Origin of the sequence: Paenibacillus sp. YYML68, assembly GCF_027923405.1 — a bacterium.
Classification (GTDB): domain Bacteria; phylum Bacillota; class Bacilli; order Paenibacillales; family NBRC-103111; genus Paenibacillus_G.
Map to the genome: position 1 here is coordinate 5,008,101 of NZ_BQYI01000001.1, position 82,920 is coordinate 5,091,020.

Consider the following 82,920-nt stretch of genomic DNA (forward strand, 5'->3'; position numbering starts at 1 on the left):
GGCGTCATACGTCCACCGCTTCGCCCGGGGAAGACCTTCACCATGATCACTCCACAGCATCACTACCGTATTGTCCGACAAGCCATCCTCCTCCAGCTGCTGCAGGATCGCACCTACGTAGGCATCCGCTTCGGCTATATTGTCGTAATGACGTGCCACCGCTTCACGAGCCTTTAACGTATCAGGCAAGTACGGAGGGAGCACGACCTCAGCAGGCTTCGTCTTTAGCTCCTCGTCTTCCTTCGGCCACATCTTGCTCTCATGGGTGACAGTCGTATTAAACACGGCAAAAAACGGCTGATCCGCACTCCGATTTCTCCAATGTCCTTCCGGTCCGCATTCGTCCCAAGCCGTTATTGGCGGCTTGAACTGATAATCCGTCTTGACATTGTTCGTACAGTAGTAGCCCTGTGCCCGCAAATATTCAGTAAACACCTTAACATAAGGAGGCGGCACGATCTCATAAGGCGTAGGAAGCTCCGGTGTGTCCAGATTCGTATGAGTCGTTCGCATATGGTGTCCACCAATAGATGTAGCATACATCCCTGTCACGACTGCGCACCGACTCGGCGCACACACCCCCGCTGTTGCAAACGTATTCGGATAGCGGCACCCTTCTCTAGCAAGCCTGTCAATGTTAGGGGTCCTGGCAACAGGATCCCCGTAGCAACCAAACCGTGGACTCGTATCCTCTAGCGATATCCACAATATGTTTAATCGACCTTGATTCATCTCATTGCACCTCAACCTTGTTAGCGAAAATGGTATCACTTCGTGTGCTGCCAACGAACACAGCGTCTTCATCTACTTCAAAAATTCCTTGTATCCCTCCGCAAAAATACAGCGCTTACATGATTCTCCGTCACTTATAAACGAGCATGGGTAAATCCATCCTCACCTACACCGAATTATAGGGACTGATCGTTGGCATGAACATAATCTTCCCCTGATGCTTGGCCTTCTCGCCGCGCAACCTCCTTCTCAGGAGATTGCGCGGCGATAGCCAGTACGTCTCTAGCTGCCTTGCCTACTTTGAGCGTTACTTCGTTGCTTTCCAGCGATCATACGCCTTCTGATAAATACCCACATATTCATCAACGTTCATTTTCTTCAGCGTGGCGATATAAGCATCCCAGTTATCGAAGCTCTCTTTGTCCAGTATAAGCTTCGCTTCCATCTGAGCGATGTAGTTCATGAGATCGTTCTTCAGAATGTTCGCACGGTTCTCCTCTTCTTCTGTCAGGAAGAGCAGCGGCATGGCATCCTTCGCATACTGCGTCAATTGCTCGGCTTGCTTGTTCAAGATATTGTTCACGAGGTCCACTTGCTTGTAGTTCAGCTCCATGCGCTTCAATATTGGGATCATTGCCCCGGCATCCGGTGTATTTCTAGCACGGAAATCTTCCTTGTTCATACCTTCAGGCGTGATTCGGTCCCATTGTGTTTTACCTTCATCCAGCCACTTCCAGCTCTTGCCTTCAACTCCTTGGTTACCAAGCATAAAGCCCTCTGGTGTATACAAGTAGTCGATCCAGCGGATCATCGCTTCGGGATGCTTATTGTTCTTCGTAATGGCGAACGTTCCCAGATGAATATTCGGACGAGGTGTCAGCACCTTCTCCTTATTGATTGGACTTGTCAGAGGCAGGACCAACGGGTATTTCGCATTGTCCTCCGGCTTCTCCACCTTGAACACCGAGAACGGCGCGGCGTGGAACGTCATACCAATCTTATTATCTTGTCCCTTGGCCTTCAGCTGCTGATCCGTATGTGTGAAGATCTCCGGGTCCAGAAGCTTCTCTTGATGCAGCGTCTTCATGTACTTCAGGAATTCCTTGTAGCCCTCCGTCATGAACGCAGCACTAACCTTATCCCCCGTCACCTGCAAGCGGGATTGATTGTTCCGATCCTCCAATGCACCGAACGCCGGCATAATATACGTTCTAGCCATATTCAATGAATCGTTCTTGGCATTGAGGAACGACAACGGAAGCTCATCCTTCTTCCCGTTCTTGTTCGGGTCCTCATCGCGGAAGCGCTTTAACAAAACAAGAAGCTCATCTGTTGTTTCCGGCACCTTAGGATTCCCCAATGCTTCCATCCAATTCGCGTTCAAGTACGTACGGAAGAACATCAGATCACGATTAATGTCTGTGACTTGCGGCAGGGCATAGATATGACCGTCCGGTGCTGTGATGGCTCTTCGGATCGAAGGATTCTTATCCAGCATGGCTTTCAGATTAGGAGCATGCTGATCAATGAGACCCTCAAGCGGGATCAACAATCCCTGCTTGCCATAGTTGATTTGATCAAACGATGTCAGCTGTCCAGCAAAAAACACGTCAGGCAAATTATCGCTGGCAAAAGCAAGGTTTTTCTTTTCCGGATATATTTTGGCGTCGGGCGTATCGAACTCAAAATACACGTTCGTCATTCTGCCCATTTCCTCAAAGAACATCATCTGATCCCAAGGGCCCTGATTCGCTCCCTTCGAGCCCATCAGCTTTAAGGTCACCTTCTCATCAACAATAGGGAAGCCCGTAGCGTTGAAGTTCTTTGGGGCTGCTTGATCCCAAGGCTTCGTTTCAGCAGAATCCTTGGATGAACAAGCCGCGGCCGCACCTGTCATCATCGTGACAGCCAGTAACAACGATATTTTTCTCATATTCGACAACACCCCTTCTATTTAATTTCCCTCTAGGTAAGCAGGCGACGTCTATACTATACCCCCAATGAACCGATTAAGAAAATAGCTGCTTACCAGCCTATACTCTAATCATGCACGGACGCTACGATTCCATAGAGCCTGTGCTGTACACGGGAGCAAGACGTCGCATGCTCCTTTCATGCGCAATATCCGTTTGCCGAGCTGGAGGCTACAGGGCTACCGTTCTTACCAGGACCGTCCCATCCACCAGATGAATGACCGCTTTCCATTCCTTGTCCTCCGGGCTCACGAGCACCGCATCCTGCTGCCAATTTTTAATATAGTGAACGGAGAACGGCTCATCATGACACGTATAGTACAATTGTCCATTGCGGAAGAATTCAACGTAATCGATCTTCTCCGGGTACAGACTCGCTAAGCGAATCCAGCGCTTCCCCTCATATTCCAGGCCCGGCTCCATACCTTGAAGATAGAATTGCTCTTCCTGCGGAATCGGCGGCAACGCTATGCCCAGCCCCGCTGCCATACGGTGTGCGAAGAACTGATCCTCTCCGCGAGTAATGCTCCAGTCGGCCGGCACCTCCTGCTTCGTGAAGTTATTATAATATCCCCACGACGAGCCGGTACGGAAGGCTACCTCCAGCTTACTGATCGCCTGCGAATCTTCATTGCACACCACTGGCTTGCCGGGCGCCCATGCCCTCACTTGACGAATATGGTTGTAATATTCCTGACGGCTCAGCCAGTTGCCATGGATGAGTATAACGTCACTTTCCTTACATACCTCTTCATTAATATATCTGCCTAGCCCGCTGCACCCCACCGGCATTCCGCCGGACTCCGAACGGGCGATCTCCAGCAGCGCCACCATACCTTCGCTTGAGGCGATTAGAGGGTGATCTCGCGCAATATTATGCTCATTACATACTTCAATTATGACATTCGTATATCCGCCCTCTCTCAGGAACCGGGATGCCGTCCGAACGGCATTCAGCACGACTCGGCCATCCTTCAGCCTCGGGGTCTGTCCGGTATAGAAGTAGCTGACAATGACCACCATACCAAGCTCATCCGCTGCTCGGATCAGACGGTCCATGCGATCGGCATAAGCCGGGTCCAAGCTCCTACCATCCTCCGAGAAGGGGTTGTTATCAATGGTGTTGTTGTTCACTGTAAAGCACGGGCCGCCTCCTTGGAAGCTTACGGTGAATGCCCGTAGTCCTGCTGCATACCACTGGGGCAGTGCAGCAATGAGATCGTTCGTATTGCGATCCGGATCGAAGCTGCGCCCGAATCGGTTGAAGCGTTCAGGGGCAGCCTTGTCGTCGAAGACGCCTTGAATGAACCTCGCGTTCATGAGCAGCCCGTGCACATTCGGCTTACTGCCTTCAATCTCGGAGTAGGTCTTCTTGCCGTTAATGACAAAATGCTCCCCTTCAATCGTCAGCACCGTTTTTCCCATTTCGCACACCTCCATCTGCGATGATCTAAAATTTTGTTCGAAACAGTGCGCTTTGATTGATTTCAAAGCTTCGCTCATATCCAGGAATATGTGGAATACTTGCAGGCGGGTCCTGGAACAGCAATAGCGAATCGGGGCCCGGAGGCAGCTGCTGAGGCTCATACCGCTTCCAATCGTCACCGTCGATCATCGATGTGCAGCCATCCTTCCTCAGCAGCTCAAGCAGCTGGCGCTTCATCAGATCAGCTTGATCCTTGTACATCGGATTATTGAAGTAATTGTGTGTTTCTTCCGGATCGACCTGCAGATCGAACAGCCACTCCTTGTTATCCGGTGCTGAGTAGATATATTTATAACGCTCGGTAACAGCCATATACACACCGAACTCATTGCGATTGTATTGAGCAATCGTCAGCTCCCGCTGCTCCTTGCCCTCGGCAATATCGAGCAAGCTTCGGCCGCTGTAATCCTCTTGCGGCTCAATCTGTGCCGCTTGCAGGAATGTAGGCAGTACATCCACCAGACTTACAGGGACATTGCAGCGCTCGTTCCCCTTCGTTCGATCTGGATCGACCACAAGGAGTGGAATGCGTGCCGCCGAATCCAGGAAGCTGCGCTTGCCCACACTGTTGTAATCCCCCAGCAGCTCGGCATGGTCGGAGGAGAACACGATCAGCGTATCCTTCAGCAGCCCATGCTCTTCCATATAGGCGAGCAGACGTCCAATCTGATAATCGATGAAGGAGATCGTGCAATAATAGGCGGCCTTCATCGTCCGCATCAGATGATCGTCCACACCTTGATCACGGTATTTATATCGATTCTGGAATCGATTCCAGTAAGTCAGCAGCTCCTCACCGTTCATCGGACGCTTAGGGAGCGGCATCTCCGGCCCCCGATACAGCTTGTTCCAAGGAGTAGGCGTCTCGAAGGGCGGGTGTGGCTTAATAAAGCTGCTCATCAGCAGGAACGGGCGGTCTTGGTCTCTTCGCTCTAAGAAATCGATACTGCGATCGACGACCCACGTCGTATTGTGCAAATGTGCCGGAAGCTGGGACGGCTGAGGAATATAGTACATCTCGCTGCGGATTCCTTGCGGATCATGCACATGCTCATACCCGTTCTGATTGAGGAACCGCTTGAAATCATCCTCGCCTCCTCCCTCCTCGCTAATATCGCGGGATTCGAAGCCCCAGAGCGCCTCCGCTCCCTGATCCGCAAATGTAAAATGCATTTTGCCAACTCCATGAGTCTGATAGCCGTTCTGTGACAAAATCTCCATGAAGCTGCGCCGACCGTCCGGCATTCTCTCATTCGCTGTACAATCAGTACGGTGCGGCAGCTGTCCTGTCATCAAGGCATACCGCGCCGGTACACATACCGGACACGACGTATACGCTCTTGTGAAGGTAACTCCTGACTCGACTAACCGATTCAACGCAGGTGTCTTGATAATCGGATTGCCATGAGCCTCAATGGTGTCATATCGCTGCTGATCCGTGAATAGAAACAAAATGTTTTTACGTGACATCGTCGCTCTCCTCCACCTATGCTCTTATTTGCATGAATACATGAATTGATATTCGCCTGATCCTACTTCCAGCTGCACACCCGCTTCCGTCTGCACGGCCGAGCGGACGCCTTCCGCAGTCATCGCCGGCACGCCGGATTCCTCCACCCGATCGAGCACCGCACCTGGCAGTATCACCGTCGCCCCTGTGTTAGGCGGTATCGTCACCTTCACCGAGATCGCGCCATTCTCTTGGCGTTCCCAGCCTGCTGCCACTACTCCGTACATCGAGCAATAGGAGGCCTGGGCATAATCGATGGCATCCGTAAGCTGCGGTGCAATACGCGACTTCTTGTAGCCCGGGTATTCTTCGTCCGTGTCGAGGCCAGCTGCAACCCGGTATAACCACTCGCCGATCGATCCGTATGCATAATGGTTGTAGGAGTTCATCGGATCGGTGCATAACGAGCCATCCGGCTGAATACCGTCCCAATGCTCCCAGATCGTGGTTGCCCCCTTCGTAATCGGGTACAGCCATGAAGGGTACTCCTTCTGCAGAACAAGCTTATAAGCAAGCTCCGTATAGCCGTGCTTCGACAGCGCCAGACACAGATAGGGCGTGCCGACGAAGCCTGTTGTCAATCGATTGTGATTCTCCTCTACGTATCGGGCCAGAATCGACGCAGCTCGCTCCCGGTCGGTATCCTCCAATAGATCGAACATGAGTGCCAGCACGTACGCTGTTTGCGTCGGCGAAGCGACCCTTCCGTTCGGAGTGACGAATTCCTTGCGGAATTCCCGGGCCACCTGAGCACTCAGCTCCGTATAGCGAGCCGCGTCCTCCTGCTTGCCCAGCACATGGGCTGCCTTCGCTACGAGAGACGAGGAGTACGCATAGAAGGCGGTAGCGATCAAGTCCTTCGGAGTCGCTCCCATACGGGTACCCTTCGGTGCATCCATAGCAAGCCAATCGCCAAAGTGGAAGCCTGTATTCCACAAGTATTCGTGATCGCCTTGCGAGCGAATGTATTCGACCCAGCGGACCATACTATCATACTGCTGCTCCAGCACTCGCCGATCCCCATATCGCTCGTACAGAACCCAAGGGCAGATTACCGCCGCATCCCCCCATGCTGATGAGGAATGCTGTCCCCGCAGAATATCAGGAATTACGAAGGGTACCCCTCCATCCGGAAGCTGGTCCGCCGCGAGATCCTTCAGCCATTTGGTAAAGAACGTAGCGACGTTCATATTGAACGCGGCGGTACGAATGAACACTTGAGCGTCCCCCGTCCAGCCTAATCGTTCATCGCGCTGAGGACAGTCCGTCGGTATGTCGAGAAAGTTCCCCTTCTGTCCCCATACGATATTGCGCTGCAGCTGATTGACCATTTCATCCGAGCATTCAAAGCTGCCTGTCTGATCCATGTCACTGTATATGACCTGAGCGACGACGCTTGACGCGACAAGCTCATGAGGAATACCTTCAACTTGAATATAGCGGAAGCCCTGGAATGAGAAATACGGACAATAACGTTCGACTCCGCCTCCTCTGCAAATGTAGGTAATCGTTTGCTTCGCCGTACGCAGATTGCTCGTATAGAAGTTACCAGCCTCATCCAGCACCTCCGCATGACGCAATGTAATCGTATGCCCTTCCTCCGCCTCGACGGTAAGCTTCACCCAACCAACCAGGTTCTGTCCAAAATCAACGACCGTCTCACCGTTCGGAGTGCGCAGCACGTCAACAGGTGTGAGCTCCTCCACGACACGAACCGCCTCGCCCTCCTGCGCAATTAACGTGTCGAAGCCGTGCTCCAGCAGTGATACGTCTGTCCACTGGCTATCATCGAACCCGATACGACTCCAGCCATCCTGCTCAAGCCGGGCATCATAGACCTCCCCATGATACAGCTCGGACATGAGCAATGGACCTGCACTAGCCTTCCAGGAACGATCCGAGACGATCACATCCTCCGTTCCGTCCTCGTACTGCACATGCAGCTGCACGAGAGCAGCCCGCTGGCTGCCATACAGGTCGCTTGAGCCCTTCCAGCCCAAATTCCCCTTGTACCAGCCGTTACCCAGCATCACACCTAACGCATTCTCACCGCTCGCAAGCAGCCTCGTGACATCGTAGGTCTGGTATTGCAGCCTCTTGCTGTAGCTCGTCCAGCCGGGAGTAAATAAGGTATCATCGGCCTTCTCTCCGTTCACGAACAGCTGATACACCCCAAGGCTAGTCGCATAGATGCGTGCAGCGACAATGCCTTCACGCAGTGTGAATGGCTTACGCATATACGGACACGCCTCCGGCTGCTCGCAGCTTGCTGTAATCCATGCAGCCGTCCACTCGCTAGAGTCCAGCAGCGCGGTCTCCCAATAGACTTCCTCGCTCCAGTCTGACTCGACGTCGTCTTGATCCCATACCTTCACACGAGCCTCGTAACGCGTCCTTGATGTGAACGCAGGACCTTCATAGGGAACATGAACGGATTGATTAGACACGATCTTACCCGTATCCCACCATACGTCCCCTCCTGCTGATACAATCAGCCTATAGGCAGATTGCTGCGCGGCTCTGTATGGTGCATGCAGCTTCCAGCTCAATCGGGGACTACGCTCATCCATGCCGAGTCGGTGGACCTTGTATTCACAGCGCAAATCATACGGCTTCATACCGATCTTCACTTCCACCATCTCACACCTCTTTAGGTTGTAATGATTACTACTAAGTAACTCAGCTCACTGGCACTACGTTCAGCACAACCGATTCATACTGCTTCGAGCTCGTTCCCACCATGATCTTGAACTCCCCAGGCTCTACGATCGTCTCGTACTGTTCATCCGTAAAGCTCAGCATGGAGGGCTCGATGAGGAAGGACACCGTCTTCGTTTCACCCGGCTGCAGTGTAATTCGCTTGAAGCCCTTCAACTCCTGAATAGGCCTTGTCACCGAGCTCACCAGATCCGTGATATACAGCTGCACGACTTCGTCCCCGGCTACCTCACCCGTATTGCTTACATCGATAGATACGGTAACCGTCCCCTCCACGGTCATCGAGCTCGAGCTCAATTGCAGATGACGATATTCGAAGGTTGTGTAGCTTAAGCCGGAACCGAACACGAACAAGGGCTCATCATGCTCCACGAATAAATATTTTTTGAATAATCCGGTCGGTTTTTGTGAATAGTATACCGGCAGCTGGCCGACTGAACGCGGGAATGTGATAGGCAGCTTCCCGCTAGGATTCACATCGCCGAACAGCACATCCGCTACTGTATGGCCCGTCTCTTCCCCCAGATACCATCCTTCCAATATGGCCGGAACGTTCTGTGCGATGTAGTTAATCGTAAGCGGACTACCGTTAATAAGAATGACGACAGTCGGTGTTCCTGTCTCCACGATTCGCTTCACGAGCTCATCCTGGGACCCCGGTAGATTCAGGTCAGCCCGATCCCCCCGATCATCATTGAAAAATATCGCTTCCCGGCTCGTTAATGTGTTGCCGCCCACGCAGACGACCGCTACTTCACTTTCCTTAGCCACCTGCACCGCTTCCTCAATCCAAGCCACATTCTCATCTAGCGAGCGCAGCTGCGGATTGTTTAAGCGTCGATCCAGCTCCGTCTCCCCGCCATCGTCCTTGCCTTTAATAATGTCACAGCCTTTGGCATACACGACCTCCAGCTGCCCCTTCGTTTTGGCTATAATGCCATCGAGAATGCTAATTCCTTTATTCGGCTTCGTGCTGTAGGAGCCCGTACAGATCGGATGAGCATTCGGCCCAATGACAGCAAGCTTGCGGAGCTTATTGAGTTGAAGTGGCAGCAGGCCGCCTTCATTCTTCAACAACGTAATGGACTTGTCTGCGACTTCCTTGGCGAGCTTCTTATGTGAATCACAGTTAATAATCCGCTTCGCATAATCTGCATCCGCATAAGGGTTCTCGAATAGTCCCAGAAGAAACTTAGCTCGTAATATTCTCGCTACCGCAATATTCAATACTTCTTCCAAGGACGGGTCTTCGGCTACAGCCTCAAGCAAATGGATATAGCATCCGCCGCCCGGCAAATCCATGTCGAGTCCAGCCTTCAACGCCTTCACGGCCGCTTCCTTCTGGTTGCTCACAACATGGAACAGAATATCCAGTCTCGAGCTGTCGAAGTAATCAGATACCACAATCCCGTTAAAGCCCCAATCTTCGCGAAGCGTATCGGTAAGCAGCTTCCTGTTGCCATGACACGGTATCCCGTCAATCTCATTATGGGAAGGCATCATGCCAAGAGCACCCGCCTCCTGGACGACCGCTTTGAAGGGAGGCAAGATTTGATCCTGCAGAACACGTAACGGTATGTGGCTCGGGGCAAAATTACGTCCGCCATCGGACTGGGCATAGCCAGCAAGATGCTTAGGGGCTGCAATCACATGCTCCGCATCCACAGCTGGACCATCTCCCTGCAAGCCTCGAACGGCAGCGACACCCATTCGCGTAACGAGGAACGTATCCTCGCCATACGTTTCCTCGGTCCGGCCCCAGCGAGGGTCTCTTGCCAGATCAAGCACAGGCGTATGCGCTTCATGGCCCCCTCTAGCCCTCGCTTCCTTACTCATCGCGGAGTACACACGTTCAATCAGCTCCGTATCCCACGTACTGGCCATCGCGATCGGAATAGGGAAGCTTGTTGCATCCTTCGCCAGATGTCCATGCAGACACTCCTCATGCACCATCACAGGTATGCCCAGTCTAGTCTGATTGACAAAATAGCTTTGAAGAGCATTGAGCTTTTGGATTCTCGTTTCAATCGAGTCGCCCTTGAACGGAAGCTGAATCGCCCCGGCTCCATGGGTGTAGATGTCGTCGATACTTCCATCGGCCAGACTTCCGTCCTCATTGAGCTTCACATCAAACGTCTGACCTACTTTTCCGATGGACATCGTTTGTACGACCTTCTCCGCCAACGTCATCCTTTGCAGCAAATCCTCAACACGGGCGTCCACAGAGAGGGCCGCATTTTTGTAAGACTCCATTTCGAATACCTCCATAATATTAATAGCTTCCAAGGGCGCGTATCAGACATTACCCCTTGAGCGAACCAATCAGAATACCTTTAATGAAGAAGCGCTGAACAAACGGGTATACAATTAGCAGAGGCAAGGCCGAAATAATAATGACGGCATACTTGATGATATCCGCAATCTTCGCTTGCTCGGCCATAGCAGCCATAGATTCGCCGTCCATCATCATATTGGCGCTCATCTCATTCACGATCAGAATTTCTCTCAAAAATAACTGTAATGGGTACAGCGAGCGGCTCTGCAAATACATCATCGCATTAAAATATTGGTTCCAGTGGGCCACGCCGTAGAACAAGGCCATAACCGCGATAATCGGTCCGGAGATCGGTAGAATGACCCGCAGGAACAAGGAGAGATGGGAGCAGCCATCCACCTCGGCTGCTTCCTCCAGCTCCCGGGGAATCGTATTCTGGAAGAAGGTCCGGGCGACGATTAAGTTCCAGACGCTGGCTCCTCCTACGATCATTAGCACCCATGGCGTGTCCAATAGATTCAGGTTCTTAATAACAAGATAGGTCGGAATGAGTCCGCCGTTAAAAAACATAGTCACCAAAAAGATGCCCGTAATGAAGTTGCGACCGTACAAATCTTTGCGAGCCAGTGCATATGCGCAAGGAATGGTCAATAATAGGTTGAAGCACGTTCCGAGCACCGTATACAGGATCGTATTACGGTAGCCGGTCCAGATGTCCGGGTTCTCCAGTACTCTTCGATAACCGTCGAACGTAATGTCGATAGGCCACAGCCACATCTGTCCGGTATTGACATAGGCCGGGTTGCTAATCGATGCACTTACAACATATACAAGCGGATACAAGACGACGAGCGTCACCAAGAGCAGTCCCAAGCGATTGACTGCATCAAACACACGATCCCCCAAAGAGGTTATCACAGCTCCCACTTCCTTCCGTTTACATTTACCACAAGCTAGTTTGGCTGACCTTACGAGCAATCCTGTTGATCGTCACCAGAAGCACCAGATTGATGACCGAATTGAATAGCCCCACCGCTGCAGAGAAGCTGTATTGAGCCTGAAGCAAGCCGCTTCGGTACACGTAGGTTTGGATCACCTCAGATGAATCCATGTTCAGCTGGTTTTGCAATAAGTAGACCTTCTCGAATCCGATCGACATGAAGCTGCCAATGCTCAGGATGAGGAGAATGATAACCGTCGGCATAATTCCCGGTAAGTTAATGTTCCAGACCCGCTGCATTCGGGTTGCCCCGTCGATCGTAGCGGCCTCGTGCAGCTCCGGGTTAATCGCGCTCAGTGCTGCGATATAGATGATCGAATTCCAGCCCAGCTGCTGCCACGTCCCTGACCAAACGTAGATGGACTTGAACCATTCAGGCTCCGTCATGAAGCTAATGGGCTCCCCTCCAAGCAAGACGATACCCTTATTCAAGATCCCCGTACTCGGATGGGACAGCGATACGATAATGCCCGCTACTACGACTACAGATATAAAGTGCGGCGCATACGTAATAATCTGGACACTCTTTTTGAACATTCCGTTGCGCAATTCATTAATGGCAAGCGCGAACAGAATCGGGAGAGGAAACAAGAGGAGCTCGTATAAACTAATTAATACAGTGTTCTGAATAATGGTCCAGAAGGATGGGGAATTGAAGAATCGTAAGAAATGCTCTAAGCCGACCCATTCGCTACCCGTAATTCCTTTAGAAGGAATAAAGTTTTTGAACGCGATCTGAACGCCATACATAGGTAAATAGTTAAAGATCGTGAAATAAATCAACGTTGGCAGTATAAACAAATACAGATGCCAATTCCGTTGGATTTGCTTCTTCCAGGTCTGCATGTAAATGCTCATAACACAGGATCACCTCTTGTTGGTTGACGTTACGTAACTTGATCAGACTGTAGCATCCTGCAGACCATGACGTAAATATCCGCCTTATCCTTCATAAACGAATCCTTCGTTATGTTCTACATACGATGTGAATCCACAATATCCGCTTACTCCGGCATACTCGAATTCGCTTTTCGGGCGTACTCCTTATTTTTTCTCTTTATTGTTCCAGGACAAATAGGTACAATAAGAGATACATTTGCCCTAGGAAAGGAAGCATCCAGATGAGATGGAACTTGTATACCAAGTACTTACTTGCATTCATTGTTATGTTCAGTATACCGGTAGCCATTCTGGGGGTATTCATATACACCGGTGCCGTAAGCGCGCTTCGAACGGAGATTGAAGAAACGAACCTGAATCGATTGCACCAAGCTGTAGAGCTTATGGACCAGCAATTTCTTGGCTTGAGAGATACGACCGTACTCATGTCTCTGAACCCAGATCTATCCCGCTACCAGCTTCTCAATGATACCTACGCCTCCATGGAGGTGATTAAGGAAATCCAGAAATACAAGGCAAGCTCCTCGTACTTTGAAGATATTTTTTATCATCTGTACGGGAGTGACCAGTTCTACTCTTCAGCTGGCTTATTCAGCACTTCATCGTTAATTCGAGATTATTATAGAAGCAACAAGGAAGCTTCTGCGCACTGGATGAGCAAGCTGGAGGAGAACAAGCTTCCCTTCGTCCGTCCCGCCGATCCCACTCACAACACGTCCAAGGAAATTATGACGATTGGGATCCCCTTTCCTGTGCGCTCCGTAAGCCCTTATGGCATCGTGTTGTTTCTATTCGACAGCCAGAGGCTGTATCAGCTCATGGCACCGATTCTGGGTGACTTCCGCGGCGCTGTATTTGTATTTGATGAGAATCGTAACCTTCTTACCTCCAGAACCAACAGCATGGTCATTGAAGACCGATTTATGACGGAGCTGCTCGATCAGGCGGCTGACAGCAAGCAGACCTCTGTGGTCAAGGAGCTCGAGTCGACTTCTGTAACGTGGGTGAAATCAGAAGCAACCGGATGGACGTACATGACCCTTATTCCGACCGATCAGTTTTATCAGCGTGTGCTGAAGCTGACGAATTTGATCTGGTATGTGTTGTTGTCTCTGGTCTTGATCGGAGTTGCGGTGGCAATATTGCTGTCAAGACGCTTCTACAAGCCCGTGCAGCAGCTAATATCCAGAATCCAGCTTGAGCTCGAAGCAGCACATCCCAGAATTAACCAGGAGTTTGATTATATTACACATTCCTTTGAAAGCATGTCCCAAAGCCAGCAAACGCTGCTCGATCAGATGGAAAATCAGAAGCACCTGATCCAGGATCAGTTTCTAGTCAAGCTCATCAGCGGCTTCTTTACGGCAGAATCGGATGTGCGCGCTTTCATGAAGGAGCACCAGATTATGCTGCAAGGTGTCTCGCACTTCGTCCTATGCTTCAGCGCGGAGGATGCAGATGCAGCCTTAACTCAAGAGCTGGCACGCAGCTTATCGGATTACGCCAACGAGGATATGTATGCGTACCCTGTTGAATCGTACCAGCGTGGGATGTTCACCTGCATCGTCGGCGTATTGAAGCATCCTCCGGAGCCATCGCTTGCTGTGGACGAGGCCGCTCGCGAGCTGCATCGAGTGATATACAGCATTGCGGGTACGAAGCCCACCATCAGTATTGGCCGAATGTACGATGGCTTCATGGGAATCCACCGATCATACATTGAATCACTGGCGGCCAAAGAGTATGAGTTGAAGTTTCCTTCCGGCAGCATCATTCGATATCCCGATATTGTCAACTGGAACGAGCAGGAGTCGACCCGTTGGTATTCTGCCGACATTAAGCTCACTCTGCTTCAGTCGATTAAACAAGGTGACGAGCAGCTGGCTCTCGAGTCCTTGAAGCAGATTATCGCGGAGATTAATGAACAGAAATCACTTCTGATGACCAAATGTATGACATCTGATCTCGTTAATTCCATATTCAAGCTGGTTCATGTACAGGCATTGCCGCATAAGTCAGAGACGTTCAAGCAGCTTCTGAACCAGCAGTCTATGGATATGTTTGAGTCGGAAATTAAAAGCTGCATTGTAACACTGTGCCAGCTTTCTAAGCAGCGGAAGGATGAGGAGTTCTCTGAGCTAGGTCAGCGAATGATGTCGTATATTCATGATCACTTCTTGTTATACGAGTTTAATTTAAGCCAGATGGCAGATGAGCTCTCGCTTTCTTCATCCTTCATCAGCCGTTCGATTAAGGATTTAACCGGATCTACCTTTACGGAATATGTGTTTGATCTTCGAATGGAGCATGTGAAGCAAGAGCTGCTGCATACCGATAAGTCCGTGAAGGACATTATAACCGGAGCTGGTTACGTGAATGTGTCCTACTTCATCGATCGATTCAAGAAGAAGGAAGGCATGACGCCGGGGGAGTATCGCAAGACAGGAAGACAAGCGGAGAGGTGAATACGTTATCTCTTGAGGATCGTCCCTTGAATGTCTGAACCATCCTCTGCGTGCCAATACAACATAAGGGGCGAGCACGGCCGCTAGCTTCACGCTTGCAGCCTGCTCGCCCCTTATGTGATCATAACAAGTTCATTCCGTGCGCCTCATAGCAGCTGCGTTCATTCCAGCTGTCAGGCCGAACGTCCGCTACTGCGGAACAGTGACTAGCTCTCATCCGCTCAGCAGCCCGTACTTCCGCCTGAACCGCTCCAGAATACGCAGCCACGGCTTCGCGAACAGCGCGAGGAAGAACACGTTACTTGCAGCATGCGCCAGCTCGAACAGGAGGCTTGCGGCATACACCGCCGCCATCCCTTCCCAATGGCCCTCAGCCGCAAGTCCGGCAACCGTCCAGAAGTTCATGATCCAGCCGAACAGCATGCCCCATACGAAGCCGAACAGCAGCAGCGCCCATCGGTTGCCCGACAGTCTGAAGGGTGTGCGGAGCGCACCCGCTGTCCACCCCATCATCCCCCAGGCGAACATCTGCCAAGGCGTCCACGGCCCTTGCCCGAGAAACATGTTCGAGATGAGCGCGGCGAACGCCCCGATCAGGAAGCCGCTCTCCGCGCCGAACACGAGCGCCGAGACGATAATGACGAAGCTCGTCGGCTGCACGCTCGGCAGCGCGGCGAACGGCACGCGGCTGACCGCCGCGATCGCCGCCAGCAGCGCAATGAGCACCACCTCCCGCGCCTGCAGCTCGCGCAGCTCGAAGCGGATGAAGAACGGCGCCATCGCAGCGAGGATGAGTACGAAACTGATGAGCAAGTATTGATCACTCCCCACGGTCGAGATCAGCCCGAGTCCGAGCAGGAACACCATTATACAGACGACGAACGCTATACGAGCTCGAGACATCGCTTCAGCACCTCCTCATACGTCACACCGTTGGGACACAGGTCGCGGGCAGCACGATGAACCGCCGTCGTGTAGAAATGGTTGTCGCGGAAAAAATCGGCCGCCTCCTCCTGCGCCGCGATCTCACCATTGAACAGCATCGCACACTCGATCGCATAAGACGCCGCAAATTCAATATCGTGCGTCACCATCACGATGGTGACTCCCTCTTGATTCAGCTCGGTCAGCAGCTGCCCCCACGACTGCTTCTGCAGCGGGTCGATCCCCTTCGTCGGCTCGTCCAGCAGCAGCAGCCGCGGTCCGGATAGCAGCACACCAACAAGGGCGGCACGCTGCAGCTCGCCGCCGCTCAAGTCATGCGGGTGCCGCTCCAGCACGTGCCGCAGCTCGAACCGCTCGAGCAGCTCGTGCAGCCGCGATTCGCGGTTGTCAGCTGGCGAACGCTCCATCGCACGCTGCAGCTCAGCACCGACCGTGTCCTCGATGAAATACGCCATCGCATTTTGCGCCAAGTAGCCGATGGTCTTGTACTTCGCGTCCCCGCTCATGCGCCTCAGCGATTGCCCGCCGAGCCGTATGTCGCCAGCCGCAGGCTTCTCGAGTCCCGCCATCAGCCTCAGCAGCGTCGACTTCCCGGAGCCGTTCCCCCCGACAATGGCGAGGAACGTGCCTTCCGTCACCTGAAGGTCGAGCTGTCGCAGCACGGGCTGTCTGCGGTCCGCGTAGCTGAACGTCAGCTCGCGGCAGTCGAGCAGCGCTTGCTTGCGGGATGCTTGCTCCAGCTGGCGCGTGTGGGCTGCGGGCGAGGCATCGGGACGCGATAAGCTTGAGGCACGACCTGCGTGGTCGGCACGTTCTGTATCAGTACGCGCCATACCCGTGGCACGACTTGCAACGTCGTCTGCAGGCCTTCTAGTGTTACGCGCCGAGTCTGCTGCAGTCGCTACGTCGGCCGGCTCAACAGGTGCCTCACACAGCGATTGCAGCCACTGCCGTCCCTCCCGCACACTTAACGGAATGTGCGCGTCCGCCGCTTCGTGCACCTCAGCAGCACCACCAGCAGCAGCCTCTGCGCCCATCCCGTGGAGCGAAGCCGCCCCCTGCTTCCGATGCTCCTGCACAGCCAGATACAATCGAGCGATACCCGGCATGTACGGCTCATACCGCTGTGAGCCTTCACGGTGAAGCTGTCCGATCCAGCTTCTCGGCGGACCAGCATACGTGATCGTGCCGTCCCTGCCCAGCACCACCAGCCGATCCGCCATCCCACTCAGCTCCTCCAGCCGATGCTCGGTCAGAATAATCGTCACACCGAGCTCCTCGTTCAGCCGACGGAGCATTTGCAGGAAATCTTTGGACGCGACCGGATCGAGCTGAGCCGTCGGCTCATCCAGCAGCAGCACCTCCGGCTGCAGCAGTAACGCCGCGACCAGATTAACCGTCTGCTTCTGTCCACCCGACAACGTATGGACCGATTGGTGCAGCCAGCTCTCCATTCCGAAGTAATGGACGAGCTCGGCAATACGGCGGCGCATCGCATCCGCGGGCACGCCCATATTTTCAAGCCCAAAGGCAAGCTCCTGCAGCACTCGATCCATCACCAGCTGATTGTCCGGCTGCTGCTGCACGAGGCCGATGCGACAAGCGAGCTCCGCTGGCTCATGCTCGCCGAGCAGCTTGCCCCGGAAGCGAATCTCCCCCTCAAGCCGACCGACCGGCTGCAGCTCGGCCTTCAACAGACGGAGCAGCGTCGTCTTGCCGCAGCCCGACGGCCCGGCGAGCACAATGAGCTCACCTCGACGCACAGACAGATTCACGTGCCGCAGCACCGGCTCCGGCTGATCCGGGTACGTGAATTGAAGCTCATTTATCGCCAGCTGTTCCATAGTCGATCCTTCCCCTCCATCCAGAGCGGCATCCCGATATACGTGATGAACGCAGCAAATGTACACCATTCCCATCCTCTCAACTGCCACGCCTCCATAGACGGATAGATCGTCAGCTGCCCATAGCCTGCGAGCAATCTTCCGGCCAGGCAAGTCACAAGCAGGAGCAGCAGCATCGTCAAAGCACGCCAATCCTTCGACCGCATCCGGTACGTGCGGTACGTGCTTCGCGTACGCATGCCGAAGCCTCGCGCCTTCATCGAGTCAGCCGTCTGCAGCGCATCCTCCAGCGACCAGGTGAGCAGAATCTGCAGCAGCTTCATGCCGTCGCTGGCTCTTTTGCGTAGCGGTCCCTCGGTAATGCCGATCCCCTTCGTCTGCTGCGTATGACTGATCGCCCGAAGCCTGTCCTTCAACAGAGGAACGAACCGCATCCCCATGACGACGACGAGCGAGCCCTTCGGCCAGATCGAGGCGAACAAGTAGAGGAACTTATCCGAGCTCATCACCTTGCTGTAGCTGAGGAAGACGAGCATGAGCGATAGCGTAGACAGCCCTATCGTTAGTCCGAAGCATACCGCCTCGAGCGTAATCGGCTGCTCCCACATGTAGAACAGAATATGCTCCCCGCGATGGGAGAACAGCGGATTGAGCACGAACAGCACGACGCCGAGCGCCAGCAGCGGACCGACCGTTCGCAACAGACTCGTGAATGCAGCCAGACGATAGCCGACCGCAACGAGCAGCAGCGCGGAGGCGGTCAGGAATACCGGATGAAGGAGCAGCATCGACAGCAGCATCACCCCTGTGAAGTAGATGAAGCTCGGCAGCGGATGCAGCGCACGGAAGCCGGAGTGGTGCATTACGGGTCACCCGCCTCATCGGTCTTGCCGACGTCCTTACCAAGGTCGACCGTATACAGCCACTCGATCCGATCGCCTTGGGCGAGCTTATAGGCGCCTGCGCTCATCTTCGGGAATTGACCATTCACCCTATACAGCCAGCCGCTCTTCGCCCCACGGTCCAGCTCATACAGATTCGCGATTCCCTCGACGTAGACGGATCTACCGCTTCCCCGCGTCTCCATCTGAATCTTATTCTGCTTCGTCACCCGCCGCAGCACGTCGATCACCGTATCTCCATCCTTCACCTCAACGGCCGTCACCGGCAGTATCGTCCCCTTCTTCGCGTCACCGTGAATCTCGATGCTCACCCCGGCGCTCGCGACGGATGATGGAGCCCCTGCAGCCGCCGACTCGTGATTCGATCCGCTCGCATTCGCCTGCGCCGCGGACTCACCCGAGGCTGTCGCAGGCGGGGACGGACTACCTGAAGCTGCGCCGTCCGCTGACGGTGAACCAGCGGCTGCAGCTTGGCTAGCTGTAGCCTCGGCTTGCGACGCATGGGGAGCCTGCGAGCCGCCTTGCTTCGCGGCATCACCGCTGGCCCCGCCGCTTACCGACGACTGGCCCTCTGACGGAGCAGCCCCTCCGCTCTGAGACGGCTGCACGCTCGATGTCTGCTCCCCCGAAGGCTGTGACTGCTGTACACCGGAGGTCTGCGCAGCTGACCCTTGCCCAGCAGCGTCCTCGGCATTCGCAGATCCGCCTGCTTGCCCTGAATGCGACACTGCACCCGGTCTATCGCTCGCTGCAGCGCTTCCTTGCTGCCTCGCTCCAGCGCCCTTTGCATCCGAGCCTTGCGACGCCGCCCCTTTCCCGGTCGTCTGCCCATCTTCGCCTGTCGCGCCGAGTCCACTAGCCCCCGTCGCCGGACCGGACGCCGAAGAACACGCCGACAGCAGCATGAACAGAAGCAGCCCCATCGCTGCGAGCAGCCTACGTGCCCCCCCGTTCCTCCAGATCGACATCACCTCATCCCCCTTCTTCTATTAAAAATAACACGAAGAGCACTGCACCAGTGCCCTTCGCCTTCAATCGCTAGCCTATGATGCTCTCTGCTTCTCCAGAACGCGCACCGCAACAGCAGCCGCCATCTCGCGCGTTACCGCCGCTTGCGGCAAAAACCGATTACGGTCATCGCCCTCCATGTAACCGCTCGCCTGTACCGCTTGAATCGCGGCGAGCGAACTGGCATTCGCATCCGCTATATCCAAGAACGGTGCGAGGTTCGCTGCGGACAAGGACGTCAGCCCGTAGGCACGGGCGAGCATAATGGCCATCTCTTCCCTCGTTACTTGACGGTCAGGAGCGAAGCGGCGCTCATCCATCCCCTCGATGAAGCCTTGACGGTGAGCCTCTGCGACGAGAGGCGCGTACCAGCTGCCAGGCTCCACATCGTCGAACTTCGTCGCCTGACCAGCTGCCACCGGCTGGATTCCCTTCAGCCGAAGCACGATCGCCACGAACTGCGCTCGTGTCAACGACTGCTGTGGCGCGAAGCGCTGCCCATCCATACCGTTCATAAGCCCGTGCTTCACAGCCTTCTGCACGTACCCAGCCGCCCACGGCGAGATGCTCGACGCGTCCGTGAATGCTGCTGACAGCGTGACCTGCTCGCGAGCCGCATAGGTCGCCAGCGCCAGCAATGCCTGCTCGGTCGCGATGTCGCTCGACGGCTCACCCTTCAAGTGCGCGAAGCCGCCGTCCGCCTGCTGATACGTCAGCAGATGGCTCAGCACCGAGCCGCCTGCCTTCACGAACCGCTCGTCTTCAGCCGAGATGCCGAGCGAGGACAACGCCAGCACCACCTGAGCCGAGCTCTCGCTTGGCACAGTTCCCTCGAGGCCGAAGCCGCCATCGGCACGCTGCTGCGTGGAGAGCCAGCCGAGCGCTCGGTCGACAGCCGCCTTCACACCCGGCTTCGATACATGAGGCGCGAGGGAGGTGAGCGCCATTGCCGTTATATCAATGGAGGAGGAGTCCCCTTCGGCAAGCGGCCAGCCGCCATCTCGGTGCTGGCGCTCCAGCAGCCAGCTCAGTAGCTTCTCCCGCGTCCACAGGCTGCTCGTCTCCACCTCGTGGCCGACTTCATTCAGCACTGTCAAGGCGAAGATCGGGCCATTCGTGCCTTGCAGCGTCATCTGCTGATGATTCACGATCGCATCGATCAGATCGTAGCCCGCGATGTCACGCGGATTACCGCCAGCAGCGTGCACGCCCAGTGCAATCCGCTCATAATCGGTCACGAGCCGCAGACGCCCTTCCTTCTCCTGCAGCAGCGACTCTACACCTGCGACATAAGCAGCTGGCACCTGCTCGCCTGCCACGGCGAGGCCGTAGGCCTCCCAGTCAGTCAAGCCGTCCTCCTGCTGCCGCACGTAGCGTACGACCGCCGCAAGCGCCTTGCCCACTTCCTCGGACAGCTTGTTCGTGTCCGCTGTCTTCAGCTTTGTTTTATCAATAACCGCGAACTTCGTGAAGTGATTCACCGCTCCCGTCACAATACCGGTCTCGGCATCCAGCACAGCAGGAATCGGAACCCATTGTCCCGTAGACTCGTTCAGCCACACTAGCGCGAGCTGATCGAGCGTCTTCCCGTATAACGGCGCCTTGATCGCGACGTATACCGGCTTCTCGAAGGTCGTGCCGTCCGGACCGAGCTCGAAGATCGAGGAAAGCACCTCTGGTCTGGAGGCACCTGCCTCCTCCTTGTGAACGGTAAGCGTCGTGTCCTCCTTCAAGGCGCTCGCCGGAACGATAAGCTGCACCTCTTCCTGTGAATCGATAATAGCAGCCGCCTCGCTGCTCTTGACAGTCTTCTGCAGCTGCACCTCGTTCGAACGGGCCAGCTGCAGCAGACGGTCGGCCGTCTCCTTCGTCATCGCCTTATCGCCGTTCTTCACGACGACCGTCGCCACCTTCGCGCTCACTGGCGTCTGATGATCGTAGCGAATGGTCAGCTTCTTCAGCTCTTCATCGAGCTTGGCCGCCGTATCTGCAATATTGACGCCGACGACTGGACCGCTACTCCCTCCACCGGACGAGCAGCCCGGCAGCTCTGTCGCCTTCACATCATCGCCGCCGTTAACTGTATATTTCCAGTACACGCGATCTCCCTGTGACAACGCGTAGCTGCTGGCACTGTTGGATGGATACGAGCAATTGACGGCATACAGCCATCCGCTCTTCGGCCCGTGTGCGAATTCGTTCAAGCCGTCGATCCCGCTCACATACAAGCTTGAGCCGCTGCCAATCGAGACGACACGGTCAGCGCCCAGCGCCCGCACGAGCACCGAATACGCGGTATCTCCACTTTGCCATGGCGTGCTGCTCGCAGATAATATCGATCCGCGGGCCGCACCGCCATCCACACTGACAGAGACCGATGGAGCTTGCTCGCCTGAGCCCGAGCCTGTTACGACGTTCGGCGCAACATTCAATTGAGCGCTCCAGCGGGCGATGAGCGGTGCATCGTGCTCCCGATAACCTGAGATAACGAGCTCGTGCATCCCGGCAGGCAAGCCGCTGAAGGCCGCTATGCCATACGTATCAGTCGTCACGGTCGTCTGCCCGATGCGAACCTGAATGCCAGCTGCCTTGGAAGTACCCTGCCAGCTCGCTTGCTCCACCTGAATAGTGAAGCCTTGACCCGCCTTCGGCACACTCGGAGTGAGCGCATATTGGTGCACGATCTGCGTATCCATGCCGCTGTAGTAGATGAGCACCTCATCGCCACGCTGCAAGGCTGTATCCTTCCAGCCTCCTGTAGACGCCCACACACCGGCACGCTTCACGGCGAAGCCCCACCAGTGGAAGCCCGATGCCTCGATGCCATTCACCGAGCTTATGCCGAAGTACATACCGTCCGTATAAACATGCTCCGTTACCGTATGCTGCAGCGCCTCGTACACGCTCGAAGCACGTTCTTGCTTCGCGACCAACGACCCAGCAGGCCCCTCTACGCGCACCTGCACGAGAGATGGCAGCTCCTGCACGCCGCGCACAACAGAAGGGAAGCCGTTCACGAGCGCCCCTGTTACCTCGATGCGCTCATCTGTCGCCTCATAGCCGCCCGGGAAGTAGGCGATGCCCGCAGCATCCGTCCATACCGTCTGTCCACCGACCTTCACATACACCGCAGCCGGAACAGATTGCATGCCGTCTAGCTGCGTCACCTTCACCTGGAACGGCTCCTTGTTCCTCGGCACCTTCGGCTCCAGCTCGATCTTGTCGAGCAGGGCGGAGCCTAAGTACGGACCGAACATCACCGCCAGCTCATCGCCCGGCTGCAGCTGCGTCGACTTCCAATCCCAGTCTCCGGTCCACGTGCCGTTGCGCTTAATATTGAAGCCCCAATAATGATAATTGCCGTGGCTAGTGTTCTTCGCCTTGCCGCCAATTGCATACACATCGAAGAACGGCGAATCCATTGTCACGACTGGAAGACTATGTCTCGCCGCCAGCTGCTGCAGCGCCTCAAGCGGCGTGCGTGCCGACTCGAAGCCTTCCGCCATCGTCCCTTCACTCGTCTCCACATGAATGAACACGCTCGCCTTGCCGTTCGTGCTGCCTGTGTAGACCGGCACCGTATACGTGCCGCTCAAGCCGCCTGTCAGCGTATCGTATGCGACCAGGGCGAGCAGCGACTGGTACGTCGAGAACTTGTCCGAAGCTCCCCCCGCCTGATAGGAAAAGCCTCCATCTCCCGTTGAATAATGCATCAGCGCGGAGATCAAGCTCCCCTCCGGCTTCGCGAAGCTGCCCTGCCGTCCGTCCTTCTGCTGCTTCGACAGACCGAGCACGGCCATCGCAAGACTGTTGCTGTTGGTGCGGTTTACAGTTAGGTCGCCGTTATCCAGTTGCCTAGTGGCTAGCCAAGACACCGCCTCCTGAACTACGACTGCTACGTCGGCCCGATCCTTGTACGGGGCGAGCGCCCAGAGCGCTGCAGCCGTAATATCAATCTGAGCCGTCGTATCGCTCTCATTCAACGCCCAGCCTTGATCCTTAATATGGCGCTGAACGAGCCACCCGACCAGCTTGTCCTTCGTCCAGACAGCATCGGTCGGAATCGTGTAGCTGCCGCTATCGAGCGCCAGCAAGCCGTAGATGACACCGTTCGCCCCTTGGGCAGCTAGGTCCGTACGATTGTAGATTGGCTCCAGCAGATTGCGCCCTGCGAACGATTGCGGATCGCCTCCAGCCGCCTTCACACCGAGCGTCAGCTTAGCGTACTCAGTCGGCAGCGTGGCGCCCGTGAACGACTGCACCCGCTCCTTCGCCGCATCCAGGTAGCCGCTCTCTATTGTCTTGCCCGCCTGACCGAGCGTATAGGCGTACCAGTCATCTGTCACGGGTCCCTGATTCACGAGCCAAGCCGACGCCTCCTCGATCAGCTGGACAATCGTTACGGTACGTGTCACCTTCGTCGGCTGTGATCCGACTGCTGAATCCTCATTCGCTGCCTGTGCGAGCTGCGCAGGCTGCAGCCCACTCGCGAGCTGCGCCAGCAGGAGCATCGCAACCACGAGCCTGATCAACTGCTGCTGCAGCCTTGACCTCATCTTCATGCTTCTCATCCCTCCACTTTCTTCACATGGCTCTGGGGCCATTCCCCTCACCTGTGTTCAGCTTCCTCGCGACAGCCTCCAACAGGCCGCATAACGAAAAGCACCTTCCGCCAGAAGGTGCCGCAACATAAGCAGATATGTACGAAGGCAAACGTATGTGCGTCAAACCAGCCATAACGGCGCATGCGTGCAGCGCTTGCCCACCGTCTCCCTATATCGCGTAGGTTGCTTGGCGTATCGGACAGGCAGGTCTCCTGGCTTGCGAATCGTTGCAATCTCCACGCCTTCCCGTTTCGAATGAAACAGTGGCTCATGTGGAGAAGCTCCTCGCTCACAGTGGCGCGACCGCGCCGGTCTTACACCGGCTTCCCTATTAACGAATCGGTAGATTCGAACCTGTCTTCACTAGATTGCTATAGACCAGCCCCATCTTATCATGAAAAGCTAGAGCCGTCTATGCGAAAATCCGTAGCCCTCAGGCAGCTGACACTATGCCAAACAGGCTTCGCCGCGCACAGCGGAGCCTGTCCCATACGTTCACACCCGCTAAGACGACGGCTGCACCTGCCGCAGCAATCGAACAATATCGTCTGTCCGGGTCAGCTCACCGTCCAGCCGCTTCACGAGCCTGCCCTCCGCGTCGATCAGGAACGCTGCCGGCAAGCCGAGTACGCCGAAGCGGTCTACGGCCTCGCCGCTCGGGTCCAGACCGATCGGGAAACTCAGATCGTGCTTGACCGCGAACTGCGCGACACTCCCTCTCGATTCTCCTACATTCACGGCAATCACCTCGACGCCCTGCACCCCAGCCTGATACGCCTCGTTCATGAGCGGCATCTCCCTCTCGCAAGGCTCACACCACGTCGCCCAGAACAAGAGCAGCACTCCCTTGCCCCGATAATCGGACAGCTTCAGCTCGCTGACGCCTTCAAGACGCGCCAAGGCAAAGTCAGGCGCGGGCTGACCGATCCGCACCTTGTCTGCCGCATTCCCCTCGGTTCCGGACTGCAGCAGCGTATAGACGAGCGCCGCGCCAATAAGCAAGACGAGCACCGCCATGACGCCCTGTCTCCAGACTACAGCAGCCATCGGCTATTCGCCCCCCTTGCCGGAGGAGCCCCGAGCATGTCCACCACCGCTCCCGGTCATCGGCTGACGGTACAGCTCCGCGAAAGCCGTCTCGAGACCGCGAGCGTCCATTGACGCTGCATCGCCCCCGAGTACATCGGTGCGGTCCTGCCTGACCAGTCTTCCCCCCTGCAGGAAGACGGCTTCATCTGCAGCCAGCTCCGCCACGCGCAGCTGGTGCGTCGAGAAGAGGATCGCATGCCCCTCCTGCTTGGACTGGCGCACCAGCTCGACGAACGCATCCATCCAGTACGGATCAAGGCCGTTGGTCGGCTCGTCCATGACGAGCAGCGGAGGCTTGGCCAGCAGCGCCTGCGCGAACAGCAAGCGCTGACGCATCCCCTTCGAGAACGAGGTGACCGCCTTGTGCTTCACCTCACTTAAGCCGACGAGCTCGAGCAGCTCTGCCACCCGCTTCTTCGGCACCTTGCGCAGCGCCGCCCAGAACGACAGCGTCTCGTGAGCTGACAAGCCTTGACCGAACAAGTAATCGTCAGGCATGTATCCGAGCTGGTCGGCATAGCGAGCGCGATTCGCACCCCACTGCAGACCGTTCAGCTCAATCGTACCGCTCGTCGGCTGCAGCATCCCAGTGATGAGCCGCAGCAGCGTGCTCTTCCCGGCGCCGTTACCACCGCACAACGCAAGGACACGTCCGCGCGACAGCGACAGGTCAATCGATTCCAGAACGGCTCGACCGCCCAGCTCCTTGCGGACACCCTTAAGTACGAGAACTGGCTTATCCACGTGAACGCCCCCTTTCCCAAACCAAGCTCGCGAAGCCTACAGCTAATACGATCCATGATAGACAGACAGCGAGGAAGAACCAGCCGCCGCTTGGCCGCTCCATCCAGCCGACCCACTTGTAGTATTCAGGTCCGAGCACAGCCCCTCCTCCGAGCTTAACGACGACGAACAAGCGGACGAGCTCAGCCGGATTCAGGAACGTCAACGTCACAAGCGCCGGCTTGATGTACAGATAAGGAACGATACCCAATACCGCGATCAGTAGCGTCGGCCAACCGACCACAAGGAAGAACCACACCGCAACACCAATCGTCAACGCCTGCCACCGATTGCGAGCGTACGTGCCGATGCCGATCGCAATGGCTAGGAATAGAACGATAAGTCCTGTCGAGAAGGCAATAAACAGTCCGAACGTACGTACGTCAAGCCCGCTGCCTGCGAGCGCTCCAACAATACCGGACACGCCGTAGCCGAAGGTCACGATCGTGAGCAGCACAACGGTCAGCCCGATATACTTGCCCCACAGGAAGGCCGCCGTAGACAACGGATACGTCGACAGCAGCTGCCAGCTCCCCTCTTCCTTCTCCGCTGTCAGGGAGAAGGAGCCGAGCAGCAGCGTCATGAGCGGCAGCAAGTACAGAATGAGACTGAGCATCGAGGCGGTCGAGCTGGAATATCCTTGCATGAAGCTTTGAGCGTTAATGAGCAGCAGGGATAGGCTGAAGAGCGTGAAGAGCGCCATGAACGAATACGCCCATGGATTGCGCAGACCGAGCTTCACCTCTCTGTGCGCGATATGAAGGACGTTCATTGACCGTGCTTAGCTGGAGCCGCGCCGGATTCCGAGTGACTATGTCCGTGACTGCCGCCCATCCCCTTGCCGCGCTCCCACGTATGCCCGGACAGCTCCGCCGCGCTCATCAGCATGCCCTTCTTCTGACTGTCGATGAACGACTGCGCCTCCGTCTTGTCCTTGAACGAGTAGATGCCGTACGCCATCGGAGACTTGAACGATACGTCGAACGCATACGTCGCCTCGTCGAACTTGATCCATTCCTTCGTGTTATAGTCCCGAACGAATTGCGCAGCGATCTGATCGGTGCCGTTCTCCTTCTTCCACTCGTTCATGCAGCCGATGTCATCGAACTTGTACGTCTTCCCTTCCTTCGTCGTCAGCTGCACAGCGAATGCATCGTCCTTCACCTGCATGTTGCAGATGACACACTTATCCGTCGCCTCATTAATCGCCTGCGCCGTATATTCCTTTTGACCACAACCTGCCATTACCACGAGCATCACAATTACTGCCAGTATCCATGAGAATTTGGTTTTCATTGTCGTTGTCCTCCTGCATATCGAATTAGTAGAAGGGAGAGCACCAGCATCGCCAGTGACCCCCATAGCACTCCCGTAGCTCCAGCAGCAGCCTGCCCCTGTTCACGATCTACGTTGCGGGAATCAGGGCGCATCCGCGGCGCTGTATCCTTCGTCCATTCCTCCAGTCCAGCACGGTTTAAGCTTTCCATAAACTGCATGCCCGGCGATTGGAAGAACAGCTGGTACGCCGGAATCGCAGTCGTCAGCCGCTGGAAGAACGGATTGATCACATAAGCGGTGTCGCTCGTTCCGTCTCGGTCAACATCGATGCCCCGGAACGCCTCCCAGTAGTTGCCCTGGAACGTGTTGTCGCGGCTATCGCTCGCCTCTGCCTCGATGACATTGCCCATGAACTGGTTGCCTGTAAATTGATTACCCTCCGACTCCAGAAACTGCACGCCAATGAAGTTCCGTATGACCTCATTGTCCGTAAACACATTACGGTTCGACTGCTCCACATACAAGCCGACACGGTTGCCCTCCGCCTTATTGCCATGAATACGCGACGTATGTACGTCGAAAAACAGCAGCCCCTGCGAATTAACACTCTCACTCTGCTTGACGAACGTATTGCTCTCCACCACCGCGTCATGAACCCCCATGACCATCGCTCCAGTCACGTTGTAAGCGCCTTGATTGCCGCTGATGACTGTGCCATCTGTGTACATACAGTGGATGCCATATCGGGAATGCTCTATCTGATTTCCTTCTATTATATTGTTGTGACTGCTCTCCAGGTAAATGCCGTCGTTCATCTGGCTGATCGCATTATTCAATATTCGACTATCATGCACCTCGAACAGATCGATACCATTGCCACGCTCGGACATTGGCATCTGCTCCTGCCCAGACGCCTGCTTACGAACGATGCTCAGTCGCTCCAGTACATGACGCTCGCTGTCACGGAGCACGATACCGTTCCCTTCCGTCTCAATGTCCAAGTCTAGCAGCCTGGCACGACTTCCGGTCACAAGGACAGCAGCCTGCTGGCCTGCACCGGACTGCTCGATCCGCAGCCCTTGCAGCCGCACGTCCTCGGCCGTAATGGACATGGCCGGCTCTCCGGACTCATTCCGAACGACCACATTTCCCTCCGCTATAATATGAAGCGGCTTGTCCACCTTGACAGGTCCAGCATAGAGACCGTCGCTCAGCCTCAGAGCTGCCCCTCTAGGTGTCTGGTCGACCAGCTGCTGCAGACTAACCTGCTCCGATCGAGCCGCTGCTGCTCCCTCTGCGACAGGCTGTTGAACAGCAGAGACCAGATTAACAACGGCGGATGGTTGGACAGCTAAGGCCGGGGCAACAGCCGCACCCGCAGCAGCAGCATCGACAGAAGCTGCACTTGCGCCAGCTACCAACGGTACAGACCAAGCTAAGCCCACTCCCAGCACCAGCCACACGATGCAAGCTGGACATGACCGTTTGCAACTCCGCTCGTCCCTCATGAGACCGTCAGCTCTCGCTTCTTCGTAATGTGCAGCTCCCCTTCATACACATGTATATACAACGTATACGTACCCGCCTGATCGAACGTATGCTCGATCTCGTACTGGCCGTCTATGAGCCTCGCATCCTTCAGCTGCGGCAGGCTACGCTTATCCGGCTTACGAATATCGAATTGCACCTTCAGCTCCTTCGTCGGGGTAAGCCCCGTGAGCTGTGCCCGAACCTTAGCCGACTGCCCCTTCTGCACCGCAGGCGGATCGGTAACCAGCTCGACCTTGACGCTCGTCGGGTCCGTTCCTTGCGGTCCTGAGGCACAGCTGGCCAGCAACAGCGGAAGCATGACCGTCACGATGACGAGCAGCAGGCCGACAGATCGGAGCCTTGTTCTCCATACCAACAAGAGATTTCCTCCCCTCTTTTCCCTTTCCTTTTCTTCCCACCTCTATATTGTAAAGAACATGCCAAGTTTTAGTATGACTCGATCGGGCTATTCCTATGAACATGCTGTGAACATCCTACTTCGAAGGAGCGCACACAGCACGAAGAGGCGGAAGAGACGATCGGCCTTGCAGCCGCGTCCCTTCCGCCTTATATCGTGTTCGATGACAATATTCTTACTTGAAGTTTCTCAGGTTGTAGAACGCAGACTTACCTGCGTATTGAGCCACATCAGCCAGCTGATCCTCGATGCGAAGAAGCTGGTTGTACTTCGCTACACGGTCAGTACGGGAAGGTGCGCCCGTCTTGATCTGACCTGCGTTCGTCGCAGCTGCGATGTCCGCGATCGTGCTGTCCTCGCTCTCACCGGAACGGTGGGAGATAACCGCTGTGTAGCCTGCACGCTTCGCCATCTCGATTGCGTCGAACGTCTCAGTCAACGTACCGATCTGGTTTACCTTGATCAGGATCGAGTTCGCGATGTCTTGCTCGATACCTTGGGACAGACGCTCTGTGTTCGTTACGAACAGGTCGTCGCCCACGAGCTGAACCTTGGAGCCGAGCTTCTCAGTGAGAAGCTTCCAGCCTTCCCAGTCATCCTCGGAGCAGCCGTCCTCGATCGTGATGATCGGGTACTTGTCAACCCATGCAGCCAGGAAGTCAACCCACTCTGCGGACGTGTAGGACTTGCCTTCGCCCTCGAGGTGGTACTTGCCATCCTTGAAGAACTCAGTCGAAGCAACGTCCATACCGAGGAACACATCTACGCCCGGCTTGTAGCCTGCGCGCTCGATGGCCGTGATGATCGTCTGGATCGCTTCTTCGTTGGAGCCAAGGTTCGGTGCGAAGCCGCCCTCGTCGCCTACTGCTGTGTTCAGACCCTTCTCCTTCAATACGGACTTCAAGCTATGGAAAATCTCAGCGCCGCAACGAACCGCTTCCTTGAACGTCGTTACGCCAACAGGCAGAACCATGAACTCCTGCACGTCCACGTTGTTGTCTGCATGCGCGCCGCCGTTGATGATGTTCATCATCGGAACTGGAAGCTGCTTCGCGTTGAAGCCACCAAGATATACGTACAGAGGAATATCCAAAGCTTCAGCTGCTGCACGAGCGGTAGCCATGGACACCGCAAGGATCGCGTTCGCGCCGAGCTTGCCCTTGTTCGCTGTACCATCAAGCTGAATCATACGCTGGTCGATGCCGAGCTGATCAAGCGCGTTCATGCCGATGATCTCAGGCGCGATCACATCGTTCACGTTCTCAACCGCCTTCAGCACGCCCTTGCCGAGGTAACGGGACTTGTCGCCGTCGCGAAGCTCTACCGCTTCGTGCGCGCCAGTCGATGCGCCGGATGGCACGATCGCGCGGCCGCGAGCGCCGGATTCCAGATGAACTTCTACCTCGACCGTCGGGTTACCGCGGGAGTCGAGCACTTCACGAGCGTACACATTGGAAATGATTGTCATAACCTTTTAAACACTCCTTATCCATATTCGTAAGTTTTATCGTTCGGCAAACTATTCGCGCCCAGCAACGAGCGACGTTCCGGTCATCTCCTCAGGTCTAGCGACGCCGAGATACTCCAGAGCCGTAGGGGCAATATCTGCCAATATGCCATCGTCTCTTAGTTTAACACGATTGTCCGTCACAATGAAAGGCACCGGGTTCGTCGTGTGTGCCGTATTGCGGGAGCCGTCCGGATTCGTCACAACGTCCGCATTCCCGTGGTCCGCTGTAATGAGCGCAACGCCGCCCTTCGCAATAATCGCATCCACAACCTTGCCGAGGCAATCGTCCGTCGCTTCTACCGCCTTGATCGTCGGCTCGAGCAAGCCCGAATGTCCGACCATGTCCGGATTCGCGAAGTTCAAGATGATCACATCGTGATTCTCCGCTTCGATCTCCGCCACCGCAGCAGCAGCGAGCTCATAGGCGCTCATCTCCGGCTGCAGGTCGTACGTCGCCACCTTCGGCGAGTTGATCAGAATGCGCGTCTCGCCCGGAAGCTCGACATCACGTCCGCCGCTGAAGAAGAACGTCACGTGCGGATATTTCTCCGTCTCGGCCATGCGCAGCTGCTTCAGGTTGTTCTGTGCGAGCACCTCGCCGAGCGTGTTGTCGAGGTTCTTCGGCTTGTAAGCGACGTAGCCGCCCACTGTCTCGCTGAACAGCGTCAGGCAGACGTAGTACAGGTCGCTAGGCGCCTGACCGCCACGGTCGAAGCCGCGGAAGTCGCTGTTCGTGAATACTTGCGACAGCTGGATCGCACGATCCGGACGGAAGTTGAAGAACACGACCGCATCGCCGGACTCGACCAGCCCTACAGGTGTGCCGTCCTCCTTGACGATGACGGTCGGCATGACGAACTCGTCATATACCGACTGTACGTACGATTCGGTAATCGCCTGCAGCGGGTCCTGATGCGTCGGTCCGTCTCCGTATACCATCGCGCGGTACGACTTCTCCGTACGCTCCCAGCGCTTGTCGCGATCCATCGCATAGTAGCGGCCCTGAACGGTCGCAATACGGCCGACGCCGAGCTCGGCGATCTTCGCCTGCAAGCCCTTCATGTACGCCGCCGCACTATCCGGCGCTACGTCGCGACCATCGAGGAACGCATGAATGTACACATCGTCGAGCTCTTCCTTCTTGCACAGCTCCAGCAACGCATACAGGTGCTCGATGTGGCTATGTACGCCGCCGTCAGACAGCAGACCGTACAGATGCAGCTTCTTGCCGTTCTGCTTCGCATGACGCACCGCACCGATCAACGTCGAGTTGTCGTAAAATTCGCCCTCGCGAATCGACTTCGAGATGCGCGTCAAGTCCTGATACACCGTACGTCCCGCACCGATGTTCAAGTGGCCGACCTCGGAGTTGCCCATCTGGCCCTCCGGCAAGCCAACCGCCTCGCCGCACGCGACGAGCGTCGTGTGCGGGTATTGGCTCCAATACCGATCATAGTTCGGCTTCTTCGCTTGCGCGACAGCGTTGCCCTGCACGTCGCCGCGCAGGCCAAAGCCATCCAATATAATAATCGCTACCGGCTTCGGTCTACTCATCTTACTTTGCCCCCTGAATCAGCGCGATGTAGGATGCAGCCTCCAGGCTCGCACCGCCGACGAGTGCGCCGTCGATGTCTGCCTCGTTCATGTACTCGGCAATGTTGTTCGGCTTCACGCTACCGCCGTATTGAATCCGTACCGCTGCAGCGGTCTCTGCGCTGTACAGCCCTGCCACAACACCGCGAATGTAGCCGATGACGTCCTGCGCATCCGCAGCTGTCGACGACTTGCCCGTACCGATCGCCCAGATCGGCTCATACGCGATAACGACCTGTGCTGCCTGCTCCGCGCTAAGACCGGCGAAGGCCGCTTCCGTCTGCACCTTGCACACATCCTTCGTCTGACCCGCTTCGCGCTCCTCCAGCTTCTCGCCTACGCAGACGATCGGCGTCAAGCCGTGCTTGAACGACGCGTGAACCTTCTTGTTCACCGTCTCATCCGTCTCTGCGAAGTAGGCGCGGCGCTCGGAGTGACCGATGATCACGTAGCTCACGCCGAGATCCTTCAGCATCAAGCCGCTGATCTCGCCTGTGAATGCACCGTTGTCCTCGAAGTGTACGTTCTGTGCGCCGATCTTGATCGAGGTGCCCTTCACCGCTTCCACCAGAGCTGGCAGGTTCGTATACGGCGCGCAGATCACGCTCTCCACACCTTCAACCTCAGCCTGACCCTTCACCTCATGAATGAACGATACGGACTCGCCGACCGTCTTGAACATTTTCCAGTTGCCTGCAATAATCGGTGTACGCATGTGCTATCGTCCTTCCGTTCTTATTTATCGTTAAGTGCTACGACGCCCGGCAATGCCTTGCCTTCCATGAATTCCAGGGATGCGCCGCCGCCTGTGGAGATGTGGTCCATCTTGTCAGCCATGTTGAACTTCTCAACAGCTGCTGCGGAATCGCCGCCGCCGATCACCGTGTAAGCGCTAGTCGTAGCGCAAGCCTCAGCTACAGCACGCGTACCATGGGAGAATGGCTCCATCTCGAACACGCCCATTGGCCCGTTCCATACAACGAGCTTCGACTCCGCGATCACCTTCGCATAACGCTCGCGTGTCTCTGGACCGATGTCGATGCCTTCCCAGTCAGCTGGAATGCCGTTTACAGGTACGATTTGCGTATTCGCAGTCGGGCTGAAATCATCGGTTACGACGATATCGCTCGGCAGCATGAAGTTGACGTTCTTCTCCTTCGCCTTCGCGAGGAAGCTCAGTGCGAGATCCAGCTTCTCGTTGTCGACAAGCGACTTGCCGATCTCATTGCCCTGTGCCTTCAGGAACGTGTAGGACAAGCCTCCGCCGATGATGATGTTGTCTGCGATGTTGAGCAGGTTGTTGATCACCTCGATCTTATCCTTCACCTTCGCGCCGCCGACGATCGCAGTGAACGGACGCTCTGGATTGTTCAGCGCCTTACCGAGTACGTCCAGCTCCTTCTCCATCAGAAGACCGGATACAGCTGGCAGATGATGCGCGATACCTTCCGTCGAAGCGTGAGCACGGTGAGCAGCGCCGAACGCATCGTTCACATACAGGTCAGCCAGCTCTGCAAAAGCTTTCGCCAGCTCCGCATCGTTCTTCTCTTCGCCTGCGTAGAAACGCACATTCTCAAGCAGCAGCACGCCTCCGTCCTGCAGCTCGGCTACCTGTGCCTTCACCGCATCGCCGATCGCCTCATCTGCCTTCGCTACCGGCTGGCCGAGCAGCTCGGACAGACGCGCAGCTACAGGAGTCAAGCGAAGCTCCTCGACAACCTCGCCCTTCGGACGGCCTAGGTGGCTCGCCAGAATAACCTTCGCACCGCGCTCGGTCAAGTACTTGATCGTTGGCAGCGTCTCGCGAATACGCGTGTCGTCCGTAATGCTTCCATTTTCCAGCGGCACGTTGAAATCTACGCGCACGAATACCTTTTTACCGTTAACCTCAACGTCACGCAAGCTCTTCTTATTCATAACCGTCGCCTCCCAAGTTTAACTTATTGCAATTCAAGCGTCCGATCGACGCCAAGACGTTCCGTTCATCTTCTCTATATGTAAGTAATCCCGCTCCGAATACCGAATACCCAGCACTGCTTGCACATAAAAATTGTGGTCACGATTCTGCCCCTGCTCCAAGCGTTCACGAGAACGTTGCGGTCGGCTCCTGCGGCGACGCACCTGATCGCTCAGATGCATTCGCCGCGGCCGTTCGTTCGTTCAAGCTTCAGAGTTCAAGTTACAGTTCGTCACCACAATGGAAGGGTGAAGCTTACAGACCTTTGCTTGCGATGTAGCTTACGAGGTCTACAACGCGGTTGGAGTAGCCCCACTCGTTGTCGTACCACGATACAACCTTCACCATGTTGTCGCCTACAACCATGGTCGACAGTGCATCGATTGTGGAGGAAGCAGGGTCGCCGTTGTAGTCGCTGGATACGAGCGGCTCGTCGGAGTAAGCCAGAATGCCCTTCAGAGGACCTTCAGCAGCTTCCTTCAATGCAGCGTTGATCTCGTCAACCGTTACGTTGCGGCTCAGCTCAGCTACGAGGTCTGTAACGGATACGTTAGGTGTAGGTACACGCATAGCCATACCGTTCAGCTTGCCCTTCAGCTCTGGCAATACGAGGGATACAGCCTTAGCTGCGCCTGTTGTCGAAGGAATGATGTTCTCAGCTGCTGCGCGTGCACGGCGAAGATCCTTGTGCGGCAGGTCCAGCACGGACTGGTCATTCGTGTAGGAGTGAACAGTCGTCATCATACCTTTCACGATGCCGAACTTGTCGTTCAACACTTTCGCGAATGGAGCCAAGCAGTTCGTTGTGCAGGAAGCGTTGGAGATGATGGTGTGTGCAGCTGGATCGTACTTGTCTTCGTTGACGCCCAGAACGATCGTGATGTCTTCGTTCGTAGCAGGTGCGGAGATAATAACCTTCTTCGCGCCGCCTTGCAGGTGAAGCTCAGCCTTCTCCTTCGCTGTGAAAATACCCGTGGATTCAACAACGATCTCAACGCCGTTGTCCGCCCACTTGAGGTCAGCCGGGTTGCGCTCAGCAAATACTTTAACGGACTTGCCGTTCACGATCAGCGCGCCTTCAGTTGCCTCAACTGTAGCGTCCAGACGGCCATGCGTCGTGTCATATTTCAAGAGGTGAGCCAGCGTGTTCACGTCTGTCAGATCGTTGATCGCTACTACTTCAACGTTCGGGTTGTTCAGTGCTGCGCGGAATACGTTACGACCAATACGTCCAAAACCGTTAATACCAATTTTCGTTGCCATGAATGGTTTCCTCCTAAAAGTGGGTTTATATATGTCAAGACAGGCGTTAGCCCGTCAAGATGACAGCTGTCGAATGATCTCCTCGGCCGCGGCCTCATCGGTGACCAGCACGTCCTCATGCCCGTGCTTCAGCACGGCAATAATCGCCTCGGCCTTGCTGCGGCCGCCCGCGATGCCAATGACCGTATCCATCTCCTGAATATCCTCCATACGCAAGCCGACGGTAGGCATTCTGTGAAGAATGTTGCCCTCCCGATCAAAGTAATATCCGAACGCCTCCGCTAGAGCCCCGTCCTGGAGCAGCGTGGCCGTTGTGGCCGGGTCTACCTTGCGCCGTCTAGCCATTACCATAGCATCTCCCATGCCGTGTACGACCATCCTTGCCTGCCGGATGAACGCGATAATCTCGGTAATCGTCGCATCCTGCATCAGCGTCTGGTACGCTTCCTCGTTGAGGTGATCCGGTACATGCAGCAGCCGGTATCTCGCTCCAGCCTTCTTCGCCATCGTCGAAGCGATCGTATTCGCCTGGAAATCCACGCTCTCGCCGAGTCCTCCGCGCGCTGGTACGAACCAGCAGCTTCGCATCGGTGCAGTCGGCTGCAGATGATCGGCGACGACCGCCATCGTCGAGCCCCCTGTGACCGCGATGACCTCATGCTCCTTCACCAGCTTGCGCACAACAGCAGCCCCTGCGCGTCCGAGCTCCTTCTTCGTATGCGTAGACAGCTCCGAATCGCCGGGCACGATGACGACCTGCTTCAGGTTGAAGCGCGTACGCAGTGTCTCCTCCCACTCCATCAAGCCGAACAGCTCCTTGAGCATCGGCTCGATCTGCTCGAGCAGCACCTCGCCCGCTTCTGTAATCCGCATGCCGGAGGCATCGATGTGAAGCAAGCCTTGCTCCTTCAAGTAATCCACTTCCGCACGCATTATACGCTCGGTAGAGCCGATGGAAGCGGCGAGCGTCCGACGTCCGACCGTACCGGATACCATGATGTAGTGCAGTATCGCATACCGCTTCTTCATCGTATCGAGCAGATCAGGAACAAGCTGCTTCTGAACGTCCAGAATGTCCCGCATCAATCACACCGCTCTCTTCTGGGACACAAGTTGTCCCGGTGATACATTTTCAGTCCCACATACTCCAAAAAAGAAACTAAGCAGTTGCAACTCTCACTTAGCTGTTCCCATTATAGTTCAAAATGTTGCCACATTCAAGAGCCTGCATGCAGTTCGTTTCATCAAGCCGAATTGTGTGAGCAGTAAGGAAAGGTCAAACCGCTCCCACAAGCTTTTCAGTATGAAAAGGTATCCTTCGTAACGGTTGGTTTCGAACACAGAGCCTGAGCTTCACAGCACATAAATATATTAGAATTGAAGGACCTACAGTAGGTAGCATGAAAAATGCAAGATCAATGGCAACGTATAAAGGACATATCAATAACATGGATACCTATATAAATAATTATATGCAGGCACCTACATGGCCGGAAGTGATCGGGTATGGAACTGCCTTGGTGGGCTTAGCAACAATTGTTGCTGGATATGCATCTGGGCCAACAAGATGGGTCACGATTGTGTTATATTATGCTGGTGCTCTGTCCACATTTGCTGGGCTTACTTCGACAGCTTATTCAACATATTCAAGAATGCAACTAAGCAAAACAGCAGCTCAGTACATGGAAAATGCAAGAAATATGAATTTTATGGCGGAGGAAGTTACTGGGAGAACCATACTGTTTCCGAGGTAAATGCTTTTTGATAAAATCAAATGAAATATGGGCGTCGGTTAGAAATACCGACGCTCTTCACTTACATCCAGGAAAGAAGAGGGAATACCAGCATGAAAAATATAAAGTTAAGAATGATCTGGATAATACCTCAAATATTTTTAGCCATAATCAATTTTTTATTGCTAGGCTTTACTATAGAGAATTGGCCGTATCTAGGTAATTCCAAACCGCTCTATATTACAATGTGCGTTCTGCTGTTCTTAGTAATTATGTTAGGAGTTTATAAAATAGTTGATTGGATTAAAAAAGGTAAGATGTGAAAAGACAACTCCCCATAAAACTTCCGTCCAAGCCCCAATTGTAGTTTCCTTCCCTGCTCTTACCGTCACAGGCTATCCGAATGATAGGCATTGATTGTGGCCCAAAGAGGTGTTGAGGTAGGCGACCTCCAACATTTTGACTAAAGGTAAGTGGTTTGGGACATCGATGTAAAGAGCTATTTATTACGATGCGAGGACGGCTTGCCGAAAGCCGACCGGCCTGACGGCTGCAAGCAATGTCACTCCAATCGCAAGCCTCATCGGTACGGGAAGTTTACGCGTATGCTGCACACGTTGGATGAGGATTTATGTTAAGCCATTTACTGTCTTCTCCATTCCAAGACTAGATTATCGAGGAACAAGAGTAAGCTCTGAATTTCATCACTGATCTCTCGGCGCTGCTCTTGAATCGTATTTGCTTGGCTATGCTCAAGAGCCAGCTTGCAATGCTCCCGAGTAATCGATAAGAGCATCTGCGTCTGGGTATCGTCCAGTTCGATACCGACCAGTGAATCGCAGTACGATTCGCTTAAACCCTGGCAAGTCTGAGCAGTCATAAGGAAACCTCCCTAGTAACAAGTTTGTTGCATGTTGCCTTATTCGAGAGGAAGATCACGCCACGCTTGCTTCTGCGGGTGTAGTCATGGTTTTGATGTCACTCGAGTACAGCCCAGTTTATAATTGACAAAGTTCATATGAAATGATAACTTGGTGTAATACCCATTTTTGGGTCATGTTACAAGGGGTGCTTTATATGCTTTTACCTGTACACGAACGATTCGTGTGTCAAGCAAAGGAAAAACTAAGTCAAGATCAACGAGTTCGAGGTCTCCTTGCTGGTGGTTCTATGATGACGAACACCATGGATGAGTATAGCGATTTAGACCTTATCATCGTATATGACTTAGCCTACCAGGAGCAAATCATGAATCAACGGCTTCTCATTGCAGAAGGATTGGGCAATTTACTTTCTGGATTCACAGGTGAACACGTTGGTGAACCTCGTATGGTTATTTGCTTATACGGACCTGAGCCACTGCATGTCGATCTTAAATTTGTAACATTGGAAGAGTTTGAAATACGAATTGAAAACCCGCTTATTTTATGGGAAAAAGATCAGGAAATCAGTAAAATCATTAAAGAAACCTCGCCCTCACATCCATACCCTAATTCACAATGGATAGAGGACCGCTTCTGGGTCTGGATCCATTACGGCACCACGAAGCTGGGAAGAGGAGAATGGTTTGAATTAATCGATCATATTACATTTATTCGCAGTGTTGTATTAGGTCCTTTGGTTTTGATGCGTAATGGTCAACTACCTAGAGGCGTTAGAAAGTTGGAACAATATGGAGTTAGCGAACTAGAAGAACTAAAAAAGACCATTCCTTTACACGGTTTAGAAAGTTGCTACCATGCGTTAAAAAGCACTATCCACCTCTATCAACGCTTACGTCAACATTCTGATGTACTTATAAAAGAAGAAGCAGAACATGTTGCTATTGCTTACCTTGAAAAGGTGTATACTTCGTTGATTAAATAGAATGCAAAAAGAGCACCTAATACGGTGCTCTTTCTCATGGTATTGGTGGAGGCGAGGGGATTTGAACCCCTGTCCGAGATAACGCCACATAAGCTTCTACGGGTGTAGCCACAGATTTGATGTCACCCTAGAATCGCCCCGTAGTTAACTGGTCTATTTCACACAATTGTCCCTATTTTGTCCTTATATATTCGCCTATATCCGAATATATCCGCACTCGCATGTAATTAATGTCCTTATTTGTCCTTACTCTTGTCCATTCACGCTCCAACACATACCTTGCACCCATGCCGTGACCAACCACTTTTACACCATCTGACGTAAGATCCTTAACAATTCTCTGAACTTGTTTACTCGTCAGCCCTGTCATCTGTCTGATTTCTCTATTCGATAATTCACGTTCCTTCAAGATGGAGAGTAATCGAATCTTTATGGCTTCCTTATCTAAGCTCTGTTGTCTCTCATACGTCATATTCCCCTTAAGTAGCTCATACGCCGTTCTGGATAAAGTATAATAGCGACCTTTGCCTCGACCCACAGGTTCAATTAGCTGCATATTATTTGCAAGCTTACTGAGCAATTCTCTTGCCTGCTCTGTGCTCCTTTGTGTAACCATCGCAGCTTCCTGAGTATCAATATCTTCATGCCTCATTAAATATTGTATGATAAGCAAATGGTCAACATCTATCAATTGGTTAACCTCTGTCATCTTGCTAACTAAATTTATAAAGCCAGTATTTAGAGGGGATGCTGTAAAAGTAAGCTCGATATGGTTCCCAACTTCTCTATAGATCGGCGGCTCCTTGCCTTCCATCAACAACGAACGAAAAATACGTGAAACGCCAAGGTTCGATCGATTAACCAATTTCAAACGATCTAGTAAGTCCATTAAGTGGTTATTTCGGGCTACTGGTGGATGATGCAGAATATCTAATGTAAGACACCGAGGGTTAAGTGAACACAATAACGTATAATTCCAGTTACTTTGCCCTTGGTGACAGTTACTCTGGTACTACCCTACTCGGGTGGTAAGACCTCGAGTACGACCCACGTTACGATAAGCCTGGCGCTCCTCGGTCCGCTCATATCGAGTGGCGCCGACACGTTCGGTTACCTACGCCTCCAAAACTTGATTGAGGACAGACTCTAACAACTTCGCCATGCCTGAATCCTTCGCGTTCGTTGAAATAGATGGTGCAAAAGCTCACTGTTTACGGTAATCTGATATTGAGTCATTTTCATAGCCTCCGTTTGGATGTTTGTCTGGTAAACTCCATTCTAACCGAGGTCTTTGATAATGGCTCTACTTTGTCAAAGAACGTATTTTTCACCATTATACGGACTTAACTCACATGCGCCGATCTGTTCCGTTTCGTGGTCACCCTCTTGTTCCACGAGAAGAATCCTACTGTATTTTCGTAATTTTCTTTAACTTTGGACTCTTCCATTTATAGAAATTTATGGTCATGATATAAGACTTTTCAACTTCAATTAAATCTATGTATCCTTCATTTACTCTTATCGCTAGTTTAATACCTTCGGGATTTACTACTACTAATTCATGTTTCCCACTATTTTTGTCAATCACGCTATATTCGGAGGTCATTTCTATATTGTTGAATAGATTCGCTGCCATAATAATTAAAATAAACAGTAAAACTCCAGTTAGAAACAACCTACCTTTACTCATCATGTCACCCCTTAAATATAAAGCAACCCATCGTTTTGAAGATTCAGCGCGCCTTTATGCAAGGGGAGTGAACCTCCCCTATAGTATACAACAAAGGTCAGCAAGCACAAGCCGCCTGCTGACCTCCATACCCGACGTACCAGACCACGCATACATCTAAGTGCGCTGAGCCGTCACCAGACGGGAACGCTGCCACCCGTCCAGCACTTCGTTGATCCAGCGCAGGTCGGCACGCAGCACGCTGGCTGGATTGTCGCCGAACCATTCGAGCGAGGCGAAGCGACCGCTGTCCGCGATCCGCTCAAGCAGCGGCCGATACGAGACCGCCCCTTGGGACAAGGGCACCATCCCTTGACGTCGCCCATTCGGTGCATATACTTGACCAGGCTCGAAGACGGTGCAATCGCTGCGGGCGGCAATATTTTTCAGATGAAAATAAGATACCCACTCGCTCAGCTGCTCGTAGCTGTCCATCGGGTCGTCGCCTGCCTCCCATAGATGAAGGAAATCCATGTTCAGCTTCAGCGCGCCATGCTCCAGCTCCTGCATTAATTGCAGCGCAGAGTCCTTCTGATCGGCCAGCGTACCCGGATGCGTCTCCAACAGCAGCTCGACGCCTCTCTGCTCGCACAGGTCGCCCAAGATGCGAAGCTGCTTGACGATGAGCTCTCGCTCGTCCTTCGCCGTATCCTTGCTCGCCTGCTTGCCGGCGAACGTGCGCAGCCGCTCGGTTCCGCACCAGGCGCAGAGCGCCAGCAGCTGCTCACACTTATCGATCGTTCGGGCGAAGTCCACGTGACTGCCGACCTCCAGGTAATCGCTGATCATGCTGATCTGCACACCGCCAAGGTCGGGAAAAGGCAGCCCTATTCGCACCCTCTCCTCCTTCAGCTGCCGCGCATGAACGCCCCATAGCTCGATGCCGCTGAAGCCGGCTTGCCGAGCAAGCTGGATGAGCTCCTCGAACGAAATGAGCGTATGACGGAAGGAGATCGTGCACAGGGCCAGCTGCAGTCTACTGGAGTGCTTCATGGACGGACGCCTCCTTCTGCTGGTGCTGCTCCGCTAGCCAACCGTCCAGCAGCCGCTTCAGCTCCAGCTTCAAGGACTTCTCCAGCGCCTCCACCCGGTCCAGCTGCTCCTCCAAGGAAGGTAGAAGCTCGATTCGCCCGGTAAGCGCCAGCTTGACAGTCCTATATTGAAAGGTCGTGAACGCTTGGACCAAGTCACGTATGCGCTGTGCCCACTGCTCGTAATGGTCGGGGTCCAGCTTCATCTGGTCATGAAAGTACATCAGCGCATAATCATAGCTATACTTGCGAATGACGATGACATGCAGATGCTGCAGCGCGTCCACTAGCCGAGGCAGCCGTTCCGGCGCCACCGCATAGTGAGCCAGCAAGCCGCGCAGCCTCGTCACAAGCGGGTTGCTCTCAGGGTGATGCGTCCTCGCGAAGGCAGCTGTCACTTGTTCTATAGAAGGAACGCGAAGAGAAGTGGCGTCAACCAGCAAGCCGTCCGGATACGGATTGCGAATGAATGCATCGAGCACCCGCTCGCGGCTGAGCGCACCCTCCCACTTCAGATCCGCATCGAGCATATACCACTCCTCGCGCTTCTCACCGGCCGATATTAATACATAATGAGGAAACGGACTCAGCTTGAACTCGTTCTCCCGTTCCGGAATTAAGGACAAGTCCACCTGTACAATGACGTGCTGCCCTTCCCGACCGTGCTCGACGAGCTCGATCAGACGCTTCGCATTGTCCTCAGCGCTTCGCTCCGCCTTATGCCACCTCGTCACCGTACCTCCGAACAGCTGCTCGAAGTTGTTCATCAACCTCTCGTGCGTGAAGGCAGGGTCATAATAGCGAAGCTCTTGCTCCAGCACGCCGAACGGCTCATCCCAGATGCCGAAGTAGAACGGCCGGTAGTCGATCTCGCTGTAGCGCTTGACGACCTCGCACAAGCAGCTCGTTACACAATGCACCTTAATCCGTTGATCCTTCCAGCCAAACATCAGCTCTTCCCCCCTCTGCTGCACTGCTCCATGAAATCAAGCAGCGATCCTACGGTAGAAAACATGCGCGGATCGACCTCCTCCTCCGGGATCGGCAAGCCGATCTCCACCTCGATCCATACGAGCAACTGCAGCAGCATGACCGAATCAAGACCCAGGTCCTCATTCAGCCTCAGCTCCTCCGTCAGCGGTGGAATCGCCGGGCGCTGCAGATGCTTCGTCATCACCTCTCGCAGCTGTCCTGTCCATTGCACTCGACTCATCCGATATGCTCCTCCTCCAATTGACGTCGGCTCAGCTTGCCTGTGAGGCCGCGCGGCAGCTTGTCTACGAGCTGCACCTGACTCGGCACCTTGTACGGGGCCAGATGGGCCATGCAATAGGTGCGTATCGCCTCGGCAGAGAACGAATGTCCCGGCTCCAGCACCGCCTGGCAGGCGACCTGCTCCCCCATGACCGGATGGTTCACCCGATACACGACACATTCGCGAACCTCTGTCAGAGAGGCAATGACCTCCTCGACCTCTGCCGGATACACCTTGAGCCCTCCGGTATTGATGATGTCATCGGCGCGGCCCAGCAGCCGCAGCGACCCCGACCGCTCCTCCCGGTAACCAATATCTCCTGTAGCCACCTGACGGGCCCCCATACGGAAGCATAGCTCGACTGGATGCTCCCTCGTCCCTTCTGCAGCCACAAGCTCGAGATGCTTCAGCGGCCGTCCAATGTCCTCGACGTGCATGAGCGGCCCGCTGACGCTCAGGCAGCCGGCCTCCGAGCAGCCATACTGCTGGTACACCCCTCCATCGACTTGCGCTCGCAGCTGCTCCAGCAGCTTCTGGGGCAACGCTGCCCCAGAGCTCATGAGCTTGTCGAAGCGCTGCTCTCCCGCCAGCGACGACAACACATGCAGCGTCATCGGCACGCCGTAGACGAGATGCTTCGGAAAGCTTCGCAGCAGCCTTAGCGTGAGCTTCGGATTGGTGTAGTAGGCCATATGCGGACATACGCCCCGCTTCATCGAAGCGAGCACACCGCAGATCAAGCCGTAGGCGTGACTGACGGGGGACAAGATGACAGGGGTCGTGTCCGGCCCCGCCACCAGCGCCAGCGCCTCGTTATACGACTCAATCTCCTGATCGATGTCCGACCAGCCTCTATGGATCAGCTTCGGCTGACCCGATGTGCCCGAGCTGAACATCATCAGCCCTTCCTCAGCCGCCTTGGACTCTCCGCGCTCCACAGCAGCAGCTACAGGTGATGCCCCTTCATCGGCCGTCCCGTAGAGGAGGGCGCTGCAGCCGGCCTCCGCCGCGAGCTTCTCCGCTGCGGCCCGCGGCGTTTGACTATGCAGCAGCAGTGCCGATCTTCCTTGCTCCCGCACGTATAGGATCAGGGCGAGCAGCTCCGCCGCATCCGCCAGGCAGATCGCCACCGGACCTTCCTCACGGCTCGGGAACAGCCCTCCCCGCTCCTCCTCCTGCCATCTGCGCCAGAGTGGAGCCAGCTCCGCCTCGGCATACGTTCTCTCATTGACTGCGAACAGCGGCTTGCTTCCGCTCATCGCTTCACACTCCTCTCTCCGTTCAGCCTTGCCGCCGCCTCCCATAGCGGATTCGGCACCGTATGCATCCGTCCGCCCGAGCGCGCCGTCAGCCGCTTATAGGTCAGCTGCTCGACACGCGTCGATGGCGCGAGCAGCCCCAGCTCGGCCAGCCTGCTGCCCCATACCGGGTCTCTGCGCCCATGACGCTCCAGCGTATCAACCGCCAGCTCCCAGAACCGATCTTCAGAGAAGCCAAGACGATCCGCCAGCAGCATCGCCAGCTCTCCGAGATTGACGAACAGCAGCGCCCCTAGCGTCAAGTAGCGGAGCGGCTCCAAGCGGTCCACCTCGAAGTTCGCCCGTGCCTCAGCATGCACATAGCGGGGATGCACAGACTCCAGCTTCGGGCACCGCTGTGGCTCTGCGAGGAACGAACGGCAATACAGCACATCCTCGTGAAAATCTTTCAGCGCCACTCGCTCCGGCCAGCCGTTCTTATGCAGCAGCACCATGTTCTGCGCATGCGCTTCCGTCGCCACACCATGCACAGCAGCCAGATGCATCACGGGCAGCATCACGCATTCGAGCAGCCGCTGCAGCCATGCCTCCAGACCGTACTGGCGCAGCCATGGCTCGATGAGCAAGCGCCCATCGCGCTCCTCCGCCCACAGGGTGAACAGGGATAGCGCCGACTCCTCCGGCTCGAGGAACCGCTCTACGCTTTCTCTCCAGATGCAGCCGATCGCGCCATATAGCGGATCTCGCTCCGCCGTGGAGTGGTCCGCATGGTCCAGCCCGTGCTGCGACTCGAATGACACAGCCGCTACCTCACGCAAGATGACGACCCGAGCCTCATCGCGCAAATAAGCGTCGCTCGCGCACAGCTCGTCCAGCCATTGAGACATGACGGGTGCCGTCGCCGTGTAGTGCGGCAGCAGATGCCTAGAGCTGGATGTATTCACCAGATTCATCGCCAGCTTCACATTCGCTCGCTCAGGTGTCGTTCGGTTGCTCCATGTGCGAATAGACTGCTGAGCGCGGTACTCGTCCTCGCTCGCTCCGAGCGCGACGATGCGCCGGGTATGCAGCAGCTCAAGGCAGCTCGGCAGCAGCTTGCTCCATTGCCACGGGTGAACAGGTACGAACATATATTCGTCAGGGTGGCCATCATGAACGCGCAGCTGGGCTGCGAACGCATCCAGCAGCTCCCCGCCCAGCTCCCGCTCCAGATGATCTTCTATCGTTAAGCCGGGAATGACTGATACCCGAACCTCCTCCTTATGGATTGCGAGCCAATACGGACGGAGGTCTCTTGCGAATTCCGGCCCGTAGGCGAGCTGATCGCGGGTGTCGAAGCCGATTCGCGACTTGTAGCACGGATGATACCGATGCCCGTCCATCGCCGCCGACTCCAGCTCATAGCCGTGCAGCTGCCCGAGCACCAGCCCTTGCTCCTCCCGATATTGCTGCGCGAGCGTATCGTTGAGCAGCGTATGCTCCAGCTCCGAGGCGAACGTCAGCAGCCGATCAGGCTCCGCCTCCTGTGCGTGGGACAATACCTCCATCACGAACTGCCGCAGCGAGCAAGCCTCCTCCTCGGGCGCGCCTTCCACTTGCCGAAGCACCACACCGTGCTCCTCCAGTCGGAACCGGCCGAACGTAGGCCGCACCGCGCCCCGGCAGCGGTACTGCACCCGTCGACCACCCGCTGTGAAGCCACGGAGCACGAACACGTCCGATCCCACATCGGCGCTAACTCCTGCAAGCCGGAACGCATCGGCTCCCCCGTCGGTTGCGTTGCCTTTCTCGGCTGGAACAATTCCTTCATACAATACCGACTCTATTAGCTGTCGAAAAATTCGTCTGCGCACCTTCACATAAGCTTGTGTCTGCGCAGTGTCCGCGTACATCTTGTCTTCGTCTACCCACATCATCCAGCGGATGTCTCCTTCCTTACAGCTAGTTCACCTCGCAGGGGCTGGAACAGCAGCGCCGCCAGCAGGCATAGCAGCGCTCCGCTCATCAGCGGAGCCGATAAGCCAGACCAGCTCAAGAGCCAAGAGGCGAGCAGCGGAGCGACGAGCTCCCCTGCCGTTTGGAACGACACGACGACACTGAAGCGGAACGCCGCATCGCCGCCCTGCTTGTTTTGGAACAGTACGAGATCGAGCACCACCATCGTCACCGCGAGGAACAGCCCGTAGAGCACGCGCCCTGCTATGAGACCGAGGAGCGATGTGGAGCTCGCCTGCACGAGCAAGCCGACGGCCATAGCAGCAATGCCGCAGGTGTATAGGGCGGATATACGGTCTGAGCGACTAATTCGCTGCACGAACGGCAGCAGCACGAGCGCCATCGCATTCGGGAGAAGGAACAGCAATCCCGCCTGCCCTGTCGTTACTCCGTACATCTGTTCGGTATACGGCGTGAAGAACGGACGCACGACCTGATTCGCAAGTGTGACGACGAGGAAGGTCGCTCCGAGCCAGCCGAGCGTCCAGCTCGGGCGCAGCCTCCGCTGCAAGGGGGCCGCAAGGCTTACAGCATCCCCTCGCGCTCGCCCATCCCCATCTGCCTCCGCTTTCTGCTCGGACCCGCCTTGCCTACGCGCCCGGCTGAAGCCGAGCGCACCGCCGAACACCGCGATGCACAGCAGCAGTTGCACAACATCGGCCGCAGCAGCGGCGTAGAACAGCTTCAGCGGCTCCGCCAGCTGGAGCATGTGCGCGCCTGCAGCGGCAGCTAGCAGCACAGCGCTATGGTGCACCGCATGGAACAAGGCGGCCGCCCCCGCTCGCTGCTGCTCACCAGACAGCTCCATCAGAATCGGATAGATCAGCATGTAGCTGCTCTTGAAGATCAGCAGCAGCACCGTCAGCACGAGGAACTGCTCCGCGCTCTGCGCCATCGCGAGGCTCGCCGTGGCGAGCGCCGTGCCCGCCTGACCGAGCAGCAGCAGACGGCGAGGCTCGAACCGCTTCGCCAGCCAGCCCCACAGTGGGGAGCAGAGCGCTACTGTCAGTCGGCAGGCGAACAAGTACCACCCCGTGAACAGATAGCTGTCCACCGCGAACACCAAGCGGAAAAACTGCGGGTAATACGGAGACAGCAGCACCTCCGTGAACAGACCCAAAAAAACGCAGCCGAGCAAGGCGACTCGTATGAGCCCCACTCGTTGCCGAGGCGCCTCGGCGGAGGTCGCGACCAGCTGCGTCATCGCCCAACTCCGAACTGCTGGAACACATGCCGCTCCTGCACCCGATACACCTCGCGACCGGCCAGCTGATTAATGATCACACTGCTGCGGTATGCCCCAAGTCCGAGATCTGGCGCGCCGACGCCATGCGTATGCAGCTCGCCGTTCTGTATGAACAAGCGGCCCTTCACCGATGGGTCCAGCCGCACCGCATACGACTCCTCAATGTCCAACCGTCCTAGCGAGTCCCGCTGAAGATACGGCTCCAACGACGCGAGACAAGCCGGCTCCGCATGCTCATAGCCCGTTGCGAGAATGACCGTATCCGACTCATGCACGAAGCTCGTCTCCTGCTGCAGATGGCGGCAATGCAGACGATACGGTCCCGCTTCACCGCAGCGCTCCACCCCTTGCACCTCGGTGCAGGCCAGCAGCCGCACGCTCGAAGCGGAGCCGCCTGCTTCTCCGGCCTCGTACAGCGCATCGTAGATGTCGGCAATCGTGCGGGCGCTGATGCCCTTGTACAGCAGACCTTGCCGCCTCCGAAGCTCATCCCGGCGCTCGGCGGGCAAGTTGTAGAAGTACGACGTATAGTCGGGGGAGAAATGCTCCAGTCCGAGCTTGGAATATTCCATCGGGAAGAAGCCCTCCGACCGTGTAAACCAATCGACGCGGTAGCCATGCTCCGACTGTCTGCGAATGAGATCGAGCACGATCTCCGCAGCGCTCTGCCCCGAGCCGATGACTGTAATCGAGCGAGAGGCGAGACACTCCGCGCGATTCGGCATATAGGCCGACGAATGAAGCACACGCGGGCCGAGCTGCGACCGGAACGGAGCCGGAACCGCAGGGGTGCTGCCGACGCCCAGCACGACGTTCTTCGCCTCCCAGCTCGTCCGTTCACCGGACTCGAGCTGCTGCGTCTCCACGAGGAAGACGCCCCGATCCGGTGCATAGGTCACCGACTCCGCCTGTATGCCGAAGCGGCATGAGGCGAGCTGCTTCGCCGCCCATTCACAGTAATGACTGTACTCCTTGCGGGTAATGTGGAATTTTTCCAGAAAATAAAAATGATACAGCCGCCCCTGCTGATGCAAATACGACAGGAAGCTCAGCGGGTGCGTCGGGTCCGCCATCGTCACCAGGTCAGCGAAGAACGGCACCTGCAGTGTCGTTCCTTCGACCATCATGCCCGGATGCCAAGCAAACTGCCTCTGCCGTTCGAGGAACACCGCCTCGACCTCTGGCACACGCTGCAGCAGAGCAGCAAGCCCCAGATTGAAGGGGCCGATCCCGATGCCGAGCAGGTCGACGGTCGTCGTGACGTTGCGCGTCTCATTCGCCATGTTGCTCGCCCTCCTCCAGCCGTGTACGACCTGCGGTCAGCTCCTCGAAGCGCTCCCGCTCGCAGAACATGAGCGCCGCCCGCTTCTCTGGCAGCTGCACCTCGCGGTCGAAGCGGAAGCCGCACCGCTCGAACACGTGACGCATCCGTGCGTTGCGCATGTCAGGCTCCACGACGAATCGGCGTGTCGACGGCTCGAGCAGCTGCTGGCGCATCAGCTCCAGCACTAGAGGTCTGGATAAGCCTCTGCCCAGCTGCTCGGGCGGACCGATCAGCAGATGCATGCCTTGGTCTCCAGCCTCGGCGTCATAATAAGCGGCCAGTCGATCGGAGGCCGCCCAGTACGACTCGAAGTAGCTGACCGGCTCGCCGTTCACTTCGCCGATGAGCAGCGTCTGATGCGGCATGGACAGAAACTGAATCAGATGCTCGCGATACGCCTCCAGCGGTATGGCGAGCTGCCAGTACGGCACGACGTGCGGCTCGTGCTGCCAGCGGTGCAGCAGCTCCAGATCCCGCTCCAGCTCGACGGGGCGGAAGCTGATGCTCACCCCCGAAGACGTAGGACGATTAGCTCCGATGACCGGCTGCAAGAGGAGCCACCTCCTGAACGAGAGGATTGTCCACAAGGACATAGACCGATTGATTTTCCAGCGAGCCGACCAGCTCGTCCATGTCGTACAGTCGGGTCAGCAGATTCGCCTTGCACGGCAGCTTGGACTCGTGAAGCAGACTCGGCAAGAACGTAGACGGCTCCCGCTGGAGCGGCAGCTGCTGCTCCAGCGCCTCGCGCAGCTCAGCGAGCAGCGTCTCCTCAGAGACGAGTCCTGCTGCGGCGAATCCGTTAATGAGACCGAACATATGATTGAAGATGAGATAATACCGGAACCGCTCGTCGGCTACCGCATCGTCGCAGAACGTCTGGCTTTTCAACCCGAGGTCAGGGAGAAGCTGCTTCAGACGCCCTTCCATGGACGTGCAGAAGTAGTAGCCCTGATTATCACGGTAATAATACTGCTCCGGGTATCCGTTCTTCAGCCGCACGACGCTGTTCTGCTGATGCGCCTCAAGCGCGATGCCCCACGTCAAGTACAGCCACACCATCGGCTTCAGCGAGTGCTCCAGATAGAGACGGAACCAATCGCGGCTCACCTGCTCTGTCGAACGCCCTTCCTTCTGTGCGAGCTCATGGATGATGCGTCCAAGACGAGACTGCTCTCCAGGCAGCGGGTCCTGCACCAAGCTCGCAATGACAGCCGCCTGCTCCCCGGCCGCTCCGCGGAACGGATTGCTCCGCAGCACGACCTCGAAGCCCGACGACTCCTCCCCCTCCAGCGCCACCGATACATAGGCCGGGTCAGTCACAATTGAGAAGCCCGGGAATCGCTTCAGCGAAGCGCCCAGCTCGGTCTGCAGCAGCCTCGATACTTCGACACCGCGCTCCAGCTCCTTATGCAGGTTCACGCGCTTGGAGTTCGTAATGCGTACAGGCACCGAGCTCTTGGCCATCCACGCGCTGTCCTGGTGATACACGGTGCGCAGCGATGAGGTCGCGGCGAACGCACGGCCCCGCGGACCGAGATTCTCCAGCAGCCCTGCCTGCAGCAGATGCTGAACGGCCGGCTTCTGGAGCACCTCCTCCGCCTGCAGCGGATGCAGCGGGATGAGCACCGCTCCGTCACTAGGCTCCGTCCCCAGCGGATCGCCAGCTGCCTGAAGCTCCTCGCGAATCCACGCCGTAGCTGTCATGGACAGCCCCTCTGAAGCCTCCAGTCCAATCGAAGCGTCCGCGCGAAAATAATGCAGCTGGAACGCGCCCTTGCATTCCGGCGCGTACAGCGCCCACTGCTCGTCCGGGATGCCCGTGCGGCTCTTCGGCGTCGGATGCAGCAGATGACCGAACAGCAGCGACTGCTCGGCGGTGAGGAAGTCGCCCTCCACACCGTACAGCTCCTCCGCATCGTTCGCCCGATAGGCGACGAAGCGCTCCATGTACTCCTGGCTCTGGCGAATGCTGTCCAGCAGCTCCTGCGCCTGATCCGTCGTCGCCTGCCCAGACACAGACGCCAGCTCTCCGACCAGCTTCGTGATCAGCCCGTCGATCAGCTTCTCCTCGCTGTCGTCACCTGCAGCTGCAGCGCCGTTATCTCCTTCCCATGCCACCGGAAACTTGAACACATGCCTGCCAGTCAGCGACCGAAGCTTGGCGCTCGCCAGAAGGCGCCCTCCCTGAGACGGAAGCGGCAGCTCCAGCCGCCAGCCCTGCTCGTCCTGACGTACCCATTGTCCTTGTCCTGTTTCTCTCACATAGCTGTTCAGCAAGCTCATGAGCGTCGCTCTGGCTGCAATTCGCTTCGCATTGTCCACGTGTCCCATACGGTTCCCTCTCCCCTATACGATATGGTATTGCTTCGTATGCTGCTGCTCCAAGGCGGAGCCCACACTTACAATGCGTTCGATGACGCGCCCGATCTCCGCCGATGTGGCGGTCGGGTTCAGCAGCGTCAGCTTCAAGCAATCGTTCTGCTGCAGACGCGTTCGAGCGATGACCGCCTCCCCGCTGCGCAGCAGCTCCTCGCGAATATGGCGGTTGACCTCGCCGATGAGCTCATCCGAGTCCAGCTCGCCCCTATAGCGGAACACCACTGTGCTTAGCACAGGCTCGGCCAGCAGCTCGAGAGCGGGACTGCGGCGCACCTGCTCCGCCACGACCGACGCCAGCTCGATGACCGTATCGATCATGCATCCGAGCCGCTTCCGCCCTACGAGCTGCAGCGACATATACAGCTTCAGCGCATCGAACCGCCGAGTCGTCTGCAGCGACTTGCCGACCAAGTTCGGCACGCCATCCTCATCGTCGCGCTGCGGGTTCAAGTAATCGGCATGCAGTCGCACGTACCGATACATCGACCGCTCCCGTACGAGGAACGCCCCGCAGCTGATCGGCTGGAAGAACAGCTTGTGGAAATCGACCGCAATCGAATCCGAAGCCTCGATTCCGTCCAGCAGCGACGCATACTGATCGCTCAGCAGCACCGCTCCTCCGTACGCTGCGTCCGTATGCAGCCACAGTCTGTCTCTGCGGGCAATCGCAGCGAGCTCGGGAAGCGGATCGACCGCCCCCAGATCCGTCGTCCCTGCCGTCGCGACGATGGCGAAGGGCAGCAGCTCCAGCTCCCTCAGCTGCAGCAGCGCCTTCTCCAGCGCGTCGACGCGCATTCGTCCTCGCTCATCGCACGGAATCGTCATGACGCTCTCGTGCCCAAGTCCCAGCAGCGCCGCCGATTGCTTCACCGTGAAGTGCGCCGCCTCCGAGCATAGCACGCGCAGTCGTGACGCCTCGGGAGGGAGGCCCCGCTGCTGGATGCTCCAGCCCCAGCGGTCCTCAGCGTAATGATCGCGGGCGAGCAGCAGTCCCATCAGATTGGACTGGGTGCCGCCGCTTGTGAACACGCCGTCGCTGCCGCCCTCGGGCAGGCTGAATAAGCTGCACAGCCAGCGGACCACCTCCTGCTCCACCATCGTCGCCGACATGCTCTGATCCCATGAATCCATCGAAGCATTCGTTCCAGTAATGAGCAGCTCGGCAGCCAGCGACGCTTGCAGCGGAGGGCAATGCAGATGCGCCATGCAGAGCGGATGCGTCACCACAGCGCTATGCTGAAGCAGCAGCTCACCGAGACGGGGCAGCAGCTCCGCAGCGTTCCCCTCCTCCTCCGGGCACACCGGATAGCGACGCACCCCGTCTCGCAGCGATAGCGGGTCCGCACCACTGTACGGCTTGTCTGCGCTGGCGAAGTGCTGGATCAACACCTCGACCGACTCGTGCATGAGCTGCCGATACGTGCGCTGACTCTCCTCCTTGCCTGTCAAAAAATCGTTCTCATACGCATACTCGGTCATACGCCGCTTACCGCCCCTTCCACCGATCCGCATGCCTGCTCGGCCGCCAGCACTGCCTCATGGAACAGCTCGCCGATTCGGTCGATCTGCGCCTCCTCAACGATGAGCGGCGGCAAAAACCGCACGACGCTTCCATGTCGCCCGCCTAGCTCCAAAATGAGCCCTCGGTCGAAGCACTGCTTCTGTACCTCTCTGGCAAGCTGCGCATGCGCAGGGAAGCTGCCGAGCGGATCGGGAGCGTACGCAGCGTTCACAATCTCCGCCCCGACCATCAGCCCGCGTCCGCGCACTTCACCGATGCTGCGGCACGAGGTGCGTGTCTGCTCCAGATGGCGCATCAGACGAAGCCCCATACGCTCGGCATGCTGCGCCAGTCCTTGCTCGCGGATGAAGCGCATCGTCGCCGTGCCCGCTGCCATCGCCAGCTGATTGCCTCGGAACGTCCCAGCATGTGCGCCAGGCTCCCATTGGTCCAGCTCCTCGCGGTATACGACGACCGATAGCGGCAGGCTGCCGCCCACAGCCTTGGAGATGACGACGATGTCCGGCACAATACCGGCATGCTCGAAGGCGAACATGCGCCCCGTGCGGCCAAGACCCGTCTGCACCTCATCGGCGATCAGCGGAATGCCGCGCTCGCTCGTCATCTGCCGTAGCGCCCTTGTCCATTCATCCGGCGCAGGAATGACGCCGCCCTCACCTTGGACGAGCTCCAGAATGACTCCCGCAGGAGGCAAGACACCGCTCTCCGGATCGTCGAGCAAATTGTGAATATATCGAGTGCCTACCTCTGCCCCCATCGACCCACCTAGTCCGAACGGACAACGATAGGAGTACGGATACGGTAAAAATTGCACATTCGGCACCAGCGTGCCAACGTGCCGCTTCGGCTGCAGATTGCCCATTAGGCTGAGCGCCCCCGCCGTCATGCCGTGATAGCCCCCTTGGAAGGAGAACATTCCCGAGCGACCCGTTGCCGTCTTCGCCAGCTTCATCGCCGCCTCCACGCCGTCTGCGCCCGTCGGTCCGCAGAACTGAATGCGCCCCTTGCGAGCCAGCTCCTCCGGCAAGTGGCTGAACAGCTCATCGACGAACCGCTCCTTCACCGGAGTCGTCAGGTCGAGCGTATGAAGCGGCAGCTCCGCGCGAAGCGTCTGTTCGATCGCCTCGATGACGACCGGATGATTGTGACCAAGAGCCAGCGTCCCTGCACCGGCCAAGCAATCGATATATACCTTGCCGTCCGCATCCTTCACCTGCAGCCCCTTCGCCTCGACGAGCGCAAGCGGCAGCTTGCGCGGATACGATCTTGCATTCGATTCCCGCATACGTTGGCTTTCCAAATACGCTGCATTTCCCATCAATTTGAGCCCCCCATTTGGAAATTAATGACACCACGCCTTGATGGAGCCCATTTTAAATGATAATCATTATCAATGCAACACTTTTTATTAAATATAAAATTGTGGTTAAGTATAGAAAAAATATGTTGACAACGATTCTCATTCTCAAGTAAAGTAAAGAGAATAACTTAACAAACGGACTACGCAAGGCTCTGTGCTCCCGCCTGATCAAATAGCCAGACTCAGCTCCACATGACAGCGACTGTCCCTCCCAGCCGCCGTCGACGGAAGTGGCACTCCCAGTCAGCGGACTACTGGCGCATGGAGCAACCCGCACCTGCTGGCCGTCGATCCATTGCTGCGGGTGAACTGGTCGTCAGCCGCAGCTGCCCCTTACAGATCCCGTCACAGCTAGGTGCGACGTCGTTTAACGTGCATACTCGCACAGCTCGCGCAACTATCGCTTGCTTTTCACTCCGAGATCGCATATAATTAACTTCGCTGTCACTTTTGGAAGCTTGATTGGCTTTATGTGAAAGCAGCACGCGCCCGTGGTCCAATGGATATGACGTAGGCCTCCGGAGCCTGAGATTAAGGTTCGATTCCTTACGGGCGCGCCACTATACTTACTACCAACAATCAGTCCTCTGCTCGGAAGACTGATTTTTTTTGCGTTCGAGTTTGACCTTTCTTGACCTTTGGTTGAGATTCCGTTATTATGGTTATAGTTTTAATATCAAAGGAGGGTGCAGCACAATGAGCTTTATTCCTATGGTTGTTGAACCGGATGCAAGAGGAGAACGCGCCTACGATATTTACTCGCGACTTCTGAAGGACCGGATCATTTTTCTCGGAAGCCCGATTAACGACGTTGTCGCCAATTCGATCATTGCGCAGATGCTGTTCTTAGCTGCCCAAGATCCGGATAAAGAAATTAGTCTGTACATCAACAGCCCCGGTGGCTCTATCACCTCCGGCATGGCGATCTATGACACGATGCAATTCATCAAGCCGGACGTCTCGACGATCTGCGTCGGTATGGCCGCTTCGATGGGCGCCTTCCTGCTGTCTGCAGGCGCGAAGGGCAAGCGCTACGCGCTGCCGAACAGCGAGGTCATGATCCATCAGCCGCTCGGCGGCGCAGAAGGTCAAGCGAGTGACATCGAGATTCGCGCGAAGCGCATTCTGAAGATGCGTGATAAGCTGAATACGATTCTCGCAGAGCGTACAGGTCAATCGTTCGAGACGATCGAGAAGGATACGGACCGCGACAATTTCATGTCTGCTGAGGAAGCAATGAAGTACGGCTTGATCGACAAGGTTATTGAGAAGATTTAAGACGTTCCTGCAGTCCGATTAGACGAACAGCCCCGATACAAGCGCGCTTATGCGTGCCGCTATCGGGGCTGTTGCTTATCAGTCGTAAGCCGAAGAAGCCTCCGTCTGCATCATGCTGACAGAGGCTTCTCACACCATATGCTGTTAAGGCGCCCGCTCATCGAGCGGGTAGAAGATAATGTCGATCGGGAACGCCGACCCCGCCGGCGGGCTGAACTCGATATCGAGCGACTCCTCTGTTCCGGTCGTGCGCGCAATAATTTGCAGGCCGTCGAACGCCGTCATAATGCCCGACTCTGGCACAAGTCGCATTTCACCGTTAATTTTGAACGGACCCTTGAATACGCCGCCTCTTGGCAGCACCAGCACCGCCAGCTTACGAGGCTTCACCGCATGAATTTTGTAGATGACACCGTAGTTGCCATCATTGAACACCGGCGTGCCGCGCAGCGGGTCGAAGCCCGGCTGGAACGGATCGAGCTTGCCGTCGCCGATCACGAGCCTTGACGGCTTCGTGAAGCTCGTCGCGTCGATGTTCCAGGTTACCTCCGATACTGGGAATGTACCTCTCACATGTCCGTTGAACGCCAGTCGCGGAAGCTCGAGCGACTCTGTAGACAGCTCCTTATCCACCACGAACGTGAATTGAACCTCGCCGTCCGTCTCCACATCATAGAACAGGTTCACGCCCTGATTCGGATAAAATTCCGGCATCTGCTTATAGATGAACGTCTGCTTAGGAGGAATCGTGATCTTCTCGTTCAACGGGTCTCCGAGCAGGAAGTCGACCGTCGCCTCATTGCCAATTAGATTGGCATAGACGGATGGCCATACTTCACCCTTATTCGTCGTCTTGACGGTAACCGGCTTACTCGTATTGTTCGTTACGAGAATACCGAGCTCCACCATCTCGTTCATGCCGTTCACATGATCGGCATACAGTCTTCCTTTGCCGTTCATCGTATCCTCATACAGCACGCCAAGCTCGGTGAACGTCTCCGGGCTGTCGCTGACGAGCAGCCTGCGAGACGTATCCTCGCTTACCTGCTTCGACAGCATGGGTAGCTCGTGGAAGTTGCCCCACAGAATCGACCAGTTCGTCTTCATGAACGAACCGATCGGCTTCATATAGATCGGATATTCGACCTCGCTCAAGTACGGCTCCTTACTGATCACCACATAGCGCGTGTACGGCTCACTCTTGTTCCCGTGTCGATCCTCGACCGTCAGCGTAATCGGGTACGTGCCCGGCGTGAAGAATACTTCCGCCTTGCCGGTCCACTTATAATTAATGGTCCCCTCCGCGTCCGGGTCGTAGCTCAAGTCGATATACTTGATCGGCTCTCCCAGTCGGTACACCGGCTTGCCGAAGGCGAACTTGGCCACCGGCTTGGAGTTATCTTGGTCAGGGTTATAGATGCCCTTCGGCGCTTGCACGTGTAGCACCTCAACGCGTCTCAACTCGTCGTTGTAGGTATACTTGGCGTTCATGTAATCGGCCAGCCACGTCAGCTTAATCATCAGACGACCATTGACGATTGCAGCAGCCTCATCGAAATGCACCCAGTAGCCGCCGATCCAGATCGACTTATTATCGACATCGATTAAGATTTGCGCTCTTGGCGTCTCCATCTCGATCATACGGCTCTCCTCGTTCCACTCGACCTTCATACCGAACGCATCGCCGAGGAACTTGGCCGGAACGAACATCTTATCCTTAATAATCGTTGCAGGCGCATCGAGCTTCACCTGCTCCCCGTTCAAGAATGCCGCATCCTTGTTCAAGTACAGCAGCACATGCGTCGTCCCAGCAGAAGGCGGCCGCTCTTCCTTATCCGCTGCCGCCGCACCCGTGAAGCCGAATGTGGTCAGTAGCAAGCACAGCACGAGCAATAGCGATAGTTCATTTTTTCTCTGTAGCATGCTTCTCTCTTCTCCTCTTTAGTTCCGTTTTCAGGATACCAATAACTGCACCATTTTAGACGCTCGATCCATGATAAAGGTTTCTCTCTGCTGTAAAAATATAGTGGGCAGTGTAAAAAGAAAAGAGCTGCCTGCAGGCAGCTCCCGTCATCGTCGATCCTTATTTAAGAAGCATGCAACCTTAACCTTAACGCCCGCACTTGGAGCAGCAGCTCATACGGCTGATGCAAACGCATACACACCATCCTGCACGCAACCGCAATCCACGAGCTCTCGTGGACTGCCGCATGCTCGCATTCTCGAGGTGAAGGTTCCTTATGTGATGGTGGTGAAGCTTCCGTAAGCGGAAGCTTACCGTTCCTTACTGATTCTCCAGCTCCTCTTTGCTGACCAAAGCGACTAAAGCGTTTACAGCCTGCTCAGCATCCGATCCCTCTGCACTAATATGGACTTCAGTCCCTGTGCTGATCGCCAAGCTCATGATTCCCATGATGCTTTTGGCATTCACCTTCTTCTCGTCCTTCTCCACAAAGATTTCGGAAGAAAACTTGTTGGCTTCCTGAACGAAAAGTGCCGCCGGTCTGGCATGAAGGCCTGTTTTCAACTTGACGACTACTGGGCGTCTCGACATGCAACCAATACCCCCTACTTTTAATAGCTGATGCTTTTATTATTTCAGTTGGTGACAGAATCGCTAGCATAAAGCAAAAAAATTGCGATTTTTCATCTAGTATATCATTTTCCGTTGCATTGCACTAGAAAATTTGAAAAAATCCACAAAAAATCTAAACTTCAAAGTAATTTCGCTTATTTTCGAAGCTTTTCAGCCAATTCATCGATTTTCCTTAACCGATGGTTAACTCCAGACTTACTCACCTTCCCCTTCAGCAGGTCTCCGACCTCCTTCAGGTTCATATCCGGATGCATGAGGCGAATTTCCGCCACCTCGCGCAGCTTATCCGGAAGCTTATCGAGCCCGATCTCCTTCTGCAGCAGTCGGATGTTGTCAATTTGCCGGACAGCAGCGCCGATCGTCTTGTTCAAGTTGGCCGTTTCGCAATTGACAAGCCGATTGACGGAATTACGCATGTCCTTCATGATCCGAACATCCTCGAACCGCAGCAGCGCCTGATGTGCGCCGATCAGACTCAGAAATTCGATGATCTTCTCGCCCTCTTTAATATACAGCACGAAGCCCTTCTTCCGCTCAATACAGCGCGCGTTCAAGTCGAACTCGTTCGCAAGCTTACAGAGCGCCTTACAGTGCTCTTCGTACATCGAGTATATTTCCAGATGGTACGATGAGCCCTCCGGATTGTTAACCGAGCCTCCGGCGAGGAAGGCTCCACGCAAGTACGCCCGCTTGCAGCAGCTTCGCTTGATCAGCGCAGCCTCAATGCCCGGCGTGAACAGGAATCCCTCGGAGACGATCTGCAGCTCCTTGAGTATATCCTGTACCTGCGTTGGCACACGAACGATGTAGACGTTGTTTTTTTTGAGCCGCATCTTTTTACGGACGAGCAGCTCCGTATGCACGCGGAACGTTTTTTTCAGCAGCGAATAAATTCTTCGAGCAATCGCAGCATTTTCTGTTGAAATGTCCAGCACAATCTTTTGGCTTGTCAGCTGCACGGACCCGTTCATGCGAATAAGCGAAGCTAATTCGGCGCGCTCGCAGCAGCTCTCCGACTCAAGCAGCGTCAGCTCCTTCTTCGTTACAGCGGCGAAGGACATGAATCTCACCTCTTCTTGAACATCCAGCTCTCCACCAATTGATAAATATGCTGGCTTAGCTTTTCGGCGTCATGCCGTAAATACGTCCGAAACAGCACGAACCGGTCCGCAATGACCTTGTACCCGTGCCGCTCCACCTCATCCCGATCAAGCTCGACGGGCCTTGCGCCCTGCTCTGCGTACTTGACAAGCACCTGCTCCGGAATTTCACTGTTATTGACGATGACATAATCGAACAAGTCTTCGCCAATATGATTGCGAATCGCCTTCAGGTGATCGCTCACCTTGTAATCATCGGTCTCGCCAGGCTGTGTCATGACGTTGCAGACGTACATCTTAAGTGATGTCGACTCGACGATCGCTTCGGTAATCTCCGGTACGAGCAGATTGGGCAATATGCTCGTGTACAAGCTCCCCGGACCTACAAGAATCGCGTCGGCCTTCCGAATCGCCTCCAGCGCCTCGGGCAGGGCGCGCGCATCGCTAGGCTCGATGGACACTCGTTTGATGACACCGCGAGCCTTCGGAATTTTGGACTCGCCCTCGACGTGGGAGCCGTCCTCCATATCCGCATGCAGCACGAGCGCCTGATCGGAGGAGGGCAGCACCCGTCCTCTAACCGCAAGCACCCGGCTCAGCTCCCGCACACCCGTTACGAAATCACCGGTAATATCCCTCATAGCCGCCAGCATTAGGTTACCCAAGCTGTGGCCTGCCAATCCGTTCCCCTTGTCAAACCGATATTCCAGAAGCTTCCCTAATAGCGGCTCCACATCGGCAAGCGCCGTAAGCACGTTCCGGATATCGCCAGGAGGAATAATTTCGAACTCCGAACGCAGTCTGCCAGAGCTTCCGCCGTCATCGGCCACTGTCACAATCGCGGTGATGTCGATCGGCTTCTGCTTCAAGCCGCGGAGCATAACGGACAGCCCGGTTCCCCCGCCGATGACTACGATTCGGGGCTGATACGCCGCATCGCCTTCCGCGTCTAGGCTCATCGCTTCACCTCAATGCGGTCCCGTTCGGAATCCCGATGATTCACACGGACGACCTCAGTCTCGCTGCTGCCCATCACTTTGCCCAAGTATTCAGCTATGGCCACTGACCGGTGCTTACCGCCCGTACAGCCGATGCCGACGACAATCTGGCTCTTGCCTTCCTTCTTATATTGGGGCACCAGAAAGTGCAGCATATCGAGCAGCTTAGTCAGAAACTCCTGCGTTTCATTCCACTTCATCACATAGTCGTACACTTCGCTGTCCTGTCCCGTATTCGGCCGCAGATGATCGATATAATGCGGATTCGGCAAAAAACGAACATCGAAGATGAGATCCGCGTCAATCGGAATGCCATACTTGAAGCCGAACGAGATGACGTTGATCGAGATGCTGCCGCTCTCCAGCGTCGAAAATCTCGAGGCGATCTTCTCCTTCAGCTGAGCGGGCTTCAAGCTGCTCGTATCGATGACCTGCGTCGCGAGCCCCTTCAGCTCCTCCAGCAGCTTGCGCTCCTGCTGAATGCCCTCGAGCGGTGCGCCCGTCGGAGCGAGCGGATGCTTGCGCCGACTCTCCTTGTAGCGCTGTACCAGCACGGCATCGGTCGACTCCAGGAACAGAATTTCATTCGTAATTGTATAATTCTCGTTCAAGTACCGAAGCGATGAGGAAAGTGTATTGAAAAACTCGCGCCCGCGCAAATCGATGACCAGCGCGACCTTGCCGATGCGTCCCTTCGACTGCTCAATGAGCTCCGCAAATTTCGGGATGAGCACCGGCGGTAAATTATCCACGCAAAAGTAGCCGAGATCCTCTAAGCTCTGTACCGCGATCGTCTTACCGGCGCCGGACATCCCGGTAATGATGACCAGCTTGCCAATACTTTGCAGCTCATCCATGGGAATCAGCACTCCTTTCGTATGGTATTCGAATCGTTATGCCTTGTGGTCAGGCACGCAGGCTCAGTCCAGCCGCACCGACAATACCTGCATCGTTGCCCAGAATGGCCGGTACGATGTCCACGCCTTCCTTCACCGTCTCCTGCGCATGCTCGATGTAATATTTACGTATCGCATCGAACAATATATCTCCAGCCTTAGACACGCCGCCGCCTACGATAAAGCGCTGTGGATTCAGCACAACCGAGATAAGCGCCATCGACTTGCCGATATACAGCGCCGCTCGGTTAATGATGCGGAGCGCCGTCTCGTCGCCGGTCTTCGCCGCATCGAAGACGTCCTTCGCCATGATGTTCTCGACAAGCGCCAGTGACGTATGCTCCCCGCGCGCAACCGCTTCCTTGGCCATCCGAATAATGCCTGTAGCTGACGACACCGTCTCGAGACATCCCTTCTTGCCGCAGCCGCAATCGATCGCCTCAAGGTCCGGTACGATCACCATATGCCCCAGCTCGCCAGCCATGCCGTTGAAGCCTTCATAAATATGACCACGGATAATAACACCACCGCCCACACCCGTTCCGAGCGTATAGCACACCAAGTTGTTAATACCCTTGCCTGCACCTGCCCATGCTTCGCCAAGCGCGGCAACGTTCGCATCGTTATTGATCTTGACCGGCTTACCCAGCTTCTCCTCCAAGATCCTTCTGACCGGTACATCCCGCCAGCCCAGATTCGGCGCCAGCTTCATAACGCCCTCTTCCATGTCCATGAAGCCTGCAAAACCGGCTCCGATGCCAGCTACCTGCTCCCATGTGTATGCAGATTCCTCGACAAGCTTGCGTGCATATTGCGCAATATTTTCGAGGACGACATCCGCTCCGTGCTCCGTTCCCGTTGGCCCCTCGTAAGTTTGCAGCAGATTGCCCTGCTCATCGCACAAACCGAGCTTAATCGTTGTACCTCCAAGATCGACTCCTAAGTATACTTTACCGCTCATCGTTGGCTTCACCTCATTAATTAACAATCGCATCCATAACATACTTATCGTTCGTCGGCTTGCACTCCTGTTCCAACTATAAGACAACCTATACGACAGGTCAAGACAAGACAATAGGAAAAAGCGTGAAACAATACTGTTCCACGCTTGCTATAAAGCGGTTCTTTAGAGCGACTTGCTCCAATCGTGCACCATATGCCCCTCAAGAAACTTCTCACAGTCAAGAGCCGCCATACAGCCGCTGCCTGCTGCAGTAATCGCTTGACGGTACTTGCTATCCTGCACGTCTCCGCAAGTGAATACACCTTCGACATTCGTCATCGACGTCCCCGGCTTCACCATAATGTAGCCGATCTCGTCGGTTGCGACCTGTCCTGCAAGGAACTCGGTATTCGGCTTATGACCGATCGCAACGAAGATGCCGTCCGTCTCGATCAGCTCCTCCTCACCGGTCTCGTTGTTCTTCACCTTCAGACCGGTTACGCCCTTATCACCGGCGACCACCTCAAGCGGTGTCCGGTTCAAGCTCCAGGCGACCTTCTCGTTCTCGCGGGCGCGGTCCTGCATAATTTTCGAGGCGCGCAGCTCGCTGCGGCGATGGACGAGCGTCACCTGAGTGGCGAAGCGCGTTAAGAAGTTCGCTTCCTCCATCGCCGAGTCGCCACCGCCGACGACAATAATCTTTTTGCCGCGGAAGAAGAAGCCGTCACACGTTGCGCATGTGCTCACGCCGCGTCCGATATTCTCCTTCTCGTTCGTAATACCGAGCAGCTTCGCCGATGCTCCGGTCGAGATAATGAGCGACTCCGCCTCCAGATCGCCGATCCCTTCGACATTCAGCTTGAACGGACGCTTGGACAGATCCACCTTATTGACCCAGCCCGTCTTGAACTCGGCTCCGAAGCGCTCCGCCTGCTTACGCATGTTCGTCATGAGCTCAGGCCCCATAATGCCCTCAGGAAAGCCCGGGAAGTTCTCCACCTCGGTCGTCGTCGTCAGCTGTCCGCCCGGCTCCGGCCCCTCGATAACGAGTGGACTCAGATTCGCTCGCGCCAAATATATAGCTGCCGTAAGACCGGCAGGTCCCGTGCCGATTACGATCGATTTGTACATATGCTCATGCACTCCTTTCCATCCTGCTTAATCCATTACATCGTATTATGAAGTAGAATCCATCCCAGGTAACTTGCGGAATATCGAGTCCATCTTCTCGAGCAGGCCGCATACCGCATCGATCGACTTGGCATTCTTGCTTACCGTAACAGCGGACACGCCATACCGATTGGCCAGCTCCTGGAACGATAACGTGCGGCGGTGCATGCGGGCTATCCAATATTCGAGTGCAGCGGCCCAGCCCTCTACCTTCGTAATCTTCGGCACCTCGGGGAACACGCGGGTCAAGTACTCGACCCATAGCGTCTGCAGGTCGTACTGCTGCACCATATCGTAGCGGCGTGCCATGTGACGCAGTGCCACCTCCATGACGGTCTGCCATTTCGGATCCCACACTGGCAGGTTGGGCGAATGCGGCGAAGGGGCAACCGTCGTACGGCATCCCTCCAGCACCGCCTGCAGCGGCCTCTGAACACCTAGACTTCGCAGCACGAAGATCGCGACCTTCTTGAGATAGTCGTCCTCATCAGGCAGTGCGATGAACTCGCTCAGCACATCCTTCACTTCCTCGTCGGCAAGGAGCGCGAACGCTTGAATCACTTGAAGCTTCGTGTTGCTGTCCCCGTGTCGCAGCGCCCAGAAGAAGGAAGCGCGAACGAGAGGATCCTTCTTCAGCTGCTCGGGCAGTCCGTTCTCCGATCTGCTCTTATCAATCGTGCGCAGCTGCTCCTCGAACGGGAGCTGGTAATGGTAGCTCACTTGCGCAACGCCGTCTGCGGCAGACGGATCTGACATGTCCTTGTGCTCGTGAGTCTGTCCGACAATATTCAAGTAAAACTTCGGAATCTCCGAGCCAGGGTCCAGCTTCTGCACTTGTCTCCACAGCTTCTCCGCATCGTGCAGCCGACCTGTATTATATGCGGCCACTGCGGCATAATGATGCAGGCAAGGGTCATCCGTCGCCTCTCCGCCCTTTAGGAGTCGCTTGAACAAGCGGTACGCCTGCTCATGCTCACTTAAGATACCCATCGTCGTAGCGAGTTTAAACACATGATCCTGATGAAACGGGTACGTCTTGCGCAGCAGCTCCAGCAGCTCGGACAGCTCGTTCTTATCTCCGAAGTGCTGGTAGAAGATCGCAAGGTTGCACAATGCGTGCAAATTGCCTGGCTCCAGCTCCAGCACCTGCTTAATCATCGCAACCGACTTCTCGAACAATCCCATGTAATAGTAAGCCAGTGCCAAATTGTTACGAGCCGCTATGAACTCCGGATGCGTGCGAATCAGCTTCTCCAGCAGCCTCACTGCCTCAGAGAATTTCCCCTCCTCCAGCAAGCTTCTCGCTTGATCATGCTCGAACAAGCCTTCACGGCTCTTAATCGTAGACAGCTTCGTCGGACGATCCAGCTCCAAGCGCAAAAGCTCCATCATTTCTTCCGATTCTTCTAAGAACTGCCCGTTCGGATCATTCTCCAAGTAGTGGACGATCGCCTTCTCGGCTGACTCGTATTTCTCCATGTTGGCAAAATTGTTCGCCATATAGAAGTAGCATTCCGTCATGGTCGGATCGATGCGATCAAGCACATGCTGCAGAATGACATTAGATTCCTCATAATTACCCATTTCAGACAACAGTCCGGCCAGGTTGCAATGATTAACCGGGTTTTCTGGCTCATATTCAGCTGCGCGGCGAAAATATTTCAATGCCTTATCGTAATGAAAACGGTCCAGGGACTGAACGGCTTTCTCGAAAAAGAACGTGGCATCCCTTTTCATCGGTACGACATTGGTTGCGGGTTTGGGTAACACACGTTTTTTATTCTCCACGTCTATAAGGCACCTCCCTGAAACCTATTGATACCTCAGTATAACACAGGTAGGCCTCAAACCGTAAGGTTTGAGGCCTGATTCGATAGCGGAGCTGCACGCAGCAGCCGATTCAATCAACAAGTTACTTACACGCCGCCGTACTTGAACAACGAGCTGAGAGAGCCGCCGGACATGATGATATTAATCGCATCGGACAACAGATGAGCAACGGACAATACCTGGAACTTCTCGGAATGTCCGTCCGGAATCGCGATCGAATCCGTAATGACGACCTCCTTGATGTTCGGGTGATCCAGACGCTGCAGCGCAGGGCCCGAGAACACCGGGTGCGTCGCACAGACGTACGCATCGTTGGCACCGCGCTCCTTCAGACTCTCGACGACGTTAACAATCGTCGTTCCCGTATCGATCAAGTCCTCGATAATGATCGGCGTCATCCCTTCGACGTCACCGATCACATGCGTAATGACCGATTCGTTGTGTGCCGGTCTCTTCTTGATCATCATAGCGAACGGCGTATCGAGAATGTTCGCCATCTTCTCCGCAGTCGTCGCGCGACCTGCATCCGGAGACACGATGATCGCATTCGGAAGATTCAACCGCTTGATGTAATCGCTGACGAGATCAAGCGCTGTAAGATGATCCACCGGTATATTGAAGAAGCCTTGAATCGCCGGGGCATGCAGGTCGATGGTAATAACGCGGTCTGCGCCGGCTGCCGTCAGCAGGTCAGCGACCAGCTTCGCCGAGATCGGCTCACGCGGCGCTGCCTTCCGCTCTTGGCGGGAGTAACCATAGTATGGAACGACAAGATTGATCGTTCTCGCCGAAGCGCGCTTCGCCGCATCCATCATGACTAGAAGCTCCATGAAGTTCTCATTAATCGGATCCGAGAACGTCTGTACGAGGAATACGTCGCAGTTACGAATGCTCTCTTCGAAGAGACAGTAGATTTCCCCGCTCTTGAATCGGGAAAGCTTAATCTGGCCTAGCGGCACCTCAAGCTCCTTACAAATGCGCTCCGCCAGCTTCGGGTTGGACGAACCCGAAAAAATCTTCATTTTGTCGCTGTACATGGTTACCTCCGCTTTCTAAAGGGTACATAGGTTGATTCATTTCGACATGCTCCGACTACTTATGACAAGGATTGCTCGTTAGCTATAGCTTTACATAAAATTAAAACATTCATTACAACCTTATTATACATGAAATGAATCGATTCCAATAGGCACCATCGTACGATTACGCGCTTTAAATGTGGCTAATTCGTTAAATCCGACAGCTTTCAACATATCGACAGCCTGATCCAAATATTGCGACAACCGCTCCGGCTGGTGCGCATCCGAGCCGATCGTCACCGGAATACCGAGCTCCAGCGCATATTCGAGCATCCGGCGACTCGGGAACATCTCGTTCACCGGCATCCGCAAGCCCGACGCGTTCAGCTCAATCGCCATATCGGCGGCCTTCACCGCCTCAAGCGCGCGACGCTCTAGCTGCTGCACATCGCAGTCCGGCTTGAAGCCGAAGCGCTTGATGACATCGATGTGACCGATATAGTCGTACAAGCCGGTACGACACGCCTTCTCGACAGCGTCGTAATATTGCTCGTACACCGCGTAAGCGTCCCGCTCCTTCCAGCCGTCCGTCTGGCGGTAGTCCGTAATGTCCCACTCGCCGAGGAAATGAACGGAGCCGATGACGTAATCCCACGGGTAAGCGCGGATGATCCGCTCAATCTCCGTCTCCCAGCCCTCGATATAATCGCCCTCCAGACCGACGCGGATGTCAATCTGATCCTTGTACTTCTGCTGCAGACGGAACGCCTCCTCCACATAGTGCGGAAGCTCCTCCATCGGCATCGCCATGCCGGGCAAGTAGGTAGCCGGGTCTACATGGAGCAAGGGCATGTGATCGGACAGCCCCAGCTGGGTCAGCCCAATCTCAATGCCCCTTAATACGTACTCCTCCAGCTCACCCGACGCATGCCCGCAGCGCACATGGTGCGTGTGGTAATCGATTCGCATCGTTGAACGTTCCCTCCTGAAATAACAAGCCCCGAGCCGATCGGATCGTATCGGATCATGTTACTTATTTATTATGACGGCGGTCCAGCTCCTGCATAATGTCATCGAGCGGCACCTGCTGCTCCCGCAGCAGCACGAGCAGGTGGAACAGCAGATCGCTCGCCTCGTACCTTAGCTCCTCGCGGCTGCGATTCTTCGCTGCGATGATGACCTCGCCCGCTTCCTCGCCGACCTTCTTCAAAATCTTGTCGACGCCCTTCTCGAACAAGTACGTCGTATACGCACCCTCTGGACGCTCGGCATCACGCTGTGCAATCGTCGCCTCGAGCTTGTTAAGGATCTCGAAGCGGTCCTGTCCTGACGCCGCTCCTGCAGTAGCCTGCTGGCCTTCGGCCTTGTCCTGCCACACGCCAAGCGCAGGCTCGTTATAGAAGCAGCTGTACTGGCCCGTATGACAGGCCGGTCCTGCCTGCTCCACCTGCACGAGCAGCGTGTCGCCGTCGCAGTCGTACTTCAGCGAGCGCACCTTCTGAATGTGCCCGCTCGTCGCGCCCTTATGCCACAGCTCGCTGCGCGAGCGGCTCCAGAACCACGTCTGGCCACTCTCCAGCGTCTTGCCGAGCGACTCCTCGTTCATATAGGCCAGCATGAGCACTTCCTTGCTGACCGCATCCTGCACGATGGCCGGCACGAGACCATGCGCATCCCAGCGAATCGCAGCATTCAGCTCCTGCAAGCTTGCCGCCGCACCGCGTTGTTCACTCATCGCACTTCCACACCTTTCGCTCTGAGGTCGCTCTTGACCTCTTCAATCGTCATTTCTTTATAGTGAAAAATCGTCGCAGCCAGTCCCGCATCCGCCTTCGCCTCCGCGAACACGTCATGGAAGTGCTCCTTCTTCCCCGCACCGCCCGAAGCGATGACCGGAATCGAGACGAGCTCCGATACCGCCTTCGTCAGCGGCAGGTCGAAGCCGTCCTTCGTGCCGTCCGCATCCATGCTCGTGAGCAGAATCTCGCCTGCGCCAAGACGCTCGATCTCCCGTACCCACTCCAGCGCCTTCATGCCAGTTCCGTTCCGTCCGCCGTGGGTGAACACCTCCCACTCGCCCCACTCCGCATTGAACCGCGCATCCACCGCGACAACGATACATTGCGAGCCGAAGCGGCGAGCGCCGTCAGCGACGAGCTGCGGATTGCGCACAGCGGCCGTATTGATACCGATCTTATCTGCGCCTGCGCGCAGCAGCCGCTTCATATCGTCCACGCTGGCGATACCTCCGCCGACCGTGAACGGGATCGTAATCTGCTCCGCGGTCTTCTGTACGACCTCGATCATCGTCGCCCGTCCTTCATGCGACGCTGAGATGTCGAGGAAGACGAGCTCATCAGCGCCCTCGCGATCATAGATCGAGGCCAGCTCGACCGGATCTCCTGCATCACGCAGGTTGACGAAGTTCACGCCCTTCACCACCCGGCCATCCTTCACATCCAGACAAGGGATAATGCGCTTAGTCAGCATACGCGTCCCCTCCTTTACCGTTCATAATCCATCCATGCTTATACTACAGCCGTATCCTCCGAGCTCTACACCAATGCCTGCGCCTCGATCAGCTTAATGCTTCCCGTATACAGCGCCTTGCCGACGATCGCACCGCCGACGCCTTCAGACACATGCTCGGCGAGACGCTGCAGATCCGAATATTGGCTGACGCCGCCGGATGCAATGACCTCTTGACCGGATACCTTCGCGAGCGCAACGATTGCCTCCACGTTCGGACCCTCCATCATGCCGTCACGGGAGATGTCCGTGAAGATGAACGTACGCGCACCCTCCGCCGCCAGCTCAACCGCAAGGTCGGTCGCCTTCACCTGACTCGTCTCGAGCCAGCCGCGCGTCGCTACGAAGCCGTCACGCGCATCAAGACCGATCGCGATCTTCTCGCCGTGCTTCTTCAGCACGCTGCGTACGAAGTCGCGGTCCTCAATCGCCGCCGTGCCCAGAATGAGCCGCGACACGCCGAGCGACAGCACGTAGTCGACATCAGCCTGCGTCCGAATGCCGCCGCCGACCTGCACGGGCACCTGCACCGCCTGCGCGATGCTAGCGATCAGCTGATCGTTCACCGGCTTGCCTGCCTTCGCTCCGTCCAGATCGACCAGATGAATCCACTTCGCACCCTGCTCCGCCCAAGCCTTCGCGACCTCGAGCGGGTTCTCGTTATATACCGTTTCCTGATTATAATCGCCCTGGATCAGACGCACGCACTTGCCGCCGCGAATGTCGATCGCCGGATATATCGTGAATGAAGACATGAGCTCGACTCCTCCAATAATGTAAGATCAATTGAACCGTACCTGCTTAGACGACCTTCTTGCTCGCACACATCGATAAGAAATTATCGAGCAGCTGCATGCCGACCGCCCCGCTCTTCTCCGGGTGGAACTGCATGCCGTATACGTTCCCGCGTCCGACAATTGCCGTCACGGATTGGTAATAATCCGTGACCGCGAGCAGATCGTTCTCCCGCTCCGGCTTCACATGGTACGAGTGCACGAAGTAGACGTGCCCCTCCTCCAGTCCACGGAACAGCGGGCTCTGCTGACAGAATGACAGCTTATTCCAGCCCATATGCGGCACCTTGTAGTCGCCCTGGAAGCGCACGACCTCACCCGGCAGCAGGCCGAGCCCCTCATGCGTGCCGTGCTCCTCGCTGCGGTCGAACAGCATCTGCATGCCGAGGCAAATGCCGAGCAGCGGCTTGCCGCTTGCAGCGAACGCCTTCGTCGCGTCGATCAGCTTCGACTCGCGAAGATGCTCCATCGCGTCGCCGAACGCCCCGACGCCCGGCAAGATCGCGCCGTCCGCCTCGATCAGCTCACGCTCGTCCGACGTAATGATCGCCTCGTACCCGAGACGCTCGACCGCCGAGCGAACGCTGTGCAGGTTCCCCATGCCATAGTCGATGATCGCGATCATGGCTACAGAACCCCTTTCGTCGACGGCACGCCCTGTACGCGAGGATCGATGCTCGTCGCTTCATCGAGCGCACGTCCGAGCGCCTTGAATACAGCCTCCACCATATGATGCGTATTATGTCCGTAATGGACGATGACGTGCAGCGTAATACGCGCCTCGAGCGCGAATTTCCACAGAAACTCATGCACGAGCTCTGTCGTGAAGCTGCCGACCGTCTGCGACGGATATTGCGCCCGATACTCCAGATGCGGACGATTGCTCACGTCGATAATGACCTGCGCCAGCGCCTCATCCATCGGGATGAACACGTTCGCGTACCGCTTGATGCCCTTCTTGTCGCCGAGCGCCTCGCGCAGCGTCTGTCCGAGACAGATGCCGATATCCTCGACCGTATGATGATCGTCGATCTCCACATCGCCTCGCGCATCTACCTTCAGGTCGAAGTGACCGTGCTTCGTGAACAGATCGAGCATATGGTTGAAGAACGGCACATCCGTCTCCAGCTCCGATATACCCGTACCGTCGATGTTGAATGCCAGCTTAATGTCCGTCTCGTTCGTACGTCGCGCTACCTCGGCCGTACGGCCGACGCGCAGCTCTTGTCCTTGCTCAGCCACGGGAATCGCCTTCCTTCTCCAGTCGTATTTGGATCGCGCGCGCGTGCGCCTCCAGTCCTTCATGACGCGCCAGCGCCATAATCGCCTCGCCATCGCGCAGCAGCGCTTCCTTGCTATATGAGATCACACTTGACTTTTTCATAAAATGATCCACGTTCAGCGGCGAAGAAAATCTCGCTGTCCCGTTCGTCGGCAGCACGTGGTTCGGTCCTGCGTAATAGTCGCCGACCGGCTCCGAGCTGTACGGCCCGAGGAAGATCGCACCCGCATTCTCAATGCGGCTTAAGTATTGGAATGGCTCCCGCACGATGACCTCAAGATGCTCGGGAGCGAGCTGGTTAATGACATCGATGCCTTCCTCCAAGCTGTCTACGGTCAATATCGCCCCGTAGTCGCGCACCGACGCCTCGGCAATGTCACGACGCGGCAGCTCAGCCAGCTGGCGCTCCACCTCCGCCTTCACCGCCTCGCCAAGCGCAGCCGACGGTGTCACAAGAATGGCCGACGCCATCTCATCGTGCTCCGCCTGCGACAGCAGATCAGCCGCCACGTAGCCGGGATCGGCCGAATCGTCGGCAAGCACGACAATCTCGCTCGGACCGGCGATACTGTCGATATCGACAACGCCGAACACGTATCGCTTCGCCAACGCGACGTAGATGTTGCCCGGGCCGACGATCTTGTCGGCCGGCTGGATCGATTCCGTGCCGTACGCGAGCGCGGCTACGGCCTGAGCGCCGCCGACGCGATAAATCTCGCGTACGCCTGCCTCTGCCGCCGCAACGAGAATGTGCGGGTTAATGCCCGCCTGACCCGCCGTCGATGGCGGCGTCACCATCACGATCTCCGGCACGCCCGCCACCTGCGCTGGGATCGCATTCATTAGCACGGACGACGGGTACGCCGCCTTGCCGCCCGGTACGTATAGGCCGACGCGGCGCAGCGGCCGCATCACTTGGCCGAGAATCGTGCCGTCCGGCTGCAGATCCATCCACGACGAGCGCAGCTGCTTCTCGTGGAAGCGGCGAATGTTCGCCGCCGCTCCGCGCAGCGCCGTCACGAACGCTTCGTCGACCTGCGCGTAAGCTGCCTCGATCTCCTGCTCCGTCACGCGCAGCTCGTCAATCTCGACGCGATCGAACTGCTTCGCAAGTCTGCGCAGCGCCGCATCGCCGTCGTTGCGCACCTCCTCGATGATGCGCTTGACGCTCTCATTTTGCTCCGGTGAGCCGTATTCAACCTCCCGCTTCAGCGAGAACTGGGATGCTGGCATCAGCTTCATCGTGCGCCGACCCCCTTCCCGACTGCAGCGATAACCGGCTGAAGCCGATCGCACAGCGACTGAATCGCCTCGTTCTTCATCCGATAGCTCACGCGATTGGCAATCAGACGGCTCGTAATCGAGAAGATAACCTCATGCTCCGCCAGTCCATTCTCTCGAATCGTACCGCCGGTCTCGACCATATCGACGATCCGATCCGCCAGCCCGATAAGCGGCGCCAGTTCGATGGAGCCATTCAGCTTAATGACCTCCACCTGCTGCCCCTGCTCGCGAAAATATTGCGAAGCCACGTTCGGATACTTCGTCGCCACGCGCGGATTCAGCACCGGCTTCCAATCGGGCAGCCCGATGACCGACATCCGGCAGCGCGCAATGCCGAGATCAAGCAGCTCATAGACGTCGCGGTTCTCCTCCATCAGCACGTCCTTGCCGACGACGCCGATATCGGCTACACCATATTCGACGTAGGTCGGCACGTCCACCGGCTTCGCCATTATGAACTCCATGTTCGCCTCAGGCACCGCGATGATCAGCTTACGGGATTCGTCCGTCTCCTCGGGAATCGTTAAGCCCGCCTCGCGAAACAGCTTCGACGCCTGTTTATAAATACGCCCCTTGGGCATCGCAACCTTCAATAACTCCTGCACCTGTATCGCCGCTCCTTTACTCCACCAACTCGATCACACTGTGATAGACGACGCCCTGCACCTGCACGGTCCCATCCGGTAGTTTCTCCACGGCTAGCCCCTGACCTTCGACGAGCAGCGTCTCTACAGACGCTTGCCCTTCAGCCCGCAGCACCATCGCACGGCTCAGCGCTTCATGGCGCTTACCCGCACTGTACGTAAGCAGCACCCGGCTCATCGTATCCTTAGCCGCGCCCTTGCTCAAGATCTCCAGCATCCGATTCGTCTTGAGCGCGAAGCCTGTAGCAGGCGCCGGACGACCGAACTGCGACAGCAGGTTGTCATACCGACCGCCGCTGCATACCGGGAAGCCGAGCTCAGCTGCATAGCCCTCGAACGTCATCCCCGTATAATAGGAGAAATCCCCGATCATCGTCAGGTCGATCAGCACATGCTCACTGACGCCGTACGCCTGCAGCACATCCCACATCTCGCATAGATGCGTAATGGCCGCGTGCGCCACCGGATCGTTCGTCAGCTGACGCGCCTGGCTGCAGATCTCCTGACCGCCGCGCAGCCGCAAGATACCCTCCAACTCACCGCGAATGTCATCGGGTAAGCCGAGCGACTTCAGCGCCTCTCTATAGCCGACGTAATCGCGGCTGAGCAGACAATCCTTCAAGAGGCTCTGCGCATCCAGACGATCGTGCAGCGTCTCCTGGAACAGACCGTTCAGGAAGCCGACGTGACCGAGCGCGATCTTGAACGACTGCACACCTGCTGCCTGGAGACAGGCGATCGCCAGCGCAATAATTTCCGCATCGGACTCACTGGACGCATCCCCGACAAGCTCCACGCCCGTCTGGAAAAACTCCGCATCCCGCCCCGCCTCCGCCTCAATCGCACGGAACACGTTCGAATGGTACGAAAGTCTGAGCGGGAACGGCTGGTCCTTCAGCAGCGATGACACGACTCGCGCGATTGGCGCCGTCATGTCCGAGCGCAGCACCAGCGTCGTCCCGTTGCGGTCCAGCAGCTTGAACAGCTTCTTATCCTCCGTCGAGCTGGCAGCTCCAACGGTATCGTAATATTCCAGCGTTGGGGTAATGATCTCGCGATAGCCCCAGCGCTCCATGCATTGCATCAGCTTGCTCTCGAGACTACGCAGCTGTGCTGCCGCCTCCGGCAAATAATCTTTTACGCCTGTCGGTTTTTCAAATACTTTCGGTTTGGACACTCGTCTTCACCTGCTATTATAAGATGTTGGTTATGCTTATTGCTCAAGCTTCGCTTTAGTTCGCTAATGTGCTACCATGCTACCAAAATAAAGGATGTACTCGTAAGTCTACCATGGAATGAAGGAAGCGTCAATGCAGAACGGACCTTCCCGCTCATCCATGACGCTCCTCATTCCTTACCATTGCACATACCATCGCACAGCCCCTTCGCCAGCTACTCCTGCTTCTCCTCCCGCACATCTGCACGGATGACGCGCAGTGGATTGCCTGCGACGAAGCTGTATGGCGCAACATCCTTATGGACGACCGAGCCTGCACCGATGACCGCGTGATCGCCGATCGTGACACCGGGCAATATCGTTGTATTCGCACCGATCATGACGTGGGAGCCGATCTTCACAGCACCGAGCCGATATTCCTTAATCAAGTATTCATGCGTCAATATCGTCGAATTGTACCCGATGATCGTATTATCCCCGACCTCAATCTTCTCAGGGAAGAACACATCCACCATCACCATTAAGGCAAAGGAAGCATGCTCCCCCACCTTCATCCCGAGAACACGGCGGTATATCCACCGTTTCAAGGGAAGGGAGGGCGCATACCTCGCAAGCTGGATGATCACGAAGTTCCGAACCGCCTTCACCCGGCTGATCGTGCTGTACACCTGCCACAGCGAGTTCGGCCCATCTACCGGATAACGGTCAGTCCTTCGCAACTGGCATTTCCCCTTCAACACCGACGATCGGCAGCAGCTCCCGCATATCATCAATCAAGTACGTCGGATTGTATTGGCGCAAGTACTCAAGACCCTTGAGCGACCACGATACGCCGACGCAAGCAACGCCCGCATTGTGCGCTGCCTCTAGGTCATAGTGGCTGTCCCCCACCATCAGTGTCTCCTCCGGCTTGCCGCCCAGCTCCGCAATCGCCTTGAAGATGCCCTCCGGGTCCGGCTTCGCACGTTCGACATCGTCCACCGTAATGACTGACCCGAAGTAGTCGAGGATGCCGGTCAGCTTCAGCCCCATATCTGTCGTCCGGCGCATCTTGCTCGTCACGACGCCGAGCTTCACACCTGCCTCGCGCAGCGTATGCAGCGTCTCGGCCACGTATGGGAACGCCTGCACCAGCTCGTCATGACGACGGATGTTGTACTCCCGATATTTCGTCACCAGATCGTCCACCTGATCTCTGGAGCGCCCTGTAAAGTACATCATCTGCTCCTGCAGCGGTCTGCCCATGTTCGGAATAATGTGATCGCGTGTGACAGGCTCCGGCGTGACGCCGTCGAACGTATGAATGAACGATTGAATAATGAGCTCGTTCGTATCGAGAATGGTGCCATCCAGATCAAACAGTACGGTACGGATCATCACTTTACTCCTTTATCCTCATTAGGATCAACCGCATCAGCGGATGCTTGGTCGGACTCTTCATTTCGATCAGCCTTCACCTGCTGCGCCTCTACCTCTGAAGCAGAATGTGTCATCGGCTGGTCGCTCAACGTAGCCGCTCCACCCTCTCTGGTCGCAAGGGAAACAATCGGGTCCGCATAGCGAGCGTCTGCAGCTCCTGTGCGGCGTCTTACGATAATAAGCACGATAGCAGCTACGATGATCAGCAGTGCAAGCAGCTGCGAGATCCGCACGTTGCCACCGTAGGTCAGCATCCCTTGCTCGAAGCCTAGTGCCGCCATTGGCGACCATAGAGCGTTCATCAGCGAAGCCAGCCAGCTCGGACCAATGAAGTCAAGACTGTCCGTACGGAAAGCCTCGATAAAGAAGCGGCCGATGGAATACCAGATGAAGTAGCTGAAGAACAGCTCGCCCGCCCGCATGAAGCTTTGCCTGCGCAGCACGAATAACACAATAAGACCGACCACGTTCCACAACGACTCATACAGGAATGTTGGATGATAGTACGTGTTATTAATCATCATCTGATTCACAATCCAGTCGGGCAACGTCAGGTTTTGACGCAGGAACGTCTCCGACACCGGACCGCCATGCGCCTCCTGGTTCACGAAGTTGCCCCACCGTCCGATCGCTTGACCGACGATCAAGCCGGGCGCGCATATGTCCGCGATGCGCCAGAAGTTATAGCCTTTGCGTCTTACGTAGATGACCGCAGCGATAATAGCGCCGATCAGTGCACCGTAGATGGCGATGCCGCCGTGCCATATTTTGAACACCTCGATGAAGTTATCCTTGTAATCCTCCCACTTGAACGCTACATAATAGATGCGCGCGCCGATGATCGCCGACGGAACGCCGATCAGCAAGAGGTCCATGAAGAAATCCGAAGGGATGCCGAAGCGCTTGCCTTCCTGAACGGCCAATAGCAAGCCGGCAATCGCTGCAGTACCCAGAATAATACCATACCAATGAACGGTCAGCGGCCCTAATGAGAATGCGACCGGATCCAATGCCAAGAACATGCGTTCGTCGTCTCCCTTACCCTAAGGGCGGACCACTCGGCCCGCACCTGTTATTGACTTGCAAGAGTCCATCCCAAGCAGGCTTGCGAACACGATATCGCTTAATCCAGGTCGTCCATATCGTCATTGAGTGATTCGGTCAGCTTGTTCGTGAATTGCAGCGCTGCGTTGTAGCCCATCCGCTTCAGACGATAGTTCATCGCCGCAACCTCGATAATGACGGCCAAGTTACGACCTGGACGAACCGGAATCGTCACGAGCGGCACATCCGTATCAATGATACGCGTCGTCTCCTCATCGAGTCCAAGCCGGTCGTACTGCTTATCCTGCTGCCAGTTCTCCAGCTTGCAGACGACCGATATTTTCTTCGACGTACGCACAGCGCCCGCACCGAACAAGGTCATCACATTGATAATGCCGATACCGCGAATTTCGAGCAAATACCGGATCAACTCCGGCGCGTTGCCGATTAGCGTGTGGTCGGCTGTCTGACGAATCTCGACCGCATCGTCGGCTACGAGGCGGTGTCCGCGCTTCACCAGCTCCAGCGCCGTCTCACTCTTACCGATGCCGCTCGTGCCCGATATGAGCATCCCAATGCCATAGACATCAACGAGTACGCCATGAATCGTAGTAGAGGGCGCAAGCCGGTTCTCCAGGAAGCCGGTCAATCGGCTTGCCAATATCGTCGTTGCCATCTGCGTCCGCAGCACCGCAATCCCACTCTCATGTGCAGCAGACAGCAGCTCGATCGGCACGTCTAAGCCGCGGCTTACAATAATACAAGGCGTCTCCTCCGGAGCGCACAGCCGGTTCATCCGTTCCTGTCTGTCCTCCGAGGACAGCCCTTCGAAGAAGGTCAGCTCCGTCTTCCCGAGAATTTGTACGCGATCCTTCGGATGGAACGCATAATAGCCCGCCATCTCGAGGCCTGGCCGATACAGGTCCGCGGTCATAATTGGGCGCTTCAAGCCGTTCTCCCCACTGATCACCTCTAGCTGAAATTGCTTCACCATATCTGCTACTTTTACTTTTTTAGGCAACGTTGTCGTCTCCTTTATATCCCAATACAATCATCGTAACGAAATCAGCATCATAAATCAACCGAAGGGCAGCCGCATGTACACGAAAAGCCGACCTATGCAGGCCGGCTTTCCAATAATTCTTTAATTAAGCGTTAAGCAGAATCGACTTTGTCGTTTCTTTATCGAAGAAGTGGACCTTGTTCATATCCACAGCAAGCTTAATGGTTTGACCTTCTGTCACATGGGAACGACCGTTCACACGTCCTACCACGTTCTGCGTGCCAAGGCCAGCCAAGTGAAGGATCAGCTCGTGACCGAGGTTCTCGGACACTTCAACGTGTGCGTTCACGACGGAATTCGGGGATGCCTCGATGAAGATCGCTTCCTCGTGGAAATCCTCTGGACGTACGCCCATGACGACTTCCTTGTTCGCATAACCCTTATCGCGAAGCAGCTTCGCTTTGCCTTCCGGAATTTGAACGTCTACGCCGTTCGCACGGAAGTGCAGGTTACCGCCTTGGTCGGAGAACGCGCCGCTGATGAAGTTCATCGACGGGGAGCCGATGAAGCCCGCAACGAACATGTTCACTGGGTAGTTGTAGATTTCTTCAGGCGTAGCAGCCTGCTGAATGATACCTTTATCCATAACGACGATCCGATCGCCCATTGTCATAGCTTCTGTCTGGTCATGCGTTACGTATACAGTCGTCGTCTCAAGACGCTTAACGAGCTTCGTGATCTCAGCACGCATCTGTACGCGCAGCTTCGCGTCGAGGTTGGAGAGCGGCTCATCCATCAAGAACACTTGCGGCTCACGAACGATCGCACGGCCCAGGGCAACACGCTGACGCTGACCACCGGAGAGCGCCTTCGGCTTACGGTCGAGCAGGTGCTCGATGTCAAGAATCTTAGCAGCTTCACGAACGCGAGCGTCGATGTCAGCCTTCTTGAACTTGCGCAGCTTCAGACCGAACGCCATGTTCTGGTACACGTTCATGTGCGGGTACAGAGCGTAGGACTGGAATACCATCGCGATGTCGCGATCCTTAGGAGCTACGTCGTTCACGAGGCGGTCGCCGATGTACAGCTCGCCTTCTGTGATCTCCTCAAGACCTGCGATCATACGAAGCGTAGTCGACTTACCACAGCCGGAAGCGCCTACGAGAACGAGAAACTCTTTATCTTGAATTTCCAAGTGGAAGTCCTTAACTGTCGCCTCTGTCGCACCTGGATATTTTTTCACAATATGATTTAAACGTACACCTGCCATGGATTGATTCCCCCTATGAATGGTATCGATTGATTATGAACCAATCATACCTTACGAGCCCTCTGCTGACTATGCACAATCTTCACAAAAAAATTACGACCTTTTCGTTACTTTGTACAATAGGAGCGCAAGCTTGACCAGTACGGCATGGTTGAACGTTCGAACGTCGAGCCCTGTCTCCTGCTTGAACTTGTCGAGCCTGTACAGCAACGTGTTACGGTGTATGTACAGCTTCTTGGCCGTCTCACTGACATTGCAGTCCAGCTGAAAAAAGTACTCCAGCGTCGTTACCGTCTCCCCATCGAGCGCGAAATCGAGCCGCTTCAGCACGCGCTCCAGGAAGCTCTGCTTCTCGCTGTCGGGAATGAGATGCACGAGCTTCTCCAGCTGCAGCTCCCACGGCATATGCATATTGCTGCCCACATTATAGGTACGACCTAGCAGTATCGTTTCTCTAAGCTGCAGGATAGCTGTGTACAGCGACTTCGCCGGGAGAATCGGATAGTACACGGCAAGGTGGCATTCTCCGATCCACTCACTCGCCAGCATATCGTGCAGCCCGTAGCCGATCGCGGCAAGCTGCTCCTCCACCGTTTCGTGCTCAGCTTCCTGCTTGTCGTCCCCAAGCCCTGCGGTTAATATTTTTTCCGCACCGAGTATGAGCCACTCCTTATCCGTCAACGGCACAAGCGTAATCGCTGTGTCGAAAAAAGACTCCAACAGCCGCTTCAGCTCCGCATACTTGACGCGCCGCGACGACGTCTGATCGACATAGAGCAGCAGCGGTATTTTGTTCGAATAGAGCGACAGCTGGGATACAAGTGTATCCGGCAGCTCGGCATGCACGGCGCCCAGCTCCTGTTGGCTCTTAACCCACTCCCTCAAGAGTGCCGCCTTGCTCTCGTCGCTGCTGGAGACGGCCGAGCTCTTCTCGGACTTGTGGCGCGTATCGAGCATAAGCTCGACAAGCAGCCGCTCCCTTGACGTTATGGCCTCGGCACTCATCTTGAACAGCAATAGCCCATCGCCATCTGCTCTAGTCTTGAAATAAATGTCTCCATCCCTCTCGGCAATGAGAGCATTGGAGCCAGTTCCGGCTTGCAACATCTCTGGCCAGCTGGCTGCGGGAATCCGTACTTCCTCAACAGATGCCCCTACTATACGTTCGACTTGCTGCCGCAAGCGCTCCCAATCCATACGGCTTCCTCTCCTTATTACAGGTGCGCCTCTCGCCATCCGACCGACCTGTTCATGCTTCTATGTATCGTATGCATCAGCCTCTGATGCTTGCTCTTTCTTCTATTGTAACATAACTGTGTCCCCGCTTCGAAAAAAGCATAAGCGCCGGAGCGCAGCAAAAAGGAAGAGGGGGGAGTCCCTCTTCCTAGTTGATCACTCTTCGCGCCGTTACGTAATGCTCATTCCACCAGCCGCTCTCAATGGTATCGAATTTCACACCGCCGTCGCCATACGTATGAAGCATCATGCCGTTGCCCACATAGATGCCTACATGTCCAATCTGCCCCTTAGAGCTTCTTGTTGTGAAGAACACAAGGTCACCAGCCTCCAGGTTACTGCGGCTTACATATTTGCCTTCCTTCGCTTGATTGCGAGATACTCGCGGCAGATCGATTCCGTACTTGTTATATACCCACTTGACGAAGGAAGAGCAGTCGAACGTCTCCGTTTGTCCATATTTCGCTCCGAATACGTAAGGGGTGCCCATGTACTCTTGTCCATACAGAATGACTTGGATGGCCAACTGGTCTTGCTTCGATAGAACACGTCGGCCGCCAATAAACTGCTTCTCGTGAACGCTAACGCTTCTTGTTACGACCTCATCCTTATAGCTTGAGGCGATAACCATTTTACCGTCACCTACATAGATTCCGGAGAAGCTAGGATCGTTGCCCTTACCGAAGAACAGCACATCGCCTGGCTTAGCTGTGCTTAGCGTCTTGACTAGTGGCTTATCAATCTTGAATTGATCGTCCAGTGCGCGAGGCAGCTTGTAATCCATCATTTTGAATATATAATAATTCAGGCCGGAGGCATCGAAGCCTCTCGTTGGAGATTGTTGCTTCGACGTATATTCCTTGCCTACCATTTCCTTCACAAGTGACACAGCGTCCATATCGTCGTAGGCAGCAGACGCGGTGCCCGCGAATGCGCCAGTCAGGAGAGCAGTCATAGCAGCGGTCATACAGACAGTTCGCAATCCTTTATGTGGAAGCAACATCATAAATCCCCCTATTGAGTGTTTATAGTTCGGCAGCTCGTATAACGCTTTCACTGCCTTTGCACTCATAGATTACCATGGGTGATTTTTGTCCCGCATTCCACAAAAAATGACTGACTTCTTATATTGCTGTTAATCCACCCAGCAGCTACACCATTTTCTATAATTTATGTGCAACATTAATGGCTTGGGCATAAATCAACGAATCATGCAAAGCCGCATGACACAAGGATATACGTAGCATATATACATATATATATCAATATAGATACACTACACCGCCTAACGCACAGGAATATATTACACCTCTTGTATAAAACCATCTATTAAAAGTACCACTATGGACGATAATGGTTTAGCGACCTGATTTTTGGAAATAATGAAAGGATATTTTACCGTTACAAGCAAAAAGTCGGAGGAATATATGTTGAAACCGTCTATTCGTTATGGTCACAGCTCGATTACACTTTCAATTCCTGCAAGCTGTTCTTGGGATACAATCAGTTATAAGCAGAGCAGTATGACGAAAGATCCCCTTACATCGAAGTCGATCATTCTGCAAGCCCTTGCTAATCCGATCGGTTCCCCGCCGCTGCATGAGCTGGCCCGCGGTATTCAGAGCGCAACTATACTCATACCCGATGGAACTCGACTGTGCCCAAGTGGAGAGCTTCTGGGACCCATTCTGGATGAATTAAATGCATCCGGTCTACCTGACGATCAGATCGAAATCATTGTCGCTCTCGGCTTTCATCGCAAGCATACCCACGAGGAGCTGCGTGAACTTGTATCGGGACCTATTTATGAGCGTGTAAGGGTGTCCAATCACTCCTGCCTTCCCGAGCACTGTGAGCTGGTTGGAACGACCCGTCTAGGTACTCCCGTTGAGATCAATCGACAAGTGGTGGCTTCCCCTCTGCGCATTGCTATCGGGAATATCGAGCCACACTCGCTGGTAGGCGTATCTGGAGGCGTTAAAGCGCTCGTTCCCGGCGTCGCATCCAAGCGCTGCATAGAGCATAATCATAGCCTGTCGTTAACCTACACAGCTGTTCCGGGCAACCTGGACAATCCTATTCATCAAGACCTCGAGGAGGCTCATCAGCTGCTGCCCATTCACTTCATCCTGAACGTTATCGTCGATCATGAGCGTCATGTGCTCGAGGCATTCGCCGGAGATGTGAAGCTCGCTCACGCAGAAGGCGCACGCAAGGCGAAGGACCGCTTCGTCTTACCTGTCAATCGTCAGTACGAGCTCGTCATCGCCTCTACGGGCGGCTATCCGAAGGATTTGCAAATGTACCAGGCACTTAAGACATTGCGGAATGCAGCTGCCTTTACGAAGCCGGGAGGAACGATCCTGCTGGCGGCACAATGTGCGGAGCTGCTGGGGAACGGTATGTTTCAATTATGGATCGATACGATGGGGACGCGCGAAGAGATGGCCGCTAAGCTGCGAGCGCAGTTTGTGCTCGGTGCGCATAAGGTGTTACATCTTCAAGAGGTGCTGGAGAAGCATGAGGTGTATTTATTGTCCGCTCTACCGCGAGCCTTGACACAGCAGCTCGGCTTTCGACCTGTGGAGCATCTCGACGATGTGCTAGAACCATTAGTGAAGCGGCATCAAGGGTCGATCGCCATCATGCCATTCGGGGCTCTCACTTATCCTGAAGGCTAGATACGCAAACGAAAAAGAGATCCTGCAGAGGATCTCTTCTACTAATAACATCTAAAATACTAAGGATGAGCCATGTAGGACTCGAACCTACGACACCCTGATTAAAAGTCAGGTGCTCTACCGACTGAGCTAATGGCTCATAAGAAATGGTGGAGGCTGATGGATTCGAACCACCGAACTCGTCAGAGAACAGATTTACAGTCTGCTGCGTTTGGCCACTTCGCTAAGCCTCCAAGGTGATA

69 protein-coding genes, 3 tRNA genes, 1 pseudogene and 1 riboswitch (1 of these 74 cut by a window edge) are annotated in these 82,920 nt (G+C 55.6%); of the genes and pseudogenes, 6 read left to right on the forward strand and 67 right to left on the reverse strand.

Annotated features, from left to right (window positions below):
* From PAE68_RS22330 to PAE68_RS22365, 8 genes are all read right to left on the reverse strand, one after another.
* Positions 1-732, reverse strand: the 5' portion of a protein-coding gene (locus tag PAE68_RS22330; RefSeq protein WP_281890677.1) for a sulfatase family protein. It extends 861 nt beyond the left edge of the window; only the first 732 of its 1,593 coding nucleotides appear in the window; it begins with the start codon at positions 730-732; the stop codon falls past the left edge of the window.
* 307 nt (positions 733-1,039) lie between these two features.
* Entirely contained in the window at positions 1,040-2,665 is a 1,626-nt protein-coding gene (locus PAE68_RS22335) for an extracellular solute-binding protein (RefSeq protein WP_281890679.1), read from the reverse strand.
* Between the two features lie 211 nt (positions 2,666-2,876).
* On the reverse strand, positions 2,877-4,130 hold the full coding sequence (locus PAE68_RS22340; protein ID WP_281890681.1) for a hypothetical protein: 1,254 nt from the start codon (positions 4,128-4,130) through the stop codon (positions 2,877-2,879).
* A gap of 25 nt (positions 4,131-4,155) precedes the next feature.
* Positions 4,156-5,661 carry a sulfatase family protein gene (locus PAE68_RS22345; RefSeq protein ID WP_281890683.1) on the reverse strand — a complete coding sequence of 502 codons (1,506 nt, stop codon included), beginning with the start codon at positions 5,659-5,661 and terminating at the stop codon, positions 4,156-4,158.
* A gap of 24 nt (positions 5,662-5,685) precedes the next feature.
* Positions 5,686-8,340, reverse strand: coding sequence for an alpha-L-rhamnosidase (locus PAE68_RS22350; RefSeq protein ID WP_281890685.1), 2,655 nt, complete (start codon positions 8,338-8,340; stop codon positions 5,686-5,688).
* 40 nt (positions 8,341-8,380) lie between these two features.
* Positions 8,381-10,672, reverse strand: a complete 2,292-nt coding sequence (locus PAE68_RS22355) for a glycoside hydrolase family 3 N-terminal domain-containing protein (protein ID WP_281890687.1) — start codon at positions 10,670-10,672, stop codon at positions 8,381-8,383.
* Between the two features lie 49 nt (positions 10,673-10,721).
* The gene (locus PAE68_RS22360; protein WP_281890689.1) at positions 10,722-11,621 is read right to left on the reverse strand and encodes a carbohydrate ABC transporter permease; all 900 of its coding nucleotides are present in this window, start codon (positions 11,619-11,621) and stop codon (positions 10,722-10,724) included.
* Positions 11,622-11,637: 16 nt separating this feature from the next.
* On the reverse strand, positions 11,638-12,552 hold the full coding sequence (locus PAE68_RS22365; protein WP_281890690.1) for an ABC transporter permease: 915 nt from the start codon (positions 12,550-12,552) through the stop codon (positions 11,638-11,640).
* A gap of 263 nt (positions 12,553-12,815) precedes the next feature.
* On the opposite strand from PAE68_RS22365, the gene PAE68_RS22370 reads away from it, so the two are divergent.
* Positions 12,816-15,059 (forward strand): helix-turn-helix domain-containing protein, encoded by a 2,244-nt coding sequence (locus tag PAE68_RS22370; RefSeq protein ID WP_281890692.1) that lies wholly within the window; start codon positions 12,816-12,818, stop codon positions 15,057-15,059.
* A gap of 213 nt (positions 15,060-15,272) precedes the next feature.
* Here the strand turns inward: PAE68_RS22370 and PAE68_RS22375 are convergent, their stop codons facing one another.
* From PAE68_RS22375 to PAE68_RS22455, 17 genes are all read right to left on the reverse strand, one after another.
* Positions 15,273-15,962 carry an ECF transporter S component gene (locus tag PAE68_RS22375; RefSeq protein ID WP_281890694.1) on the reverse strand — a complete coding sequence of 230 codons (690 nt, stop codon included), beginning with the start codon at positions 15,960-15,962 and terminating at the stop codon, positions 15,273-15,275.
* Positions 15,944-17,848 (reverse strand): ABC transporter ATP-binding protein, encoded by a 1,905-nt coding sequence (locus PAE68_RS22380; RefSeq protein WP_281890696.1) that lies wholly within the window; start codon positions 17,846-17,848, stop codon positions 15,944-15,946. The genes PAE68_RS22375 and PAE68_RS22380 overlap by 19 nt, the downstream gene beginning before the upstream one ends.
* On the reverse strand, positions 17,830-18,711 hold the full coding sequence (locus tag PAE68_RS22385; RefSeq protein ID WP_281890698.1) for an energy-coupling factor transporter transmembrane component T: 882 nt from the start codon (positions 18,709-18,711) through the stop codon (positions 17,830-17,832). The genes PAE68_RS22380 and PAE68_RS22385 overlap by 19 nt, the downstream gene beginning before the upstream one ends.
* Complete coding sequence (locus PAE68_RS22390; RefSeq protein WP_281890700.1) at positions 18,711-19,718, reverse strand: DUF4430 domain-containing protein; 1,008 nt, start codon at positions 19,716-19,718, stop codon at positions 18,711-18,713. The genes PAE68_RS22385 and PAE68_RS22390 overlap by 1 nt, the downstream gene beginning before the upstream one ends.
* A gap of 75 nt (positions 19,719-19,793) precedes the next feature.
* The gene (locus PAE68_RS22395; RefSeq protein WP_281890702.1) at positions 19,794-24,320 is read right to left on the reverse strand and encodes an S-layer homology domain-containing protein; all 4,527 of its coding nucleotides are present in this window, start codon (positions 24,318-24,320) and stop codon (positions 19,794-19,796) included.
* 227 nt (positions 24,321-24,547) lie between these two features.
* Positions 24,548-24,734, reverse strand: a riboswitch (cobalamin riboswitch).
* Positions 24,735-24,866: 132 nt separating this feature from the next.
* Complete coding sequence (locus tag PAE68_RS22400; RefSeq protein WP_281890704.1) at positions 24,867-25,409, reverse strand: redoxin domain-containing protein; 543 nt, start codon at positions 25,407-25,409, stop codon at positions 24,867-24,869.
* Positions 25,410-25,412: 3 nt separating this feature from the next.
* A complete protein-coding gene (locus PAE68_RS22405; protein WP_281890706.1) occupies positions 25,413-26,195 on the reverse strand; it encodes an ABC transporter ATP-binding protein in 783 nt (260 codons plus the stop codon).
* Positions 26,188-27,006 (reverse strand): ABC transporter permease, encoded by an 819-nt coding sequence (locus tag PAE68_RS22410; RefSeq protein WP_281890708.1) that lies wholly within the window; start codon positions 27,004-27,006, stop codon positions 26,188-26,190. Before PAE68_RS22410 ends, PAE68_RS22405 begins: the two co-directional genes overlap by 8 nt.
* Positions 27,003-27,530 carry a nitrous oxide reductase accessory protein NosL gene (locus PAE68_RS22415; protein WP_281890710.1) on the reverse strand — a complete coding sequence of 176 codons (528 nt, stop codon included), beginning with the start codon at positions 27,528-27,530 and terminating at the stop codon, positions 27,003-27,005. Before PAE68_RS22415 ends, PAE68_RS22410 begins: the two co-directional genes overlap by 4 nt.
* Positions 27,527-28,957 (reverse strand): right-handed parallel beta-helix repeat-containing protein, encoded by a 1,431-nt coding sequence (locus tag PAE68_RS22420; protein ID WP_281890712.1) that lies wholly within the window; start codon positions 28,955-28,957, stop codon positions 27,527-27,529. Before PAE68_RS22420 ends, PAE68_RS22415 begins: the two co-directional genes overlap by 4 nt.
* A 59-nt stretch (positions 28,958-29,016) precedes the next feature.
* Positions 29,017-29,421 (reverse strand): FixH family protein, encoded by a 405-nt coding sequence (locus tag PAE68_RS22425; RefSeq protein WP_281890713.1) that lies wholly within the window; start codon positions 29,419-29,421, stop codon positions 29,017-29,019.
* A gap of 214 nt (positions 29,422-29,635) precedes the next feature.
* The gene (eno, locus tag PAE68_RS22430; protein WP_281890715.1) at positions 29,636-30,928 is read right to left on the reverse strand and encodes a phosphopyruvate hydratase; all 1,293 of its coding nucleotides are present in this window, start codon (positions 30,926-30,928) and stop codon (positions 29,636-29,638) included.
* Between the two features lie 51 nt (positions 30,929-30,979).
* Entirely contained in the window at positions 30,980-32,524 is a 1,545-nt protein-coding gene (gene gpmI, locus PAE68_RS22435) for a 2,3-bisphosphoglycerate-independent phosphoglycerate mutase (protein WP_281890716.1), read from the reverse strand.
* A 1-nt stretch (position 32,525) separates the two neighbouring features.
* Positions 32,526-33,278: a triose-phosphate isomerase gene (gene tpiA, locus PAE68_RS22440; RefSeq protein ID WP_281890717.1), complete on the reverse strand. Its 753-nt coding sequence runs from the start codon at positions 33,276-33,278 to the stop codon at positions 32,526-32,528.
* Between the two features lie 20 nt (positions 33,279-33,298).
* Positions 33,299-34,480, reverse strand: a complete 1,182-nt coding sequence (locus PAE68_RS22445) for a phosphoglycerate kinase (RefSeq protein WP_281890718.1) — start codon at positions 34,478-34,480, stop codon at positions 33,299-33,301.
* Positions 34,481-34,775: 295 nt separating this feature from the next.
* The gene (gene gap / locus PAE68_RS22450) at positions 34,776-35,783 is read right to left on the reverse strand and encodes a type I glyceraldehyde-3-phosphate dehydrogenase (RefSeq protein WP_281890720.1); all 1,008 of its coding nucleotides are present in this window, start codon (positions 35,781-35,783) and stop codon (positions 34,776-34,778) included.
* A gap of 54 nt (positions 35,784-35,837) precedes the next feature.
* Positions 35,838-36,866: a sugar-binding transcriptional regulator gene (locus PAE68_RS22455; RefSeq protein WP_281891193.1), complete on the reverse strand. Its 1,029-nt coding sequence runs from the start codon at positions 36,864-36,866 to the stop codon at positions 35,838-35,840.
* Positions 36,867-37,183: 317 nt separating this feature from the next.
* Here PAE68_RS22455 and PAE68_RS22460 point away from each other — a divergent pair, with 317 nt between their 5' ends.
* Positions 37,184-37,537: a hypothetical protein gene (locus tag PAE68_RS22460; protein ID WP_281890722.1), complete on the forward strand. Its 354-nt coding sequence runs from the start codon at positions 37,184-37,186 to the stop codon at positions 37,535-37,537.
* A gap of 622 nt (positions 37,538-38,159) precedes the next feature.
* Here PAE68_RS22460 and PAE68_RS22465 read toward each other — a convergent pair.
* The gene (locus tag PAE68_RS22465; RefSeq protein ID WP_281890724.1) at positions 38,160-38,396 is read right to left on the reverse strand and encodes a hypothetical protein; all 237 of its coding nucleotides are present in this window, start codon (positions 38,394-38,396) and stop codon (positions 38,160-38,162) included.
* Positions 38,397-38,593: 197 nt separating this feature from the next.
* On the opposite strand from PAE68_RS22465, the gene PAE68_RS22470 reads away from it, so the two are divergent.
* Entirely contained in the window at positions 38,594-39,382 is a 789-nt protein-coding gene (locus PAE68_RS22470) for a nucleotidyltransferase domain-containing protein (protein ID WP_281890726.1), read from the forward strand.
* A 172-nt stretch (positions 39,383-39,554) separates the two neighbouring features.
* On the opposite strand, the gene PAE68_RS22475 is transcribed toward PAE68_RS22470, so the two are convergent.
* From PAE68_RS22475 to PAE68_RS22540, 14 genes and pseudogenes are all read right to left on the reverse strand, one after another.
* Entirely contained in the window at positions 39,555-40,271 is a 717-nt protein-coding gene (locus tag PAE68_RS22475) for a winged helix-turn-helix domain-containing protein (RefSeq protein WP_479684791.1), read from the reverse strand.
* Between the two features lie 126 nt (positions 40,272-40,397).
* Positions 40,398-40,618 (reverse strand): annotated as a pseudogene (locus PAE68_RS22480) (transposase); the annotation flags it as partial.
* A 169-nt stretch (positions 40,619-40,787) separates the two neighbouring features.
* Positions 40,788-41,072 (reverse strand): hypothetical protein, encoded by a 285-nt coding sequence (locus tag PAE68_RS22485; RefSeq protein WP_281890730.1) that lies wholly within the window; start codon positions 41,070-41,072, stop codon positions 40,788-40,790.
* Between the two features lie 156 nt (positions 41,073-41,228).
* On the reverse strand, positions 41,229-42,104 hold the full coding sequence (locus PAE68_RS22490) for a sugar phosphate isomerase/epimerase family protein (RefSeq protein WP_281890732.1): 876 nt from the start codon (positions 42,102-42,104) through the stop codon (positions 41,229-41,231).
* Positions 42,088-43,092 carry a DUF6005 family protein gene (locus PAE68_RS22495; RefSeq protein WP_281890734.1) on the reverse strand — a complete coding sequence of 335 codons (1,005 nt, stop codon included), beginning with the start codon at positions 43,090-43,092 and terminating at the stop codon, positions 42,088-42,090. Before PAE68_RS22495 ends, PAE68_RS22490 begins: the two co-directional genes overlap by 17 nt.
* Entirely contained in the window at positions 43,092-43,355 is a 264-nt protein-coding gene (locus PAE68_RS22500) for a phosphopantetheine-binding protein (protein ID WP_281890737.1), read from the reverse strand. Before PAE68_RS22500 ends, PAE68_RS22495 begins: the two co-directional genes overlap by 1 nt.
* Entirely contained in the window at positions 43,352-44,656 is a 1,305-nt protein-coding gene (locus tag PAE68_RS22505; RefSeq protein WP_281890739.1) for an AMP-binding protein, read from the reverse strand. The genes PAE68_RS22500 and PAE68_RS22505 overlap by 4 nt, the downstream gene beginning before the upstream one ends.
* Entirely contained in the window at positions 44,653-46,572 is a 1,920-nt protein-coding gene (locus tag PAE68_RS22510) for an IucA/IucC family protein (RefSeq protein ID WP_281890741.1), read from the reverse strand. Before PAE68_RS22510 ends, PAE68_RS22505 begins: the two co-directional genes overlap by 4 nt.
* Positions 46,569-47,855 (reverse strand): MFS transporter, encoded by a 1,287-nt coding sequence (locus tag PAE68_RS22515; RefSeq protein ID WP_281890743.1) that lies wholly within the window; start codon positions 47,853-47,855, stop codon positions 46,569-46,571. Before PAE68_RS22515 ends, PAE68_RS22510 begins: the two co-directional genes overlap by 4 nt.
* Positions 47,852-49,180 carry a lysine N(6)-hydroxylase/L-ornithine N(5)-oxygenase family protein gene (locus PAE68_RS22520; RefSeq protein WP_281890744.1) on the reverse strand — a complete coding sequence of 443 codons (1,329 nt, stop codon included), beginning with the start codon at positions 49,178-49,180 and terminating at the stop codon, positions 47,852-47,854. Before PAE68_RS22520 ends, PAE68_RS22515 begins: the two co-directional genes overlap by 4 nt.
* On the reverse strand, positions 49,170-49,772 hold the full coding sequence (locus PAE68_RS22525) for a GNAT family N-acetyltransferase (protein WP_281890746.1): 603 nt from the start codon (positions 49,770-49,772) through the stop codon (positions 49,170-49,172). Before PAE68_RS22525 ends, PAE68_RS22520 begins: the two co-directional genes overlap by 11 nt.
* Complete coding sequence (locus PAE68_RS22530) at positions 49,750-51,546, reverse strand: IucA/IucC family protein (protein WP_281891195.1); 1,797 nt, start codon at positions 51,544-51,546, stop codon at positions 49,750-49,752. The genes PAE68_RS22525 and PAE68_RS22530 overlap by 23 nt, the downstream gene beginning before the upstream one ends.
* 24 nt (positions 51,547-51,570) lie before the next feature.
* Positions 51,571-53,115, reverse strand: coding sequence for a pyridoxal phosphate-dependent decarboxylase family protein (locus PAE68_RS22535; protein ID WP_281890748.1), 1,545 nt, complete (start codon positions 53,113-53,115; stop codon positions 51,571-51,573).
* Complete coding sequence (locus PAE68_RS22540; RefSeq protein ID WP_281890750.1) at positions 53,079-54,443, reverse strand: diaminobutyrate--2-oxoglutarate transaminase; 1,365 nt, start codon at positions 54,441-54,443, stop codon at positions 53,079-53,081. The genes PAE68_RS22535 and PAE68_RS22540 overlap by 37 nt, the downstream gene beginning before the upstream one ends.
* A 527-nt stretch (positions 54,444-54,970) precedes the next feature.
* Between PAE68_RS22540 and PAE68_RS22545 the strand changes: the two genes are divergently transcribed.
* Both PAE68_RS22545 and clpP read left to right on the forward strand, forming a co-directional pair.
* Positions 54,971-55,045, forward strand: a tRNA-Arg gene (locus PAE68_RS22545).
* Between the two features lie 136 nt (positions 55,046-55,181).
* Positions 55,182-55,763, forward strand: coding sequence for an ATP-dependent Clp endopeptidase proteolytic subunit ClpP (gene clpP / locus PAE68_RS22550; RefSeq protein WP_281890751.1), 582 nt, complete (start codon positions 55,182-55,184; stop codon positions 55,761-55,763).
* A gap of 144 nt (positions 55,764-55,907) precedes the next feature.
* Here the strand turns inward: clpP and PAE68_RS22555 are convergent, their stop codons facing one another.
* The 25 genes from PAE68_RS22555 to PAE68_RS22675 all read right to left on the reverse strand — a co-directional run bounded on the left by PAE68_RS22555 (position 55,908) and on the right by PAE68_RS22675 (position 81,000).
* Positions 55,908-57,686, reverse strand: a complete 1,779-nt coding sequence (locus tag PAE68_RS22555) for a copper amine oxidase N-terminal domain-containing protein (protein WP_281890754.1) — start codon at positions 57,684-57,686, stop codon at positions 55,908-55,910.
* 361 nt (positions 57,687-58,047) lie between these two features.
* A complete protein-coding gene (locus PAE68_RS22560) occupies positions 58,048-58,317 on the reverse strand; it encodes an HPr family phosphocarrier protein (RefSeq protein ID WP_054819201.1) in 270 nt (89 codons plus the stop codon).
* A gap of 176 nt (positions 58,318-58,493) precedes the next feature.
* Entirely contained in the window at positions 58,494-59,420 is a 927-nt protein-coding gene (whiA, locus tag PAE68_RS22565; RefSeq protein WP_281890759.1) for a DNA-binding protein WhiA, read from the reverse strand.
* 5 nt (positions 59,421-59,425) lie between these two features.
* The gene (locus PAE68_RS22570; protein ID WP_281890761.1) at positions 59,426-60,418 is read right to left on the reverse strand and encodes a gluconeogenesis factor YvcK family protein; all 993 of its coding nucleotides are present in this window, start codon (positions 60,416-60,418) and stop codon (positions 59,426-59,428) included.
* Positions 60,415-61,314, reverse strand: coding sequence for an RNase adapter RapZ (gene rapZ / locus PAE68_RS22575; protein ID WP_281890763.1), 900 nt, complete (start codon positions 61,312-61,314; stop codon positions 60,415-60,417). The genes PAE68_RS22570 and rapZ overlap by 4 nt, the downstream gene beginning before the upstream one ends.
* A gap of 49 nt (positions 61,315-61,363) precedes the next feature.
* On the reverse strand, positions 61,364-62,314 hold the full coding sequence (locus PAE68_RS22580; protein ID WP_281890764.1) for an ROK family glucokinase: 951 nt from the start codon (positions 62,312-62,314) through the stop codon (positions 61,364-61,366).
* A 165-nt stretch (positions 62,315-62,479) separates the two neighbouring features.
* On the reverse strand, positions 62,480-63,427 hold the full coding sequence (gene trxB, locus PAE68_RS22585; protein WP_281890765.1) for a thioredoxin-disulfide reductase: 948 nt from the start codon (positions 63,425-63,427) through the stop codon (positions 62,480-62,482).
* Positions 63,428-63,472: 45 nt separating this feature from the next.
* Positions 63,473-65,254 carry a tetratricopeptide repeat protein gene (locus tag PAE68_RS22590; protein ID WP_281890767.1) on the reverse strand — a complete coding sequence of 594 codons (1,782 nt, stop codon included), beginning with the start codon at positions 65,252-65,254 and terminating at the stop codon, positions 63,473-63,475.
* 128 nt (positions 65,255-65,382) lie between these two features.
* Entirely contained in the window at positions 65,383-66,333 is a 951-nt protein-coding gene (locus PAE68_RS22595; protein WP_281890769.1) for a ribose-phosphate diphosphokinase, read from the reverse strand.
* A 123-nt stretch (positions 66,334-66,456) separates the two neighbouring features.
* Positions 66,457-67,284, reverse strand: a complete 828-nt coding sequence (gene hisJ / locus PAE68_RS22600; protein WP_281890771.1) for a histidinol-phosphatase HisJ — start codon at positions 67,282-67,284, stop codon at positions 66,457-66,459.
* Between the two features lie 64 nt (positions 67,285-67,348).
* Positions 67,349-68,050, reverse strand: coding sequence for a bifunctional phosphoribosyl-AMP cyclohydrolase/phosphoribosyl-ATP diphosphatase HisIE (hisIE, locus tag PAE68_RS22605; RefSeq protein WP_281890773.1), 702 nt, complete (start codon positions 68,048-68,050; stop codon positions 67,349-67,351).
* Positions 68,047-68,805 (reverse strand): imidazole glycerol phosphate synthase subunit HisF, encoded by a 759-nt coding sequence (gene hisF / locus PAE68_RS22610; protein WP_281890774.1) that lies wholly within the window; start codon positions 68,803-68,805, stop codon positions 68,047-68,049. Before hisF ends, hisIE begins: the two co-directional genes overlap by 4 nt.
* Before the next feature lie 65 nt (positions 68,806-68,870).
* Entirely contained in the window at positions 68,871-69,599 is a 729-nt protein-coding gene (gene hisA, locus PAE68_RS22615; RefSeq protein WP_281890777.1) for a 1-(5-phosphoribosyl)-5-[(5-phosphoribosylamino)methylideneamino]imidazole-4-carboxamide isomerase, read from the reverse strand.
* A gap of 46 nt (positions 69,600-69,645) precedes the next feature.
* Entirely contained in the window at positions 69,646-70,263 is a 618-nt protein-coding gene (gene hisH, locus PAE68_RS22620; protein WP_281890780.1) for an imidazole glycerol phosphate synthase subunit HisH, read from the reverse strand.
* A 2-nt stretch (positions 70,264-70,265) separates the two neighbouring features.
* Positions 70,266-70,880, reverse strand: a complete 615-nt coding sequence (gene hisB, locus PAE68_RS22625) for an imidazoleglycerol-phosphate dehydratase HisB (RefSeq protein ID WP_281890784.1) — start codon at positions 70,878-70,880, stop codon at positions 70,266-70,268.
* Complete coding sequence (hisD, locus tag PAE68_RS22630; RefSeq protein WP_281890788.1) at positions 70,873-72,162, reverse strand: histidinol dehydrogenase; 1,290 nt, start codon at positions 72,160-72,162, stop codon at positions 70,873-70,875. Before hisD ends, hisB begins: the two co-directional genes overlap by 8 nt.
* A complete protein-coding gene (gene hisG / locus PAE68_RS22635) occupies positions 72,159-72,809 on the reverse strand; it encodes an ATP phosphoribosyltransferase (RefSeq protein WP_281890792.1) in 651 nt (216 codons plus the stop codon). The genes hisD and hisG overlap by 4 nt, the downstream gene beginning before the upstream one ends.
* Positions 72,810-72,825: 16 nt before the next feature.
* Complete coding sequence (locus PAE68_RS22640; RefSeq protein ID WP_281890794.1) at positions 72,826-74,025, reverse strand: ATP phosphoribosyltransferase regulatory subunit; 1,200 nt, start codon at positions 74,023-74,025, stop codon at positions 72,826-72,828.
* Positions 74,026-74,240: 215 nt separating this feature from the next.
* Entirely contained in the window at positions 74,241-74,744 is a 504-nt protein-coding gene (locus PAE68_RS22645) for an acyltransferase (protein WP_281890795.1), read from the reverse strand.
* On the reverse strand, positions 74,731-75,402 hold the full coding sequence (ppaX, locus tag PAE68_RS22650) for a pyrophosphatase PpaX (protein WP_281890798.1): 672 nt from the start codon (positions 75,400-75,402) through the stop codon (positions 74,731-74,733). Before ppaX ends, PAE68_RS22645 begins: the two co-directional genes overlap by 14 nt.
* Complete coding sequence (gene lgt / locus PAE68_RS22655; protein ID WP_281890799.1) at positions 75,402-76,466, reverse strand: prolipoprotein diacylglyceryl transferase; 1,065 nt, start codon at positions 76,464-76,466, stop codon at positions 75,402-75,404. The genes ppaX and lgt overlap by 1 nt, the downstream gene beginning before the upstream one ends.
* A gap of 101 nt (positions 76,467-76,567) precedes the next feature.
* On the reverse strand, positions 76,568-77,509 hold the full coding sequence (hprK, locus tag PAE68_RS22660) for an HPr(Ser) kinase/phosphatase (RefSeq protein ID WP_281890801.1): 942 nt from the start codon (positions 77,507-77,509) through the stop codon (positions 76,568-76,570).
* Between the two features lie 127 nt (positions 77,510-77,636).
* Positions 77,637-78,761 (reverse strand): ABC transporter ATP-binding protein, encoded by a 1,125-nt coding sequence (locus PAE68_RS22665; RefSeq protein WP_281890803.1) that lies wholly within the window; start codon positions 78,759-78,761, stop codon positions 77,637-77,639.
* Positions 78,762-78,854: 93 nt separating this feature from the next.
* On the reverse strand, positions 78,855-79,958 hold the full coding sequence (locus PAE68_RS22670; RefSeq protein WP_281890805.1) for a PucR family transcriptional regulator: 1,104 nt from the start codon (positions 79,956-79,958) through the stop codon (positions 78,855-78,857).
* Between the two features lie 187 nt (positions 79,959-80,145).
* Positions 80,146-81,000, reverse strand: coding sequence for a C40 family peptidase (locus PAE68_RS22675; protein WP_281890806.1), 855 nt, complete (start codon positions 80,998-81,000; stop codon positions 80,146-80,148).
* Positions 81,001-81,424: 424 nt separating this feature from the next.
* Between PAE68_RS22675 and PAE68_RS22680 the strand changes: the two genes are divergently transcribed.
* Positions 81,425-82,678 carry a nickel-dependent lactate racemase family protein gene (locus PAE68_RS22680; protein WP_281890808.1) on the forward strand — a complete coding sequence of 418 codons (1,254 nt, stop codon included), beginning with the start codon at positions 81,425-81,427 and terminating at the stop codon, positions 82,676-82,678.
* A 66-nt stretch (positions 82,679-82,744) separates the two neighbouring features.
* On the opposite strand, the gene PAE68_RS22685 is transcribed toward PAE68_RS22680, so the two are convergent.
* Together PAE68_RS22685 and PAE68_RS22690 are read right to left on the reverse strand one after the other, a co-directional pair.
* A tRNA-Lys gene (locus PAE68_RS22685) sits at positions 82,745-82,817 on the reverse strand.
* An 8-nt stretch (positions 82,818-82,825) separates the two neighbouring features.
* A tRNA-Tyr gene (locus PAE68_RS22690) sits at positions 82,826-82,911 on the reverse strand.
* Positions 82,912-82,920 lie beyond the last annotated feature (9 nt).

Bases quoted from the DNA above. Each gene is read 5' to 3' on its own strand.
- PAE68_RS22335 (WP_281890679.1), bottom strand. From the start codon at position 2,665: ATGAGAAAAATATCGTTGTTACTGGCTGTCACGATGATGACAGGTGCG.
- PAE68_RS22340 (WP_281890681.1), bottom strand. From the start codon at position 4,130: ATGGGAAAAACGGTGCTGACGATTGAAGGGGAGCATTTTGTCATTAAC.
- PAE68_RS22345 (WP_281890683.1), bottom strand. From the start codon at position 5,661: ATGTCACGTAAAAACATTTTGTTTCTATTCACGGATCAGCAGCGATAT.
- PAE68_RS22350 (WP_281890685.1), bottom strand. From the start codon at position 8,340: ATGGTGGAAGTGAAGATCGGTATGAAGCCGTATGATTTGCGCTGTGAA.
- PAE68_RS22355 (WP_281890687.1), bottom strand. From the start codon at position 10,672: ATGGAGTCTTACAAAAATGCGGCCCTCTCTGTGGACGCCCGTGTTGAG.
- PAE68_RS22365 (WP_281890690.1), bottom strand. From the start codon at position 12,552: ATGAGCATTTACATGCAGACCTGGAAGAAGCAAATCCAACGGAATTGG.
- PAE68_RS22370 (WP_281890692.1), top strand. From the start codon at position 12,816: ATGAGATGGAACTTGTATACCAAGTACTTACTTGCATTCATTGTTATG.
- PAE68_RS22375 (WP_281890694.1), bottom strand. From the start codon at position 15,962: ATGTCTCGAGCTCGTATAGCGTTCGTCGTCTGTATAATGGTGTTCCTG.
- PAE68_RS22380 (WP_281890696.1), bottom strand. From the start codon at position 17,848: ATGGAACAGCTGGCGATAAATGAGCTTCAATTCACGTACCCGGATCAG.
- PAE68_RS22385 (WP_281890698.1), bottom strand. From the start codon at position 18,711: ATGCACCACTCCGGCTTCCGTGCGCTGCATCCGCTGCCGAGCTTCATC.
- PAE68_RS22390 (WP_281890700.1), bottom strand. From the start codon at position 19,718: ATGTCGATCTGGAGGAACGGGGGGGCACGTAGGCTGCTCGCAGCGATG.
- PAE68_RS22395 (WP_281890702.1), bottom strand. From the start codon at position 24,320: ATGAAGATGAGGTCAAGGCTGCAGCAGCAGTTGATCAGGCTCGTGGTT.
- PAE68_RS22400 (WP_281890704.1), bottom strand. From the start codon at position 25,409: ATGGCTGCTGTAGTCTGGAGACAGGGCGTCATGGCGGTGCTCGTCTTG.
- PAE68_RS22410 (WP_281890708.1), bottom strand. From the start codon at position 27,006: ATGAACGTCCTTCATATCGCGCACAGAGAGGTGAAGCTCGGTCTGCGC.
- PAE68_RS22415 (WP_281890710.1), bottom strand. From the start codon at position 27,530: ATGAAAACCAAATTCTCATGGATACTGGCAGTAATTGTGATGCTCGTG.
- eno (WP_281890715.1), bottom strand. From the start codon at position 30,928: ATGACAATCATTTCCAATGTGTACGCTCGTGAAGTGCTCGACTCCCGC.
- gpmI (WP_281890716.1), bottom strand. From the start codon at position 32,524: ATGAGTAGACCGAAGCCGGTAGCGATTATTATATTGGATGGCTTTGGC.
- tpiA (WP_281890717.1), bottom strand. From the start codon at position 33,278: ATGCGTACACCGATTATTGCAGGCAACTGGAAAATGTTCAAGACGGTC.
- PAE68_RS22445 (WP_281890718.1), bottom strand. From the start codon at position 34,480: ATGAATAAGAAGAGCTTGCGTGACGTTGAGGTTAACGGTAAAAAGGTA.
- gap (WP_281890720.1), bottom strand. From the start codon at position 35,783: ATGGCAACGAAAATTGGTATTAACGGTTTTGGACGTATTGGTCGTAAC.
- PAE68_RS22455 (WP_281891193.1), bottom strand. From the start codon at position 36,866: ATGCGGGACATTCTGGACGTTCAGAAGCAGCTTGTTCCTGATCTGCTC.
- PAE68_RS22460 (WP_281890722.1), top strand. From the start codon at position 37,184: ATGAAAAATGCAAGATCAATGGCAACGTATAAAGGACATATCAATAAC.
- PAE68_RS22465 (WP_281890724.1), bottom strand. From the start codon at position 38,396: ATGACTGCTCAGACTTGCCAGGGTTTAAGCGAATCGTACTGCGATTCA.
- PAE68_RS22470 (WP_281890726.1), top strand. From the start codon at position 38,594: ATGCTTTTACCTGTACACGAACGATTCGTGTGTCAAGCAAAGGAAAAA.
- PAE68_RS22475 (WP_479684791.1), bottom strand. From the start codon at position 40,271: ATGGACTTACTAGATCGTTTGAAATTGGTTAATCGATCGAACCTTGGC.
- PAE68_RS22485 (WP_281890730.1), bottom strand. From the start codon at position 41,072: ATGAGTAAAGGTAGGTTGTTTCTAACTGGAGTTTTACTGTTTATTTTA.
- PAE68_RS22490 (WP_281890732.1), bottom strand. From the start codon at position 42,104: ATGAAGCACTCCAGTAGACTGCAGCTGGCCCTGTGCACGATCTCCTTC.
- PAE68_RS22495 (WP_281890734.1), bottom strand. From the start codon at position 43,092: ATGTTTGGCTGGAAGGATCAACGGATTAAGGTGCATTGTGTAACGAGC.
- PAE68_RS22500 (WP_281890737.1), bottom strand. From the start codon at position 43,355: ATGAGTCGAGTGCAATGGACAGGACAGCTGCGAGAGGTGATGACGAAG.
- PAE68_RS22505 (WP_281890739.1), bottom strand. From the start codon at position 44,656: ATGAGCGGAAGCAAGCCGCTGTTCGCAGTCAATGAGAGAACGTATGCC.
- PAE68_RS22510 (WP_281890741.1), bottom strand. From the start codon at position 46,572: ATGATGTGGGTAGACGAAGACAAGATGTACGCGGACACTGCGCAGACA.
- PAE68_RS22515 (WP_281890743.1), bottom strand. From the start codon at position 47,855: ATGACGCAGCTGGTCGCGACCTCCGCCGAGGCGCCTCGGCAACGAGTG.
- PAE68_RS22520 (WP_281890744.1), bottom strand. From the start codon at position 49,180: ATGGCGAATGAGACGCGCAACGTCACGACGACCGTCGACCTGCTCGGC.
- PAE68_RS22535 (WP_281890748.1), bottom strand. From the start codon at position 53,115: ATGCGGATCGGTGGAAGGGGCGGTAAGCGGCGTATGACCGAGTATGCG.
- PAE68_RS22540 (WP_281890750.1), bottom strand. From the start codon at position 54,443: ATGGGAAATGCAGCGTATTTGGAAAGCCAACGTATGCGGGAATCGAAT.
- clpP (WP_281890751.1), top strand. From the start codon at position 55,182: ATGAGCTTTATTCCTATGGTTGTTGAACCGGATGCAAGAGGAGAACGC.
- PAE68_RS22555 (WP_281890754.1), bottom strand. From the start codon at position 57,686: ATGCTACAGAGAAAAAATGAACTATCGCTATTGCTCGTGCTGTGCTTG.
- PAE68_RS22560 (WP_054819201.1), bottom strand. From the start codon at position 58,317: ATGTCGAGACGCCCAGTAGTCGTCAAGTTGAAAACAGGCCTTCATGCC.
- whiA (WP_281890759.1), bottom strand. From the start codon at position 59,420: ATGTCCTTCGCCGCTGTAACGAAGAAGGAGCTGACGCTGCTTGAGTCG.
- PAE68_RS22570 (WP_281890761.1), bottom strand. From the start codon at position 60,418: ATGAGCCTAGACGCGGAAGGCGATGCGGCGTATCAGCCCCGAATCGTA.
- rapZ (WP_281890763.1), bottom strand. From the start codon at position 61,314: ATGGATGAGCTGCAAAGTATTGGCAAGCTGGTCATCATTACCGGGATG.
- PAE68_RS22580 (WP_281890764.1), bottom strand. From the start codon at position 62,314: ATGAGCGGTAAAGTATACTTAGGAGTCGATCTTGGAGGTACAACGATT.
- trxB (WP_281890765.1), bottom strand. From the start codon at position 63,427: ATGTACAAATCGATCGTAATCGGCACGGGACCTGCCGGTCTTACGGCA.
- PAE68_RS22595 (WP_281890769.1), bottom strand. From the start codon at position 66,333: ATGTACAGCGACAAAATGAAGATTTTTTCGGGTTCGTCCAACCCGAAG.
- hisJ (WP_281890771.1), bottom strand. From the start codon at position 67,284: ATGCGAATCGATTACCACACGCACCATGTGCGCTGCGGGCATGCGTCG.
- hisIE (WP_281890773.1), bottom strand. From the start codon at position 68,050: ATGAGTGAACAACGCGGTGCGGCGGCAAGCTTGCAGGAGCTGAATGCT.
- hisF (WP_281890774.1), bottom strand. From the start codon at position 68,805: ATGCTGACTAAGCGCATTATCCCTTGTCTGGATGTGAAGGATGGCCGG.
- hisA (WP_281890777.1), bottom strand. From the start codon at position 69,599: ATGTCTTCATTCACGATATATCCGGCGATCGACATTCGCGGCGGCAAG.
- hisH (WP_281890780.1), bottom strand. From the start codon at position 70,263: ATGATCGCGATCATCGACTATGGCATGGGGAACCTGCACAGCGTTCGC.
- hisD (WP_281890788.1), bottom strand. From the start codon at position 72,162: ATGAAGCTGATGCCAGCATCCCAGTTCTCGCTGAAGCGGGAGGTTGAA.
- ppaX (WP_281890798.1), bottom strand. From the start codon at position 75,402: ATGATCCGTACCGTACTGTTTGATCTGGATGGCACCATTCTCGATACG.
- lgt (WP_281890799.1), bottom strand. From the start codon at position 76,466: ATGTTCTTGGCATTGGATCCGGTCGCATTCTCATTAGGGCCGCTGACC.
- PAE68_RS22665 (WP_281890803.1), bottom strand. From the start codon at position 78,761: ATGGCAGGTGTACGTTTAAATCATATTGTGAAAAAATATCCAGGTGCG.
- PAE68_RS22670 (WP_281890805.1), bottom strand. From the start codon at position 79,958: ATGGATTGGGAGCGCTTGCGGCAGCAAGTCGAACGTATAGTAGGGGCA.
- PAE68_RS22675 (WP_281890806.1), bottom strand. From the start codon at position 81,000: ATGTTGCTTCCACATAAAGGATTGCGAACTGTCTGTATGACCGCTGCT.
- PAE68_RS22680 (WP_281890808.1), top strand. From the start codon at position 81,425: ATGTTGAAACCGTCTATTCGTTATGGTCACAGCTCGATTACACTTTCA.